We start from the raw sequence: 115,343 nt of genomic DNA, 5'->3' as shown, positions 1-115,343 counted from the left end.
GGACTGGACTTCGGCGTTGCCCAGGGCCTTGTCCAGCCGGGCACGCTCCACGTTCAGGATCTTGCCGCGGAGGGGAAGGATGGCCTGGGTCTCGGGATTGCGGCCGCGCTTGGCCGAACCGCCTGCCGAGTCGCCCTCCACAATGTAGACCTCGCACTTCTCCGGGTTCTTGGAGGAGCAGTCGGACAGCTTGCCCGGCATGCCGAAGGATTCCAGCGGGCTCTTGCGGCGGGCATTGTCCCTGGCCTTGCGTGCGGCCATGCGGGCCTGCGCGGCAGAGATCGCCTTGCGGATGACGTCACGGGCGGGGCCGGGGTTGCGTTCCAGCCAGTCGCCCAGGCCGTCAGTGACAACGCGCTGGACGAAGCCCTTGACCTCGGAGTTGCCCAGCTTGGTTTTGGTCTGGCCCTCGAACTGCGGCTCGGCAAGCTTCACGGAAATGACGGCGGTGAGGCCCTCACGGATATCGTCACCGGTGAGGTTGTCATCCTTTTCCTTGATGATGCCCTTCTCGCGCGCGTAGCGGTTGATCAGGGACGTCATGGCAGCGCGGAAACCCTCTTCGTGGGTGCCGCCCTCATGGGTGTTGATGGTGTTGGCGTAGGTGTGGACGCTTTCGGAGTAGGCGTTGGTCCACTGCATCGCCATTTCCAGGGCGATCTTGCGCTCCTGGTCCTCGGTTTCGAAGGCGATGACGTCCTCGTGGACAACGTCCACCTTCTTGCCGGAGTTCAGGTGCTTGACGTAGTCCAACAAGCCCTCGTTGTACTGGTACACCACGGTGCGGTGCTCAGCGCTGACTTCGCCTTCGGTGACCACGCCGTCCAGGTCGAGGTCCGCCTCGGCTTCGGGATCGCTGGCGGAAGAACGCTCATCCGTCAGGGTGATGCGCAGGCCCTTGTTGAGGAATGCCATCTGCTGGAAGCGGGCGCGCAGGGTCTCGAAATCGAACTCGGTGGTTTCGAAGATGGCCGGATCCGGGTAGAACGTCTGGGTGGTTCCGGTCCGGTCCGTCTCTTCGCCCTTCACCAGGCTGCCCTGCGGTTTGCCGCCATCGGCGAAGGACATCCGCCAGACGTGGCCCTGCCGCCGGACCTCGGTATCCACCCTGCTCGAGAGGGCGTTGACAACGGAGATACCAACGCCGTGCAGACCGCCCGACACCGCATACCCGCCGCCGCCGAACTTGCCGCCGGCATGCAGGATGGTCATTACCACTTCAACCGTGGGCTTGTGTTCAGTGGGGTGCATGTCCACCGGGATTCCGCGGCCGTCGTCCACGACCTTCACGCCGCCGTCAGCCTGCAGGACTACTTCGATGTGGGTGCAATAGCCGGCCAGGGCCTCATCAACGGAGTTGTCCACCACTTCATAGACCAGGTGGTGGAGTCCGCGGGGTCCGGTGGAGCCGATGTACATACCGGGACGCTTCCGGACGGCTTCCAGGCCTTCAAGTACGGTGATGTCGCTGGCGCCGTACTCCCGCGGGGTGTCAGGCGTGCGGGCATCCTCGACTGCGGGTTCAACTGCCAGAATATCTGTATTGTCGTTAGCCACAGGCGCTGTCGACTCCTCTGTTCTCGATGATGGCCGGCCGAAAAGCTCTTCCAGGCATGGAAAAACCATCCGCCAACAGGCACAAACTTATGGCGCCGGCTACTAGCTGATGGTGGGATCTGTTCTCCGCGTGCTGGGAGCATACGGAGAACGGACTCAGTCAACGTTTCACCGGCGCCCAGTTATCTATAACGATTCTACCGTGAAAGACCCCGGATTCCCGCATTCCAGGGGCGTGGATGGCGGGCAAGGTGCCTGCTGCAAGCCACACACTGCGCCTTGGGCGCTCCGAAACTCCGGCCTGCGGGTGCCTATACACCCTTGGGCCCTTCCAGGGCGCTACACGCCCATCAGGGGATTTTCAAGAGTCCGGCGTCCGGCTAACCGTAGGTGTCCCGGGGTCCGCGCCCGTTGACGGTCCGTCCGCCCTTGCGCCAGCTCGGTGCTGTGGGTCCCAAAACCTGGATGCTGGTGACCACGCCGTCACCCAGCTCCACCCGGAATTTCTCGAGCAGGCTGATGCTGAGGAGCCGGAGCTGGGTGGCCCAGGCCGTTGAATCACACCTGACGTGCAGCGTGGTGTCCGTGAAGCTTTCGGGGGTGCAGTGTGCTGAGATTTCCGGGCCCACCAGGGCGGCCCATTCGGCCATGACTGAGCCAACCGCAACCGGTGAGGTCCAGCCCCGTTCGGCTACCAGGCGGCCCACTACTTTCCCCAGACCAAGGGGATCGCGGCCGGTGGCATGGAACTGGCTGAAACCGCGGGTATCCCTGATGCCGCGCTTGGCCTTAGCGGAACCTGGGCGCACCGCCGCCCTGCGGATCTCGCCGCGGGCGGCGGCGGCTTCGCGCATTCTGTTCAGGGCTGCCTGGGGTGCATCGATGTTGTCGGGGTCGCGGCCGGGCTGCCGTCCGGCGTCGTTCTCGTCCCTACTCATCAATTCCTCCCGCGATGACCTTCACCCGCCGGCCGGACAGCTCTTCCGGGATATCGGCGTCGACGGCGGCGGTCACCAGGACCTGTTCCGCGCCCGAGACTATTGCCGCCAGTTTACGCCTGCGCTGCACGTCCAGCTCGGCAAAAACGTCATCCAGGATCAGGATGGGCGCCGAACCGCCGGTGCGGGCGTCGTCCAGCATCACGTAGTACGAAGCGAGCCGCAGGGCCAGGCACATGGACCACGTTTCACCATGGGAGGCGTATCCCTTGGCCGGCGCCCGGCCCAGGACCAGGTCCAGTTCATCGCGGTGCGGGCCCACCAGGGAAATGCCGCGCTCGAGTTCCCTCCGCCGCGCCTCAGCGAACGCGCGCACGTAGCGCTCCGTCAGCTGCTCAACGGTGAGCTGGCTCAGGTCCTCGGCCTCGGCTGAAGTACCTCCGATGTCACCGCCTGCAGTGCGCAAGTCCGGGGCGCCGTCGTCGTCCATCTGGTTCTGGAGGGTGGAACGGTACACGGCGTCAGCCGGCTTGGAGGTGTCCGTGAGCCCGGCGTACGCGCTGGCAAGGTGCGGACGGAGGCGTTCCACCAGCTCAAGCCGGGCGTGCAGCAGCTCGGCGCCGGCTTTGGCCATGTGCTGGTCCCACACATCCAGCGTTGCTTCATGCGCTGACGTGAACTTGCCGGCACGGGCGGACTTCAGCAGCGCGTTGCGCTGTTTCAGAACTCGGTCGTAATCGCTGCGGGTGGCGGCATGGTGCGGGATGAGGCTGGCGAGGAGTTCATCCAGGAAGCGGCGGCGGTTGGAGGGATCCCCCTTCACCAGGGCCAGGTCCTCCGGCGCGAACAGCACCGTCTGGCAGATGCCCAGCAGGTCGCGGGCGCGGACCGGATTGCTGCGGTTGATCCGGCCGCGGTTGGCCCGGCCGGCATTGATTTCCAGTTCGAGCACCGTGATCTGGCCGCCGCGGACCAGCCGGGCGCGGACCAGGGCGCGCTCGGTGCCGAACCGCAGGAGCGGGGCGTCGGAACTGACGCGGTGGGAGCTGAGCGTGGCCAGGTACCCGATGGCCTCCATCAGGTTGGTTTTGCCGATGCCGTTGTACCCCACCAGGACGGTGACGCCTGGTCCCAGGGCAAGGTCGACCTGGGCGTAGCTGCGGAAGTCAGTGAGGGACAGGTGTTCTATGTACACGCGGTTTTCGGCAATTCTGGGGACCTCGCGGGTCCCCGCTGGCTGCTACTTGGCAGGACGGGTTGCGTGCCCGCCGAACTGGTGGCGCAGGGCGGACACCATCTTCATTGCCGGGGAACTGTCTTCCCGGGATTCGAAGCGGGCGAACAGCGCAGCCGTGATGGCCGGGGCGGGAATGGCGTTGGCGATGGCCTCCTCCACGGTCCACCGGCCCTCGCCGGAATCCTCGACGTAGTCATCGATGTTCTGCAGTCCAGGGTCCTCATCCAATGCTTTGACCGCGAGGTCCAGCAGCCAGGACCGGACCACGGTGCCTTTTTGCCACGCACGGAAGGTACCGGGGAGGTCGTTGATGATGTCCTTGGACGCGAGCAGTTGGTAGCCCTCGGCGTACGCCTGCATCAGGCCGTACTCGATGCCGTTGTGCACCATCTTGGCGTAGTGGCCGGCACCGATGCCGCCCACATGGACGAAGCTGTCCGCGCGTTCGCCTTCGGGGCGGAGGGCGTCAAAGACCGGAAGTGCGCGCTCAATGTCCGCGGCGTCACCGCCAGCCATCAGGCCGTAGCCGTTCTGCAACCCCCACACGCCACCGGACACACCGCAGTCTGCGAAGTGGATGCCCTTGGCGGCCAGGACTTCACCGTGCTTCTGGTCCTCGGTGAACCGGGAGTTGCCGCCGTCAATCACCAGGTCACCCTCGGTGAGTTTTTCGCCCAGTTCCGTGATGACGGCGTCGGTGATGTCACCGGCGGGTACCATCACCCAGATGAGCCGCGGCGCGGGGACGGCTGCGAGGAGTTCATCGATGGAGCCGGCGTCCGTGACGTCAGGGTTGCGGTCATAACCGGTGACCTCGACGCCGCCCTTGCGCAGCCGTTCGCGCATGTTGAATCCCATTTTGCCAAGGCCGATCAGTCCAATGTGCATAGTGGAACCTCTTTCTGCATTGGTGTCGGTTGTCGTTTGAAGCCCAGAACGACAACAGCTGTCTGGGCCCACGCCGCCAGGGTTCCCTGGCCGAACTTGCGAGGCGAGGGTGGCCGGTGGGGATTAGTTGGGGAGGCGGACCGGCATCACAAGGTAGCGGTAGTCATCCTGGTCTTCGCCGTCCGCGTCTGCCTGGGCCGTGATCATTGCCGGCTTGGGTGCGGTGGTGAAAGAGAACCGGACGAATTTGGTTTCGATGACGCTCAGGCCCTCCACGAGGTAGTGCGGGTTGAAGGCCACGGTGATGTCGTCGCCGGAAAGCTGGGCTTCCAGTTCCTCCGAAGCCTGGGCGTCCTCGCCGGTGCCGGCATCCAGGTTCAACAGGCCCTGGGTGAAGGCCAGGCGGACCGGGGTGTTGCGTTCTGCCACCAAAGACACGCGGCGGACCGCTTCCACGAGTTCCTGGGTCTGCACGGTGGCGTGGATGGGGGTGGAATCCGGGAAGAGCGAGCGGATCTTTGGGTAGTCGCCATCCACCAGCAAGGATGTGGTGGTGCGGCCGCCGCTTTCAAACCCGATCAGCCGGCTGTCATCGTCCGAGAGGGCGAGCTGGATGTCTCCGCTGTTGCCCAGGGTTTTGGCTACTTCGTTCAAAGTTTTGGCCTTGACCAGCGCGCTGGTGGAGATGCCGGGAGTGACCGGCTTCCACGGCACCTCACGCATGGCGAGGCGGTAGCGGTCGGTGGCGAGAAGGGTGATCAGGTCGTCCTCGATCTCCATGCGTACACCGGTGAGGATGGGCAGGGTGTCGTCCTTGCTTGCGGCAATGATCACCTGGGAAACGGCTTGCGCAAACGAGTCACCCGGGACTGTTCCGCTGACAGTGGGCAGGGAAGGAAGGGGCGGGTATTCCGCTTCGGGCATGGTGGCCAGGTGGAAACTGCTTCGGCGGCACGTGAGTGTGACCTTGTTGCCGTCCGTTTCGACGTCGACCGGGGCCGACGGCAGGCTGCGGCAAATGTCTGCCAGAAGGCGGCCGGAAACCAGGATGGTGCCCTCGTCCCGGACGTCGGCGGCGATTTCCAGGCGCGCGGAGGTTTCGTAGTCGAAGCTCGAGAGGCTGACTGTGCCTGCTTCAGCTTTAAGGAGGAGGCCGGAAAGGACTGGTACGGGCGGCCGCGGAGACAACGAGCGGGCTGTCCAGGTGACGGCTTCTGCCAGGACGTCCCGATCGACTCTGAACTTCACGGAAGGGTGCCGCCTTTCATTGCTGCTGCGTTGGTGTTCTACGAAACTTCCGGCAGGAAGCTCCACGGGAGTTGTCCCACGCCGGTGAACCTGCATGGTCCATGCTGCCTGAACCACGCACAAACCCAAGGATGGGAGCGCTGCTGACAGCTTAGCCGGAAGATCCGCGATTAACCCATCCCCCCTTTGCACCGCAGGCCCCTGTGGGGCCGGCGGCGCCTCCGTGTGGTCCGGGCGAATCGATCTTGTTATTTGAGGGACTTCAAATTTTTGGGATTAGTAGTGTTAATAACTGCTGTGGAAACTGTGGATAACTGCCTCCGGCCGCGCGATCCGGCGGTTAAGCCCTGTTCATGGGCTGTGGGTGGAGCAGGTTTTAAACAGGGTGTGGATGGGGATAAGAATTTTGCCGGTTTTCGCGATCCACAGGAGGGTTAAGGGTTTTAAGCCCATTAACCGCGGTTGTCCCCTTAACTATCCACAGGCTTATCCACATGCACCTGTTAATAAGGTATAGAGTGCACGGCGCGTTGTGGATTCAGGAATCGCGCTGCTGCTGCTTGATCCGGTTGGTCAGCTCGGTCACCTGGTTGTAGATCACACGACGCTCGGCCATCAGTTCACGGATCTTCCGGTCTGCGTGGATCACCGTGGTGTGGTCGCGGCCGCCGAGTTCCTGGCCGATCTTGGGAAGTGACATGTCCGTCAGTTCCCGGCACAGGTACATGGCGATCTGGCGTGCGGTGACCAGCGTCCTGGTGCGGGACTTGCTGCAGAGCTCTTCCATGCTGAGCTTGAAGTACTCGGCGGTCTGCTGCAGGATCTGGCTGGAGGTGATCTCCTGCGCGCCGTCGTCGGTGATGAGGTCCTTGAGCACCATCTCGGCCAGGGCCACGTCCACGGGTTGCCGGTTGAGGCTGGCGAACGCGGTAACCCTGATCAGGGCACCCTCAAGTTCGCGGATGTTGCTGGAAATCTTGGACGCGATGTACTCGAGGGCGTCATCCGGAGCGGAAAGACCTTCGCTGAGGGCCTTCTTGCGGAGGATGGCGATACGCGTTTCCAGTTCCGGCGGCTGGATGTCCGTCAGCAGGCCCCACTCGAAGCGGGATTTCATCCGGTCTTCGAACCCGGCGAGCAGCTTGGGCGGCTGGTCCGAGGTAATGACCACCTGCTTGTTGTTGTTGTGCAGCGAGTTGAACGTGTGGAAGAACTCCTCCAGCGTCCGGTCCTTCCCGGCCAGGAACTGGATGTCATCGATCAGCAGGACGTCCACGTTGCGGTAGGTGGTCTTGAAGCTGGCGCCTTCATCGTCACGGATGGAGTTGATGAAGTCGTTGGTGAATTCTTCCGAATTGACGTACCGGACCCTGATCCCGCTGTAGAGCCGCCGGGCGTAGTGCCCGATCGCGTGCAGGAGGTGGGTCTTTCCCAGTCCCGAGTCGCCGTAGATGAAGAGCGGGTTGTACGCCTTGGCCGGCGCTTCCGCCACGGCAACGGCCGCAGCGTGGGCGAACCGGTTTGAGGAACCGATCACAAAGGTATCGAAGACGTACTTGGGGTTCAGCCGGCCGAACTCGTGCGAGGTGCTGGGCAGCATGGGCTGCGGCTTCTGCTCGATCAGCTGGTCCGGAGAGAAGGAAGGTTCGACGACGGGTTCGGGCTCTTCGTGGATGGGCACCAGGTCTGTGTCCACGTCGATGGCACAGCGGATGTCCTCGGAGAAGACACTGTGCAGCGCATCATCCAGCGCGTCCTTGACCTGGGTCTGCAGCACTTCCCGGGTGAGCTCGTTGGGTACTGCCACCAGAAGGGTGGAACCGATCAGGCCCTGGGCCTGGGCGAGGATGACAAAGCCACGCTGGCGCGGTGAAACGCGGTGGTCCTGTTCCAGCAGGCTGACAACGCGGCGCCAGGAACTTCCGACAGTATTGGCGTGGTTGGCTTCGTCTACTGTCATCAATGGGTTCCCTCAAAACTTGCTTTGCCTGCATTGTCTGCAGCCGCAAGCACGGAACCACGGTTGGGTTCAGCTTCATCCACAGGGTTATGCACAGCAGGTGGATAATCGGCTACTGGGCCACTCTAGGGGATGAAAAGCCTAGAAGATAGCTGGCAAGTAGCTTGTGGATAATTACACGGTTGTGGTTCTGAAACGGGGCCTGTGAGCCACTTCATCCACAGGCTTGGCAGGCAGGTTTGCCACAGCTGGGGATAGCGCCGGTGGGCTGCTCCGGTTTGACTGGGGGCACCGAATTGCCCTAACGTTGTGAAGTCCTTTGTGTCCGCTTTTTGGCCCCATCTGAATCTCTCAGACGCAGTGCGTGTGAGCAGCCGGGGGAAGCGTGCATATACAAAACTTAGCGTCGGCCAGTTCTTCCCCATACTGATCGGGTGGGCGCACCTTTGATCCACTGGAGTAACTAACGTGAGCAAGCGGACTTTTCAGCCGAATAACCGCCGTCGAGCCAAGAAGCACGGCTTCCGCCTTCGTATGCGTACCCGTGCCGGCCGCGCCATCCTGGCAGCCCGTCGTGGCAAGGGCCGTACCGAGCTGTCGGCGTAAATAACTGACTTGTCGGTAGACATTTCTTTGCGAGTTTAAGGTGCTGGCCACCCGCAACCGTTTGAGGACTGCATCCGATTTTTCAACAACTGTACGTTCCGGTGTCCGCAATGGACGCCGGAACGTAGTGTTATATGCGGCAGCTATTGCTGCCGACGAACCCAGCCGGATCGGGTTCATTGTTTCCAAAGGTGTAGGGAACGCTGTGGTCAGGAACCTCGTTAAGAGGAGACTGAGGGAAGCCGGTGCTGCCTCGCTGCGCGAGTACGGTACCGGGTTTGCCATAGTGGTCAGGGCGCTTCCTGCGTCCGCGTCCGCCAGCTGGGACCAGTTGCTGTCGGATTACAACGCTGCACTGGAGACAACAATGGCCCGGCTGGCCGGCCGCCCCCGGGCTGCCGCCAACGGTTCGGCCGGCACAACACAGGAGGGGACACCGCGTGCGTAACGCTACCGCCGTCGTCGCCCATCTTCATCCTGTTGTGGCCGCGGTGGCGCTGTTCCTCTGGAACCTGCCCCGCAATATCCTCATTCTTCTGCTGAAGGCCTACCGCAAGGTGGTTTCTCCCTTGTACGGCCAGGTCTGCAGGTTTTTCCCTTCATGCTCGGCTTATGCCCTTGAAGCGATTACCGTCCATGGCGCCGTCAAGGGGAGCTGGCTCGCTGTCCGCCGCCTTGGCCGCTGCCACCCATGGAATGCCGGCGGCGTGGACCACGTCCCCGCCGGCCACCGGGAATGGCCCGCCAGCCGGACCCCCACAATTGTTGTGCTGAACAACCCGGACAAGTACCTGGCTGCTCGGACTGATGGAGAAGGCCGCACCGCGGCCTGACGAATAGGGATAAGTATGGACTTCTTTGAAACAATCATGTTTCCGTTCAAGTGGCTTGTGTCCGTCATCATGGTGGGCTTCCATGAGGGCTTGAGTGCGATCGGCCTGCCCGAAGCGTCGGGCTGGACCTGGACGCTGTCCATCATCGGCCTGGTGCTGGTGATCCGTGCGGCCCTGATTCCCGTGTTCGTCAAGCAGATCAAGGCGCAGCGCGGAATGCAGCTGCTCCAGCCGGACCTGAAGAAGCTGCAGGACAAGTACAAGGGCAAGACCGACCAGCTGTCCCGCCAGGCCATGGCGCAGGAACAGATGGCCATGTACAAGAAGCACGGGACCAACCCGTTCTCGGCCTGCCTGCCCATGCTGATCCAGATGCCGTTCTTCTTCGCCCTGTTCCAGGTGCTGTCCGGTATCAGCTCCGCCAAGACCCAGGGCAAAGGCATCGGTGCCATGAGCCAGGAGCAGGTGGTGCAGTTTGACGAGTCGAGCATCTTCGGCGCTCCGCTGTCCGCCTCGCTGCTGCACGGCGGAGGTGGCGGCAACCAGGTTGCTGTGTGGATCCTTTCGATTGTGATGATCCTTGCTATGACCGCCTCGCAGTTCATTACGCAGAAGCAGATCATGGCCAAGAACATGTCTGAAGAAGCCATGGCCAGCCCCTTTATGCGCCAGCAGAAGATGATGCTCTACATCCTGCCCATCGTCTTCGGCGTGGGCGGCATCAACTTCCCCATCGGTGTCCTCATCTACTGGACCACCACCAACCTCTGGACCATGGGCCAGCAGTTCTTTGTCATCCGGCGCATGCCGACGCCGGGATCCCCCGCAGCGAAGGCCCTCGCCGAGCGCCGGGCCGCCAAGGGTCTTCCGGCCCTTTCGATCCTGACTGGTAAGAAGGACGATGACGCGGACGCAGCTGCCGCTGCTGCTGCCGTGGCGCAGGCAAAAGGACAGCGCACTCAGCCCCAACGCAAGAACAGGAAGAAGAAGTAATGTCAGCCGAGAGTACCGAACAGGCCCTTTCTGAAGAGATTATCGACGATAAGGACCAGTCCGCAGACCAGGACGGATCCTCGCCCAAGGCCTCCTCAGCCAGCCGTCTGGAGGAGGAAGGCGACGTCGCAGCGGACTACCTTGAGGAGCTGCTGGATATTGCAGATATCGATGGAGACATCGACATCGAGGTCCGCAACGGGCGCACCTACATCTCCATTGTCACGGAGGAGGAATCGGACAGCCTGGACAGCCTGGTGGGTGAGGACGGCGAAGTCCTCGAAGCCCTGCAGGAACTGACCCGCCTCTCCGTGCTGTCCGCCACCGAAAACCGGTCGCGGCTGGTGCTGGACATCAACGGGTACCGGAAGGAACGCACCGGCCACCTGCAGAAGATCGCCGAGGATGCGGCGGCCGCCGTGAAGGAGTCGGGTGAGGCCGTGGCGCTGGAACCGATGAGTGCTTACGAACGCAAGATCGTTCACGACGCCGTTGCCGACTTGGGCCTGGTGAGCGAGTCCGAGGGCGAAGGCGCCGGACGCCACATCGTTGTATCCGCGGACTAGAGAATTGCTGATTCGCTAATCATGGTTGACATCACGGCAGCTGAGCTTCTGGCAGCTGAGAAGATTTTCGGTGACCGCCTGGACCTCGCTAAGCGTTATGTGGAGCACCTTGCCACGTCGGGAACCGAGCGTGGGCTGATCGGCCCCCGCGAGATCCCGCGGCTCTGGAGCCGGCATGTGCTGAACTGCGCCGTCATCGAAAGTGAGATTGCCCAGGGAAGCCATGTTGCCGACGTCGGAAGCGGCGCCGGACTCCCGGGCCTATGCCTGGCGATTGCGCGTCCGGACCTGGAGCTCACCCTGATCGAGCCGCTGGAACGCCGGGTGATCTGGCTCCAGGAAGTGGTGGACGATCTCGGGCTGGACAACGTCACCGTGATGCGCACCCGTGCCGAGCTGGCAGTGGGGCATGTGGACGCGGACGTTGTGACCGCACGGGCCGTATCCGCCTTGAGCAACCTCGCCGGCCTCACCATCCCACTGCTTGCGGGCAAGGGTGAAGTGGTGGCCATCAAGGGCCGCAGCGCGGCTGAGGAAATCGAGAAGGCCGCGAAGGCCATCCGGAAGCTGGGCGGAGTTGAAACGTCGGTCGTAACGGTCGGCGACAACCTGCTGGAAGAGCCCACTACCGTTGTACGCATCGTTGTAAACAAGTCCCAAAAGAAGCCCTAGTGTTGGCCCGGCGGCCGCAGTCTGCCGGGGTAACCGGTTAGGCTAGTCAACGGCAGCAAAATAGCTGAACGAGAGTGAGTGTGCCCCAGTGACCAGTAGCGAAGCCTCCACACAACGGATACCCCCGTTTGTGTCTCTGGGGTCAGCACGTTCTTTCGCTGGGACTGCCTCGGGCACCTCCGGGATACTGGCAAATCAACCCGGTGCGGTAGGAAGCTCGTCTCCTGTGTTTGTTTCACGTGAAACAACCACCTCAGGTAGGGGGAACATCATCGACGCTATTGATGACTCCAGTCCCATCGCCCGCGAGTTGGCGCATGAGACCCGCAGGCGGGAACGGCTGGTGGGCCGCCAGCTCCCGCGGCCGGAGAAGACCCGCGTCTTCACAGTGTCCAACCAAAAGGGCGGCGTCGGAAAGACGACCACCACCGTGAACATTGCCGCTGCGCTTGCAGCTGCCGGTCTCAACGTCCTGGTGATCGACATCGACCCCCAGGGCAACGCGTCCACGGCCTTGGGCATCGAGCATCACGCTGACGTGGACAGCATCTACGACGTCCTGATCAACGACGTTCCCTTGGCCGATGTTGTGGCCCAGTGCCCGGATATCGGGAACCTGATCTGCGCGCCGGCCACTATCCACCTTGCCGGCGCGGAAATTGAACTCGTGTCCTTGGTAGCGCGTGAGCAGCGGCTCCGCCGCGCCATCGACGTCTATGCGAAAGTCCGTGAGAAAAACGGCGAGCAGCGTCTGGACTACATCTTCATCGACTGCCCGCCCAGCCTTGGCCTCCTGACGGTCAACGCATTCTGTGCAGCCAACGAGGTCCTCATCCCCATCCAGTGTGAGTACTACGCATTGGAGGGCCTGAGCCAACTGCTGAAGAACATCGAGATGATCCAGAAGCATCTCAACGCTGAGCTGGTGGTATCCACCATCCTGCTCACCATGTACGACGGCCGCACCAACCTTGCCGCGCAGGTAGCCGCCGAGGTCCGTCAGCACTTCCCGGATCAGGTCCTATCCGCGGTGGTCCCCCGTTCGGTCCGGATCTCGGAGGCGCCGAGCTACCAGCAGACGGTGATGACCTACGACCCCTCATCCAGTGGTGCCCTGTCCTACCTGGAAGCCGCTGCTGAAATAGCAGAACGCTAGAATCTTCAAAAATTGCAATAACTGGAGCCCGGGAAGTCCTGGCTCTTCCACTGGAGGGATTTATCCATGAGCGAGAAGCGACGGGGCCTGGGCCGCGGTCTTGGCGCGCTGATTCCGAGTTCCGCCGGTGCAAACGGGGCGGGCAACGGCACAGCGGTAGCGCGGCCTGTCGATCTCTTCTTCCCCGAGGGACGCCGGAAGGCCGATCCCTCCGAGGCCGTTGTGGATGCCACTGTTGCGGACGAGTCTGCAGCCGGCAGTACTGTTGATTCTTCGTCGGCTGGCTCGACGGATGCGGCCTCCAAGGAATCATCTTCCAGGTCCTCCAGCAACGGGTCCCGCAAGCCCGCCGCCGCTAAGTCCGCCACTGCGAAGGCTGCGCCTGAACCTGCGGCTTCTTCCAATGGCGCCTCTACGAAGTCCAGTGCCCGGGCCACGGATGGCGGCAAGGTAAAGGCCACCGCCCAGAAGGCGTCCGAGGCAGCCAAGGCCCGCAGTGCTGGGCCGGTGGCGGTACCTGACGGTGGGCCGGTGGTTTTTGTTGACGCTGGCGAGCCGGACAACGGGGTTGACCTGGTTGAGGTCCCCGGCGTCCGCTTCGCCGAGATCCGGGTGACAGATATCCACCCGAACCGCAAACAGCCGCGGTCCGTCTTCGATGAAGATGATATGGCTGAGCTGGTTCACTCGGTCCGCGAAATAGGCGTCCTCCAGCCAATTGTGGTCCGGAACTCAACCGAACCAGGTGGAGAGCCGTATGAGCTGGTTATGGGTGAGCGCCGCTGGCGGGCAGTGCAGGCCGCTGGGCTGGAAACCATCCCCGCAATCGTCCGGGACACCACCGACGACGACCTCCTGCGCGATGCTTTGCTCGAAAACCTGCACCGCAGCCAGCTCAACCCCCTGGAAGAGGCCGCGGCCTACCAGCAGCTCCTTGAGGACTTCGGCACGACGCATGAACAACTTGCGGACCGCATAGGGCGGTCACGGCCACAGGTTTCAAACACTCTGCGGCTCTTGAAGCTTCCGCCCCTGGTCCAGCGCCGTGTGGCTGCCAGTGTGCTTTCCGCAGGACATGCGCGGGCCCTCCTGGCCCTGCCTGACGCCGCAGCCATGGAACGCCTGGCCCAGCGCATTGTGGCTGAGGGAATGTCCGTACGAGCCACGGAAGAGGCGGTGACTCTCTACCAGGACCCCGCTAAGCCGGCCAAGAACAACATACCGCGTCCTGGCGCACGTCACGAGCGTCTCGATTACCTGGCTTCTTCACTCTCTGACCGCCTGGATACCAACGTCAAAATTTCGCTGGGCGTCCGCAAGGGCCGGGTCAGCATTGAATTTGCCAGCGTTGAGGATCTCAATCGGATCATGGACGTCCTGGCTCCTGGTTCGGACAACTAGCGAGCCGTTTAGCATGTAATTGCCCCACGCTCACTGGGTGATTGCGTTTCTTCCACGTGGGCTGTTTATGGGTGTACCGCCTCTTTTGTCTGCTGTGTGAAATTCCGGCGTACATGTCCGTATCCTGGCATCCAGGAATCCAGGTCTCCGGCTTCAGCTCTAGGACCAGTCCCACAGTGACGCAAAGTCACACCGCGACAGTGCTCTTGCTGGGGCGTGCGCTCCTACTTACGGACGCGGACGCCTTTTTGAGGGGCTCGATCGGCCAAGGAAATCGCTCTCGTCTGAACTTCCATGTGGATGCGCAGCGGATGCAGCCTCAGTGAAGCCAGGGAGATTCGGTACCCGGTGTGTCCTGGCGCCGTTGTTGCTTGCAGGGCAGTCCAGGCACGAGTGGATAGGCATTGCTGCGGGGTGCTCAGCTTAGGATTGCGCGCTTACTTGGATTGAAAGTGTTCGCTCCAGCGTTGTCATAGGAATCCGCGGGGATAGCCCTCGAGTGGACGGGTCGTTCCGGGGCCATCCAGGTCGTTCTCATGGCTCTGTACGTGAATGCAGCAAAGTCGGTGCTTGGAAATCCCGGTTCGGCTAAACGGACCAGTTCGAAAAGACGCAGAGGTCGAGAGCGACCTAGAGTTCGCGGGCTTCTCCTGGGTAGACGGCGAACAGGGCGCGCCCTGCTCCCCGCACCTGCGGGAGGCAGTGCATAAGGCAGCTGGCAGGCGTGCCGAACTTGGGGTACCACGGTTGGCGCAGGGCCGTGTGGCATCTTGATCGTGCTAACCATGATGCGTGCTGATTGCCTTGTGCGCTTAGCCCGCTGCCGCAAGGTGTCATGTGGCGATCCCGAGCGTTTCACGTGAAACATTTACAGGCCAACTGTGCGAGTCCGGATCCGAAGTGTGGTCATATAGCTGACAATTGATACCACGCGAGTGCCGACGGCGCTTTCGGGCTGGTTGCCTTAGTACAGGGCTTAGCGACACCCCGCACACACCTTCGGCGGGCCAAGTGCAGGTGGCACTCCGCGGTGCTTGGGAAGTTAGTGCATGGTGTAGTGCTGAGGTGACAGCTATCGCATTTTAGATTGCTGCAGGCAGCTGCTCCCCGTTAGCTGGCTGAGCCTATAGCGCGGACTCACTTTCAGAACACGAGCCTTGCCACGAACATCAGCTCAGACGCCGTTACGGCGGTACCACCACCATCAGGTGGGGCGCTGGCAGTTCTTAGAGAATATGACCGTGGACGGGTAGCGGCCTGCCTTGGTTTAGGGTACGACTTCAGCTTTGTCGTTCCGGCTATTCGACTCTGGCGGAACCAGACTTCGTGACCCCACGCGGCCGCGCGGCCAGCTGCGGCCGGCTGTTCCTGCCAACTACCGCAGCCGGCGCCCATACCAATGGTCGCGACCGCTGGTCCAGCCGGATGGTCAGTGAAACCTGTCAGTCCGATCATCCCGGCTCCCCCCGGCTCCAGGGTGCAGGCCCGGAGTGTCTGCCTGAGCCATACCCACGCCAAGCACTGGCCTTAGCGCTCACTACCGGTGTGTCACTCTGCGCTGCCGCGCAGTCGGGCGCATGCGGTCTGGTGTCGTTAACCCTGCATTTGGCCCGGCGGACCGCGGAGCCAGGCACGCCCGAATGCGGCAGGCGGAGGCGTGCCGTTTCACGTGAAACGCTATTGTGCCTTCATCGGGCCTATCGCTTTTGGCGGTCCACGGTCGTCGTGTTCGTGGCGACGACCGAGTCGGGCAGGCCGACGGATTGGCGGGCTCTTCGATCTAATGCTTCCGAGCTGCGCCTGACCCTCCGCGAGTCTAGCGCTCTCCATCTAAGCGCTGCACGGCAAGCATAGGTGTGATGTCTCGATGTTTGTTCGAAGGAATATCGAAGGCGGTCGGGGTCCGCGTTCTCCTCACGGGGACTTCGATGTTCTCCTTTGGGTCGCCTCTTTCACCGGCACGACAACAAGAGGGAGCTCTGCCGGGGAGCAATAGACTGTGTGTAAGCAGGGCCGGGCGGAGTGATCGTCCTAGGTGAGGGCTGGTACGACGGTACTCACGACAGCTGAAGAGCCATTCCTTGCGCCCCCCGCGCCTTGGGTTTTGTCCCCTGTTGCGTTGGCGCAGGCCGTCAGGTTCGAAGTCGGGGGTTCGGCAAATTGAGGTTCCGGGGCAGGTATCGCCGGTCCACTTTAGTCGGTCAGCGGCCGGTGGATAAAGCTGTGGATAACAGTGGGGATAACCCGCGAGCTTCCTGTGGATGTGATGCTTCTCCTATCCGAGCAGCCGCCCTGCATATGTACCTGGGATACCGAGTAGGGCGGCCCGGGAGTGAGGTGTTTCACGTGAAACGCCTCCATTGCCCGCCGGGGTCAGGAGCGCCGCGATATAGACCGGTATTTTGGTACCTCCGGAGGTCTGATTCGGTTTATTTTGCGGTGTTGGAGTGCAATCCTGGGAAGGTTCGTGCTGTGCGCGCAGAGCGCACAGCGGTCGGGCAGAGCTGGGGTCCTGCAGCTTCGATGCGATAGCTCTACAGTCAGTGTTGGTGCCTTTTCGGTGAGCACGCTCGGACTGTGGATAAGCCTGTGGAGAGACTGGTGGTTCGTCTGTGGATAACCATGGGGATAACTCTCCAGCAAGATTGCTTCAGCACCTGAGCTGGGACTACATCAGCCACTTTCTCGCCGGCCGCTGTCCCCGTATGCCCAGGTCCAGCCGGAGGGTTTACCGGGAGTGCGAATCGGCGGAACACTGGACTGGGAGGTGCCGAGGTCTGCATCCCCGCATGTCATGGGCCGAGCTAATCCCCGCTGCCCGCCTCGAGCTAAGTGGCCTGCCGGCTGTGGATGTCGTCATGACTCGGTGGTGCTTGGCGGGTTCATCGAAGCAGTGCGAGCAGCGGCGGATCTCCAGTTGTAGGCGCGGTGCCCTCTAGCTCCAGGGGTGACACTCGCAGGTGCGGTCCGGGCGCAGTTACCGGGGTATAGTGCGATTGGCTGCACCGTACTCAGTTGCGGCATCTTCCCCCGGTATGTGCCGGCACGATCCGAAGGCAAAACTGCACTGCTGGATGGCTCGCTCACTTACCCCGTTCTCCTGGAACTATCAGCGTTCGGTGGTCATGTCGACCTGCTCGCTAGCTCACTTGGGGTGAGTCCGTACGTGAGAAATACTCCACGATGCGTGGTCGCGGCCGCTCCCCTCAGAAGTCATGATGATGCGGTGGAGACCAAGGTCTTCCAATAGAGCAGTCGGATTGTACCCATTGGTAGGCTGTCGAGAGGTGCGCAGGCAACTTGCCATGGAACTGGATAGCGTCTGATCGATGCCCCAGGGTACTCTTAAGTGGCTATCGCCAGACGCGGCAGGGCACAGGTGAAGCGGATGGACTCGACCGTGCGATCCCCGCCCTGGGTGCTATTCCTTGTGTTTCACGTGAAACAGCAACTCGACTGCACTCCATCGTGGCGGGTGCCCGTGACCCATTGCTACTCGCGAATGCACCGCTTGCCTGGTGAGCAACGAATTCCACACCTAACGCTCGGGCGCGCAGACATTTATGATGCTTGTTCCAGTCATTCTTGGAATCATTCATGATGGAGTATCACGCCACGGGAGCGACCGGCTGTCCTGTCCCCCGTCTCCTGTGCGACTGGAGCAGTTCTTGCGGTCTGAGTAGTCTTCGAACAGATGGCCGGCAGGTTCTGCACCTTGCTACTTGCTGGGTCTCGGCTTTCGGAGCGGCGCCCTTGGTAAGCATCTTGTGACTGGTCATTCTGATTGACGCGTGGATGGTGGACGAGGGGATAGAGAGGGTTACGTCCGCCCACCATCCTGGCTGCCTCCATTTTGGTGGAGAACTCGCTATGCCTGCCCACGTGAAGACCCCGCACTTCCACCATACGGAGAACGAATTGCAGAACGCCGCCAACGGTCGCGTCCGCTGCCTTGCGGATGGCGATCTGTCTATGAGGGTGCCGTTCCCAGATATCGCGCATACAGGCCTGCTGTTGTAGCTGATTAGGGATCCGGCGCGGGCCAGTTCATGGGCCACTTATTTTTCCGTGCGACCACTGCCGGTTTTCACCGCGAACTCAAGTCGCGACGGTTTGGCGCCTGTTGCGATCAACTCTGTGAATGGCGGGGCATATCGGTAAGTGATCTTAGGGGCAGCCGTTATTCACCGAACAACTGCAACCGAAAGACGCCGGCCGTTTCACGTGAAACATCGTTGTTGATTCTCAGAGTCCGGGGCTCCCCCCAAGGATCGCAGGATCGTGGCCGCTGGAAACATTGGCGGCGCCATTAGCGCCTTCCGTGCAGTAACGACACGGAAGGGGGAGGCTAGCGAGCGGGCGGAACGATTCAGCAATAACTGGGAAATGCAGTTGGCAAGCGAATTTCCCCGCCTGCGCACGTTCGGGAAGGGAGGGTGCTCGAGAGAGGTCAGGAATTCACCTCCCGTGAGTGTTGCGGCTCCGAGGCCACATCGGGTGTAGGGGCCGTGTTGATACCGGGCCCGCATGGACCGGCGAGATCAGCCTAGCGTGTAGTAGATAGCTTAAAGAGACGTACTGGAAATTTAGAAGACAGTGTGGGGGTGACGGCCACATTGCACTCAAAACCGTTGTGGCTCCTAGACCCCCCTACTCCAGGGTCGGTCGATGCGCCTGATGTAGGCGAAGGCAGACTTGGACCGGTGTTCCGTGTGGTCAGAAGCAGCCCGCCTCCCGCGGATTGCTGGTGGTCATGGTGGTCATCAATTGTGACCTCTCCTCAGTCTTTCCTGCGTCCAGAGCGGCACCGCCGGAAAGCGGCTGTTTCACGTGAAACGGTCGCGAGAAGAATCGCAGGTCTTGACAAAAGATACGGAGGTCACCGTACGCGAGAGAATCGCCACTTCCACGCAAATGCCCGGCATGTAGGGCCGCCACCGTGCACCTTCGTGGACGCCGGGCCAAACTCTCAGCATTTGGATGTGGGTGCACTCTAAATCCATACGAGGCGGAATACTGTAAGAAAAACAAAGGTGGCCACTGCTCTGAAGAGCAATGGCCACCCCTTGCAGTTGTTGGTCACCCAACAACGCTGTTCGCTATGACAGAACGTCAGCGAACTCCTTCTCAAAGAACTGCTTCGGCTTTGCACCGATCACCGTACTCTTCACCTCGCCGTCCTGGAACAGGTATACGGCCGGGATGGACGTAATACCGTACTCGGCGGCAATGGCGGGGTTGTCGTCGACGTTGAGCTTCACAACTTCAACCTTCTCGCTGTACTCGACGGAGATTTCATCGAGGATGGGGCCGAGCTTACGGCACGGACCGCACCATTCTGCCCAGAAATCAACGATAACCGGCTTGTCAGAGGACAGTACGTCCGTGCCGAAACTTGCGTCTGTTACATCTTTTGCGTTGCTCATGATTTGTCTTTCTCTTCGGTGGCGCTTACGGACTTAGGCGTGCAGGTCTGCGAGGTAGTGCTCCACGTCGATGGCTGCAACGCAACCTGAACCGGACGCGGTAATGGCTTGGCGGTAAGTGGGATCCACAACATCGCCGGCGGCAAAAACACCAGGCAGGCTCGTCTTGGAGCTTCTCCCCTGGACGGCGATGGTGCCTTCGGGGGTCAGTTCCAGGACGTCCTTCACGAGGTCGGTTCGGGGGTCATTGCCGATGGCCACGAAAACACCCGTGACGGCGAGGTCGGAAACGGAGCCGTCAATGAGGTTCTTCAACTTTAGTCCGGTCACCTTGTCCTGACCGATGACGTCGTCAACGGTGCTGTTCCAGATGAAGTTGATCTTCTCGTGCGCCAGCGCCCTATCGGCCATGATCTTCGAGGCCTTGAGTGAATCGCGGCGGTGGACAACCGTTACCGATTTCGCAAACTTGGTGAGGAACAGGGCTTCTTCCATGGCGGAGTCTCCCCCACCGATGACAGCGATGTCCTGGTCCTTGAAGAAGAAACCGTCACAGGTTGCACACCAGCTGACGCCGTGCCCTGACAGTCTCTTTTCATTCGGCAGCCCCAGCTCGCGGTATGCCGAGCCGGTGGACAGAATCACTGCTTTCGCCTGGAAGCTCTCACCGGTAGCGATGGTGACTGTTTTCACCGGCCCTTCGAGCTGAAGCGAGGTTACGTCCTCGAACTGAATCTCGGTGCCGAAGCGTGACGCCTGCTTCTCGAAGTTCTCCATAAGGTCCGGTCCCATGATGCCTTCCGGGAAGCCCGGGAAGTTCTCCACATCGGTGGTGTTCATCAGTTCACCGCCGGCGGTGACAGAACCTGCCAACAGCAGGGGCCTCAGGTTTGCGCGGGCAGTGTAGACAGCTGCCGTGTAACCAGCCGGGCCGGAGCCGACGATGATGACATCACGTACGTCTGACGTGGTGTTTTCTGCGATGGTCACTGGACGGTGAACCTCTTCCTTGATTGACGCGCCCCGCTGTGGAGGCCGGCCACATGGCACAACTGATACTGCAGGCTGAATATTCCGGTGGCAGTGCACGGCGGAATGCCCGTGGACAGCAGTAAGCGTTCCCCTCGAGACACGCTCTTTCCAGATTACCGCCTGGCGCCAAACCAACAGCAGTTAACGAGGTCCGCCCCCGCGGCTAACCACAGGGGCGGAACGGTATCGATGATGACCAGCTGGCTACTGGACCTTTATCTCAGCCAGTCGGAGGCCGAAACCGTAACGTGTCTTCGGGGCCGCCAGGCGGGGAAGCGAATTTATCGAAACAATCACATACTGCGCCTTGACCGGCTCTGCCAACGGGATGTTCAGGTCCGTGGAGGTGAAGCTGCTGGTTCCTACAGCCTTGGCCCCATCCAGTGACGGCCGGTCGTTGGTGTAGACCGTGATGTTTCCACCCGAGCCGCCAAGCTGTGACACCGTGATGGACGAGACAGTGGCGGCGCTCTTCAGTTTCACCACAAGCGGCACACCTTGCGGGGCGAGTCCGCCCCAGTTCTCGGTGGCAAATTCCATGTCGGACCAGTAGCTGGCAGCGTTACCGTCGTACGCCTTCACCAGGTCACCATCGAACGTGGCGGCGAAGTCAAAGTCACCCTGGCGGCTCACCTGTTCAATCGCGGGCGGGACGGCAGCCGGTGCGGACGTGGGGGCCTGGGTCGCTGGTGAGGATCCGTCGGGAGCGCTGTTGTTCGTGCCCGCAACAGTGGGGTTGGCCTGCGGCTGCGAGGAGAATAAACTGCCGAGATTAGTCACAGCGAACACAAGCCCGGCAATCAGGACCACGGCCAGAAGACCGCCTACCAGCCAGCGCATGGAGCGAGGTTCACGCTCCGGCGCGTCCTGATCGTCGTCGTCATAATCATCCCGGCCGGCATAGGACGCACCTGCAGCAGCGGATGCGGGGGCAGCCGAGCGTGCGAAGGCCGGAGTTTTTTTCTTCGCGGGTACAGGCTGCTCTTCAACCGGAGCCTCGTCATACAGGTCCTGGTCATCCGCACTCGCGTAGTCGTCCTCTGACCACAGCGAGACCTTTGGCTTCCCGGACCCGGCGGCCTCCTCCCGGCTCCCCGCGCTGGAGGGGAAACTGGCAGTTGCCGTTTCCTCCGGCCGCAGCGGTGATGCCCCGGTGCGCGCCGCACCGTTAGAAGCGGCGGCGCCGGCGGCACCGGAAGCGGCAGCAGCGGCCCCCGCCCCACCCACAGCGGTAGCACCGGAAGCAGGGCGCCCGACGGCGGGAGTCGCCGCTGGACGGACCGGCAGCTTGGGCGGCAATACCGGCGCGGAACGGTAAGGGTCAACCTGGCCGGGGTGCGTATCGGAGTACTTGATGTAGCCGGCGTCGACGTTCTCTTCGTCGTCGTACGGCTCGGGCTCATGCGACCGTGCCTGGCCAAAAATCTCGCTGCCCAGCGTGTCCGTGAAGAAGGGCTCCACATACGGTGGGTTGGAGGCCACCACAAGATCCAGCAGGTCCGCCGCCGACGTGTGGTTGGTAATAAGGTACGTTGCTGCCTCGGTGACGCCGAGGTCCAGGACCTGGACAGTTCCCGGGCGCTCACCGGTAGCCACTTCGCGGGCGCTCTGAGCCACCTGCTCGGTGTTCCCGGGTCCGGCGACGAGGATGCTGACGGGACGGTTGAGTACCTGGTCCACACCATCCAGCACCAGATCGTGGTCGTGCGAGGCCAGTACCGTGGCTGTGACCTTGTAACGGCCGCCCAGTACTGATCCGACATCGATCGGGTTGGACACGTGTTCCTCCTAGACTGTCCGGTATTGCCGGCTTGGATGACGCAACCACCGTTCAGGGGCCGCCATGAGGCTCACCCTTGAGTGCAACTACCCCTGTTCCCTTTCGATCCTAGCCGATTGGACCCGGCGAACCGTGGACGAGGGCGGCCGCAAACCGCCGCAGCATCACTTTTTCCGTGGCCGCCGCGGCTTGAAATAAGGGTTCTCGCCGGCCCTCCCCTGGAAGGTCCGGCGCCCGGGCAACGGGATCTGTTCACGCAGCAAGCCGCCCCGCGCGGTACTCGGCTGTTCCTCGCCGGGGAGGTACCCGCCGTCGGACTGGCTCGTGCCGTCGTCGGCAGTTTGCTGCGGGGCCGCCTCCCGCTGGGGAGCAGGGCCGGCGCGGAAGGACACGGAGTCGAACTCGCCGGAAATCCGGGGAATGAGGCCGGTGTCCACAGACGTAGTGGCACGCTCCGGGGCTGTTCGCTGTCCACCTGAGGAGGGCCCGCCTGGAGTCGAGTCCGACGGCGGGTCCCCGCCTTCCGTGGGAGGTGCGGCCGGTCCCCCGCGCCCCAGCCGGCCAAGGAGGGGGCGGAGCAGGTCCTGCACTTCAGACACACGGAACAGCTTGAGCAGGAAGAAGTAGACCACCAGCATCACAGGGCCCACCACCACTACCGTGATCAGGGCCGTGATCCGGTTTTGCCAGGCGAAGCCGTCCGGGCTGTAGCTGCCCATCAGCCAGAGTGCCCCCGCTCCCGCGATGGCCGAACCAAGGGCTGCGTAGCCCATCCGGATGTAGGAGTTGGCGATCCGCGGCCCGTCCAGATGGCCCAGGAGCCGGCGCAGGAAGAACGCGCTGATGACTACCGAAAGGATGTTGCCCACCATGTAAAGGACGGCGATCGCATAGATGATCTGGTTGACGGGCAGGAACTGGATGGCAAACGCCCCGGCCACATAAACAATCGCCAGCAGCAGTTGAATGTAGAACGGCGTCCGGGCGTCCTCGTTGGCGTAAAACACCCGGGACATCATGAAGTTGGCGCTCATGAACGGGGTGCTGAGGGCCAGGATGGTCAGCGTCTGGGCCAGCATCACGCCGTCCTGGCGCAGGCCGCCGGAGAAGAACATGCCCAGCGGACCTGCAAGGGCAAACAGTGCCAGGGCCCCGAAAACGGTAGCGACCGCCATGGTCCGCAAACCGTGCGAAAGCGCATCGCGCAGTTCGACCCGGTTGCCGTCCTGGGACGCGCGGGTCATCCGGTTGAACAGGACCGTGGCCAGGGACAAGGCAATGATCGAGTGCGGCAGCAGGTACAGCTGGCTGGCAACCTCCAGCACCGCGTTGCCCGGCAGCATCTCCGCCGCGGGGTCGCCCGCCTCCGCCAGCCGGAGCCGTTCCGCGCCGGGAATGGTGGCAATACGCATCACGTACAGGAAGGCGAGTTGCCCGACGGCGGCCGTCAGCAGGGTCCAGACACTCAGCTTGGCTGCCTGGCCCAGTCCCACACCCCGCCAGCCGAACCGCGGCCGGAGCCCCAGCCGCAACCGGATCACCGGGATCATCAGGATGGCGGTCTGCGACACTACCCCGATAGTGGAGAAGCCCGCCACGAACAGGGTCTGGGTGGGGCCCCAGTTGGCCAGGGTATGGGGACTGATCTCGTTGGTGCCGAAGATCCAGATGAACATTCCCAATCCGGCAATGGCCACCACGTTGTTAAGGATGGGCGCCCACATGGCAGGCCCAAACGCGCCGTTGGCGTTCAGGACCTGGGTGAGGAGGGCATACAGGCCGTAGAAGAAGATCTGCGGCAGGCACCAGAAGGCAAACGTTACCGCCAGCGCCTTCTGCTGCGGCGAGTACCCCTGCGTGGTGAGTTCGATGACCCAGGGCGCGGCCAGTGTCACCAGGGCAGTCAGCCCCAGCAGGAGGAGGACAGCCAGGGTCAGCAGCCGGCTGATGTAGTCCGCTCCCCTGTCCGGTGCCTTGCTCGCCTTGATGATCTGCGGCACCAGCACGGCGTTGAACACGCCGCCGGCCACCAGCAGGAAGATCAGGTTGGGCAGGTTGTTGGCGTTGATGAAGGTGTCGTTGACGGTGGATCCGAGACCCAGGGCCGTGCCGAGCATCCAGGTCTTGCCGAAGCCCAGGAAACGCGACACCAGCGTCCCGGCGGCCATGATGGCGCTGGAGCGGGTTTCGCTGGCGCCCGCAGCCGCGGAGCCGGCAGCGTCCGGGGCGGCGGGCTCCGGAGGAACGGCCTCGGGCGCCGCATCGTCTGGCCGGCCGGACCTGTCGGAAGGAAAATTGGAAGCTGACATCGAGTTCATCGTCTCACCCGCAGCAGGCTATCGCCGCACCGCAGCCGCCGGCGGTGCGCGGCTAAAGGTGTTCGGGAAGGACTTCCCGGGCAAGGTCCGCGATGCGGCGTTCGTTGGGAAAGGACAGCTTGCGGGCCAGTTCCTGGATGGGAACCCATGCCACGTCCACCGCTTCCTGGTCAGGATCGTTTTCGATGGTCAGCTCGCCGCCCGTGGCGCGGAGGAGGTAGTGGTGGACCGTCTTATGGACGCGGTGGCCGCTGACGGTAAACCAGTAGTCAATGCTGCCCAGCGGTGCGAGGATATCGCCTTCGATGCCGGTTTCCTCGGCAATCTCCCGGACGGCCGCCTGCTCGTTGTTTTCCTTGCCCTCCGGATGCCCCTTGGGCAGGCACCATTCCAAACGCCCGCCGCGATTAAGGCGGGCAATAATCGCCACCCTCAGCTCGGCGTCGGACGTGTCCACCACGACGCCGCCGGCGGAGACTTCCTCCACCGTAGGCAGGGAGGCCGGCGCCGAATGCGGGGCAGGCGCAACGTGCGCACCGATTGCCGACGGCAACGGTGCGTTTGTCCTCCTGCCTGGAGCGCTCGGTACTGGATGGGCCATGGAGTCCACTCTAACGACTGTTGCCCGTTCGTGATGACCGGAACATGACATGAACATGGACGGCATATGACGCACTTTGCCAGGGGCGGACAGAATCAGCAGGATCTTGACAGTATTTTGGCCTGCGGCACCGCTGGTTTCTGACAAGCTTAAGTAACTATGGCGCACCCACATCACAAGACTGAATCCCACACCGTCGATTTCCAGGTGGACCCGGTGGTCCTGGAGCTCGGCCAGCGCTTCGTCGACGCGGGGCATGAACTGTCGCTGGTGGGCGGTCCGGTGCGCGACCTTTTCCTGGGCAGGAACTCGCTTGACCTGGACTTCACAACGGATGCCACACCGGACCAAACAGTGGCACTCATTAAGAGGTGGGCGGACAACTACTGGGAAATCGGGCGCGCCTTCGGCACCATCGGCATGCGCAAGGCCGGCTTCCAGATCGAGATCACCACCTACCGTGCAGAGGCATACGACCCCGAGTCCCGCAAGCCCGTGGTGGCCTTCGGTTCCTCCCTGACCGACGACCTTCTCCGGCGGGACTTCACCATCAACGCCATGGCCCTGAAACTGCCGACGCTGGAACTCGTGGACCCGTTCGGCGGCGTAAAGCACCTGCATGCCTCCATCCTGGCCACGCCCGGCGCGCCTGAAGCGTCCTTCTCCGATGATCCGCTGCGGATGATGCGCGCGGCCCGGTTCGCCGCGCAGTTGGGTGTCTCGGTCCACGACGACGTGCGGCGGGCCATGACGGAGATGGCTGAGCGGATCACCATCATCTCCGCCGAGCGGGTGCGGGATGAACTGGTCAAGCTCATCTGCGGCGCCCGGCCAAGGGTGGGCATCGACCTGCTGGTGGATACCGGGCTGGCCGAATTCGTGCTGCCCGAGGTGTCCGCCCTGCGGCTGGAATCGGATGAACACCACCGGCACAAGGACGTGTACCAGCACTCGCTCCAGGTCCTGGAGCAGGCAGCCGAGCTCGAAACGGACGCTGAAGGCCCTGTGCCGGGCCCGGATTTTGTGCTGCGTTTTGCAGCGTTAATGCACGACGTCGGCAAGCCGGCTACGCGCCGCTTCGAACCGGGCGGTGCGGTGAGCTTCCGCCATCACGACATGGTGGGTGCCAAGCTCACCACCAAGAGGATGAAGGCGCTGCGGTTCGATAACGACACCATCAAGGCAGTGGCCCGGCTGGTCGAACTGCACATGCGCTTCTACGGCTACGGAGAGGCCGGCTGGAGCGATTCGGCCGTCCGCCGGTACGTCACCGACGCCGGGCCCCTGCTGGAACGCCTGCACCGGCTGACCCGCTCCGACGTCACCACCCGGAACCAGCGGAAGGCCGAGCGCCTTGCCTTTGCCTATGACGATCTCGAAGCCCGGATCGCCGCGTTGCGCGAACAGGAATCGCTGGACGCTGTGCGCCCCGACCTGGACGGCGCCCGCATCATGGCACTGTTGGGCCTCAAGCCGGGACCGGTGGTTGGCCGGGCCTACAAGTTCCTGCTGAACGAGCGGATGGAACACGGTCCGCTGCCCGCCGCGGATGCGGAGGACAGGCTCCTGCGTTGGTGGGCGGAACAGCCTGAATCAGCACCTGCCGTACCTGAGGCTGGAACCTCTCCTGCCGCCGTCGAACTTTCCCCTAAGGAGTCCAAGTGACCAACCCAGCCCTTGCCCCCCGACCCCAGCTCTGGATCCTGCGCCACGGCGAAACCGAATGGTCCAAGAGCGGGCAGTACACCGGCCTCACTGACCTTCCCCTCACCGTGGAAGGCGAGCAGCAGGCTGTGGAAGCACGCAAGGTGCTGGACCCTGTCGATTTCGACCTTGTGCTGACATCACCCCTGCGGCGTGCCCGGCGGACCGCCGAACTCGCGGGGTTCCCCGACGCGCAGCACGAGCCGCTCGCCGTCGAATGGAACTACGGCGACTATGAAGGCATCAGCTCCGACCTGATCCGGAAGGACAACCCGGACTACCTCATCTGGACGCACGGCGTGCCGAACGGAGAGACGCTCGACGAGGTGGCGGCGCGGGCGGACAAAATCATTGGCCGCGTCCTCGAATCGGGAATGGACAATGTGCTCATTGTTGCCCACGGCCACTTTTCCCGGATCCTGACGGCCCGCTGGCTGGAACTCCCGCCTGCCGAAGGCAGGCACTTTATCCTCGGCACCGCCAAAGTGTGCACCCTGGGCTGGGACAAGCGGACACCGGCAATTGTCCGCTGGGGACTTTAGGAAGAGTTTCTAAATCTTTTAGAAGATTACCGTGAATTAGGTAGCCGCACACCATAATTGTGGTGTAGCTTTATTCCTGACCCCAGAGCCACTTGCCGGGGTCACCGGCGCATGTTGCTGCAGGCGTTTGGCCTGCGTGACGGCAGAGCAGAAAAGGAGGTTGGGAGAATGATTACTTTGACTGGCGGACGGAAGACGACCATCGCCGCGGCCCCCGCCTCTGATGCTTTTGCGCGCCCGTTTAGGGGCCATGCAGCCTCCTAGCCTCCGCCTTTACTGCCGGCACTGATTCTCCGGCGGCAACGCGGCGGCTGCTGTGCACTGGGGTTTGTTTCCCGGGTGTCCAATGCATTCATCGCGGGATATCCTGCCCTCCTTCAGCACTGCGTTCTGCTTTCTTTTGCAGATCTTAGCCCCGTGCTTTAGCGGCATTTTCCCGCGCATAAAACAATGCATCTAAACCGCCGCTCCCATTTCAATGCATTTCCATGCCCAAGCTCACTCTCATTCGGGGTGCGTGAGGGCCTAATTGTCGCGCCTATTTTTGGGCCAATCAAAGTGGAAGGAGGTGACCCCAATGATAAAGAAATTTCAACAGTTCCTGCTTCCCAAGCGGGGAAGACACAGCAGGCCCCGTCCGTTCAACCGTCCGCTGCTGGAGAAGCACCGGGAAGACGTGTATGTCCTTCTGCACCAGCACATGGGCGGCCTGCGCTGACCCTCAGGCCGTTTCAGGAGCACCAATGAAGCACTTTCACGCGGTACAGGGAGCCCACGCGGCCGTGCGTGGGCTCCCTGCCGGTGCCCTTTCGGGGCCTGCCGGTCGCTTGCGGCGCCCGGGGCGACGGTAAGCTCGAAGGCATGCAGGAGAACCAGCCGCCGGAGCATCGAGGGCGGTCCCGCCTGGTAGTCCCCAGCCGCAGCGACGTCCTCCTGCGCAACTTCACCGAAGTCATCGGTGGTCCCCTTGGATCACGGTCCGCGCCCGGAATTGTCTCGCCCGGGATCTTCACCGTTGAACGCGTCCTGATCATCCTGACCGTCCTGGCTGCCCTCATCGGGATCCTGGTCAAGGGGTACTGCCGGGCGAACGGGTGGGAATCCCCCACGCAGTTCTACGCCACCTGCTATTCGGACTTTCCCGAACTGTTCCGCAACCGGGGCCTGGCAGACGGAACGTTTCCGGTCGTGGGTCCCGGCAGCCAGTTTGAGTACCCTGTCCTGACCGCCCTGATCGCAGGGGTGACGGCATGGCTGGTCCCCGGGAGCGGGACCTCGGATGAGCGTATCCTCGGCTACTTTGACCTTAACGTCACGCTGGTGGCGGCGGTGACGGTGGTGACGGTCCTGGCCACCGCCCGGATGACCGTCCGGCGCCCGTGGGATGCCGCCATGGTTGCCCTGGCCCCGGGCATCGTGCTGGCTGGAACCATCAACTGGGACATGTGGGCCGTGGCCCTGCTCGCCCTGGGGATGTACTTCTTCTCCCGGCAGCGGCTGGTGCTTGCCGGCGTCCTGATAGGACTGGGGGCGGCCACGAAGTTCTACCCGTTGCTGGTGCTGGGCGCCATCTTCCTCCTGGCCCTCCGCACGGGACGCTTCCGTCCCCTGCTCGTGACGGCAGGCGCGGCCGCGGCCGCCTGGCTGGCGGCCAATTTCCCCTTCGCCGCGGCCAACCCCGCGGGCTGGATCTACTTCTTCCAGTTCAGCGCCGACCGCGACGCCGGCTACAGCTCACCCTGGTTCGCCTACAACCTCGTGGCAAACCGGTTGCGCTGGGCGGAACTCGGCCCGGCCGCCGTCGACCTCCTGTCCGTTGGCCTTTTTGTCCTGGCCTGCGCAGCCATAGCGGCGGTTGCCCTCACAGCTCCGCGGCGGCCCCGCCTTGCCCAGCTGGCGTTCCTGATCGTGGCCGCGTTCATCCTCACCGGCAAGGTCTACTCGCCCCAGTTTGTGGTGTGGCTGATCCCCCTGCTGGCGCTGGCACGGCCGCGGTGGCGGGAATTCCTGATCTGGCAGGGCATTGAGGGCCTCCACTGGGCGGCGGTGTGGATGTACCTTGGACAGGTGACCAGCGCAGGCTCATCCCAGCACAACCTGGATATGCCGTATTACGTCCTGGCCGTGGCTGCGCACATGGTGGCGGTGGGCTACCTGATGCTCCGCGTGACCTGGGACATCTACAACCCGGACTACGATCCCATCCGGCGGCACCACCTTGACGATCCCCACGGCGGCCCCTTCGCCGGTGCACCTGACTGGTTCCGGTTGAGCCGCCGGAGACCCTCCAGTTCCCTCCTCCCATGGAAAGCAGGGTCCAATGCCTGACGTTGTGGTGGTGGGTGCCGGGCCCAACGGCCTGGCGGCCTCAGTGGTGATGGCACGGGCCGGACTGTCCGTGGAACTCTTCGAAGCCGGCTCCACAATCGGCGGCGGCACCCGCACCAGCGAGCTGATGCAGCCCGGGCACTTCCACGATGTCTGCTCGGCAGTTCACCCAATGGCAGTAGCTTCACCGTTCTTCAAAGCCTTCGAACTCTTCCGCCGGATCAACCTCATCACCCCGGAGGTGTCCTACGCCTCCCCTCTGGATGGCGGACGGGCTGCACTCGCATACAGGTCCCTGGACCGGACAGCTGAAGAATTGGGCCGGGACGGCGATGCTTACCGCCGGTTGATGGCACCTCTGGTGGACCGGATCGACGACGTGATGGACTTTACCCAGAACCAGCTCCTCCGCCTCCCCCGCAACCCGGTGGCTGCCGGGATTTTCGGATTAAGGACCCTCGAACAGGGATCCGGATTGTGGAACGCCCGGTTCAAAGAAGACCTGGCACCTGCGCTGCTCTCCGGCGTGGCCGCCCACGCGATCTCCCATCAGCCGTCCCTGGCAGCATCGGGGGCGGGCTTGATGCTCGGGGCACTCGGGCATGCAGGAGGCTGGCCCATTCCGGAGGGTGGTTCGGCGTCCATAGCCGCGGCCCTCGCTGCGGATCTCGTTGCGCACGGAGGTGTCATCCACACCGATGCGCCGGTTGACCGGCTCGAGGACCTTCCTCCTGCCCGTGCGACCCTCCTGAACGTGGCACCGCAGGGCCTGCTGAACCTGGCGGGCCACGCCCTTCCTCCGCGCTACCGTGCAGCACTGGAGTCCTTCAGGTATGGAAACGGCTCGTGCAAGGTGGATTTCATCCTCTCGGGGCCGGTGCCGTGGGCCGCACCGGAACTGGCCAATGCAGGGACGGTGCACCTGGGCGGCACCCGGGCCGAAGTGGCCCACGCCGAGAACCAGGTCAGTGCCGGCAGGCATCCGGAACGCCCGTATGTGCTGGTGGCCCAGCAGTCCCGCTTCGATTCCAGCCGGGCACCGGCCGGCCGCTACACCCTCTGGGCCTACTGCCACGTCCCCGCCGGGTCAACGAGGGACATGACTGAGGCCATCACGGCCCAGGTGGAACGCTTCGCTCCGGGTTTCCGGGACCTCGTGGTGGAGTCCAAGGCCATCACCGCGGCAGGACTGGCCACGTACAACCGGAACTACGTGGGCGGAGACTTCAGTGCCGGCACCATGGACGTTCTGAACCTCGTGCAGCGGCCCGTGGTGTCACCCGTGCCGTGGCGAACACCCTTGCGTGGCGTCTACCTTTGCTCCTCCTCCACGCCTCCCGGTCCCGGGGTCACAGGCATGCCGGGCTATCATGCGGCCAAACATGCCCTTCAGGACATATTCGCACAGTCCGTCCCGTCGTTGGGACTGGACGCGGGGTAGCCTGCCACGCTCTTCGCCGACGCATTCGGCGCTGGCAAACCGGCCCATGAAACCGGGGGATAATGGCGCGATGGGGATATCAACAAAACTTTCTTTGGGCATCGCTGCCATCATTCTGGGAACCTCACTGGTGGCCTGCGACGACGGCCGGAGCGGGGCCGAAGCCGCCGCCAGGCAGCTGGCCACCGCGGTCTCGGGACTCGATATAGGGGCGGTCCCCTTCGACGGCAAGGACTCCGCCGCTGCCAATGACCAGCTGAAGGGTGTTTTCGCCGCATTCGATCCCGAGAAGCCGGCGGTTGAGGCGGGCGAACTGACGCTTGACGGTGATAACGCCTCCGCGCCGCTGAACTACACCTGGAACTTTGGCGGTGCGGAATGGAAGTACAGCGTCCCGGCCAAGTTCAAGAAGTCCGGGGACAAGTGGCTGACTGTCTGGGATCCGGCCACCCTGGTGCCGGGCCTGGCGGACAGTGAGATCCTGACCAAGGGATCGCAGTCACCCCAGCGCGCAGACATCCTGGGTGCCGGCGACGTTCCACTGGTGACGTACCGCCCCGTGGTGAATGTGGGTATTGATAAGCCGCAGCTGGGCTCCGCTGATCCCGCCGATTCCGCCGGTAAGCTCGCAGCCTTGGTGGGCGTGGATCCCGCCGCCTATACCCAGCAGGTCCAGGCATCGGGTGCCGAAGCTTTTGTGTCTGCCATCACGCTCCGCGATGAAGGGCGTACCATCACCAACGAGCAGATTGCGGCCATTCCCGGAGCGCGCGCGATTCCCGCGTCCATGCCGCTGGCGCCCAGCCGCACCTTTGCCCGTGCCGTCCTCGGCTCGGTTGGCGAGGCCACGGCCGAGCAGATCGAATCCTCCGGTGGTGAGCTCACCGCGGGAGACGTCACCGGCATCGGCGGGCTGCAGCAGCAGTACGACGAACAGCTTCGGGGAACGGACGCCGTCGTGATCCGTGCCCAGCGCGCAGACCTGACCCGCGAACAGATCCAGTCAGCCGCGACGGATCCGCGCCGGGTGCTCTTCGAAGTGAAGCCCACGCCGGGAACACCGCTGAAGACCACGCTGGACCCCACCCTTCAATCACTGGCGGAGACCACCCTTGAAGGTGTGGGACCGGCCTCTGCGATTGTGGCCCTCCGTCCTTCCACCGGTGCCGTCCTTGCCGCGGCGTCGGGTCCGGGAAGCAATGGCTACAACACCGCGATGCTGGGCCAGTACGCACCGGGATCCATCTTCAAGATGGTGGATTCGCTGGCGATGTTCCGCAACGGACTGACCCCCGATTCCAAGGTGGAATGCACACCCACGCTGACGGTGGACGGCCGGACGTTCAAGAATTCCGAGGGGTATCCGGCGGGCTCGCTGGGTTCGGTGACGCTCCGCGATGCCTTCGCCCACTCCTGCAACACGGCTTTCATCGCGGCCCGCGACAGCGTCTCGCAGAGCCAGCTCGAGGCGGCAGCCCTCGCAATGGGCATCGCCGTCGAGGCGCCGACGCTGGGGGCGGATGCCTTCCTGGGATCCGTCCCCGGTGAGGCCGCCGGCACCGAGCACGCCGCCTCAATGATTGGCCAGGGCAAAGTGCTGCTGTCACCGTTGGCGGCCGCCATGATGGCCGGCTCGGTGGCCAAAGGTGCGCCGGTTGCGCCGCAACTTGTGCTGAATCCCGACGCCGGTGCTGCCGCCGAGGGAACCACCAGCGGCTCCTCCGCCCCGCCTGCGCAGCCCTCGGCCACGGCCAGTGCAGCGGCGCCGTCGCAGGCGTCCGGAAACCCGATTACCGCTGAGGAAGCAACGAAACTGGCGGACATGATGCGCGCCGTGGTGACGTCCGGGCATGCGGGCTTCCTTTCCAGCGTCCCCGGCGCGCCTGTGGGGGCCAAGACCGGGACCGCCGAGTTCGGCAACGAAAACCCGCCCAAGACCCACGCCTGGATCGTGGCCGTCCACGGCGACCTCGCCGTTGCCGTCTTTGTGGAGGACGGCGGCCTGGGTGCAACCACGTCCGGACCGCTGCTGCAGAAGTTCCTCACCGCCGCCGGCTAGAGTTTTTGTCCACGTATGCAGGCTTCCGGACGGTTTATCCCGGCATACGTGGACAAAAACTCCGCAGTGGGGCGTGGGAAGATGGACTGCGTGGCCCATATTGACGTTTCCGGTATCGATTACTTCCTCTCCGACGGCACCCAGCTGCTCAACGGGGTGACCTTCAAGGTCCCGGACGGCACCAAAACGGCCCTGATTGGCCCCAACGGCACCGGCAAGACCACGCTGTTCCGGATCATCGCCGGGGACCTGGTGCCCGACGAAGGCGTTATCGGGCGGTCGGGGAACATGGGCATCATGCGCCAGTTCGTAGGCCAGGTCCGTGACGATTCAACGGTCCGCGACCTGCTGGTCTCCGCCGCACCGCCCGCACTGGCCGCCGCTGCCCGCGAGGTGGATGAAGCCGAGCTGGCAATGGTGGAGCACGACGACGAGCCAAGCCAGATGCGGTACGCCCAGGCCATCGTGGACTGGGGCGATGCAGGCGGCTACGACGTCGAGACCGTCTGGGACGAAGTGTGCATGGCCGCGCTGGGACTGCCCTTTGACCGCGCACAGCACCGCCCGGCGTCGAGCCTTTCCGGCGGCGAGCAGAAGCGCCTGGTGCTCGAAGCGCTCTTTGCCGGCCCCGATGACCTGCTGCTGCTCGATGAACCGGACAACTACCTGGATGTGCCGGGCAAACGCTGGCTTGAAGAGAAGCTGAACGAATCGAAGAAGACTGTCTTTTTCATCAGCCACGACCGGGAACTGCTGAACAACGCTGCCGGCCGCATCGTTACGCTGGAGCCGGGCATCAACGGTGCCGGAGCCTGGATCCACGGCGGCGGCTTCGGCTCCTACGTGGAAGCCCGGGCGGACCGGAATGCCCGCTTCGAGGAACTGCGCAAACGGTGGGACGAGGAGCACGTCAAGCTCAAGGAACTCGTCAACATGTACAAAAACAAGGCTGCCTTCCGCTCCGACATGGCCAACCGGTACCACGCCGCGCAGACCCGGCTGGCGAAGTTCCTGGAGATCGGGCCGCCCGAGGCGCTGCCCATCGAACAGAATGTGCAGATGCGGCTCAAGGGCGGCCGGACCGCCAAACGTGCCATCGTGGCCGAGAAGCTGGAACTGACCGGCCTGATGAAGCCGTTCTCCACGGAAGTATGGTTCGGCGACCGGGTCGGCGTCCTGGGCTCCAACGGCTCCGGCAAGTCGCACTTCCTCCGGCTGCTCGCCACCGGCGGCACTGATCCGGAGCGCGAGCACCTGCCCGTGTCCGACGTTGAAATCGCCGAAGTGCCGCACGAGGGCACTGTGAAGCTCGGCGCCAGGATCCGCCCGGGCTTCTTCGCCCAGACGCATGTGCGGCCGGACCTGCTGGGCAAAACGCTGCTGGAAATCCTTCACCGGGGCGATGAACACCGGTCGGGACTGGGCCGCGAGGCAGCAGCCGGTGCGCTGGATGGGTACGGGCTGGCCGGCCAGTCCGAGCAGAAGTACGAATCCCTCTCCGGCGGGCAGCAGGCCCGCTTCCAGATCCTGCTCCTGCAGCTGAGCGGCGCTACGCTGCTGCTCCTCGACGAGCCCACCGACAACCTGGACCTGCACTCCGCGGAGGCACTTGAGCGGGCCATCGACCACTTCGAGGGCACCGTCCTCGCCGTGACGCACGACCGTTGGTTCGCCCGGACGTTTGACCGCTTCCTGGTGTTCGGTTCCGACGGCAGGGTCTACGAATCGGACGAGCCGGTGTGGGATGAGAAGCGCGTGGAACGCGCCCGCTGACCCCAACGCTCTCTCACTTCACGCGCGTTTTTCGCTGACCCTCCCGCACTGGTGCGGGAGGGTCAGCCGTTTTGTCGCATTAAGTGAGAGAGGGCCTGAGGGCTTCGTGAGCAAATGATCATGAGTTGCTATCATTTGATCATGAAGACGGATGAGCGGCACCGCACGATCGCCGAACTGCTCCGCCGGCGCTCCGAAGTGTCCGTGGAGGAGCTGACAGTTGCCTGCGATGCCTCGGGGGCGACGATCCGCCGGGACCTTGAAGTTCTTGCCGCCAACGGCGTTCTTCGCCGGATCCACGGCGGGGCGCGCAGCCTCATCGGCCATGGTGAGAATCCGGGCTACGGGCAGCGCGAGCTGGAGGACCAGGACAGCAAGAAGCGCATCGCCGCCGCCGTGGCCGGCCTTCTCAGGGACCGGGAACATGTGTGGCTGGACAGCGGCAGTACAGCTACCCAGGTTGCACAAGCGCTGGCCGGCAGGGACCTCACCCTTATGCCGATGTCCCTACGGTCGCTGAACGTGTTAACGGCTGACGAGGTTACGGCCGGAACCCGTCCCGCCCTCCTGTTGCCCGGCGGAAGCCTGGTTCCCTCCGAACTGTGTTTCCGGGGCCCGCTTGCGGAGTCCAATGTCCGCTCACTGCGCTTCGACACGGCAGTGGTCACTCCCTGCGCCGTGGACCTCAAGGACGGACTCCTCGCCCATGACCTGGAGGACGCGGCAGTGAAGCGGGCCGGGATCGAATCAGCGTCCCGTGTGGTGGTGGCAGCAGCCGCCGCGAAATGGGAAGCACATGCCAGGGCCCTTGTGGCGGGCCTTGACCGTGTGGACATCATTGTCACGGACAAGCAGTTCAGCCAGGACGAACGACGACGACTCGAAGACAACTCTGTGGAAGTAGTGAACGTATGAGTATCAATACCGGAACGGCACAACAGGCTGGGCTCAAGGCAGCTGCGGCTGCCACTTTTATTGTCTTCGGCATCAACGGACTGGTCTTCGCCAGCTGGGCGGCGAGGATTCCCGCCGTCACCGAAACACTGCAGATCACATCGGGACAGATGGGCACCTTGCTGCTCTGCACCGCCGTCGGCTCATTGCTCGCGTTGCCCACGGCCGGATGGGTGGTGGGGCGGCTCGGAACGGCGAACACCGTGCGCCTGGGCGGCTTGCTTGCCTCAGCCGCCGGCGTGGGCATTGCGTTGTCGCTGTCCATGGCGTCCATCCCGGGCACGGCGGTCTCCTTGTTTTTCTTCGGTATTGCCATCGGGCTCTGGGATGTCTCCCAGAACATCGAAGGGGCCGACGTGGAGCACAAGCTGCGGCGGACCATCATGCCCCAGTTCCACGCTGCCTTCAGCGGCGGGGCCTTCGTCGGTGCCCTCATCGGCGCCGGACTGTCCAACCTTGGGGTCGACCTGCCCGTGCACCTGCTGGTCATCGTTGGCATCGTGCTCGTGGTGACCATGATGGCGCCCCGCTACTTCCTTCCCCACGTCGCCATCCCGGCTCCCGCAGAAGGAACCAAGGCCGTCCGGGGCCCGTCGGCCTGGCGGGACGGCAGGACTGTGCTCATCGGCGTCGTTGTTTTGGGCGCAACCCTGACTGAGGGCGCCGGCAACGACTGGATCGCCAAGGCATCCGTGGACGGCCTGGGCACGTCGGAATCCACGGGCGCCCTCATGTTCGCGCTCTTCGTCCTTGCCATGACCGGCATGCGCTTCCTCGGCGGCCGCGTCATCGACAAATACGGCCGGGTGGCTGTCCTTAGGGCCAGCATGGCAGCAGCCGCTGCCGGGCTGTGCCTCTTTGTGCTGGCCGGGAATCCGTGGTTGGCGGCCGTGGGTGCCGCCCTCTGGGGCATCGGGGCGGCGCTGGCCTTTCCCATGGGCATGTCCGCGGCGGCTGACGATCCGCAGCACGCCGCAGCACGGGTTTCGGTGGTTTCAACACTGGGTTACATCTCATTCCTCGCCGGCCCTCCCCTGCTGGGCTACCTGGGCGACCTCACCGGAATCCACAACGCACTGCTGGCCATCCTTGCCCCCATCCTCCTGGCGCTCCTGCTGGCGGGTGCTGCCAAGCCGTTGAAGGCCGAGTAAGCCGCAACGCCGAAAGACGGACAGCCTCCGCCGCCTCTGGACCCCGGCGGTAGGGTGAGGGGCATGCAGAGCAAATGGCGACAGGGCCATCGATGGATCAGCCGCACCGATAAATACCTCGTCCGGCATGTTTCGCGCTTGCCCGGCGGCAACTACGACGCCTTCTTCAGGAGGCTCTCGGCCGCCGCCAACCACGGAAAACTCTGGATGGCCGCGGCGGCCGTCATTGCCACGGTTCCGGGCAGGCCCCGCCGCGCTGCCGTTCACGGGTTGATCGCCCAGGCAGTAGCTTCCGCCGTTACCAACGGGATCTTCAAAACGCTTCTGCCCCGCGCCCGCCCGCTTCCCGAGCACCTGCCTGTCTTCAGGTTCGTTCATCCGCAGCCGAAGAGTTCTTCCATGCCCTCTGGCCACTCAGCTTCGGCGGTGGCTTTCGCCGTTGGAGTGGGGCTGGTCAAGCCGTCCCTGGGGGCAGCGCTGGCACCGGCGGCACTGGGAGTTGCGTACTCCCGCGTCCACACGGGTGCGCACTGGCCCTCCGATGTTCTTTTTGGCTCGGCGATCGGAGCCGGTGCGGCACTGGTGACCCGGCGGTGGTGGCCGGTCCGCCCGCCGTTTCCGGCGACCACCAGGAGCTGGACTTCTGCCCCTGAGCTGCCCGAAGGCGAAGGGTTGAGCATCGTGGTCAACACCCTCGGAGGGTCCTTCAAGGAAGAGACGGCCGACGCCCTCCGTCAAGTATTCCCGAAGGCGTACATACGGACTGTCGAACCGGATGAGGATCTCCGCGCGGCGATCAACGAAACCGCAGCCCGGCCAGGGACTCGCGCCCTTGGTGTGTGGGGCGGCGACGGGACCGTCGGAGCCGCGGCAGCTGCCGCCGTCGACCGTTCACTCGCCCTCCTGGTGCTGCCCGGCGGGACACTTAACCATTTCGCGCGCGACGCTGGAACCGGGAGCCTCAAGGAGGCCCTCACCGCAGCGACGCGGGGCGAAGCTGCCCTGGCCGACGTCGGAATGGTGACAATGGAGCGTGGGCTCGCAGGAAAGCCGGAGACCGCGGAAGTGGCCATGCTCAACACGTCCAGCGTAGGGCTGTACCCCAACCTCGTCCGGCGCCGCGAACACCTGCAGCCTGCCCTGGGAAAACCCCTCGCAGGTGTCGTGGCCATGTTCCGCACCTTCGCCGCGGGCACCCCCACCACACTCACGGTGGATGGCAAGCTCCACAAAGTATGGATCGCCTACGTGGGACGAGGCCGGTACTACCCCCGCGACCACGCCCCCTTGTTCCGTCCGGTCATGGACGACGGCGTCCTGGACGTCCGGATGATCACGGCAGACGAATCCTTTGCCCGGCTCAGGCTGCTGTGGTCGGTGCTGACCGGCACCGTTGCTACGTCGCGCATCACCCACCTGACAGAGGCAAGAGGTGTGCGGATCGAAGCCGGCGGATCACCGATGGCCCTGGCCGTTGACGGCGAGGCGGTGGCGGGCGTACGCAGTGTGGAGTACAGCATTCGGCCGCGGGCGCTCACGTACTACTCCCCGCGCCCCTGACCGGTGACGTGTGCGCAGGCGGTCATCCAGGGGGACTACCCCGATTGGCCCCTGAATCATCCCTGAGACCGGCGAATCCGGACAATCGGATGGGTAGCGTGGGAGTTACACAACTGTCCCAGCAACGTCCTCCGCAGCCCATGCTGCCGTCCGAAGGAAACAATCCATGATTGAGGCAACAGGCCTGACCAAGGTTTACGGCGGAAAAACCGCGGTGGCCGGGGTCAGTTTCACCGTGCAACCAGGGCTCGTCACGGGCTTTTTGGGTCCGAACGGGGCCGGCAAGTCCACCACCATGCGGATGGTGATGGGACTGGACCGGCCGACGTCCGGCTCGGTCACCGTTAACGGCCTGCCGTACGCGCACCACAAGGCACCGCTGCATGAGGTGGGCGCCCTGCTCGATGCCAAGGCCGTCCACACGAGCCGCAGCGCCTACAACCACCTGCTCGCCATGGCCGCCACCCACGGCATTCCCAAAGCCAGGGTCCGCGAAGTCATTGAGATGACCGGCCTTGAGGCTGTAGCTCGGAAGAAGGCCGGCGGGTTCTCCCTGGGCATGGGCCAGCGGCTGGGGATTGCCGCGGCGCTGCTCGGCGATCCCCAGACCCTGATCCTGGACGAGCCCGTCAACGGTTTGGACCCGGAGGGCGTGCTGTGGGTCCGCAACCTCGTCCGGTACCTGGCGAACCAGGGCAAAACGATCTTCCTGTCCTCGCACCTGATGAGCGAGATGGCGCAGACCGCAGACCACCTGATCGTCATCGGCCGCGGCCGGATCATCGCTGACGCACCCGTGAAGGAGATTATCGCCGGAACCAGGCAGGCCAAGACGCTGGTCCGCACGGGGGAGGCACTGGAACTGTCTGCCCTCCTGGCCGGCGACGGCGTCACCGTGGACCAGAGCGAGCCGGAAACCCTTGAAGTAACAGGAATGGATTCGCGCCAGATCGCGCGGATTGCCCTGGATAACCATGTGCTGGTTTACGAACTCACCCCGCAGCTGTCCTCGCTGGAGGACGCATACTTCGACCTCACCAAGGACGAAGTGGAATACCACTCACACCTGACCGGCGGACCCGCAGTCTCCGCCCCGGCAGCGGCAGGCAAGTAAGGACGATGAGCACCATGACTGAAACCCGTACCGCCCCCACCAGTTCCTCAGCAGGTTCACGGGGAGTGACCTTTGCCGGCGTGCTGCGGTCCGAATGGATCAAGCTGTGGTCGCTGCTGTCCACCCGCATCCTCCTGCTGCTGACCCTGGTAGCCATCGTGGGGGTGGGGGCTCTGGCAGTGCTGATCCGCTATACCTACCTCGACGACATGATCCGCACCGCCAGGGACCAGGGCCAGACGATGACTCCCGAAATGCTGGAAAAGTCGTTCCCGCCAGGCTCCGGCTTTGACCTCTACAACCTGCCCAACGCCGGGCTCCAGATCGGCATCCTGATCCTCGGCTCGCTCGCGGTCCTCTTTATGTCCTCCGAGTACGCCACCGGCATGATCCGTTCCACCATGAATGCCGTTCCGCGGCGTACCCCTGCCTTCGCAGCCAAGGCGATCATCCTCGCGGTCATTTCGTACGTCATCACCACCGTTGCCGGCGTTGCCACCTTCCTGATTGCCATGCCGGTGTTCCAGGGGATCGGCTTCGACCTCGACTGGTCCACGGATGGTGTGCTTTACAGCATCTTCACCGGTGGCCTGTACGTGGCAGGCGTTGCCCTGATCGGACTGTCCCTGGGAACGCTGCTGCGCAACTCGGCCGGCGGCATCACGGTCCTGGTGGCTCTGTTCTTCGTCCTGTCCATCGCGGCGAGCTTCATGACCCTCATCCCGGGGGAGTTCTGGAAGTACGTCCCGCAGTACATTCCCAGCGAAGCCGGCGGCCGGTTCCTGTCGATCGGACACACCGACGGCACCATCGATCCCTGGCACGGAGGCCTGATCTTCCTGGGCTATGTGCTGCTGTTCCTGGTCCCGGCGATGATTACACTGAAGAAACGGGATGTATAACCTGCCGGGAATATAAGAAGGATATGACAGAAAACTCAGGACCCAGGGACGCGCCGGCCAGCCAGGCCGACGCGTCCCTTGCCGAGCTCACCGCCAGGCGAAGGGGACTGCTCAGGCGTTACCTGTACCGCCATCCCAGGGTTATGGATGGGCTGGTGGCGCTCAGCTACAGCCTGCTGGTGGCACCCACGGCGGTGGACGCCGTCGGCTCCGGAAATTGGCTTGCGGCAGCCCTGCTGGCTGCCGTTGCCGCGGCGATGTTCCTGCGGCGTTTCTATCCGGTGGGCCTTGTGGCGTTTGTAGCTGTGGCGGAGGTTGCCGTTACGCTGCTGCATCCCTGGGGCTCCAACGTCTCTGCCGGGCTGTGGTTTTCCCTCTATGCGGTGGCAGTGGCACACACCCGCCGCTTCGCCATGACCACGATGGCTGTGGCCACCGCGCCGCTTGCCCTTCTCTACCTCCTGGCCGCCGTTGGCCCGATGGACAAAGCACTCGTCCACGATGCCACGCTCAATCCGGACGACTTCCAACTCCTGACCAGCATCGCCACCGGCGCCACCATCGCGCTGTCCAATGTCATCGCCACAGGGATCGGCATCTCGGTCCGCCAGCGGCGCGAACACGAGCAGGAGATCGCGGCCTGGGCGGCGAGGACTGCGGCCCTGGCGTCCGTCGACGAACGGAACCGGATAGCCCGGGAGATGCACGACGTCGTGGCCCACTCGCTGACGGTGATGGTCAGCCTGTCCGACGGGGCCGCCGTCGTGGTCCGGAAGAGCCCGGAGCGCGCCGGCGAGGTGCTCGCAGAACTGTCCCGGACGGGCCGCGCCGCCCTGGCAGACATGCGCCGCGTGCTGGGTGTCCTTCGCGACGACGGCCGGGCGGCACCGCGGCTGCCGCCGGCTTCCGGGGACGGCCTGTCCAAGCTCCTTGAAGGGTTCCGCACGGCGGGCCTGCCCGTGCATTACTCCCACACCGGCCCGGCGCTGCCTGATGACGCCGCCTTCCAGCTCACGGTGTACCGGATCGTCCAGGAATCGCTGACCAACGTTCTCCGGTACGGCCGCTCACTGGGGCGGGTCGATGTCTCGATCGTCCGCGCCGGTTCAACGGTCACCATTGACGTGGTCGACGACGGCGCGGGAGTTCCCGGCAGCGTCCCGCCTGAAGGCGGCGGCACTTCCGCCGCCGGGCACGGCTCCTACGGAACCCCGTCTGGAACTTCGTTTGGCGCGTCGTATGGAACCGGGCAGGGCATCGCCGGAATGGCTGAGCGCGCCCGGATTTATGCCGGCACCGTGGAAGCCGGCCGCAGCGGCCGCGGCTGGCGGGTGCACGCCGTCCTGTCCTGGCCCGGGGACGACGTTTCCGGATCCTTCCGTCCGCACGAACTGCAAGGGAAAGCATGACGATCAATCCAGCTATCACGGTCCTGCTGGTTGATGACCAGCCCCTGCTCCGGATGGGGTTCCGGCTCATCCTGGAAGGCGAGGAGGACCTGCGCATTGTGGGTGAGGCCTCCAATGGTGCCGAGGCCGTCCGGCTGGTCCGTGAACTCGCCCCGGACGTGGTGCTGATGGATGTGCGGATGCCCGTGCTGGACGGTATTGAAGCCACCCGGGCCATCACGGAGTCCGGCGCGTGTTCGAGGGTCATCATCCTGACCACTTTCGATGTGGACGAGTATGCCTTCGCGGGCCTGCAGGCGGGCGCATCCGCGTTCCTCCTGAAGGACGCGGCGCCGCAAGACCTGATCGGTGCCGTACGGGTGGTGGCCAGCGGTGACGCCGTGGTGGCGCCGAGGATTACGCAGCGGCTGCTCGAGACGTATGTGCGGGGTGCCAGGAAACCGGCTCCTGCGCCGCCGGCGCCGGATCCGCTTCTGGCCGACCTGACGCCCCGGGAAACGGAGATGCTTGAGGCCATGGCCGAAGGACTGTCCAACGCGGAGATCGCCCACAGGTACTTCCTGTCCGAGGCGACGGTGAAGACCCACGTGCGGCGCATCCTCACCAAGCTTCATCTCCGCGACCGCGTCCAGGCAGTGGTGTACGCCTACGAGACCGGCCTGGTGGTGCCGAGCAACCCGGACTACTGACGCCCGGCGCGCGCACAGGAACGGCCTATGCACGCGACAGGCCGGGAAGGTTGGATGGTGGCATGACCAACAACCTTCCCCATCCTGACCACGACCGCGGCTTGGAGTTCGACCTGTCCACGCTCATGAGCCGCCGCTCCCTGGGCATCTTCCTTGGCGCCGGAGGCACTGCGGCTGCCTTGGCTGCCTGCACACCAGGAGGATCCAGCACCAGTGCCAGCCCGTCGGCGTCGGCCGCTGCAGCCACTGCCAGCAGCGCATCCCCAACGGCGTCCGGATCCGCTGCGGCCACTGCTTCGCCGTCCCCCGCGCTGACCCGGGCCATCGCCGAATGCGGTGTCGAGATTCCACAGGAAACAGCCGGACCGTACCCGGGCGACGGCTCGAATGGACCGAACGTCCTCGAAGCCTCTGGAGTGGTGCGGAAGGACATCACCTCCAGCTTCGGGACGGGGACCGCCAAAGCCCCGGGTGTACCGCTGACCTTCACGCTGACGCTGCTGGACAACGCAAACGGCTGTGTCCCGTTGACTGGTGCGGCAGTGTATGCCTGGCACTGCGACAGCAATGGGAAGTACTCGATGTACGATACGGGCCTCGAAAACGAGAACTTCCTCCGGGGAGTCCAGGAGGCTGATGCGAACGGCCAGGTCACCTTCAAATCGATCTTCCCCGGCGCGTACATGGGCCGCTGGCCACACATCCATTTCGAGGTCTTCGAGTCCATGAGCAACGCGACAGCTGCCGGCCAGGTGCTGGCCGTTTCGCAGATGGCCCTGACGAAGGCGGCGTGCGAGGACGTGTATGCCACGGCAGGGTACGGGTCCAGCGCACAGAACTTTCCCCGGACCACGCTGCAGTCGGACAACGTGTTCGGCGACGACGGCGGGATCTATCAGCTTGCTGCCATGACCGGCTCGGCCGCGGCGGGCTACACGGCGGGGCTCAACGTCACCATCTAGACTCGGGAACATGCCTTTTCATTCCTCCGCCGCAGACCACATCCAGGACCTTGGCGCCTATGTCAGCGCATCGCCGTCGAGCTTTCACGCGGTGCACGAAGCGGCGCGGCGGCTGGAGGAGGCCGGCTTTGCCCGTTTGGATGAGCTGGAACCATGGGAGGGGGGCGCCGGACGGTTCTTTGTCATCCGTGACGGCGCGCTGGTCGCCTGGGTGGTTCCTGAGGACGCGGGGCCTACCACCGGGTTCAACATCCTGGGGGCGCACACGGATTCGCCCTCGTTCAAGCTCAAGCCCAAGCCCACGACCGGGGCGCACGGCTGGCTGCAGGCGGGCGTTGAGGTGTACGGCGGGCCGCTGCTGAACTCCTGGCTGGACCGCGAACTGCAGCTGGCCGGGCGGCTGGTAATGCTGGACGGCACGGAGCACCTGACCGCTACTGGGCCCATGCTGCGGTTCCCGCAGCTGGCCATCCACCTGGACCGGGCCGTGAATGACGGGCTGACGCTGGATAAGCAGCGGCACATGAATCCCGTGTGGGGGCTGGGGAATCCTGCTGACTTCGACCTGCTGGCCGTGCTGGCTTCTTCTGTTTCCGGCGCCTCTGTTGATCCTGCTTCGATTGGCGGGTACGACGTCGTTATTGCGGATACGCAGGCGCCTGCGGTTTTCGGGGGGAACAGTGAGTTCTTCGCGTCCGGGCGGCTGGATAACCTTTCGTCCACGCATGCTGGGCTGGTGGCCTTGATGGCGCATGCGGGTTCCGTTTCTTCCGGCTCGCCTATCGCGGTGCTGGCCGCTTTTGACCATGAGGAGATTGGCTCCAACTCGCGGTCCGGTGCCTGCGGGCCCATCCTCGAGGACGTCCTGGTCCGCATCTCCGACGGCCTCGGCGCTACGGTGAGCCAGCGGCGGCAGGCGCTGGCGGCGTCGTTCTGTGTCTCTGCCGACGCCGGGCACGCGGTCCACCCGAACTACGCGGAGCGGCATGACCCCGCCAACCATCCGGTCCTTAACGGCGGACCGCTGCTGAAGATCAACGCGAACCAGCGCTATGCCACGGATGCACTTGGTGGCGCGTTCTGGGCGCGGCTGTGTGCTGAGTCCGGTGTGCCGTACCAGGAATTCGTGTCCAACAACGCGATTCCGTGCGGTTCCACAATTGGGCCTTTGACCGCGACGCGTTTGGGAATCCGGACAGTGGATGTGGGGGTTCCGCTGCTTTCCATGCACTCGGCGCGCGAACTGTGCGGTGTTGAGGATCCGCGGCGGCTGGCTGCCGTGACGGAGCTGTTCTTCCGGACCGCTGCTTAGGGCTTGCCTGGTTTCCGGCACTTACCGGGTTTCCGCCACAAAGGTGGTGCGGATACCCACATAGCGGCCCCTGCCGCCTAGTGGCGCGGTGGGGCCCAGCCTACGGTTGAAAAACACGGAAGCCCCTGGGGGTTCGCGGTCCATGGTTCCGGGCCGTGAACGGGGAAGGTTTGTTCGCCTTCCACCGAAAGGACGTCCATAACAACTGACTGACGCAACGGGCAAGGCGCCAAGCCTTTGGCGCAAGCCGGTGTGGGGAGTGCAGACCCCCGTCCGGCTGATGCCTGGTTGCGCCGCGACCATGGAGCCTGAAGATGACGTCTGCACCTGGAGTCCTCCCCCGCAGGATTGTCCGCCGCTGGGTACCTGCTCTGGTACTCGCGCTGCTGGCCTCCATGTTTTCCATGGCAGTGGACCCTTCGTGGCTGCCGCCTGCCCGGGCCGCAGGCCCCTGCGACGCTCCCGTGGCCAGCACAGTGGCCTGCGAGAATACTCAGCCGGGGAGTCCCCCGTCGGAGTGGCAGGTCCCGGGAGCTGGGAACACCACCATCCAGGGCTACGCGGCGTCCATGAGCGTCAACATCGGCCAGACCGTGACGTTCAAGGTCAAGACCACTGCGTCGGCTTACCGCATTGATATTTATCGGCTGGGTTACTACCAAGGCCTCGGCGCACGAAAAGTTGCAGCCAACCTGCTGCCCTCGGCTCCATTGCCTCAGACGCAGCCCAACTGCGCGACGTTCGCGGCGACAGGATTGATTGATTGTGGAAACTGGGCCGTGTCCGCTTCGTGGCCCGTGCCGGCGACGGCAGTCTCCGGTGTCTATCTGGCTCGCTTGGTTCGGACTGACAACGGCGGCGCGAGCGTTATTCCGTTTGTGGTGCGGGACGATGCGGCCCGCTCCGACGTGTTGTTCCAGACCTCCGACACCACTTGGCAGGCGTACAACAGCTACGGCGGCAACAGCCTCTATGTCTGCACAGTGGCCTGTCCTGCCGGCAATCCCCAGGCATACAAGGCCGCATTCAAGGTTTCGTACAACCGGCCGTTCATTACAGCCGGTGACGCCCAGGGGCAGAACTGGTTGATGTATGCGGAGTACCCCATGATCCGGTTCATGGAAGCCAACGGCTACGACGTCAGCTACATGAGCGGGCTGGATACCGCGACGAGAGCCCCCCTGCTGTTGAACCACAAGTCGTTCCTCTCAGTGGCACACGACGAGTATTGGTCGGCGGAACAGCGGGCGAATGTCCAGGCGGCCAGGGACGCAGGCGTGCATCTCGCTTTCTTCAGCGGAAACGAAATGTTTTGGAAGACCCGATGGGAAGCCAGTTCGGACGGCACGAACACCGCGGGCCGGACCCTCGTGTCCTACAAGGACACACACTTCAACGCTCCCACCGATCCCGTGTCCTGGACGGGCACCTGGCGGGATCCGCGGTATGGAGCGGCCGGTGGCGGAGGCAACCCGGAAAACGGCCTTACCGGGCAATACTTTGTAGTTAATTCCGGAACTACGGACATCGTGGTCCCGGCAGCATACAAGCAGCTCCGGCTGTGGAGGAGTACGTCCATTCCCAACTTGGCGGCGGGGGCTGCTGCAACCCTTGGAGCCGGTCTGGGGACCTTAGGCTACGAGTGGGACATCGACGCCGACAACGGCTTCCGGCCGCCTGGAACCTTCCGGCTGTCCGAAACCACGAGCTCCACCGCTGAGGTTTTCACTGACTACGGCTCAACCGTCCAGCAGGGCGGGACAGCCACCCACAACCTGACCCTCTACAAGGCTGCCAGCGGCGCCTTGGTCTTTGGGGCTGGGACCGTCCAGTGGTCCTGGGGCTTGGACAGCTATACAACGGGCAAGGCCGTGGACCGCAACATGCAGCAAGCCACTGTCAACCTTTTCGCTGATATGGGTGCCCAGCCTGGCACACTCATGGCAGGGCTCGCCGCGGCACAGCCTTCGAATGACTCAACGGCGCCGACTTCCCGGATCACGGCGCCGGCGGCTGGCACAGCGGTTGCTGATGGGACGATAGTCACGGTGGCGGGCACTGCGTCCGACACTGGCGGCGTGGTTGCCGGTGTGGAAATTTCCACCGATGGTGGCACTACCTGGCGGCGTGCCACGGGAACCAATAACTGGACCTACAGCTGGACCGCCCACGGTAGTCCCGCCTCTGTGCTGCGTTCCAGGGCGGTGGATGACAGCGGAAACCTTGAATCAGCCTCCCAAAGCATCACCATGAATGTGTCCTGCCCCTGCTCACTCGTGGGCGTTAACAGGGTGCCCTCAATGGTCGATTCCGGTGATGCCGCGGCAATCGAGGTAGGTGCAAAGTTCTATTCGGATGTTGCCGGTACTGTCAACTCGATCCGCTTCTACAAGTCAGCCCGAAACACCGGCACCCACACCGGCAGCATCTGGAGCTCGGCCGGCCAGCGGCTGGCCACTGCCACCTTTGCGAACGAATCGGCCAGCGGCTGGCAAACGGTCGCCCTTTCCCCGCCCCTCGCGATTTCGGCCAACACAACATATGTGGTCTCCTACTTCACCCCCACCGGGCGCTACTCCCAGGACTCCGGCTACTTCTATAACAATCCCTCTCCCGTTGGGGCGGTGAATTCGCTCGATAGCGCGCCCTTGCACTTCCCACGAAGCGTGCCCGGCTCGCCTAACGGTGTGTACAGGTACGGGGTGAGTTCCTTCCCCAACCAGGTCTACGATGCCGAGTACTACTGGGTCGATCTGGCCTTCGCACCGTCCGGGACAGTGCAGCCGGCTGTTTCTTCGGTCTCCCCGGTCAACAACGCAACCGACGTAGTTACGGGCGTGAAGCCTTCGGTCACTTTCAACCAGGCCGTCACACCTTCCTCTGTGGTCTTCACGGTAAAAAACAGCGCTGGAACCAACGTGGCTGGATCTCTCACTCATGATGCGGCCACCCATACATCGACCTTCACGCCGTCCACGGCCCTTGCCAATTCGACGGCTTTTTCGGCAACGGTCAGCGGGGCCACGAATTCCGCGGGGCAGTCAATGGCTACCCCATACTCGTGGACGTTCACTACGGCAGCACCTCCGCCGCTGCCCGCCGTATCTTCCGTTTCCCCTGCAAGCAATGCGTCTACCGTGCCTGTGGATACAAGGCCGGCTGCCACTTTCAATCAGCCCGTCAACAGTTCGTCGATAACCTTCACCGTGAAGGATCCGGCCAATAACAACGTTTCCGGGTCGGTGGCATACGACAGTGCAACAAACACGGCCACGTTCTCCCCGGCCGGCTTGCTGTCCTTCAACACCGGGTACACCGCGACTGTGAGTGGGGCGACAAACGCGGCAGGGCAAACCATGGCGGGTGCCAACACCTGGACCTTCACCACTGCCCCGGCGCCGGGCTCCTGCCCCTGTTCGGTGTTCAGTCCAACAGATGTTCCTGCCGTTGTGTCGGAGGATGATTCCAACGCCGTTGAGTTGGGAATGAAGTTCCGTTCTGACGAGGCAGGCACTGTCACCGGCGTCCGCTTCTACAAGGGAACGGCCAACACCGGCGCGCACACAGGCCACCTCTGGTCCGCCACCGGGACGCTTCTGGCCACCGTTTCGTTCGGCACAGAGACCGCCGCGGGCTGGCAGCAGGCGAATTTCTCCGCCCCCGTGAGTATTACGGCAAATACCACCTACGTGGTGTCATACCACGCACCTAACGGGTTCTACGCCGCGGACGCCGGATTCTTCAATGGTTCCCGTGACAAGGCGCCGCTCCATGGTCTGGCCAGTGGTACCGACGGGCCTAACGGTGTGTACCGTTACGGGGCTTCCGCCTTCCCCAACCTGACCTACAACGCCACAAACTACTGGGTCGACGTGGTGTTCAGCGCCGCATCAACCACCCCCGCCCCCAGGGTTACGTCTGTAGCCCCTGTCAACTCATCCACCGGGGTTGACGTGCAGGTGAAGCCTTCGGTGACCTTCGACCAAGCCGTGACACCTTCGTCCGTGTCATTTTCACTTCGGGATGCAGGGAACGGTGTTGCTACTGGCGCCGTGACCTACGATGCGGGAACCAACACAGCTTCTTTTACGCCGTCAGCAGCGCTTGCCTACAACACCACGTACACCGCTACGGTCAGTGGTGCCACGAATTCGTCCGGGCAGGGAATGGCCGGTCCGCATACCTGGACGTTCGCAACAACTGCGGCCCCGGTGCTTCCGGCGGTGGCCAGCTCAACGCCGGCCAACAACGCGACAGCCATTCCGATTGATACGAAGCCTTCGGTGACGTTCAACCAGGCAGTGACTGGGTCCAGCGTGGTGTTTACCCTCAGGGATGCCGGAAACACAGCGGTCCAGGGCTCGGTGGCGTACGACGCCACCACCCGCGTCGCGACCTTTAGTCCGACAGTACCGCTGGGGTCGGGCACGGGTTACACCGGGACAGTGAGCGGAGCCACCAACTCCAGCGGCCAATCCATGACCGCGCCCTATTCCTGGAGCTTTACGACGGCGGCCGCCACGGGAGGCTGCCCGTGCAGCGTCTTCAACCCCACCTCCACTCCGGCCACGGTCAACACCAATGATCCGGACGCTGTGGAGGTGGGCATGAAGTTCCGTTCGGATTCGGCAGGGACGGTTACCGGTGTCCGGTTCTACAAAGGCAGTTCCAATACCGGCACCCATGTAGGCCACCTCTGGTCGTCGGCGGGCGCACTGCTTGCCTCAGTAACGTTCGGTGCGGAAAGCGCATCGGGTTGGCAACAGGCCTCCTTCTCATCCCCGGTTCCCATCGCTGCCAACACAACCTACGTCGTCTCCTACTTCGCCCCGGACGGCTTCTACTCCTCGGACAGCGGATACTTCAACAATCCCGCGGACAAGGCTCCCTTGCATGCTCTGGCGGCGGGGGTGGACGGTCCGAACGGCGTGTACAGGTATGGTGCCTCGGACTTCCCCACGGACAGTTACAACAACACGAACTATTGGGTGGATGTTGTCCTGGCTACCGGCAGTGCGGGACCATCACCAGCCGTTGCGGCAGTCTCTCCAGCCAATGCCGCCACTGGTATCTCCGAGCAAGTGAAGCCGACGGCCACTTTCAACCAGTCGGTTAATGCGTCCACGGTGGTGTTCGCGCTGAAGGATGCCGCTGGCACTGGAGTACCTGGCTCTGTGGGTTATGACGTGGCGACGAATACCGCTACGTTCTCGCCTGCCGGCGTGCTGAGCTACAGCACCGTCTACACCGCTACTGTTTCCGGGGCCACGAACGGGTCAGGTTCGGCCATGAGCTCGCCTTTTTCATGGACCTTCACCACGAAGGCACCTCCAGTGGCCTGCCCCTGCAGCATCTTCAGCCCAACGGCCATCCCTGCAACGGCAAACACGAACGACCGCAAGGCAACGGAAGTCGGCATGAAGTTTCGCTCCGATGTGGCCGGCACTGTCTCCGGCGTCCGCTTCTTCAAAGGTAGCTCCAACACCGGGACCCACGTAGGCCACCTCTGGACTGCATCCGGCACCCTGCTGGCCACTGTCACATTTTCGAATGAATCCGCCTCCGGCTGGCAGCAGGCGCTCTTTTCCACACCAGTACCTATCGCGGCGAACACCACCTACGTCGTCTCCTATTACGCCCCGGTCGGTTCCTACTCATCAACACGTGACTACTTCAACAACACCGGCATGGACAACGCGCCACTGCACGCACTTGCCAACGGTGCCGACGGATCGAACGGCGTCTACGCCTACGGGGCAAGCACCTTCCCCACGGATACCTTCCGGAGCACCAACTACTGGGTTGACGTGGTCTTCAACCGTAACTAGCCGCCCACTTTCACCCCGAAAGGTTTGCACCATGACATTGTCCGGTTCGTTCGGGGGCGTTGTGCAGCCAGCCGCGTGGCTCCACAGCGGCTCGCCCCACCAGCTTCCGCCAAGAGATCTCCCGGCCCGGGATCGATCCGGCAGCGGTGCCTGGGTTACCCTCGGCGGTGCCCCGGTAAGGCTGCTGGGCTTCGACGACGCCCTCTGCACCATCGTGACAAGGGCAAAGTCCGGCGGTTCTGTTCCGCTCGCCGTTGCCTCCGCCAACCTCGATCATGTCAAACACTTCGGCCAAGGCGGCCGATGGGCAGACATCCTGGAGAGACAGGATTCCCTGGAGTGGCTTATGCTGCTGGACGGGGCGCCCCTTGTCAGCCGGGCCGGGAAGGTTACCGGCCGGACATGGCCCAGGCTGGCAGGAAGCGATCTGATCCGGCCTCTCCTGGGTGCCGCTGAACTCGAAGGCCTCAGCGTGGGTTTCCTTGGCGGTACCCCCGATGTGCAGGCCCAAGTACGCGGCAAGCTGACTGCCAGCCATCCCAAACTCACCATTTCAGGCTGCTGGGCACCGCAACGGGAAGAGCTTGTCGAGGCCGGCGCTTCGGCTGACCTGGCCGCCAGCATCGAGGCTGCTAAGACGGACATCCTTGTTGTGTGCCTCGGCAAACCGCGGCAGGAACTATGGATGTCCGAGTACGGACACCTCACAGGCGCCAACGTGATGCTGGCATTCGGGGCGGTGGTGGATTTCCTGGCCGGGAGGGTACACCGGGCCCCGGTGTTGGCACGGAATCTGGGGATGGAATGGGCCTGGCGGCTTGCGCTTGAGCCTAAGCGGCTTGCCAGACGGTATCTGGTTGACGGGCCGGAAGCGTACATCTGTCTCCGGAAGCACAGCATACCGGGACGGATACGTGTCATGCCGTCCCCACGGCATGCTTTTGAGGATCGTCCCGGCCTGCGCGGCGAAGGTTTCTCCCCGCTGGACCAGCCCACAGATGTTGCTGTTGTTGTGGTGACCTACAACAACGAAAAGGATATTCCGCAGCTCCTCAAAAGCCTGATTCGGGAAACGAGGGAACAATCGATCAAAGTGATCGTGGCCGACAACTCGCCCGGGCCCCGGACTCTCCATGAAGTAGGCAAGTATCACGATGTCCATGGGTTCCCCACAGGCGGGAACCTTGGGTACTCAGGTGCGATCAACGTTGCAATGAAGAGAGCGGGCCAAACGAAGGCCTTCTTGATCCTGAATCCCGATACACAGGTACAACCCGGAGCTATCCGGGCAATGCGGCAAAGAATGGTCGAATCGGGGGCCGGCGTAGTGGTTCCCCTCCTTATGGAGGCCGACGGGACCATCTACCACTCATTGCGACGTGAACCCAGTGTCAGCAGGGCGATTGGCGATGCTGTCATGGGGAGAAGGCTTCCGGGACGCCCTGCGTGGCTGGCCGAAACAGATTTTGATCGCGAAAGCTACTTCCATCCCCACAAAGTGGACTGGGCCACCGGCGCAGCATTGCTGGTCCGTCCCGACGTCGCGCAGCTGGTGGGCGAATGGGACGAGGAGTACTTTCTGTACTCGGAAGAGACAGACTTCATGCGCCGTGTCAGGGCAAGTGGCCTGGAAATCTGGTTCGAACCCCGCGCGCGAATGCTCCATTCAAGGGGTGGTTCGGGATCGTCCACACCTCTGGAGGCCCTGATGGCCGCCAACCGGATCAGATACGTCCGCAAATTCCACAGCCGCGGCTATGCCGGAGTGTTCCGGGCCGCCGTCGTTCTGTCTGCTTTCCTTCGGTCCCCCCTGCCCCGGCATGGCGGGGTCCTGGCAGCGGTGACCCGGGAACGGTCGTGGCGGGACTTGCCTCATGCGGAACGCTACTACTGATTCCCCGGGTAGTAGGTCAACAAGCAGGTAGCCCCTGGCTGGCTCCGCGGTCCCAGGGGCTACCTAGGCGATGGTTCAGCCGAGTGACGGCCATTCGCCTACCGTCTATGGAAGGCAGAGCGACGCGGCGCCATCGATGCGGTAGAGATGGACCGCATTCCCATCGTTGAATGTGTCCACGAATGCGCCGCTCTGCATCTCAATGGTCCGGTCTTCATTGAGAACGGTCACTGTTCCCCCACCCTTGGCCAGGCAGGGGACTTCAAATAGCGCCTCTTGGGATGCGGCTTGGGCCGAGCCGGCAAGGATAAATATGGAACCGTCCAGGACCTTAACGGCACTGCGCACCGTGCTGGCGTGCTGGATGGCATCGTCGAGGAACGGCGCATTCAGCACCGGTGCAAGTTCTGCTATCTGACGGTTCAGGACAGAAATGTCAGCCCGGGTACGTTGCGCGCAGGGTTCCCGAAGAATGTGGAAGGATCCGCAATCTCCGCCAAAGCTGTGATTGAAGTAAATGATTCCCCTGGCGCCGTGGATAATGCTGCTCCAGACTGCCGCGCGAATCTGGGGTCCCGTGATCGGCCCGGTGGAAGTATTGAAGGGCTGGCCCAGTTCAACAAAGGCCCAGACGGGTTTGCTGCCGCCCGGGTTTACGAGTGACCGCAGCCGTTCCACGGTCCAGCCGTAGTTGGCTGCAAGGCGGCATTCGGAGTCCATCAGCTGGCGTGTACCGCTAACCAGCACCGCGCCCTCGCCCACTCCGCAGATGTTCGGGTCCGTGAACCAGTAGTTGTCCGCGGAGACCACATCCTGAAATTCGTTGACAAAGCGTGCAGCTTCCTGGTCTGACTCCCAGAAGGTAACACCCTTTCCGTAATTTGCGTAAGTCATTTTGGCGGGTTCCACGGCTGACGAGAGTTGCTGCTGGAGGGTGTATCCGCAACGCCCTTCAGCTGGTGCACAGGCAGGACCTTGTCCTGGCCAGTTTCCCGTCCACGCATCGTCGCCCGGGCCAGCCCACATATCCGCTTCGTCGGCCAGGACAGCACCGTTGTCCTTTGCGGAAGGAAGACTGGACAGGGCGAAGGGTCCGTCGCCATCCAGAAGGCCAAGGTCAGAGTCGGCTGTCAGATCCACATAGACATTGATTCCTGCCTCACTGTCCTGCCGGATCTCGTCCAGGCTGCGGATGCTTTCGAGCCACACGCCCACAGGAAAGAACGCAGGTGACGTCGGCAAGGGGTTGGCGAACTGCGCGAAGTAGTCCGTTCCGCCATCCACGGCTCGCAGGTGCCGCGGGGGCGCGTCCGGATTCCTTTCGACGGCGAGCCTGCCCGCTTCCGCGCCCGTCGTGCCGCTCTGGCACGCAGTCAGGAGAATGGGGGCAGCTGCCAGAGCTGCCAGACATCCAAGGGCTATTTTTTGCAACTTCATGGGTGAGCCTCCATCGGTATCCGGAAAGCCTTAGCGGCCCGGAGCCCTGTCGCCGGCCGCAACCAGTCGCTGGTTTTCATCGTTGTGGGCAAGTTGCGGGCCGGCCGCTGGCACAGACATGGATGAAGGGAACTGGCCGGTTGAACCCTGCTGGGAAACCGGGTTGTATGCGCGACGACCAGTCCTCGTCGTCAGGGCTTTCGCAGTCCCGCCGCCTTGCCGCCTTATTGTCCGGCCACGGGCAAGGGAAACGGAACCAAAAAGCAGGATGCTGCCTGCGATGCCAACCATGATGAGTGACCGCAACCGGTTGGAGAACAGTTCCTGAGCGGGTCCGGGTCCGAGTACCTGGATGGGGGTATAGAGATAGCGGTCGTCTGCTCCGTTTACCTTCTGAACCGAATTCAATGTTGACGCGAACTGCTCACCAATCAGCCTTGCGGTGGCTACCGCTCCAGATTCTGACGTCGATGCCGCACTGACGGTGACCAGGCCCATGCCGAGGCTGGAAACAGGGGTGATTTTGAAGTCGGTGCCGAAGCCAGCCTCCTTGAGCTGGGCCACGTAGGCAGGGTCTGACAGCTTGGTGATAACCACCTGGGCCAGGAGGGAGCTGTCGTAACTTCGAAGATACGGGTTGTCGGAGTTCAGCTTGGCAAGTTCCGGATCCTTTTCCAGCTCCATGCTGGACGGCACCTTAGGCGCCGCCAGGGCGTAGGACACATGTGCCTCGTAGGTACGTGGTGCGAAGAAGTACGTATAAGCGCAGGCGGCAATTGTCAGCAACACTACGGGCAGAGTTACCCATTTGTGGCGCCAGAGCGTCGTAATGATACTTAGCGGGTCCATGATTTTCCTTCCCGGACTTTCTGGCTTGCGGACGGTGTTAAGACCGCGTGGAGCGATTCGGGCAGTTGGCGTTTGACGAGGTGCCATACCACGCCGCTCAGTCCGACAAAGAAGGGACACATGAGGGCGAAGGTTTGGAATGACAGCGCATCAAAGGTTCCCGCGGACACCGCGGCCACGAGCATCGCAGCACCCACCGCGGCGCTGAGCACGCGGAGTTCGTCGGACGGGGCGTGGTGGGCTGCTGTGAGGCTGGCGAAGAATGGTGCCAGCAAATAAGCCAGCAGCGCTGCCAGCCCGACGGCCCCCATCGTTGCCACTGTCAGCAGGTATTGGTTATCGAATATGTCCTTGGCATTCGTGGGCATCCATGTTCCCGGGCCGAGCCCCAGCCAGGGCCGCTCGAAGAAGAGTTGCCACACAAGAGGGTAGTCGTCGGTCCGGGAGGTGATCGAAGCATCGGATGAGCCGGCAGTTGCCGACGAAAACAGGGTTGACACCATTCCCGGTACAGCGACAAACAATGCAGCGGCACCACAGGGAATAACCACCACAGCCCATCGCCGTGCCAACGCTGGCAGGTAAGGAACAAGGATGAGCGCCGCGATCCCCAGGCCGATAAGACCTGTGCGCGAGACAGTAATGACGTTTCCCGCGAAAAGCAGTGCGGGGAGCGCAATGCGCACCCATTTTCGAGCTGATGCATCGAACATTCCCCACCAAACAGACAAGGGCAATAGCATTGAACAAACGACGCCAAGTTCAATGGGGTGCATGGTTGTTCCCGCTACCCGCATAAACGCTTCACGATTCTGGAAGGCAGTGCCGGAACCATTGTCCTCAAACCCGACCATCAGGGTTGAGACCCACTCCATTGGATTTACGCGGACCACGAACTGGATGAGTGCCACAACGCAGCAAAACGCCGCGCCGCCCATAACCCAGCGGGTGATGGACTTCACCGACTCCACTGATCGGACAGTCTCGGTTGTCACCAGGGTGACACCTGCGCCTGCCACCAACAGAATCATCCACCGGTCGGCGGCGGCCCGGCCGGCCGGGTCATTTCCGCCACTGAAGCCTGCGAACATGGCGGCATAGCTCGCGCACGACGCGGTGATCCAGAAGAGCATGGCGCCCCTGCCGGGGTGTCCATAGGGCATAGGGTTGTGAAGTCCGAACCCGGACAACACCAGCCACAGTACGAATACTCCCACGGCCAGCATTTGGCCTGCGCTTCCGCTCGCGCCAAAAGCCGGCATGACCATGTAGGAGGGCAGCACCAGGGTGGCCAGCAGCAGGACGTAGAGGACAGCGGGGGGCCGCGGTTCTGCTGCGGAGTTTTGGATCTGGGTCATTGCGCGACCTGCCCTGCGACTCCTGCCACTACTGCCTGAATAATCCCCGGTGATGTCTTGGAATTGGACTGGACATGGACTGCCAGGTCGCTGGAATTGTAGGCGGCCACAAATGCGTCCGCTTCCTGTCTCCCGAGGGGTGTGGGCGACCAATAACTGTGACAAAGTGTTGACGGTTCCCGGAAGGAGCGCTGGTGCTCTGTGCCGAAATGCCTTGCATAGGTTCCATACAGAATGAATTCGCTGAAATGCAGGCGTCGAGCCACGGTGCCCGCCCATGAGGAGCGGGAAACGTCTTCGATCCGGGTCAGGCATCCTCGCACAATTGTGGGATCCCAAGTGACTATTCCGCCTATGTAGTCCGGAAAGTCTGGCGACGGTTGCCACGGGATCCCCAGAAGCTCATAGGCGGTCCTGGTCCACAGCATGTGGCGGGAAAGGTCCTCGGTGACAGCGCCGGGCTTCTCGTACAGCCTCACCGCACCGTTGCGGATGTAGGTCTCAACAGGCATCCGGCGCACAAGCACGACATCGGAATCGATAACGACCACGGCATCGCAGGACAGCCGGGTAGCGGCGGAGAGCTTGAGGATTTGTTGGAGGATCCAGCCACGCAGGGGTGGCCAGGGCCGCCGAAGGTTAACGGCGCTGCAGTTGATGGTGGGGGGAAGTCCAGGGAGCCGGCGCCGAAGTGCAGCGAGTCCGTCGGTGGCCACGAACCCGGAAGGAAGGAAGTCGGCTTCAGACCATACGTCAAGGCGCGGCGAACCGATTGCCCGGAAGGACGTGAGGTCCCGCCTGGGAACGATGACGTGGTGACGGGTCGTTTCGTCCGTAGCCTGCAGGACGGACTCGTGCAGCCTTATGAAGCTTTCAAGGTCAGGCAGGTAGGACGGCGTCAGGACAGCCATCGTATTCAGCGGATACATGCCGCTACCTCTTCTTCGATAATGGACGCTGTGGCCTTCTGTGCTGGAATCCAGTTCCTGCGCGCCCCGGCAGCGGCGCGGGTAGTCTCGGAGGCTGTCATCGGCTGTTCCACTGCGCGGGAGAGTGCCTCGGCGATGCCGCCGGGGGTCGCCGGAGCCCAGAGCAGTCCACGGGCGGACAGGTCTTTTCGGGCAAAAGCGTGGTCGTTCACAACAGGTGCCATCCCGCAGGAGAGCATCTCCTCTGCCACAAGCGAGATATTGGTGAAGGAAAGAGCGAGGCCAGCCAGGCTGCTGTTGTATAAACGGCTCAACTCGGAGGGGGAGAGCTTTCCGTGGTGGCGGTGTGGAATCTGCCAGGAGCGTACCGGGTCGCCGTAGACGTGGATGACCTGCTCTGGATGGCGCGCATGGAATTCTTCCAGCGCCAGCTTGGCAAGGAGCGTACCCCTGCGGTCAACGGTTTCCCTGGCGTAGAAGACTACGCCTTGCCTGGTACCGAGGTTCTGCAGGAGATATGTTTCGCCGTCGCAGCCAAAGGGCACCGTATCGGCAGGGACCCCGGCCGTGTGTTGAAGTGCTTCCGCAACCATGTTCCCCAGGGCGATGTTCCGGAAGCCGAAGCGGTAGCTGTCCTCGGCGAGGCTGTAAAGGCTTCCCCGCGGATAGAAGAACGGCTCATAGTCCTGTATGAAGTAGAACCGGTGCATGGCCGTCGTTGCCCCCCGGCTGGCCAGCACGTGGGCCGTATCCCACGAACTTGCAACACAGCCGTCGAAGCCCTCGATGACGTCCGGGACCGGCAAGACGTTCGCCTGCATCCAAGGCCAGTGTTGACGGATAACTGCGGAGGCCCGTGACATGTCGGAGCCATGGCGGTCGTAGAGGAGCAGCGTGCACTTGTTGCCCCGGTCTTCCATCCCCTTCACCATCCTGAAGAGGGTTGTGTGCCCGCCTGATCCCGGACCCGGTGGTGTGCAGAGCCAGGCCAGGTGGAGGGCATCCTCCGTGTTTTTACGTCCCGAGGGCAGCTCCAGACGGAGTCTGGTCGAATCGGCTATGTCCTGGCGGAGCAGCGGGAAGTCCAGTGCGGCGGTGTCGAACATGTCTGAGAGGTTCCGGACCACCCGGCGAACCGCCCTGCGGCTGACATCACGGGCCCCACGGGTACGGATTCTGCGCATTAGGTCCCACACGCCGGTGTCAGGCATCAGATCACGTCCTCGGAATCAAAGTAAGGTGCTGTAAGGGCAGTTACTGGCCGCATGGTCAGTAGACCCCGGTCCGGTGCCATCGAAGCCATTCCAGCTCCGACTTGATTCGCCCACGTACCCTGAAGGCAAACGAACTGAGCCTCAGCGGCGCGGGCAAGGATTCCAGGCGTGGTGCCTGATGGAGACGAGCCCACTGGGCGGAATGAGTGATTTCTTCGTCTGTGGCTTCTGCCAGTTCCAGCCAGATGCGGCGCCGCGCCGACTTGTCCGGCCAGCGCGCGAGTTCGCGACGGGCGTGCCCAAGGGCTTCCAAGGCCAGGGTCCGGTATGCCTGTCGCTGAAGTGCTGAGGCCGCAGGCCTGCCGGCTGCCGGACCGGAAAAAAGGACTTCAAAGGCAGCACGACGCTCACGGAAGTCCAGCAGTTCGTCAACGCATCTGGCCGAAAGGCTTTCGCTGTGATCCCGGTGCCATGCCTGATCGGCACCATGGATATAGGCAACGTCCGAGAAGGCTGCGAGCCGCAACCACAATTCCATGTCGTGGCTGTGGGCCAGGGGCGAAAGATAGCCCACCTCCTCAAGCAGCGAACGGCGCATGAGGACTTCGGGCGAGGTGATGACGTTCTTTCCTGACCGGCAGCGGTCCGTGAGCCAGAGGAGTCCAGGCCAAACAGTCCACGCTCTTGCCTGGAGCCGTGGAATGGGGAGCGGCATCTCCGGGAAGTGCAGTGGATGCCCATAGACGAGGCCCACGGATGGGAAGGACTGGGCTATCAGGGTGGCCCTGCCCAGGGAGCCCGGAGTGAGCATGTCATCCGCATCCAGCCGCACCAGGAATTCACCCGTGGCCATGCGCGCACCATCGTTGAAGGCGTCCACCGGCCCCGTGTTCGTGGAGTGGCGGACGAGTGAAACATTGCCATGCTCCCGGCTCAGAGACTCAGCCAGGGCAAGGCTGTCATCGGTGGAGGCATCGTCGACAATGATGACTTCCACGGTGACGTCCTGCTGGGATAGACAGCTTTGCACCGCTGCTCGAAGGTATCGCGCGTAGTTGTAGCAGGCTATGACCACGGACACCGACGGCGTGTATTTCCGCTCACCCGTTGGCTTTACCCGAATCCGCTTTACAACGCGTTCGCATGCCTTTTGTCCCACGCTCATCGTTCCAACACCTTCCTTAGAACCGCCGCCACCTGTTCCTGCTGTCCGATGGTGATGCCCGGGTACATCGGAAGTGACATGATTTCGCCCGCGAGCAGTTCAGCAACAGGGAACGCACCCCTTTGGTGGCGCAAATGGGCATATGCAGGCAGCAGATGGACCGGGCTGGGATAGTGGACTCCTGCTCCGATTCCAGCCGCATTGAGTTCACGCACCACGCGGTCCCGCACAGGAACGCGCACGACGTAAAGGTGGAAAACGTGCTCATTTCCTATGACCACTCGGGGCAGTCCGATCCCGTCAAGACCGCCGAGGAGCTGCTGGTAACGCGCGGCGGCTTCCCTCCGCTGACCGTTCCACTGCTCGAGGAGAGCCAGTTTGGCATTGAGGACTACGGCCTGCAGGGTATCCAGCCGAGAATTGAAGCCCACCTCAAGGTGTTCGTACCTGACGGTGCCACCGTGGTTGCGTAGTCTTCGCGCGCGGTCGGCGAAATGTTCCACGGTGCTCATTACGGCACCGGCATCGCCGTAGGCGCCCAGGTTTTTGCCGGGATAGAAGCTGGTGGCGGCAACGTGGCCTAATGCGCCTGCCCGGACTCCATTCCTCGTGGCACCCTGCGCTTGGGCCAAGTCCTCAACGATAACGACGCCGTCCGGTACTGCCGCCTGCAGGCTTTCCATGGGGGCCGTCTGCCCGTAGAGATGGACACCTATCACAGCCCGCGTCCGGGAAGTGACCCTTTGGGCGACGTCTGCCGGGTTCAGCAGGAAGTCTTCATCGCAGTCCGCGAGGACAATCCGCGCGCCCGCCCGTTCTACGGCGCCGGCGGTGGCAACAAACGTGTTTGCGGGAAGAATCACTTCGTGACCCGGTCCTACTCCAGCAGCACGGAGGGCTATCTCGATTGCGTCAGTACCGTTTCCCACGCCCATGGCGAAAGGTACTCCACAGTAGGCGGCCCAGGCTTCTTCGAATTCGTCCACCTGGGGGCCCATGATGAAGCTCGATTCTGCAATGACGCGGTCAAATCCCTCGCGTATCACGTCATTGATCTGCTTCTGCTGATGGGACAGGTCAACCAAGGGAACGTTGGTCTGAGTCATGGCATACCTCCTGAGGGTGTGGCGAGTGGATGGTCCGGATGAAGGTTCGCGCCTGTTCGATCCACTTCGTGGGGCAGTGCGGCAATGACGGTTCGGAGTCGGCGGCGAAACCACCGCACGAGGACCAAGATGTAGATGCATGTGCCGCAAGTGCCTCCCGCCAGCAGTGCGGACAAAGGGTTAGGTGCCAAGCTCATGACGCCCAGGGACACGGCGGCCGACGGGACGGCCGCCGCCAGCGGCGGCCAGAGGGCGGGCATGAGGGACTTTATGTCTGCGCCAGTCCGGTGCAGGGCCAGCGCGTAAGCGGGAGCCACGACCAGCAACCCGGTCGCCAGGTGGGCTACAGCGACCGCCGTGGTACCCGCCAGAAGCATTCCCAGGATGGCCGTCGGCAGGAGCCCCATGATCCAGGCGACCTGAACCAGCAGGGTAGCCTTTGCTGCGCCGCGTGCCAGGAGGTACGAGGCGGAAAGATCAAAGAGGGTGCGTAAGGCGCCAAAGACGCCCAGCCAGGCAAGAATGGCAGCTGCGGGAAGCCACCGGCTTCCATAGACAAGCTCGATGAGCGGCGACGACAGCAGCGCCAGCATGAGCCCGGCCAGCAGGGCGACAGCCCAGACCGGCCCAAGCACTGCCGACAGGCTCCTGTCGGAGCGACCCCCAGCCACCCTGGCAAAAGCGGGGATGGCGAGGGATCGGACTACTTGCCCGATAGCACTCATGGGCCAGTTGGAAACGTTGAAGGCGAGGAAGTAGAAGCCCAGGGCCACCGGACCCGCAAGGCGGGAGATAACCACGTTGTCGAGGTTCAGGAGTGCCCAGGAAAGGACGTTGGCGCCGGCCACCGGTATACCGAAGGCGAGCACTTCCGGCGCGACGTCCCGATTGAACCCTGGCCGCACGCGCTCACCGGAGAGAACAAACTGCAAGAACAGCGTCACGAGCTGGGCTGCGAGCCTGCCGAGCGCCAGTGACATAACGCCAAAACCGTTGGAAACGAGTAAGACGGTGAGGGCAGAGCTGATGGTGAAGTCGGCCAAAGCGATAATGAACAGTTCTTTTTGCGCGAACCGCCGTTGCAAGGCAGCATAAGGGACTATTCCAGCGCCCGCGAGCAGAAGCGAGACCGCCATCACTGCGATCACGGGCCCCGCGTCGGCACTGCCGAGCAGGTCAGCCAGGCCCTGAGCGGACAACATCAGGGTTGTGGTGAGCACGGCCCCGGCGGCAAGGCCCAAGGTGGCCACCGTAGGGGCCAGCCGGGCAGGGTCGGGAGAGCGCACCAGATCGGCCGTCATCCCCAAATCTGCCAGCGACATGAGGACAAGTTGGACGGTCAGGGCGACGGCGAAGACGCCAAACTGCTCGGGTGCCAGCAAGCGTGCCAGCACGATCCCGATGGCGAAGGTCCCCAGTTTGAGAACCAGGCTGTTGATGCTGCTCCATGCAAGGCCCCGCCGGATCTGCCCGGCGAGACCGCGTTGTGGTGTTCCCATGTCAGCTTCCGCCTGCCGGGTGCTTGGCGCGCGTATTCTCCAGCAGCTTCATGACAAGCCGGAATTTGGCGGTCTCTATCCCGGTGCGGGCAAGCGAAGTGGCGAGGGCAGTGGCCCTGGTTGGCGTCGAGAGCTGCGCATGATAGATCGAAAGAAGGCGTTCGGCCGCACTGCCAAGGCTGAAGCGGTCTTCGACCAAGGCCCTGCCGTAGGCGCCCAAAAGTTCCCGGCGAGACGGGTTCGAGACCAGGCTTGTGAGCGCCTCCTCGAGTTCGGCTTCCCCTTCGCCGGCCGCCCCGAACCATCCGCCCCGCAGGAACTGCTCTTCGGTTTCCGGGCTGGATGTCAGCCAGAATCCCGAGCGGCCCTGAACAATAAGCGGCTTGGCATGGGCCATGCCACGCAGGGCGGAACTTCCCATGCCAAGGACGATGTCTGCTGCATCGTAGATTGCCCGCGGATCCAGGACGTTGCCCAATACCCGGATTACTTCCCGGCCATGGCTGCTGTTAACGCGGCCAGCCAGTTCCCTGACCTGCGAATACCCTTCTCCGTCACCCGCAATCACAAGGGTGACGTCGCAGTGCGCCAGAAGCCTGTCTACGACGTTGATTGCCGCCAACACGCCCCCGAGCTTTCCCAAATCCGTGGTCAATCGTCCGACAATGCTGATCACGCAGGTCTTCTCGTTGACCCCAAGCTCCTGCCGTGAGGCAGCGATTCCCCTCGGTTTGTTAAAGATGGTGTCGATGGGTGGCTCCACCACGTGGATGTTTCCCCGGCGGCGGGCTTCCATGTCCGCCAGCGCGGGGGTGCCCACGATCAGGGGAAGGTGTCGCGGCAGGAAGTCCGGAACATCCATCGACAGCACCGTCATAACAACATTGGTCCCGGTGGACAGGCCAGGACCAAAGGTGGTGTTGAGGATCGCGGTCCATTCGTAGGGATGGACGAGGTCAATGCCCAACTCCCGTACGGTTGCGGTCAGCTTCCGGGTGGTTGCAGGATCGACTGCGAACCGGCTCTGCGGAGCCTCAATGTAGGGAAGGTTCAGTTCCTGCACTTTGTCCAGCAGGACACCCTTGGTTGCGAAGACAAAAACGTCATGTCCAACGTCGCGCACAGCCCCAGCCAGTTCGAGGGCATTAATCTGGCTGCCGCCCATCGCGAGTTCATGGGGGTACACCAGTATTCTCAAACGGCTGCGTACGGCTTCCGCCGCCGTTTCGGCGGCCACCCCTGGAGTGCGAAAGGCATCCCCGCCCAGCAGCCCGGCCTTCACCGCACACCCCCAAACTGGAAACTTTCCCGTTCAATTTCGTGGGCCGGAACACCAACCCAGGTCTCGCCGTCGGGCACGTTGCTCAGCACCGCGGCTCCCATGCCCACCGTCGCGTAGGCGCCCACGGAGGTCCGCTCGCGGACACTCGCGTTCATGCCAAGGTATGCCGCCCGGCCGATCCGGACTCCGCCGCCCAGGGACACCCCCGCAGCGAACGTGGCAAAGTCCGCCACGTCGTCGTCATGCGTGAAGGTCACGGAGGGCATGGCCACCACGTGGGACCCCAGGGTGACCGACGCCGTCATGGTGACGTTGCGCAGCAGGATGCTGCCCCGGCCGATCCGGCACCCCTCCGGGTAGTGCACCGACGGGTCGATGGCGGTGGCATACCGGGCCTCGTTGAGCCCCATCCCGGTGAGCCGCTCCACCACCGCCTCCCGGGACCTTCCCGAGCCGATGCAGACCAGGATCAGCGCGTGCGTGTACTTCCCGGCGTCGTCAATGGTCCCCAGCACGGGGGCGCCGTCCACGGTCACCCCCGCCATCTCCTTGTCGTCGTCCAGCAGGCCCACCACGTCGTACTGCCCGCTGGCCCGCACCATCGCCAGGACTTCCCGGGCCAGGCCGCTGGCCGCGATCAGGATCAGCTCGCTCACGAGGCCGCCCCTGTGGCGGCATCGCGGATGGTGCCGATGATCCGGCTGAGGCTTTCGTCGTCGAGTTCGTGGAAAACCGGCAGGATCAGGGTCCTGTCGTTGAGCCGTTCCGTGTGCTGCAGCAGTGATTTGCCGGTGTCCCGCCAGCGGTACGCCGGCTGGCGATGCGCAGCCATGATGCCCCGGCGGGCCGAGATGCCGGCCTCCGCCAGGCGGGCCAGCAGGCCTTCCCGAGTGGTACGGAAGCCGGGCAGGACCTCCAGCCACAACGACTGGAAGTTGCTGGTCCCGTACGGCGGGTCGGCCACCAGCCGCAACCCGCGCAGGCCGGCGAGTCCGGCAACATACCGGGCCGCAATGTCCCGACGGCGCTGCACCACCTCGGGCAGCCGCCCCAGTTGGACAAGTCCGACGGCGGCCTGCAGGTCGGTCATCCGGTAGTTGAACCCCACCTCGGTATAAACCTCGGGCGGGGCCAGCACTGATCCGTGCCGGTCCGTGGCGGATACGCTCATGGAATGCTCGCGGAGCGTCCGGGCCCGGGCTGCCCAATCGGCGCGGTTGGTGGTGAGCATGCCGCCCTCACCGGTGGTGAGGATCTTGCGCGGATGGAAGGACCACACCGCAACATCCGCTGCAGTGCCCACCGGCCGTCCCTTGTAGGTGGAGCCCACGGCACAGGCGGCGTCCTCGATGATGGTGATCTCATGCCGGTTACACAGTTCGCGGATCGGGTCCAGGTCCAGCGGCACGCCGCCCTGGTCAACCACAATCACCGCCCGGGTATCAAGGGTCAGGGCGGAATGAATGGTCTCGGCGGTCACGTTCCCCGTCGCGGGGTCAACGTCGCAGAATACGGGGCGGGCCCCCACATAGGTGACAGCGTTCGCCGTCGCAATAAACGACAGCGACGGCACCACCACGTCATCGCCCGGGCCGATCCCCGCCACCACCAGCGCCAAGTGCAGCGCAGTGGTGCAGTTGGAGGTTGCGACGGCGTGCCGCACGCCCTGCGCGGCAGCGAAGGCCGCCTCGAATTCCTTGACTTTGGGCCCCTGCGCCACCCAGCCGGAAGCAACCACTTCAGCCAGAGCCCGAGCCTCTTCTTCCCCCAGCCACGGCTTCATCACATTGATCCGGGCAAGGACCGCTTCCGCACTCATTTGGCATCGACTTTCCTGGTCGCGGCAATCTCGTCCCGCAGCGGCTTCCACCACGTGACGAGCTCGCGCAGTCCTTCTTCGAGTTCCACTTCGGCCTTGAATCCCAGGTCGCGTGCGGCCGCGGAGGTGTCCGCCAGGCGCCGGACCACTCCGTTGACCTGCCGCGCCGGCCCGTGCTCCACCGCCAGGTCCGAGCCCATAACCCGCAGCAGCGCCTCCGCCATCTCCAGCAGGCTGGTTTCCGTGCCGCTGGCAATGTTGTAGATACCGTCGGTGGTGTCACTTGCGGCGGCAAGGACATTCGCGCGCGCCGCGTCGGCCGTGTAAACAAAGTCCATCGTCTGCAGCCCGTCCCCGAAGATCAGCGGGGGCCGGCCGTCCAAGATCCGCTCCATCCAGCGCACCAGCACCTCGGTGTACAAACCGTGGACGTCCATCCGAGGGCCGTAAACGTTGAAGTACCGGAGCATGACGTAATCCAGGCCCGTCATCGCGTGGAAGCTCCGGGCCATCCCCTCGTTGAAGGACTTGGCGGCGCCGTAAAAGGTGTCATTGTTGGCGTGGTGATGGCGTTCGCCGGTGGGGAATTCTTCGGCCATGCCGTAGACGGAGGCGCTCGACGCGGCCACCAGCTTGTCCACCTTGTGACCGGCGGCCGCCTCGAGGATGTTGAACGTCCCGTCCACCATGACCTCCAGCGCCAGCCGCGGTTCCTCCGCGCACTGCGTGATCCGGATGGCGGCCTGGTGGAACACCAGGTCCTTGCCTTTGGTGAGGTCGTGGACCAGGTCGCGGTCCCCGACGTCGCCGCGTACCAGCTCCACCCGGCCACTGGCCTGCGCTCCCGCCAGGTTGTCCAGCCGTCCGCGGACCAGGTTGTCCAGTACGTCGATGCGGCCCACGCCCGCTTCCAGCAGCGCATCCACCAAGGTGGAACCGATGGTTCCCGCACCGCCCGTCACCAGGACGGTGGCCCCTTCCAGCCTGCTCACCGGACACCCTCGAGTTCGACGCCGGATGCTGCTTCCGCCGCGCCGGTACCTTCCACAGGGGAGGCTTGCCCGTCAAGACTCAGGCTCCGGCTCACCGCTTCAAGGACGGACAGGACGCGGAGGCCCGATTCACCGCCGGTCCGCGCCTCCTGGCCGTTGCGGATGCAGAAGGCCAGTTCCGCCACCACCTGCCCCAGCGCTTCCCGCTCGGGCAAGGCCGGCGACCAGGTGTCCCCGAGCCGATAGGACACAGCGTTCGATGCCTTCTCCCCGGCCGACTGCGGTTGCCGGTCCAGGCTGACGCCCCGGTCGTACACGCTGAGCCGCTGCTGCGGATTCAGGTCGTCCCACACGAGGGTCCGCAGCGAGCCGCCAATCACCATCTGCCGGATCTTGGTGGGGCTGAGCCAGTTCACGTGCACGTGGGCGGTGGCATCATTGGGGAGCCGGAAGTTCAGGTGCCCCACGCAGTCCCGCCCGGTTCCCAGCGGGTCCGCACCGAAAGCCGAGACTTCGGCCGGGTTCAGGCCGCCGGGGAGGACAAAATCCAGGATGGACAGGTCATGCGGGGCCAGATCCCAAAACACATCCACATCAGGCTGGACCAGGCCCAGGTTGATCCGGGTGGAATCCACAAACAGGATCTCTCCCAGCGAGCCCGCCTGCACCAGTTCCTGCATCTTCAGGACTGCCGGCGTGTAGCAATAGGTGTGGTCCGCCATCAGCACCAGCCCCCGTGCCTGCGCTTCGGCCACCATTTCCAGCCCGTGCGCCCGGCTGTCCGCCAGCGGCTTTTCCACCAGAACGTGTTTCCCGGCGCTCAGCGCCGTCATCACCGTCCCGTGATGGGTGCGGGCAGGGGTCGCGATGGCCACGGCATCCACGGCGAACGTGTCCAGCAGCTCGTCCAGGGATTCCACCACCGGAATGTCCCCCAGCGTGGCTGCCAGCTTGCGCGCCCGTTCGATATCCAGGTCGCAGATGGCCATTAGTTCCCAGTCGGGGCTCGCCTGCAGGTTGCGGGCCAGGTTCGGGCCCCAGTATCCGGCTCCGACGACGGCGATCTTGAGTGTGGGGGTCTGCTGCCGGTGGGTGGCGGCGTGGAAGGGATTGGGGAATGTCCTCATGTCACTTTCTTTCCCGAGCGGTTGTCAGTAGGCGCCGGACGGCCGGATAACTGCGCGGAAGGTCCGCCACAGGATCAGCAGGTCGCCGGCGATGGACCAGTTTTCGACGTAGTAGAGATCCAGCCGGACGGCTTCATCCCACGAGAGGTCGGAGCGGCCGTTGATCTGCCAGAGCCCGGTGATTCCGGGCTTGATCAGCAGCCGGCGGTGGGTGTGGCGCTCATAAGCGCTCACTTCGCGGTCCAGCGGCGGCCGCGGACCCACCATGCTCATGTGGCCCAGCACCACGTTCCAGAGCTGCGGGAGCTCGTCGAGTGAGTATTTGCGCATCCAGCGTCCGCAGCGCGTCACCCTCGGGTCGTCGCGCATCTTGAAGAGGACGCCGGCGCCCTGGTTCTGTGCGTTCAGTTCGGCCAGGCGGGCTTCGGCATCCACCACCATGGACCGGAACTTGAACATTCCGAAGACACTGCCGCCCTTGCCGATCCGGTCCTGCCGGAAGAACACGGGCCCGGGACTGTCCAGCCGGACGGTCAGGGCGAGGACCAGCAGCACCGGTGACAACACCAGGAGGGCAGTCAGTGCCGCCGCCACATCCATCACCCGCTTGAGCACATGCTTGGCACCGCTGTACTGCGGAATGTCCACATGCATCAGGGGCAGGCCCTCCACCGGCCGCCAGTGGATGCGGGGCCCGGCCACGTTGGTCAGCGTCGCTGCCAGCACCATCCCGGCGGAGCACTCCTCGAGTTTCCAGCCCAGTTCACGGATGAACCTGTTGCCCCCGGGAAGCGGTCCGGCCACAATCACCGAGTCGGCTTCCACCAGGCGGACCGTCCGCGCAATGTCGTCCGTGGAGGACAGGACCGGCACGTAGGTGTTGTCCACCCGGAGGCTGGTGCCGCGGCGCGCTCCCGGGAGGCAGACTCCGAGGATTTTGTAGACGGGACCGGATTTTTTGGCCACCTGCTGGACTACGTACCGGACGTCTTCGGGGTCACCCACCACCACGGCGCGCGAGAGGTGGCGGCCTTTCGCCTTCTCAGCCGTGAGCCGCCGTCGGAAGATCCAGCGGTTCGCCGTCAGGGACGCGAGTCCCAGCGGCAGGGACACGGTGACGAAGGCGGCGGCGCCGTGGACGGAGAAAACCACTGCGGCGATGGCCAGCAGCCCGAAGATCCGGAGGCTTGCAGAGGCAACGCGCTTGAATTCGTCGGCCCCCACGCCCAGGACCTTCGCGTCGCGGGTGCGGTAGATCTCCAGGGCAGAAGGCCACAAGAGGGCGACGGCGGCAGCGGTAGCCAGTGTGCCGCCGTCGCCGGGACCTCTGGAAAGGACCCCGATGTTGGAGAGCTGGTAACCGGCAAACACGGCCGCCAGGACCAGGAGTGAGTCGGTGGTGCGGAGGAAGTTGATGTGCCTGGCGAGCCACGAGGCTGCGGCTTTGCGTGCCGGGACAAAGGGTTCCTGTGGTGCACTGGCACGCCCTGGCGCTGAGGGCAGCAATGGTGCCGCTGTTGAAGCGCCCGTCGGCGGCAGCAGGAACCGGGTTCCTGCGGTTTCCGCCGCCGCCAACGGCGCTGTTGACATCCGCTGTGCAGCAGCAGGTGCAACGGGCCAGTCGAAGGCAGTGCCCCGGGTTCTGGCCACTGGTATTTCTGCCATGGTGTCCCCTTCCCGGCGTGTCCGCCTGTGTTCTGGCCGTGAAGCAAAATTAGCTTCGGAAATGCTGCCGTGGAGGGGAATGGAAGGGCGTTTGTGGATGCTCGGGCGGTTCAGTGTGGAAAATGCGGGTACCTGCAAAAGCCGGAAACCGGGCCTAAATGGCCGGCAGCACGTACGGCTCGCGGGCCGTGTTGTCTTTGCCGGCCGCAAGTGCCGTGAGCTGGGCCCGCGACTCCACACCGAGCTTGCGGTAGATCGCGGTGAGGCGTACTTCGACGGTCCGGACGGACACGTAGAGCGTGGCCGCGATCTCCTTGTTTCGCATGCCCCGGGCCACCATCTGTGCCAGCGACCTTTCATGGTCGGCGAGCATCAGCATGGCGGGGTTGCCCTTGGGCCGTGCCGGTTCCACCCGTTCATCCAGCAGCAGCGAGTCGACGTGCTGGGTCCAGGCATCCGCTCCGGCCTCGTCGAACATGACCTTGGCGCGGAGCATCGCATCGCGGGCCTCCCGCACCCGGCCGAACGCACCGAGTCGCTCCGCGTAGCAGAGCAGCGTGCGGGCCCGTTCCAGCACGGAGTCATGGCCGTTCCGGGTCTCGAGCGCCTGGCAGAAAAGCTGAAGTGACTGGTCTCCGTCGGCAAGCATGGCCCGGCTCCGGGCTGCAACTGCCATCAGCCAGGGTGACCGGAGCCCCACGGAGCGGGTTTCCAACCGGTAGAGGGCCTGGGTGGCTTCGCGGTGGCGGCCCAGCCGCACGAGGACTTCCACGAGGTCTGCCTCGCACCGGAGCAGCGCGGGGTTGCCGAATTCCAGGCCCAGCTCTGCCGCCCTGGAGAGTTGGGCCAGCGACTCGGCGAGGTTGCCGCGCATCAGTTCAAAGTGGCCCTGGATGGCGGCGAGCTGCGCGGTGATGGATGGGTGGCTTTCCGCCCCGGAGAAGTGCTGGGCGTCCGCTGCATAGGCCCGTGCCAAGGCGTCATCACCGAGGGCATGTGCCCGCCACACCCGGAAGACGTACCGCATCCCGCGGTGGTACTTCAGTTCCGGTTCGTGGAGTTCCAGGTCTTCGATGAGCTTCACTGCAGTGCGGACGTTCCCGGCCCGGATCTCGTTGTCCACGGTGAGGAAGACCGCGGTTTCACGCCAGTTGATGTGGCTGGGCTCTGCGGAGTTCTGCACCATGGCGAACGCCTCCTGGGCGAGGCCGTAATGTTCGGCGTAGCTCAGCGCACGGCCATGGACCAGGAGTCCGGCCACCCAGTTGTTCCCCGACTGCTCGTTCTTCCGCTTGAGGTTTTCGGAGTTTCCGCCGATCGCTTCGATCAGCAGCCTGGCCCTGTCCCCCACGGCAAGGCATTCAGCGGAGGCCGAGCCCTGGAACTCCGCCGCGTAGCGGAGAAGTGCGGCGGCATCCTTCAGCTCCCAGCGCTCGGCGAAGTACAGCGCACCGACGGCCAGCAGCTTGGCCGAGTACGCCGGGTCATGCTGGCCGAATTCCTTCACCAGGCGCAGCACCATGCTGGACCGCACCGCAGCCCCCTGGATGAACTCGATTTCAAAGGACAAGCCGGTCAGCCGGAGAATCAGCGCAGGATTGCGCGTCACCCGCCGGGCCCAATCCAGGTAGCGCCGGGCGTAGATGAACTCGCCGCGGTTGAGCAGCAGCTCCGCAACAGTGGTCAGGCGCGCGGCCGTTTCCGCCTCCCACGGATTGATGGTCAGGGCACGCTCGATGTACTCGACGGCGAAGGCCACTTCCCCCGCCCTGATGAGCTCAACCGCGAACCGGAGGAGGCCAAACGGCGTCTGCCGCTCCAGCGCCGTGAAGCTCAGGTGCCACCGGCGGGCGTATAAGTCCGAGTCCTTGGCCGCCTCGGCCAGGGCACGGTGGCTGGCGGTACGCACGGTAGGGGTCATGGCGGTGAAGACGTAGCCGCGGAGCAGCTGGTTCCTGATCCCCAGGTAGGGGCCCGACCTGCTGACCAGGCCCGTGGCCAGGAGTTCATCCACACCACTCCACACGTCACCGTGGATCTTCTCAAGGGTGGTGATGTCGCTCCGGAAAGAGAGGGCCAGCAGGTCAAGGGCCTGCCGCGCCGCGGGCGTCAGCCCTCCCAGGGCAGCAGCGAATTCGGCTTCAAAGCTGCCTTTGGACGGCAGCGGGACCGGGAGGGCGTACTTCCCTTCGGCCTGGCGTTCCAGCAGGGCGGTGTAGAGTTCGACGGCGGCAAGCGGGTTCCCATGCGACGCTGCGGCCACTGCGTGGACTGCCGCTGCCGCGGCCTGGCGCGCGGGGATCGCCTCCAGCACCCGGACAGTGTCGTTGTAGCCCAGTGCACCCAGCTGGAGGACCGGAAGGCTCGAGAAAGGGCTGTCCGCGGTATCTTCCCGAAGGCTGGCGAACACGGCGAGGTCCGTGCCGGCCAGGCGCCGGGCCAGGAAGCCGATGACGGACTGGCTGCTCGGGTCCAGCTGATCGGCGTCGTCGATCACCACAATGGTGCGGGACGATGCCCGCTGATGCAGCCCGTTGAGCAGCATGGTGGAAACGGCGGCCACATCCAGGGCGCCGGAAGCAGCGTGGAGCAGTTCATCGCCGATCCGGTTGAGGACCGGATCGTCCATGCCGTTCAGGAGGGCGGTCAGCCCGGACAGGGGCCAATCGGACTCCGCGACGCTGGCACGCACGAACACCGTCCGGTAGTCCGACAGCCGGGGGATTTCGCTGAGCAGCGCCGACTTTCCCATGCCGCGTGAACCCATGACGGCGAGGGCTGCTTCCTTGGGACCCCTGATCACGGACAGGATCCGGTCAAGTTCCTTGCTTCTGCCTACTAACGACATGAGGTCCCCATCCATCGAAGAAGGAGACCACTTTCTTGAAATATCGGTTTCAGCATTTGTTGCACTGCACCAACCGGCCATATGGCATGACCGGGGGTCCAGCAAAGCCGTCCGCTCAGAGCGTCCAGCCCGGTACCCAGCCGTGGAGTCAATATAGCCACAGGTCAGATCAAGGCACCACCTGGTAAGCGCTGGATTTCATCAAGATTTCCCAGATGCCTGGCAGGAATCAAGCGGTGCACACCGCGCCGCGCAAGTGGAGCGTTGCCCGGTTTGGCGGTTCGATTTTTGTGCTGATGCACAGCCTTGCGGCTGCTGGCGGCGTCTAGGGTGGGAGAAACTTGTGATCAACCGCACTGGATGGCGGCTTTTCCGGCCGGGCGCCGAGCGCTGCCGCACCAGGCCATCCATTTCCCAGAGAACCAAAGGACGGCGCACCCATGCCCGCTGACCAGCAGTTAACAAAGTCGCTCAAGCCGCGGCACCTGTCAATGATCGCCATCGCCGGTGTTATCGGTGCCGGGTTGTTCGTGGGGTCCGGCGCCGCGATCCAGCAGGCGGGCCCCGGAATCCTGCTGGCCTACATGGCCGCTGGCATCGTAGTCATCCTCGTGATGCGCATGCTCGGCGAGATGGCTGCCGCAAACCCCGAGACGGGCTCGTTCTCCACCTACGCAGACAAGGCGTTGGGCCGGTGGGCGGGCTTCAGCATCGGGTGGCTTTACGCCTGGTTCTGGATCATCGTGCTCGGCATCGAAGCCACTGCCGGCGCCGCAATCATGCACCGCTGGGTTCCCGGCATCGACCAGTGGGTCTGGGCCCTGGTCCTGATGGTCCTGCTGACCCTCACCAACCTGGGCTCCGTGAAGTCCTACGGCGAGTTCGAGTTTTGGTTCGCGTCCATCAAGGTCGCTGCCATTGTGCTCTTTCTGCTGTTCGGCGTGGCCGCCATCCTGGGACTGGTCCCGGGCGTCCCGGCACCCGGGCTGGACAACCTGATCGGAAACGGCGGATTCATGCCCAACGGGCCGGGAGCTGTACTCGCCGGCGTCCTGGTAGTGGTGTTCTCCTTCTTCGGCGCCGAAATCGCCACCATCGCGGCCGGTGAATCCGAAAACCCCGTGGACGCGGTGAAGAAGGCAGTGAAATCAACCGTCTGGCGCATCCTGGTGTTCTACATCGGTTCCATCGCCATCGTTGTCACCCTCCTGCCCTGGAATGATGCCAACGTGGCCAAAAGCCCCTACGTGGCAGTCATCGAGCTCTTCGGGATCCCCGGCGCCGGCACCATCATGGACATCGTGGTCCTCACCTCAGTGCTGTCCTGCCTGAACTCCGGCCTCTACACCGCCAGCCGCATGCTCTTCTCACTTTCGCAGCGGGGCGACGCCCCGGCATCCTGGACAAGGATCTCCCGGCGCGGTGTGCCGGCAGCTGCAGTACTCGCCTCCACGGTGGTTGGCTTCGTCACGGTGGGCCTGAACTACATCGCTCCGGACACGGTCTTCCTGTTCTTGGTCAACACCTCCGGTGCCATCGCGCTGTTCGTGTGGCTCGTTATCGCCTCGTCCCAGCTAGTCCTGCGCAAGCGCATGGGGGCTGCCGCCAAGGACCTTGCCCTGAAGATGTGGCTGTTCCCGTACCTGACCTGGCTTTCCATTGCCGGCATCGTGGCCCTGCTGATCGGCATGGTCATCCTGGAGTCCACCCGCGAGTCCCTGTTCCTGTCGCTTGCGCTTGGTGCCGTGGTGGTGGCCATCGGCGTGTGGCGCTACCGGAAGGGCGGGCCCGCAGGACCACGCGCCGCCGATACCCGGGACGTTCCGGTCGGCGCGGAACACTCGGCCTAGGGGGAGGTTTCGGCGGCGGTTTTCCACATAGCCGGATTTGTCCTGCCGCCGGGTCAACCACGGGCATAGCCTTGGAGTCAAGCGCGAATCGCCTATCCGGTCCAAATGCACTAAGATATTGAAGTCTGTGCTGCGTCCTGCTTCCGTTCCTGGCGGCAGGGCATCGCATGGCATCGCAAATGAACCTCCTGTTACGGAAATGCCGTAACCGCTTAGCCCAAAGGAGGTGGGTTCACATATGCGTCCTTACGAATTGATGGTAATCATCGACCCCGAGGTCGAAGAGCGTACCGTTGAGCCGTCGCTTCAGAAGTTCCTGAACGTCATCACCAACGATGGTGGAACCATCGAAAAGGTTGACATCTGGGGCCGTCGCCGTCTGGCTTACGACATCAAGAAGAAGTCCGAAGGTATCTACGCCGTGGTGAACTTCACCGCCAAGCCGGAAACCGCCAAGGAACTTGACCGCCAGCTGTCTCTTAACGAGACCATCATGCGCACCAAGATCACCCGCCCCGAAGAGCAGAAGGTTGTTGCTGAGTAATTCAGCACCAGTTTTCATTCTTTACCCCGCAGGAAACGCACTCTTCACCCAGGATCGAACAAGGAGGCAGTAGATGGCAGGCGAGACCACCATTACGGTCATCGGTAATCTCACCAATGACCCGGAATTGCGGTTCACACCGTCCGGTTCGGCAGTAGCGAACTTCACCATCGCTTCCACCCCCCGCACCTTTGATCGCCAGTCCAACGAGTGGAAGGACGGGGAAACCCTGTTCCTCCGCGCCGCCGTGTGGCGTGAAGCAGCCGAGAACGTCGCCGAGTCCCTGACCAAGGGCATGCGCGTGATCGTTACCGGACGCCTGAAGAGCCGTTCCTACGAAACCAAAGAAGGCGAAAAGCGCACCGTTATCGAGCTTGAGGTCGACGAAATCGGCCCCAGCCTGCGCTACGCCAATGCCAAGGTCAACCGCACCCAGCGCTCCGGCGCCGGCGGGCAGGGCGGCTTTGGCGGCGGCAACAGCGGCGGTGGCTTCGGCGGCGGCAACTCTGGTGGAAACCAGGGCGGCAACTCCGGCGGAGGCTGGGGCGGCGGCAACCAGCAGGCTGCACAGGACGATCCCTGGGCTACGCCCGGTGTCTCCAACGCAGGCGGCTGGGGCAACGGCCCCGATTCCGAACCTCCCTTCTAACAACCAATAAAGGCCCGACGCCGGGCCCGCCCAAAGTGCCGCAAGGCACCCGGGGCGGAGGCCGCCGCCGGACCACCACCATCCCGTGGATCAATATCCACGGGCTCCCTAGAATAGGAGCTCCACGATGGCTAAGGCTGAACTCCGTAAGCCCAAACCAAAGTCCAACCCCTTGAAGGCCGCTGACATCACTGTCATCGACTACAAGGACGTAGCATTGCTGCGCAAGTTCATCTCCGACCGCGGAAAGATCCGCGCCCGTCGCGTCACTGGCGTTACGGTGCAGGAACAGCGCAAGATCGCACAGGCAATCAAGAACGCCCGCGAAGTTGCCCTGCTGCCTTACTCCGGCGCTGGCCGCGGCTAAGGAAGGGATTAACTAACATGGCAAAGCTCATTCTGACCCACGAAGTAACCGGTCTCGGTGCTGCTGGCGATGTTGTCGAGGTCAAGGACGGTTACGCACGTAACTACCTGCTCCCCCGCAACTTCGCCCTGACCTGGTCGAAGGGTGGCGAGAAGCAGGTTGAGTCCATCAAGGCTGCCCGTGCCGCCCGCGAGCACGCTTCCCTGGAAGACGCTCAGAAGCAGGCTGCTGCACTCTCCGCCAAGCCGGTCAAGCTGGTCGTCAAGGCTGGCGAGACCGGACGCCTGTTCGGCACCGTCAAGCAGGGCGACGTCGCTGACGCTGTTGAGGCCGCTGGCCTTGGCCGCATCGACAAGCGCAAGGTTGAACTGCCGGCACACATCAAGTCGGTTGGTTCCTACCAGGCCAACGTCCGTCTCCACGACGACGTTGCTGCTGTGATCGAACTCGACGTAGTGGCAGGCAAGTAGTCTTTACGGCTACCCGCTCCTGAACTGCACAAAAGACCCCCGCTGCCGGATTCCGGCGGCGGGGGTCTCTTGCATGTCACGGGTTATGCAGGTCCGCCATAACGTGCCGGTATCCGGTCCGGATCATCTCGGCCAGGATTTCGCGGTCCACATCCCGGAGCCTGCTGATGTAGAGGCACGCTGCCCCCGTCTTGTGTTTGCCCAGCGCGGCCAGGAACCGGTCCGCGTCCGGGCCGTAGGTGAGTCCGTACAGGGCCAGGTTTGCTTTGCGCGGGGAAAATCCGACGGCGGCCGCGTCACCCTCGCGCCCGCTTTCGTAGCGGTAGTGGTACCGGCCGAAGCCAACGATCGTAGGACCCCACATCACCGCCTCCTGCCCCGTGACGCCGTGCATGAGTTCCAGCAGCTCGAAGCCGTCCGCCCGTCTGCCCGGGTGCTCCACTGACGCCAGGAATTCCTCAACACGTGCCGTGGTGGGTTGGGTCTTGTTCTCTGCCATGGACGTAGTGTCGCAGACCCGCCCGGCAGCTGCCAGCATCGGTGATAGCCTGCAGCGGTGACTTCACCATCCCCGCGTTCCGGACCGCTGCGCAGCCGCCTCTTCCATCAGGTCGACGTCTTCTCCAGTGAGGCGTACCGCGGCAACCCGCTCGCCGTTGTCCTGGACGCCGAGGGCATAACGGGGGAGCGGATGCAGCAGTTTGCCAACTGGACCAACCTGTCCGAAACGACGTTCTTGCTGCCGCCTCAAGATGCCCGCGCCGATTACCGGGTCCGGATCTTCACAGGCAGCGAGGAGTTCCCGTTCGCCGGGCACCCGACGCTCGGTTCGGCCCACGCGTGGCTGGAGTCCGGGGGAGTGCCGAAGTCGGACGGGTTCGTGGTGCAGGAGTGCGCCGCCGGCCTGGTGAAGGTGAAGCACGACGCCGGGCGGCTGGCTTTCGCCGCGCCCCCGCTGACCCGCTTCGGCCCGGTGGAACCCGGCATCCGGCGCCAGCTGGCCGCAGGGCTGCGGATGCCGGAAGCATGCATCGTGGATGCTTCCTGGCTGGTCAACGGGCCTGAATGGGTCGGGGTGCTCCTGGAATCTGCCGATCAGGTATTGGCCATCCAGCCCGATGTCGCGGCGCTGGGCGCACTGAAAGTGGGGGTGATCGGCCGGCACGGGTCAGGTGCGGACGTGGACTTTGAGGTCCGCACCTTCATCCCGGGCGACGCCATGATGGAAGACCCGGTGACGGGCAGTTTCAATGCCGGGGCGGCGCAGTGGCTGATCGGCAGCCACCGCGCTCCCCGGGAATACGTGGCCGCCCAGGGAACTGTCCTGGGGCGGGCCGGGCGCATCCACGTCACGGCCACAGAGGATGACATCTGGGTGGGCGGGCATTCCGCCACGTGTATCCGCGGCAGCGTGTTGCTGTAACACCGTGCTGCTTCAAAAGGGCGGACCGGGAATACTCCGGCAGCCCTCCCCGTTCGGATAATAGATGCATACGCATGTATGATGGAATGAACGAGCAACAGGAGAAGTGCCATGGAAACCCGCCGCATCACAGTCCTTTCCGCCGGACTCGGCGTACCGTCGTCGAGCCGCCTGCTGGCAGACCAGCTTGCAGCCTCCGCCGAGCGGCAACTCGGCGCGGCAGGCTACGACGTGACTGTGGACACCGTCGAACTCCGGGACCTGGCCGTGGATATCGCCAACAACTTTGTGACCGGCTACGCGGCACCCCGCCTGGCCGAGGTTATTGCCGGGGTCGAAGCCTCGGACGGCATCATCGCCGTGACTCCGGTGTTCAGTGCCTCCTACAGTGGCCTGTTCAAGTCCTTCATCGACGTCCTGGACCCGAAATCGCTGGATGGCAAGGGAGTCCTGCTGGGCGCCACCGGCGGGACGGACCGCCACCAGATGGTCCTCGACTACGCCCTGCGGCCGCTGTTCAGCTACCTCCGGACCAGGACCGCGGCCACCGGGGTATTCGCCGGCCCGCAGGACTGGGGCACATCGGACGACGGCGGCTCAAGCCTTGCCGACCGCGTCGACCGTGCCGCCGGTGAATTTACCCGCCTGCTGGAAGGGCCCCAGCCCGGACGGAAGCCGGCGCCGATGGAATCCCTGCCCTTCGAGCAGCTGCTGGCAGGCATCGCGGGCACCCGCTGACAGCCGAAGCCGCGGCGAACTTTCGGACTGTGCCGCTCGTTGTGCGGGACATGAAATGTCCCGTGGATTCCGTGGAACTGATGATGACCGAGCGCAGCGGTGTGGAGATCGACTACTGCCCGCAATGCCGGGGCGTGTGGCTGGACCGCGGCGAGCTGGACAAGATCCTGGACCGGGCGGCGGACGCTATGCCGGAGCCGTCTGCGGCGCGCCCGGACCCCGGGCTGGCACCCCCACCGCTCTATCCCAACTTCGAGCCGCGCGCCGCCGAACCGCGCGCCGCCTTCGACCCCCGACGGGAGCAGCGCGGCTACGACGATCGCCGGTATGACAAACGGGACCATGACCGGGACTACGACCGCCGCCGGCCCAAAAAGAAGGAAGGCTGGCTCGGCGAGCTTTTCGACTTCTAGTACCCTCCAGTACGCCGGGTCCAGCCTCCCGGTCCTTCCGGGTACGGCCTCGAGCAGGCCGGAACCTCAGTCCTGCAGCAGTTCGATGAATTCCCGTGCCTGCTTGATCGTGATGTCCGAATGCCGGGTGAGTGCCGTGGCCGCGGCCTCGGTGTCTCCACTGCGGGCCAGCGTGCGGATCCTGCCGTAGATCTCGTCGTTGAGCATGTTGCTGCTGACTTCGCGGGTGACATCGCCTTTACTGGCTATCGCCCGGTAGCGGTAGGGGAAGCGCTGCGGCTCGTCGTCGTCATCATCGTCAGCGGGCGCCGGGGACGCTTCAGGACTCCGGTAGGGCTGGGGGTGTGCCGCCAGCGCGCCCACCGCGTCGCGGGAGGCCCGGAGGCCTTCTCCCGTGGCCTCGTAGTAGAGCTTGATGGCTGCCATCGCCTGCCCTTGGGCAATCAGGGCATAGAGCCTGCGGTGTTCCTCCTCGGAGAGTTTGGCGGCGGCGGCGCGCGCCAGTTCGGCGGGGCTGGCCGCAGGCCCTGCCGGTTCACCGGCGCGGGCAGCCTTCCGCCTGCCGACGGCGCGGACGGCCAGTGCTACTCCGGCCACCACTGCCAGGAGGATAAGGACCGGGGCCACAAGCGATTCCATGTCTAACGCCGTTCTATGTGCTTCCTGGCAGCAGCCAGGTCCGATGATGCCTGGGCGTTCTGGCTGGGCCTGGTGTTGCGCTCAAGCTGCGCGCGGGCAGCCGTGGCAGCCTGGACCTGGGCCGCATAATGCTGCGCCGAGCGCTCCGCCAGGTCACGCTGGTATCTTTCGGCATCGGACACACCCGTGTCGCGCGGGCTCAGGGCCGTAAAAAGGCCCCAGATGAGCGCCACCAAAACGATCGCAGGCAAGAGGACCAGCAGTAGTTCGCCCATGCATAGAGCTTATGCCAGATCCGGGTTATCCACAGCAATATTCACCTCAATGCATGGCAGTCGGGTGGCGGGGCCCAACCGACCACCCGGACGGAATATGAGGGATGCCACAGAGCTCCCGCATTACCCGCCGGGCAGCCGGTGGGGGCGATTCTCCGCCACCGCCCGGCGACACGCGCTGTGGATGAAATTCCACAGAAGAAATATTTACTCCACACGCCAGTGAAGACGTTTCCGCAGGTCAGCGCGCTGGAGCCCGTCAAACTATTTTTGTTTCCACAGGTTTCCCCACAGGCTGTGCACAAGCTATGCCACGTACTGCACAGCTTATCCACAGCCCTGGACGCGTCCTGACTTTGAGGCTGGACCCATGGCGGCTAGCGTAGCGGGGTACCTGTTCTTCGGTGCCCCGGACGCCCTATCAGAGGGGTATCCGGCACGGTGGACAGAACCGCTGATCCGCCAGGAACCTCTGTTGTGGAAAACCTGTGGATAGTGGGGATAACTCCTATTGATGGCCGCTGCGGCGGCAAGCGGCCAGGATTGTCCGACCCCGCCGGTAAACCTGGACAGGTGGCGGAGCGCAGCTTTTCCACGCAACGCCTTAGCAGGATGGTTAGTCACCGGGCACCCACGTTCCCGGTACACAATGGAGGACGGCAGCTTTGTCTATAGCGCATCTGGACCCGGTCGAGGCCACCCGAGGATCGGACGCGAGCAGGAAGCCCCCGCAGGATATTGCCGCTGAGCAGTCCGTCCTCGGTGGCATGATGCTCTCCAAGGACGCCATCGCGGACGTCGTGGAGATCCTCCGCGGGCAGGACTTCTACCGCCCGGCGCACGAAACCATCTACGAGTCCATCATCGACCTCTACGGCCGCGGCGAACCGGCGGATGCCGTCACCGTCTCTGACGAACTCACCAAGCGTGCCGAGATCAACCGGATCGGCGGCCCCGCCTATCTCCATGAGCTGATCCAGACCGTCCCCACCGCGGCCAACGCCGGCTACTACGCCGAGATCGTCGCTGAACGCGCCGTCCTCCGCCGGCTCGTGAATGCCGGCACCAAGATCGTCCAGCTGGGCTACGGCTCGGACGGCGAGGTTGAGGACCTGGTCAACCAGGCCCAGGCTGAGGTATACGCCGTGGCCGAACGGCGCACCGCCGAGGACTACGTAGTGCTCAAGGACGTCATGGAGTCCACGGTGGACGAGATCGAGGCGTCCGGCCACCGCGGTGAAGGCATGACGGGCGTGCCCACCGGCTTCTTTGAGCTCGACGAACTCACCCATGGGCTGCACCCCGGCCAGATGATCGTTATCGCGGCCCGACCGGCCGTTGGCAAGTCAACGTTCGCACTGGATTTCGCCCGCTCCGCGGCCATCAAGAACAACCTGTCCACGGTGATGTTCTCGCTCGAAATGGGCCGGAACGAGATCGCCATGCGCCTGCTCTCCGCGGAGGCGACCATCGGCCTGCAGGACCTCCGCAAGGGAACCATCAAGGACGAGCAGTGGTCCAAGATCGCCACCACCATGGGCCGGATGAATGATGCCCCGCTGTTCATCGACGACAGCCCCAACATGTCACTGATGGAAATCAGGGCCAAGTGCCGCCGCCTGAAGCAGCAGCACGACCTCAAGCTGGTGATCCTCGACTACCTGCAGCTGATGAGCTCCGGCAAGAAAGTGGAGTCGCGCCAGCAGGAAGTCTCCGAGTTCTCCCGTGCGCTGAAGCTGCTCGCCAAGGAACTCCAGGTCCCCGTCATTGCGCTGTCCCAGCTGAACCGTGGGTCCGAGCAGCGCTCGGACAAGCGGCCCATGGTGTCGGACCTCCGTGAATCGGGCTCCATCGAGCAGGACGCCGACATGGTGATCCTGCTTCACCGCGAGGACGTCTACGACAAAGAATCACCGCGCGCGGGCGAAGCTGACATCCTGGTGGCCAAACACCGTAACGGTCCCACCAAGGACATCGTGGTGGCCTTCCAGGGTCACTACTCCCGCTTCGCCAACATGGCAGCCGACGCCGGTGGCGGAGGCTTCTAGGCAGAGCTGGCCCCTGCCCGGCCGGGGCGGCCGTGGAGGCTTTCCGCCGCTGGCCGTCAGCCCTGCGCCAGCAGGTGGTTGGGCAGCCGGTTACCCGGCGCCCTGCCCCTGATTTCCAGCAGCTCGCGGGCATGGGCGTGGAGCCTCTTGTCCTCGTCACTGACCGGTACCCAGGCGCGGACGGGCACTGAGTTGCCTTCGGCGTCGCGCGCCACCATCACCGTGAGGCAATAGGTGGTGAGCTCCAGTTCCCGGCTCTTGGGGTCGCCGGAGCGGACGTGGACGGCGATATGCATGCCCTTGGTGCCGGTGTACACCAGGCGGGCCTCCACCTCCACCACGTGGCCGATCAGCAGCGGGCGGTAGAACCGGACGCCGCCGGAGAACACCGCCACGGCGTCCATGCCGCAGTAGCGCGAGGCGCAGACGTAGGCAGCTTCGTCGATCCACTTCATTACAATGCCGCCGTGGACCTTCCCACCCCAGTTCACGTCAGTGGGCGCGGCCATAAAGCGGAGGGTCACCCGCTCCGCCGTGCCAGCATCGGTATATTCCTGCCGGTTCATGGCTTCGACAATCTGCTCGCGGATGTCGATACGGGCCAGGGCATGCCCACGTTGTTCGACCTCTTCGGCGGTGACGGGCTCAAACTGCTTCACCGGGATCGGTTTTCCGTCCTCCCCGACGGCCACGAAGATCACCATGCACTGGCTGCGCATGGTGGCAGCGCCGCCCTTGGGGTCGCCCGAGGACACAACGGTGCGGATGTGCATCGACGACCGCCCGGTGTAGACGATGGTGGCTTCCACCTCCACCATGTCCCCGCTGTTGACGGGGTCCGCGAAGTGGATGTTGCCCACGTAGGCCGTGACGCAGTACGACTTTGCCCAGCCCACCGCCGCCGCGTAGGCGGCCTTGTCCACCCACTCCAGGACGGTTCCGGCATCCACGGAACCGCTGTGGCCCACGTCCATGGGAACGGCCAGGAAGCGCAGGGTCACGGAGTTGGAGGCGCCGGTCTCAGTCATCCTGCGATCATACTGACGCCGCCGGTTACCGGCCGGTTCGGCCTGACGCGAAGACGGGACGGCACCTGCAGAAGCGTTATATGCAACTGCCCCGCCAGCCGGAGGGCGGACGGGGCAGCCTTCCGGCCGGCTAGGTGGAGGATGGGAAGGTGTACGGGTCAAAGAGGGGTTAAAGGCCGACGGCGGATGCGCACCAGGGTGCCCATCCGCCGTCGAGCGGTTCCGGCTGAGGTTCTGCCGGCTGAGATGGTCGGGTCAGGCCAGGATGGCCAGCTTCGAGTTGCTGCGGCCAAACAGGGCGCGGTCCACGGAAAGGCGGCCGGCACCGGTCAGTGCCAGGGCGAAAGCCGCTGCGGCGAGGAGCAGGACCAGTTCGTAGCCGCCGTTGGCGGCGAAAACGCCGGCGGAGGCATGCACCATAAACAGGGCCCCCAGCATATCCAGGGCCAGGAGGGCCGCGACCACACGGGTGAGGATTCCCAGGATCAGGGCGACGCCGCCGGCCAGTTCCAGCACGGCAATGGCCGGGGCGGCCACTTCCGCTGCCGGAATGCCCATCTTGGCGAAGGACGCCTGGGTGCCGGCGATGGTCCACTCGTTGAACTTCTGCCAACCGTGCGCTGCAAAGAGGAAACCAAGGATGATGCGGAGAGCGGTAATGGCGGTTGTGGTAAGTCGTGACTGGTTCATGGGCATCAAGTCTTCCCGGAAAATTGTTGAAGTGTCAACTATTTGCGTCACAATGTGCGCTTTGTCATGCTTGCGCGGACACAACCGGGCACCGGATTAAGCTGGCAAGGTGCCCCGCTTACCTGCCCCCGCGCATGCCGCTCCGCCAAAGGGACATGCCCGCGAAATACTCCGGCTGGCAGTTCCCGCTTTTGGCGCCCTGGTAGCCGAACCCCTCTTCCTGCTGGCGGACTCGGCGATTGTTGGCCACCTCGGCGTGGCGCAGCTGGCAGGTGTGGGGCTCGCGATGGCGGTGCTGCACACCGCCGTCGGCCTGATGGTTTTCCTGGCCTACTCCACTACGCCCGCCGTGGCCCGCGCGATGGGGGACGGGCAGCCGGGCAAGGCTCTGGCGGCCGGGCGCGACGGCGTCTGGCTGGCACTGCTGCTGGGTGCGGTCCTGGCCGTGGCCGGGTTCCTGGCGGTTGACCCGCTGGTCGGCCTCCTGGGCGCGGACGGCGACGTGCGGGCGTTCGCCGTCGACTACCTCCGCTGGTCAATGCCCGGCCTGGTGGCCATGCTGTTGATTTTCGCGGGTACCGGCCTTCTGCGCGGTCTCCAGGACACCCGGACACCCCTGGTGGTGGCAACGGCGGGTTTTGCCCTGAATATCATCCTGAACCTGTGGCTGGTCTACGGGCTGGGCTGGTCCGTCACCGGCTCCGCCGTGGGCACCAGCGTGGCCCAGTGGGCCATGGCCGCCGTCTACCTGGTGATGGTGAGGCGGAATGCCGCGGCCCATGGCGTGGGCCTGCTGCCGAGCTGGAGCGGCATCAGGAGCATGACCCGCGTGGGTTCGTGGCTGATGCTGCGCACCCTCAGTTTGCGCGTCGCAATCCTGGCCACCGTTCTGGTGGTGACGGCACAGGGTGAGGTCAACCTCGCTGCCCACCAGTTGGCCATGACCATCTTCTCCTTCCTCGCCTTCGCTCTGGACGCCCTCGCCATTGCCGCCCAGGCTCTGATCGGCAAGGAGTTGGGGGCGTCCAATCCGCGCAGGGCGCGGCAGCTGACCAGGACCATGACCCGCTGGGGACTCGGCTTCGGTGTGATCACCGGAGCACTCCTCGCGGTTGCCGCGCCTTGGGCGGGCGTCCTCTTCACCTCGGATCCCGAAGTCCAGTCAGTCCTGGCGGCAGCTTTGTGGATCATCGCGGCCGGGCAGCCCATTGCCGGCTACGTTTTCGTCCTCGATGGGGTGCTGATCGGCGCCGGGGACGCCAAGTACTTGGCGCTGGCCGGTGTGCTGAACCTGACCGTTTACGCGCCGCTTCTGATTGTGGTGGGCCTGTCCCGTGTCGGAGGTGCGCCCGGCCTGGCTTGGTTGTGGGCCGCCTTCGCGCTGGGTTACATGGCTGCCCGCGCCGTCACCCTTGGTGCCCGGGCCCGTTCCGACCGCTGGATGGTGCTGGGTTCGCCGTAGCAGGGACCGCCACTAAACTGGACCGGTGACGCAACCGAAAACCCCCGCAGGCACTGCTCCCGGAACGGCTCCCAGGGCTGACCTGTGGAAGCCGGTCCTCCTCCGTTCCGCAGCTGCCCTTGCCTTTGGGGCAGTCACCATCTTCTGGGCCGCACCGTCCGTCGAGGTTATGGGCTGGGCCGGCGGGCTCTACCTGCTGGCCACCGGCGTCCTCCTGGCCTGGGGTGTCAGGGCGGCAGGCTTTGAGCAGGAGAGCACGCCGGGCAAAGTGCTTTCGGCAGCCGGGTCCGTGGCGGCAGGCGCCGGGTTTGCGCTGGTGCTGTTGCATGGGGATCTCCTGTTTGGCGTTATCGCCTCCCTGGGCCTGGGTGTGGCCGGAGCCCTCGAGCTGTTCTGCGGGCTGAAGTTCCGGGGGAAGCATGTCCTGGCCCGCGACTGGATTGCCTCGGGAATCATCGGCCTGGGCACCGCAACCGTCCTGCCCTTCTTCATCAGCCTCGGCGCCCATGCCCTGCTGGGTGTGGCGGGCGGCGGGGCCATCATCTCCGGCGTGCTGTGGGCCCTTGCCGGGCTGACAATCCGGCACGATGTCCGCCGCGAAGCCGGAACGCCGTAAACTAGGAAGTGTCCGGTTCTACTTCCCGTAGAAAATCGATCCGGACGCATCACCGCACTACGCAGAACCAGGCCGGCCGGCGTGCCGCCTGCAGGGAGGAATCACCGTGGCAGACCAGCAACCAGGACATCCGCGCAGGCTGCGGACCTCGGTGAAGGGCCCGCTGATGTTCTCCGCGTTCTGGGCCGTTGTTGCCTTCGTTGCCGTGGTGATCTTCGCTTCGGGCGGCAGTGCGCGAACGCCCCGCTTCGACCTGGCTTTCACCGCCGCCGGCATCGCCTTCATCGTCACGCTGGTGATCGCGGCAATGCTCTCCATGAGCTACAAGGAGAACGCGGAGCACCTGGGCAAGGGTTCGGGGGTCAACCTCAGCTCATCCCCGAAGCCGTCCCACGGCTTCGGCGCTGCCACCCAGGACCCTGCCGCATCCCCCGAAGCACCCGACGATCAGGACCCACGCCGGGCACCCTGAGGCGGCCTGCAGAGTTCACGCGGTACGTGAATCACATGGCCCGCCGCCACTGCGGCGCGTCCGCTTCGGTCGGCTCCTTTTTGGTGGTTCCCTCGGTATCGGAGGGCGATGACGGGTCCACCAGGTGGTGTGCCAGTCTCAGGGCAAGGCAAACGGCGGTGAACGTCGGGTTTGCCTCCGCCGAGGTTCGAAGGACGCTGCTCGACGCGATGAAGAGGTTGCCCACGCCATGTACCCGGCAGTCGCCGTCGACGACTCCGTCGGCCGGAACCGTGCTCATGCGGGTGGTTCCGATGTGGTGGAAGCCGTCGATCGCCTGTTCCCAAACGGCGCCGGCCCGCTCCTCCGGGGGATAGAGGTACTCGACGCGGCCCCTGCCAGCGCTGCGGAGCCGCTCGTCGAGCAGGTCATGGAATCGCAGCACTGAGTCGATGTCGCGCTCCGTATAGCGGAAATCGATCTCGAGGCTCGGGGTGCCGTCCGCGTTATGGCCACCGTTGCGGCGGACCCGGCTGTCGGGGTTCGCCGCCTGCTCGGAGTGGTAGTGGATGGCGTAGGTCCCGCCAGGGTTGCGCAACAGGAATCCGGGCTTGCGCACGTTCGACAGGTAGCGCTGGCGCAGTATGTCGGCGGAGTCAGTGACTGCGCGGATAGGGTCCCGCAGGATATTGGCGATGTGCGGCCAGTAGCGGCGCGGTGCCGGCCCGATGTGGCGCAGGCGGATGCCCTCGGCCAGGATACGGCGGCCGACGGGAGGGACGGCCAGCGCCAGGAACACTGCTGACAACGTGGAGTTGCGGTGCCGGTAGTCGTAGAACGGCGGGTTGTCGAAGTAAAAGCTGCAGTTCAGCAGCCGATGCTCCCGCAGCGACTCCGCGGGGAGGGAGAATCGGCGACGCACGTAGCTGTCGTGCCTGTCGAGCTGAAAGTCCATGGAGGCGATGTCAGCAGGGTCGGTGAGCACCACGTTCGCGATGCTGCCCGTAGCGTGGCCCATGTAGTAGCGGCCCAGTGGACCGTCGATACCCCCGAACGCTGCAGGCAGCTTCTGCTGGGCGTCCAGCAGGAGGCGCAGTGTCTCCAATCCGCCGGCGGCCAACACGTACTTGTCTGCGCGCACGATGCCCGGAGGTATGTCGGACAAGATGCGCAGCCCCTCCACAGTCGTTCCGCCATCGTCGAAGGCAACGCCGACGACAGGCGCATCACACAGGAGGTCGATGAAGGGATGCGCGGCGACGAGCGCGCCCAGACGTGGGCCGAGTTTAGGCTGGCGTGCCCAGCGCTCCAGTTGCGACATCTTCAGGTCTCCGAGGCCGCCCCACCCCGGTTCGTCGGAAGTGAACCCGCCTCCGCCGCAATCGAGGTAATCCTGGGCCTTTGCTCTCCACGGCTCGATGGCCGAGAAGCCGATGGGCCAGTCAGAATCGGGCACGAACTCCCGCTGCTCGAAGTCAACCGGTTCATAGGTCACGCAGCGGCCGCCCCACATCCAGGACGCGCCCCCGAGGCCGACGCGGGTGGTCTGCAGTTCCGGGGCGTGCCGGTCGGGGTCGATGATGGAGTCATTGCGGCGGCGGGCCGTCGGCTTGTCACGGCGGCCGGCGTCCGCTCCGCCTGCATCGAGGAGGAGCACGCGGAGCCCAGCGTCGGCCGCCTCCAGTGCGAACGACAGGCCGACCGGGCCGGCCCCGACCACGCACACGGCGTAGTTCGTGCCTTCGACGGGGAGGGTCGTGAGAATCATCGGGCGGCAGCCGTCCTGTGTGCTGGCCGGCTGGCCCTTTCTGGAAGGGTGGAAGGGGAGGCCGCCTCCGGCGACCGTGTCGACGAGTCTTTCTCCCACTGCTGCGTGCCGTTACCGACCATCTTGCGCGACTGAAGGCGCGCCGCCGCGGCCAGCGCCGAGTAGCAGAGAGCGTCGAGCGCTGATGGGACGCCGCGAATTGTGCCGAGCAGTGCCCGCCCACGGCCCTGAGATCCGGGGTCGGTCGTGGCCAGCTCGACGTAGCCGCGGCGGTGCCGGCTCAGAATCTGGAGCAGAGCGGCCGTGGTTCGCGGTGCCTGCACGCGAGCGGGCACCGTCTTGACGATCGTCTTCTCGCCCTCTGCGAAGAGGCCGTCAAACCATGAGTCATCAGCAGTGACCTCGGGGAAGCCGGCGAAGCGCAGGTGCCCCTCCTTCGAGACCGCGTACAGGCCGGCCCCCCATAGGCGGGTGCCCTGCTCCGGTATACGCGCGCGGGCGCGGTAGTAGGAGCGCACCGGGAAACTCGCCGCCCGGGTGTCGACGATGGAGGAGGGCCGTGATGCGAGCGGGGCGTCCGGGCGTGAGAGCTCGCGGAAGACTGCCTCGACGGCTGACGCCTCAACGTGGATGTCGGCATCGAGGTACAGCCGCGGCCAGCGCTTCGTTGCCCCGTCGCCCAGGTTCATGGCGCCTGGCTTCGATCCGATGGGTGTCTCAAGCACGGTGACACCCGCGTAGCGCCGGGCGACGTCGGCGGTGCGGTCGGTGCAGCCATTGCAGACCACGATGACATCTACCTCGGACGACGAGAGGAGGGGGAGCAGGCCGTCCAGCGTGCGTGCAATCACGCTTTCCTCATTGTGGGCTGGGATGACGACGGCGCCGGCGCATGCGCCGCTCGCGGGGGGACGTGGATCAATCACAGTGCGGCCTGTCTCTTTCGGGGCGGGCAGTCGGCGTGCAACGAAGCGTGGAACTTGTGGTGGTCATCGGATTAACGTGTCCACCCCAGTGTGGTTCCCGTGCCTTCGGCTAGTCCCGAGTACCTGGTACTCGAAATGCCCCCAGCGTTACCACCTGCACTGATATCCAATACCCGATAACCTGCTGATCGCTCTTAGCTGGACGCTCCTAACTGGACGCCGCCTGGCGGGCCCGGTAGGCGGCAACATGGGCCCGGTTGGCGCAGTTTCCCGTATCGCAATACCGCTTTGACCGGTTCCGGCTGAGGTCCAGCACCACGGCGTCGCAGTCCTCCGACCCGCAAATCCGCATCCGGTCCATCTCCTTGGAGCGGATCACGTCCGCCAACGCCATGGCGGCCTCCGTGCTCATCCTGTCCACCAGCGGAGCCTCCGGCGTGGTGGCGTGCAGGTGCCAGTCCCAGTCATCATGCTTGACCAGTTGCGGCAGTGCGCCGGCCTCCCGCAGCAGGCGGTTCACGGTTTCCACCGCGGAGCTTTCATCCGCCGTCCAGAGTGCGGCGAGCTGTTGGCGGAGCTGGCGAACGCTGTTGAGTTCGTTGTCATCGCGGGTGCGCGACCCTGTGAATCCCTCCGCCGCCAGGAACCGGTCCAGGTCCGCCGTTGACGCGAGCCCCTCAGCTCCGTTCGCCGCCGAGTTGACCAGATTTACCACCGTTCGCAGGGCGACTTCCGTGTCAGGTGCAAAAACCATCTTGACTCCTTACAGTGCCGTCCCGTACTGTCATGACCATCACCCCACTTTACTCCTGACAGGAGACGACGATGCCTGCCGCACCCCGCCGCACCCCGAAGCTTGGATTGCAGGCCAATAAGCGCAACTTTGCCGCCTCCGGCCTGGTCATCGCCCTCTTCTCATCCGCCGTCTTCGGCACCTCAGGATCCTTTGCCAAGGCCTTGCTCGAAACAGGATGGTCGCCCGGTGCGGCCGTGGCTGCCCGGCTCACCGGGGCCGCGCTGATCCTCGCCGTACCGGCTGTTCCCACGCTCCGCGGGCGCTGGCACCAGCTCCGGGACAACTGGGTGACCATCCTGCTGTTCGGGCTGATTGGTGTTGCGGCATGCCAACTCTTCTACTTCAACGCCGTGGAAAGGCTCTCGGTAGGCGTTGCACTGCTCCTGGAATATCTGGCCCCGGTGATCATCGTGCTGTGGCTGTGGGGCGCCAGCCGGAAACGTCCCAGGGTACTGACCCTGGGCGGCACGCTGCTTTCCCTCGCCGGGCTGGTGCTGGTCCTTGATCTCACCGGAGCGGTCAAGATCGATGTTGTTGGTGTTTTGTGGGGCATTGCCGCGGCGGTGTGCTTGGCCATCTACTTCTTCATCACGGCCAAGGAGAACGACTCCCTGCCGCCCATCGTCCTGGCGTCGGGAGGCCTGCTGGTGGGTGCTGCCGTGATCTGGCTGGCGGGGGCCACCGGCATGCTGCCGATGAGTTTCAGCACAGCGGACACCACCCTGGGCCCCTGGGTCACGCCCTGGTGGGTATCGCTGGCCGGGCTGGTGATCCTGGCCACCGTCCTGGCTTACGTGTCCGGCATCGTGGCTGCCCGGGCGCTCGGCTCCAAGGTGGCCTCCTTCGTTTCGCTGACCGAGGTCCTGTTCGCGGTGATCTGGGCCTGGCTGCTTTTGGGCGAACTTCCCGGTGCCATCCAGCTGCTGGGTGGCGTGCTGATCGTGGGCGGCGTCATCCTGGTCCGGCTTGACGAGCTGCGGAGCCCGGCAGCGGCAACAGCCGGGGCGGGCCCGGCGGCACCCAAGGCGGGGTCCCCGCTGGAGCACGCGAACGACGTCGAGCCCGTTCCTTAAAAGCGGACAGGCCCGGACACCTTGCGGTGCCGGGCCTGTCCGGGAGTCTTTCCGTGGAAGACGTTACGCGTGGGAAGTCTGGCTCTGCTGCTCAGCGTTCTGCGTGGCCTTGGTGCCGGCCTCCTTGAGGGCTTCGGCCACCTTGTTCAGCAGAGATGTGTGCTGCCCGTCCCATTCCTGCTTGAACTTGTCCGCGTCCGGGCCCCTCCAGTCGGTGCTGTGCAGGAGCTTGGTGAGAGTGGCCCTCTGCGTCTCGATCTCGGACGCACCCGACTTGAGCTTGTTGCCGAGCTGACGAAGCTGGTCAACGTCTGCACCCCAAATAGCCATGAGTTTCTCCTTGTAAAAATCGTGGATCCGAACCAGGTCGGCGTCCCCAGCGGCCCCCCGGCTTATCCGGAAGATCCAATGCCCCAAACCTATCCCGGCCCGCAAAACGGTGTCGATGGGCACCCCTGCCCATGCCGTGCTCCCCATGGACCAGGACCCTAAAAACCGTGGGGGAGGGGTCGATCCTTGGCGCTCCAGAGCCTAGCATGACCATATGTGCCGGAATATCAGAACCCTCCACAATTTCGAACCCCACGCCACGTCAGAGGAAGTGCATGCCGCGGCGCTGCAGTATGTGCGCAAGGTCAGCGGCAGCACCAAGCCGTCCAAGGCCAACCAGGAGGCCTTCGAGGAAGCGGTCCACGAGATCGCCCACATCACCCAGCACCTCCTGGATTCGCTGGTGACGCAGGCCCCACCCAAGGACCGGGACGCGGAGGCTGCCAAGGCAAGGGCCCGTGCAGCGGTGCGTTACGGCGTTGCCTGAGCTCCTGACCGGTGCCTAAGCGCCGGTGACCCGGGCCTTCCTGCCGAAATTGCGCAGCCGCAGCGAGTTGGCGACCACCAGGACGGAACTCGCTGCCATCGCGGCGCCGGCGATCATGGGGTTGAGCAGGCCCAGAGCCGCCACGGGAATGCCCACGGCGTTGTAGAAGAACGCCCAGAACAGGTTGGTTTTGATGGTGGCCAGGGTCCTGCGGGACAGCTCGATGGCCTGGGCCACCTGCGACAGGTCATTGCCCATTACCGTCAGGTCGGCCGCCTCGATGGCCACGTCGGTACCGGACCCCATGGCGATGCCCAGATCCGCCTGTGCCAATGCCGCGGCATCGTTCACGCCGTCACCGGCCATGGCCACCGTGGCGCCGCCTGCCTGGAGTGTTTTGACCACTTCCACCTTGCCCTCGGGCAGGACCCCCGCGTAGACGTCCTCGGGAGGAATTCCGACGGCGGCGGCCACCTGTGCGGCCACCGCGGCGTTGTCTCCGGTCAACAGGAGGGGCCGCAGGCCCAGTGCTTTCATCCGTTCGACGGCGTCTGCAGACCCGGGCTTGATGGTGTCGCGAAGGCTGATGATGCCGGCCACGGCCCCGTCTACGGCCACCCAGATCGCGGTGGCACCGGCCGCTTCCGCCGCCGCCTGGGCCTGCAACTGGGTTTCGCTTGGGGCTATGCCGTTGCCCTCCAGCCATCCGGTCCGCCCGGCGGTGACCTGACGGGCCCCCACGGTTCCCGTGACTCCCCCTCCCGGCGCCGACCGGAAGCCATGCACCAATGGCAACTGTCCGCCGTCGTGCGCTTCCGTGTGATCGCCGTCCGCTTCCTGGACGGCCGCCGCGGCGGCGATCGCGCGGGCGACCGGATGCTCCGAGGCTGCCTCGACGGCGCCGGCCAGTCGCAGGACCTCGCGTTCCTCAAATTCGCCGAAGGCGAGGGTGGAGTCCACGGCCAGGGCGCCGGTGGTGACTGTGCCGGTCTTGTCCAGCAGGATGGTGTCCACCGTGCGGGTGTCTTCAAGCACCTGCGGGCCCTTGATGAGGATCCCGAGCTGCGCGCCCCGGCCCGTTCCGGTCAGGAGGCCGACGGGGGTGGCAAGCCCCAGGGCGCACGGGCAGGCGATCACCAGGACCGCAACGGCAGCGGTGAAAGCCGGGCGCAGCCCGCCGCCCGCTCCCGGGTCGCCCGCGAACAGCAGCCAGAGGATAAAGGTGGCGGCGGCGATGACCAGGACCACGGGAACGAACACGGCGCTGATGCGGTCCGCGAGGCGGGCGATCGGGGCCTTGCCCGTCTGCGCCTCGGACACGAGCCGGGCCATCTGCGCGAGGGTAGTTTCCGAGCCCACCCGGGTGGCCTTGACCAGCAGGCGGCCGGAGGTGTTGATGGTGGCGCCGGTGACCCGGCTGTCCGGTCCCACTTCCACCGGCACTGACTCGCCGGTCACCAATGAGGCGTCCACCGCGGACGTCCCGTCGATGACCACGCCGTCAGTGGCGATTTTTTCACCGGGCCGGACCACCAGGACGTCGCCAACCGCGAGCTGTTCCGCGGGAATTCGTTGCTCTCTGCCGTCGCGAAGCACCGTGGCGTCCTTCGCGCCGAGGCTCAGGAGGGCGTGGAGTGCGTCGCCCGCCCTTTGCTTGGCGTTCGCTTCGAGGTACCGGCCCAGGAGCAGGAACGTGGTGACCACGGCGGCCACCTCAAAGTACAGGCCGCCTTGCTCCATCCCCTTCATGCCGGGATGCTGCGTCATCAGGGGATCAGAGAACAGCTGCCAGACTGAGAACAGGTAGGCGGCGGCGACACCGATCGACACCAGCGTGTCCATCGTGGACGCAAAGTGCCGGGCATTGACGGCGGCCGCCCGGTGGAATGGCCACGCAGCCCAGGTGACCACGGGCAGAGCCAGCCCCGCGGCCACCCAGCCCCAGTGCGGGAAGTGGAACGCGGGGACCATGGAGATCAGGAACACCGGCACCGTAAGGAGGGCGGCAAGGACCAGGCGCCGACGAAGGTTTACCGGCGTGTGAGCGGGTTCCGGCGTCGGGGCTGGCTGGCGGACTGTGGCTTTGTAACCGGCTGCGTTGACGGTGTCCACCAGCTGCGCGTTGGTGATGCCCTCGGGAACCGTGACGTGGGCGGATTCCAGGGGGAGGTTGACCAGGGCCCGGACGCCTTCGAGCTTCCCGAGCTTCTTCTCTACACGGTTGACGCAAGAGGCGCAGGTCATGCCTTCGATGTCGAGCTCCACCACGCGGCTTCCTGGCTGGTGGAGAAGGTCCTGGTTGCTCACGTGTTCCCTGTCTGTGCTGGTGCCGGCAGTGGTGTTCAGGCCTCGTTGGCGACGACCAGGTAGCCCGCCTCCGCCACTGCTTCACCGATTTCCGAGGGCGACAGATCGTTGCTTGAAGTGATGGTGACGGTGGAGATGCCGCCGGCGTTCAGCTCGACGTCTACTGCCTCCACGCCCGCGAGGGCCTCAAGTTCTTCGCTGACGGCCGAGATGCAATGGCCGCACGTCATTCCGGAGACGCTGACGGTGGTGGTGGTCGGGGAGGTGGTGCTCATGGCTGCTCCTGGGTGTTTGGCCGGCATTGGTCTTCCGGTAGTTACCGGTTGGCTGGGGGATTTGCTGGGGGATTTGTTGGGGGCTACCTCAGGAGCCGGCCGATGGCATCGGCGGCTTCCTTGACCTTGGCGTCAATGGCTTGTGCGCGCGCCGCGGGATCCGGTTCGGAGGCGGCACCCACCACGCAGTGGCCGATGTGTTCCTCCACGAGGCCCAGGCTTACGGCGTGCAGGGCCTTAGTGACGGCGGAGACCTGGGTGAGGATGTCAATGCAGTACTTGTCCTCGTCCACCATGCGGGCGATCCCGCGTACCTGGCCTTCGATGCGTTTCAGGCGGCGGAGGTAGGCGTCCTTGTTCCCCGTATAGCCGTGCTGGGGGCCGTCATGGCCGGCGCCGGCTTCGACTGCCACATCCGCGACTGCTTCTTCGGTTGCGCTCATGCTCAAACCATATACCCCTCAGGGGTATGCTGGCAAGTACCCCCTGGGGGTATCGCGCAGCGCGGGGGCGGGGGCACAAAAAAGCTCCGGAGTGCGTTATTGGGGGATACGCACTCCGGAGCAGCTCTTGGGCAAGCCCGGCGAAACCGGCCTGCTTGAATTAGCTTACTGGCTGGTAGTCCCGGCCGCCAGCACCTCGAATAACTACTTTCGCTTTACTTTCTCTCCCCTAAATTCGGCCGAAGTGGCAGGCTGCCGAAGGTCAGGGCCGGTCCTCATGGGCCGGCATCCGGTAGGGAACCACGAGCACGGGACGGCTCTGGTGGTGCGACAGCCAAGCGCCAACCGAGCCATTCAGGGCTTCCGAGAGGCGATGGGAGAAGCCGCGCTCCGACGTGCCCACAATGATCATCGGAACATCACTTTCGGCTGCCAGCCTTGCCAGCGCGCGGGCCGGGTCGCCGGCAAGGGTCCTCAGCGTCCATTCCGCCTGCCCGGCGCCTGCCGGCACTTTGGCCACCGCCGCTTCAACCGCCGCACGGAGCTCCGCCGCAACGGCCCTGATGTCCTCATCGTCAGCATCCGGGTGGAGGGACAGCCGGTGGGCGGAGCGCGCCGGATCCCATTCCACAAGGTAGCTGGCTTCGTCAACGTAAGCGCACAGCAACGGCCGTCCCAGGCGGGCGGCCAGGACGGCTGCAGTCTGCAGGACCTCAGGGTGTTGCTTGGGTGCAATGCCAACCAGCAGGGGCGAAGTGCCGCTGAACGGATCTGATGTCATAGCTCATTTTCAGCCCGCTGAACGTCCTTGAACAGGGCTTTTGCTGCGTGGTCACGCAACTGGCGACGCCGTGACCACCACGTTCTTGCCCCAGGGATCCTGGGTAAAGCAGCTGATCAGCACCAGCCCGTTTGGCACGATGCTCCAGATGGGACTGTCCTTGAGGCTGGACTTCAGGTACGTGGTCACGCTGTCCACCTGGTAGGGGATGGTGCCCGTTGCCGTGTCCACCTCGAACCTGTCGCCCACTGCCGCCGCTGAGCTCAAATGGTTAAACGGTGCGTCCGCACCCTCCCAGCTGTGCCCGATCACGTAGGTGGTATTTGCCGACCCCTGCCCGGGAGTCCCGAAGGGCGTCAGCCAATAGCCGTCCTTCGTGGCGGGCGGCTCGACCGTTTGGCTGGCCTGCGCGGCGGCATCCAGGTCAAGCGCATGGACCGGAACGTCAAACGAGGCGGACGCGTAACGGATGCGCACCGGTGGGGCCGCCGCGGGCAGGACCGGGCCAACCGGTGGTGCACCTGAACTGGCCGGGGGAGACGCCTGCCCTTCCGCTGCCGCCCCCGCACCGACTGCTCCCGGGCCTTCGGTAGTAAACGGCGCTGGTTCCGGCGGCATCATCCCGGCTGCGGGACTCACCGCACTGCCCGCGCTGGCCGGTACCTGCAACTGGTGGAACAGCGGCACACCGAAGGTCATGGACATAAAGGCCAATACCCCGCACAGGAGGATGGCCAGGTCGCCCCGGTTCCAGCGCCGCCACGTGCGCTCTGTGCGGGCCACGTGCCGGCTGTGTTCCTTGGACATGCTGCTCCTCGGCGCTTGAGGATGGAAGGAGGAAGACGCCCCGCCGGGCACTGGCGGGACGCCTTCCTGTCAGGAGGCCGCGGGGTGCGGCCTGGCCGGTGTCAGTCGGCCAAGGGCAGCGAGCGGCGGCTGCGGCGGAAAGCCACTGCCGCCCCGGCTGCCATCAGGGCACCTGCGCCTGCCAGCCAGGACGGGCTGTCGGATCCGCCCACCGCTGTCTGGGCGTTGTACCCCTGGTTGGTTCCCAGGCCGGTCGTGGCCACCGCGTCCGCAGCTGCCGCAGCCTGCTGTTGAGGCACGACGACGGCCGTTGCTGCCGGCGGGACCGTCACCGGCGGAACCACTGCGGGTTGTTCGACGGGGGCCGTGACGACCACCGGCGTCTCAACCACGGGTTGGTTCACGGAGCCGGGCGGGTTTACCACGGGCTGTTCCACGGGCTGTTCTACGGGCGGGTCCACGACCACGGGCGGGACCACGACAGGTGGCACAACCACGGGCGGGAGGACACATCCATTGGCATGGATTGCCCTGCCGATGGCGTCCCAGTTCTGCCCGTATTTCATGCCGTCGTTCGGCGGAATGATGTCTTCCCCATGGTTGTCATGGCCGTTCAACGACGGCACGGCAACGGAGTTCAGCGTAAAGTGCCCCGCGTTGGACCCTGAACCTGCATGGCAGATGAGGATCTTGTCGTCGCTGTCACTGCCGCGGTCGGCTACGGCCGGGGCCGTTGCGGCAAATGCAGCCAGCCCCACCACCCCCAGGGTGGCGAAGGTACGTTTCATGATTTTCTCCCCAGTGTGTGTGAAACGGACCATGATGAGGAGGAGCAGCGGTTGAGCCCAATGCCCCGGCAGCACGGTCAGCTTGCGTGAGTTTTCAGGCTAGGCGCGGGCCCGTAACCAGTCGCGAGTAGGGGGTACTCGTCTTTCCGGGGCTGCCGGTGGCCAGGTTACTTGTGGGTACCCGAAAATCCCGCAGTGGTACTTGCCGGCGGGGCGGATACCTTGTAGCCGGACAGGCCCACGCCTAACGTTAAATTGGACGAAAGGGCGTGAGGGCATGGAAATCTTCATGTGGTGGCTGGACATTGACCTGGAAAGCAAGGAATGGCTGCGGGAGAACCTGCGTGCCGGGGAACTGCCCCTTCCGGTCCTCCAGGCGATCGCCGAGGCAGGCGGGCCCCACCCGGACAACCCGGCAGCGGTGCTGACGGCGGCGGACTGGGACTTCATCGAGACGCAGTCGGAGTTTGTGGACTAAACCCGGATATCGCCCCCTGGCAGCGGACAAACCATTGCAGCCTGCCCGGGGCGGTGGTTGCATGGTGGGCATGGCAACCACAGAGAGTTTTGTCCTGGCGATCGGAACCAAAAAAGGCCTGTGGCTGGCCACCAGCCCGGACAGGCGCACATGGTCCTTCACCGGCCCGCATTTCCTGATGAGTGAGATTCCCAGCATCGGAATCGACACCAGGGACGGCCGCACCCGGATCATGGTGGGCGTCCGGAACGAACATTGGGGACCCACGGTGGCGCACTCGGATGATCTCGGCGCCACCTGGTCCGAACCCGAGCAGGGTGCCATCAAGTTCCCGGAGGACACCGGCGCAGCCTTGGAGCGGATCTGGCAGATCTATCCTGACGCCGAATCCCGGCCGGGCGTTGTCTGGGCCGGGGCAGAGCCCATCTCGGTGTGGAAGTCCACCGACGGCGGCGAGCATTTCGAGCTGAACCGTGGCCTCTGGGACCATCCGCACCGCAGCGATTGGGGTGCCGGCTACGGCGGTGCCGCCGCCCACTCCATCGTGGTCCACCCGCAACGGGACACCGTCCACGTCGCCATGAGCACGGGCGGCGTCTACCGCTCGCTCGACGGCGGCACCTCCTGGGAAGCGCGCAACAAGGGGATCTCGGCCTACTTCATGCCCGACCCCAACCCCGAGTTCGGCCAGTGCGTCCACAAGATCGCTGCGGATGCCGCCGTCGACGGCCGCCTCTACGCACAGAACCACCACGGCGTGTACCGCACCGATGACAACGCGGAGAGCTGGACGTCCATCGCCGAGGGCCTGCCGGCCGACTTCGGGTTCGTGATGCTGACCCACCCCCGGCGGCAAGGGACCGCCTGGGTTGTCCCGCTCAAGGCCGACGGCGAACGTATCCCGCCAAACGGCGAACTGGCCGTCCACCGCACCGATGATGCCGGCGGGACCTGGAAGCGGCTCGACAAGGGACTGCCGACAGGCGAGTACAACAGCGTCCTGCGCGACGCCGCCTCGGTGGATTCCGCCGAACCGGCGGGTGTCTACTTCGGGACACGCGGCGGCACGGTCTATGCCAGTGCCGACGAAGGCGAGACGTTCACGGAAGTGGCGGCACACCTGCCCGACGTCCTGTGCGTCCGGGCGGCAGTGGTGGCCGGTGCCTGACATTTCGGTAGTGCTTCCCAGCATCCTGCAGCCACTGGCCGGCGGGCAGTCCGTACTGACTGCGCCCGTCGACGGGCCGGTGACCGTGGCGAAACTGCTGGATTCCGTCACCGCCGACTTCGCTGTCCTGGCCCGGCGGCTCCGGGATGAGACGGGTGCCTTGCGGCGCTTCGTGAACGTGTACGTGGATGGTGACGAGGTGCGGAGATTGCAGGGCCTGGAAACTGAGGTGGCACCGGGCCAGGAGGTGCTGGTCATCCAGTCAGTGGCCGGCGGCTGACACCGCGGCCGGCTCGCAGGCGGCGGGCAGTCCTTACTGACTACACCCGCTGCCGCGAACCTGGCCTCCCCGGCCCCGCAGCGGCGTTCGGCTCAGGCGACCCGCCACACACTGCATTCGTCCGTATTGATGGCTTTCCGCAGGCCCGTGATCCTGTCCAGGATCCACACCACACCGATTCCCGGCGCCGTTTCCTGCACGCTGCCGCGCCGGATTACTACGTCATCGTAGGAAGGTCCGACTGAGAGACGGGCTTCAATCTCGTCGCCGCGGCGGAGCTGGTCCAAGGTACGGACCCTGGTTACATGGGCTGCTGCTTTCTTCAACATGGCGGGACCTCCTGGCTGGAGCTGGTGCTGGCGCTTGCCTGCACTACCAGTGTGGAGGGGCAATGTTGCGCCCTGGTTTCCTGATGGTTATGCGCGGGTTAGTTCTTCGCGCCGGAGCTGTTTCCCGCCGCGGAGACCTCTCCACGGGCACCTAAGGTAGTGCCATGGAGATCGTCCAAGGGATCTGGGCCGGCCTGCTCGGCGCCGCGGCACTGGCGCCGCTGGCCACCTTCGGCGTGGTCCTGGTGGCCTACCTGACCTACCGGCAGAGATCGCGGGCGGACCGGCGGGACCAGTGGTGGAAACGAGCCCAGTGGGCGATTGACTCCGCTCTCGACGACGCCGACCCGCGCCGCCGGCTGGCGGGGCTCAAAGTGCTGGTCCAGCTCATTGGCAGCGACCTCGCCACAGCCGAGGACGCGGACCTTATGAGCGCCCTCGCGGTAAGTATCCGGGACCAGGAGCAGGACGGGCAGCGCTCCGCTGCCCTGCCGCCGCCTGCCACGGACAGGATCATGGCCGAAGCTGAACGCCTGCGGCTGGCTGCGGCCGCCAAAAAGCCGCGGCAGCCCGGAACCGAGGGTTAGGCCGCGGCGCGGCTGCGGTAGCCGGCCAGGAACGTCGAGATCCTTTCCACCGCCTCCTCGATATCAAGGACTGACGGGAGGATCACGAACCGGAAGTGGTCGGGCGTGGGCCAGTTGAAGGCGGTGCCGTGGGAGACCAGGATCTTCTGGTCCTTCAACAGGTCCAGGACGAACTGTTCGTCGCTGGCGATCGGATAGAGTTCCGGGTCCAGCCGGGGGAACAGGTACATGGCACCGGACGCCGGGACGCAGGTGACGCCGGGAATGGCGGTGAGGAGCTTGTGGGCGAGGTCCCGCTGTTCACGCAGTCGGCCGCCCGGCTTCACCAGAGCCCCGATGCTCTGGTAGCCGCCCAGGCAGGTCTGGATGGCGTGCTGGGCCGGGACGTTCGCGCAGAGGCGCAGCGAGGCGAGCAACTCCAGGGATTCGCGGTAGCCGGCCGTGGCGGCCAAAGGTCCGGTGACTGCCACCCACCCTGCCCGGTACCCCGGCATCCGGTAGGCCTTGGACAGGCCGCTGAAGGTCAGGCAGCAGACGTCCTCGGCCACGGCGGCGGTGTGGATGTGTACGGCGTCCTCATACAGCACCTTCTCGTAGATCTCATCCGAGAACAGGACCAGGTCGTGCTTCCGTGCCAGGGCAGCGAACTGCTCCAGGATGTGGCGGGGGTAGACGGCGCCGGTGGGGTTGTTCGGGTTGATGATCACGATGCCCTTGGTGCGGCTGGTGATCTTCGCCTCCACATCGGCCATGTCCGGCCACCAGTTCTCCGCCTCATCGCAGAGGTAGTGCACCGCCTTGCCGCCGGTCAGCGTGACCGCGGCGGTCCACAGCGGGTAGTCCGGGGCGGGGACCAGGATTTCGTCCCCGTTCTCCATAAATGCCTGCAGACACATGGAAATCAGCTCGCTGACACCGTTGCCCACCACGATGTCTTCCACCCCGATGTTCATCAACCCGCGCGTCTGGTAGTACTGCGAGATGGCCGTCCGGGCCGTGAAGATCCCCTTCGAATCGCTGTAGCCCTGGGCCCCGCGCAGGTGGTGGATCATGTCCACCACCACCGATTCCGGCGCTTCCAGCCCGAACGGGGCGGTGTCGCCCAGGTTCATTTTCAGGATCCGATGCCCCTCGGCCTCCATGGCCTTGGCTGCCTGGAGGATCGGCCCGCGGAGTTCGTACCGGACGTTCTGGAGTTTGCTGGAATGTTGCATCGCGCGCATGGTTGATCTTTTCATAAAGGCCGACGCCGGGCGTCCCGGCTACGGTGCGGGCCGCCGTCGGGCTCCGCCGGGCGCCGGGCGGGCCGTTTTGCAGCCGCCCGCCACTTGTCGGATAAGTTTGTAACTTGTAACACTGTGCTCGCTGTAGCCCTGCGCAGGCGGCGGACGTGGAAGGAAGTACCCCTTGTGGGCGGTGTGCTGATCGGGCTGGCGGTGATCGGCGTCGTTATTGCGGTGGGCTACATCGCCGCGCGGTGCGGACTGGGCGGCGAGCACACCATCTCAGCGCTGACCCGGACCGCGTTCTTCATCACCAACCCGGTGCTGCTCTTTACCGTGGTGCTGGGATCGGACATCTCAGTGGTGTTCTCCGCCTACGTCCCGCTGGCCCTGGTAACGGCCGCCGTCACAGCGCTGCTGTACGTGGTGGCCAGCCGGCTCTGGTTCCGCCGCCCCGTGGCCGACACAGCCGTCGGGGCCATGGCCAGTTCCTACGTCAACGCCAACAACATCGGCATCCCCATCACCGTGTATGCCCTGGGCGACGCCACCCCGGTGGCCCCGGTGCTGCTGGTCCAGCAGCTGCTGCTCGCCCCGCTGGTCCTGACCATCCTGGACCTCTCGGCGGCCGGCCGGTTCTCGCCGCGGCTGATGCTCACGCAGCCGTTCCGGAACCCCATGATCATCGCCTCGCTGCTGGGGGTGGTCCTTGCCGCGTTCCACGTGCAGCTTCCCGATCCCGTGATGGCGCCGCTGACGCTGTTGGGCGGGGCCGCGGTCCCGGTGGTGCTGCTGGCCTTCGGGATGTCTCTGCGCGGAACGCGGATGCTGAGAAGCGGCGGGCACACGGCGGAAATCCTGACCGCCACCGCGCTGAAGTCCGCGGTGATGCCGGCGGTGGCATTCGTCGTCGGAAAGTTCCTGTTCAACCTGGAGCCGCACATGCTCCTGGGCGTGGTGCTGATGGCGGCGCTTCCGCCGGCCCAGAACGTGTTCCTGTTCGCCAGCAAATACGGCAGGGGAGTGGCGGTGGCGCGGGAGACCGTCCTCATATCAACGGCGGCCGCTGCCCCGGTGCTGGTCCTGATCGTCTGGCTGCTGGCCGGCTGAACCGGGGCGTTGTCCCGGCGGCAGTCTTCCGCCGGGGCCGGTCGGCGGGCAAGAATGGGCAGCATGGAACTTCCCGTGATGCCGCCCGTCCCGCCCATGCTCGCCAAGGCCGTCAGCGGCATCCCGGAAGGTGACCTGAGCTACGAGCCCAAGTGGGACGGCTTCCGCTCCATCATCTTCCGCGACGGCGACGACCTGGAGATCGGCAGCCGCAATGAAAAACCCATGACCCGCTACTTCCCCGAACTCGTGGCTGCGTTGAAGGAAAACCTGCCGCCGCGGTGCGTGGTGGACGGCGAAATCATCCTGATCGGTTCCTCGGGGGACCGGCTGGATTTCGACGCCCTCCAGCAGCGCATCCACCCCGCCGCGAGCCGGGTCAAGCTGCTCGCCGCGCAGACGCCGGCCTCGTTCGTGGCCTTCGACCTCCTGGCCCTGGGCGAGGACGACTACACCGGGCGGCCGTTCACGGAACGGCGGGCGGCACTGGAGAAGGCACTCGCCGCCAGCAAGGCCCCGGTTCACCTCACCGCGGCCACCACGGACAAGGACACAGCCATCCAGTGGTTCGAGCAGTTTGAAGGCGCCGGGCTGGACGGGATCGTGGCCAAGCGCCTGGACGGACGGTATGAGCCGGACAAGCGGGTGATGTTTAAGACCAAGCATGAGCGCACGGCCGACTGCGTGGTGGCCGGCTACCGGCTGCACAAGAGCGGCCCGGACGCCATCGGCTCGCTGTTGCTGGGGTTGTACAAGGACGACGGCGCCCTGGCCAGCGTGGGTGTGATCGGTGCCTTCCCCATGAAGCGCCGCCGGGAGCTGTTCCAGGAGCTGCAGCCGCTGGTCACCGACTTCGATGACCACCCGTGGGCCTGGGCGAAGCAGGAGGAGGGCGAACGGACCCCGCGGAACGCCGAAGGCAGCCGCTGGAGTGCCGGAAAAGACCTTTCGTTCATGCCGCTGCGCCCGGAGCTGGTGGTGGAGGTCCGGTACGACCACATGGAGGGCGACAGGTTCCGGCACACCGCACAGTTCAACCGCTGGCGGCCGGACCGGGACCCGGAATCATGCACCTACGCCCAGCTGGAGGAACCGGTCAGATTTGACCTTGCCTCGGTGCTGGAGACCGGACAGCCGTAGCGTCCAGGACGCTCCACACCCCGTCCGCCCGGCACGGGATCGAGGCTGCCACCAGGCCCTCCAGCAGGACAGCCACCCGGTCGCACATGTACCGGACGACGAGGGCGTTCCGGCCCGCTTGCTCCCGCCCATGCCACAGTTTGATCGCGGAAAAGCCCGCCGTTCCGGGGAGGAACGGCGGGCTTTCGTGCAGTAACCGGGCTGGAACGCACCGCTCCCCGGGGGAGCCTACTTCAGGCCGAGCTGCTTGGTGGGAGTCCGGAAGGATTCCTTGGCGGTCAGCGCGGAGATGGCTGCCACGCCGCAGATGACCCCGGTGAAGATGCTGATCTGGACCCAGCCGCCGGGCTTGATGCCGCCCATGGCCGCCACGATGGCCGGTGCGAAGCCTGCCATCAGGAAGCCCAGCTGGGTGCCGATGGCCAGGCCGGAGAAGCGCACCTTGGTGCTGAACATCTCGGCGTAGAAGGACGGCCACACGGCGTTGGAGGCAGCGTAGCCGCAGGAGAAGAAGCCGATGGCGGCCAGGAACATCAGCGGCACGCTGCCGGATTCGAGGCTGAGCAGGAAGACGGGCGTTAGCGCGGCGCTGGACAGCGCGCCGTAGATGAAGACCGGCTTGCGGCCAATCTTGTCCGCCAGCATGCCGAACAGCGGCTGGGTGCCCAGAGCCACAAGGTTGGCGCCCACCACGAGCCAGAGGGTGGTGGTGCCGTCCACGCCGGCAACGGTCTTGGCGTAGCTGATGGCGAGGGTGCCGAACACGGTGGACACGGCGGCGATGAAGGCACAGCAGATGACGCGCAGGACGTCCCGCCAGTGGCCCTTGAGCAGGTCGGCGACGGGGAGCTTGGAGATCTGTGCTGACTTCTGGGCTTCCTCGAAGGCGGGCGGCTCATGGAGGGTGCGGCGGATGAAGAACGCCACGATCACCACCACTGCGCTCAGCCAGAAGGGGATGCGCCAGCCGATGCCGTACTTGATCTCGTCCGGCAGGGCCAGGACGGGGATGAAGACGAGGGCGGCGAGGATCTGGCCGCCCTGGGTGCCGGTGAGGGTCCAGGACGTAAAGAAGGAGCGGCGGTTGTCCGGGGCGTGTTCGAGCGTCATGGAGGAGGCGCCGGCCTGCTCGCCGGCGGCGGAGAGGCCCTGGCAGAGCCGGGCCAGGACCAGCAGGGCCGGAGCCCACCAGCCCACGGTGTTGAAGTCCGGGAGGCAGCCGATCAGGAAGGTGGAGGCGCCCATGAGCAGCAGGGTGAACATCAGGACCTTCCGCCGGCCTACCCTGTCGCCGAAGTGGCCCAGGATGACGGCACCCACCGGGCGTGCCACGTAGGCGAAGCCGAAGGTGGCGAAGGACATGATGGCCGCGTTCGCGTCAGCATTCGGGAAGAAGACCGTGGGGAAGATCAGGGCGGCGGCGGAACCGAAGATGAAGAAGTCGTAGTATTCGACGGCGCTGCCCAGGAAGCTTGCGAGGGCTGCCTTCTTCGGCGTCCCGGCCGGGGCAGCGATGCCTGGCTCAGCGGACGGAAGTATCTGGCTCATGGAGTTCCTTTGGTGTGACGACTTTGTCGCGGATGGATCGGGGGTGCGGCCGGCGCGGCCTTGGGTTAAGGCTTCGGGCGGGGCCTGAGGTGCGGGAGGACCCGGACAGTAGCCACATGGTGGGAGCTACTTGTGCGATACAGCAATGATGGCTGTGAGCGCAGTCACTTGTCAACAAAATAATCATCATCTAGCAATAGCTCTCACATTGTGGCAACATCGAGGTATGAGTGTGAACCAGGCCACAGCGTCCGAAGACGTAGCCGCTGACGAGAATCCACCCAAGGGTGGGCGGTCCGGGGAACGCACCGACATGGTGGGCAAGGCCCTGGGACTCCTGGTCCTCCTGGGTGATGAACCCCGGGGCGCCAGCGCCGCGGATATTTCCCGCCGCGCCCAGCTGCCCTTCAGTACCACGTACCGCCTGCTCGGCTCCCTCACGCGGGACGGCTTTGTGGACTATGAACCGGACGGCCGCCGCTACCACCTGGGCCTGCGGATCTTCCAACTGGGCCAGCGGGTCTCCAACCATCACGGCTTTGCGGGAACGGCACTGCCGGTCCTGCGGCGGGTGACCGAGCAGACGGGTGAGGCCACCATCCTCAGCGTCCGGGACGGCCACCACCACCTCACGGTGAACAAAGTGGACGGCCCGCAAATGTTCCGGGTGACCAGCGATCCCGGCCACCTGGGCTCACTCTCCACCACCGCCGTCGGAAAGGCCCTGGTGGCGTTCGCCGAGGATGCCGAGCGGGAAAAGCTCCTTGCCGAGCTGCCGCTGGAGCCGCTGACGGAGAAGTCCATTACGGACCGGGACGCCTTCCGTGCGGATATCGAGCTGGTCCGTCGCCGCGGCTACGCGGTGATGGATGAAGAGAATGAGCTTGGCATGCGCGCCGTGGCCGTACCGCTGCTCAATCACCAGGGCTACGCGTTCGCCTCGCTGGCCACCGCCGTCCCGGTGTTCCGCCTCAGCCTCGAGGCTTTGGTGGCGCACGTGCCGCTGCTGCAGGAAGCGGCGGCGGAGCTTGCCGCTCGGCTTCCGCAGCGATGATCGTTGTTCGTATCTAGAACAAGAGTGCGGAAAGTGAACAACTGATGTACCGTAATTCCCATCAGCCCGGCAGTGCACCCTCCGTAAGGAAACTGTCCGGTGCCGTATCAAAGGAGCTGCACGGATGAGCAATCGAACTGAGTCCTACCTCGTGGGACTGGTCGGCGACGGCGTCATGCCGTCACTCACCCCGCCCATGCACGAACGCGAAGGGGACGTGCAGGGCCTGCGCTACCTGTACCGCCCCATCGACCTGCTGGAGCTTGGCCTTCCCGGCGAAGCCGTGGGCCAGCTGCTCCAGGGTGCCCGCAGCCTCGGCTTCAACGGACTGAACATCACCCACCCCTGCAAGCAGCTGGTCCTGCAGCACCTGGACGAGGTGTCCCCGGACGCCCTCCGGCTGGGCGCCGTCAACACCGTGGTGATCGAGGACGGCCGGTTCATCGGCCACAACACCGACTTTTCCGGCTTCGCTGCGGCCCTCGCCGCCGGACTGCCCGGCGCAAAGCTGGACCGCGTGGTGCAGCTGGGAGCCGGCGGCGCCGGGTCGGCCGTCGCCTACGCCCTGCTCACCGCCGGGGTCCGCCACCTGGACCTGGTGGACATGGACCCCGCCCGCGGCGCCGCCCGCGCGGCGGAACTGGCCGGGTTCTTCCCGGACAGCACCGTCGCGGCACGTACGACGACGGAGCTGCCGCAGCTGATGCCGCTGGCCGACGGCCTGGTGCACTGCACCCCCGTGGGCATGGCTGCCCACCCTGGCGTTCCTCTGGACCTGGACCTGCTCGAATCCCGCCACTGGGTGGCGGACATCGTCTACCGCCCCATCGATACCGCGCTGGTCCGCGGCGCCCGCGCCAAGGGCTGCGAGGTGCTGGACGGCGGCCGGATGGCGGTGGGCCAGGCGGCTGACGCCTTCCGCATCTTCACGGGCCTCGAAGCGGACCCGGCCCGGATGCGCAGCCACTTCCTGGAACTCGTCGCCGCCGAGGAGGTGGCCGCCTGATGCGCACCGGAATCGCCACCGTCTGCCTGTCCGGCACGTTGAAGGAAAAGATGCAGGCCTGCGCCATCGCGGGCTTCGACGGCATCGAGATCTTCGAGCAGGACCTCGTCACCTCATCCCTGAGCCCCGAGGAAGTGCGCACCATGGCCGCCGACCTCGGCCTGGGGCTGGACCTGTACCAGCCGTTCCGGGATTTCGACGGCGTCACCCCGGACCTGCTCAAGGCCAACCTCCGGCGCGCCGAGGCGAAGTTCAGGCTCATGTCCCGCCTGGGCATGGACACCATCCTGGTCTGCTCGAACGTTGCCACCGCCACCATCGACGACGACGGCCTCCGCGCATCCCAACTCGCCGAACTCGCGGAACTGGCCGGGGACCACGGCGTCAAGGTGGCCTACGAGGCCCTGGCCTGGGGCAAGTACGTCAACGACTACGAGCACGCCCACCGCCTGGTGGAGATGGTGGACCACCCCAACCTGGGCACCTGCCTGGACTCATTCCATATCCTGTCCCGCGACTGGGACACCGCACCGATCGAGAACATCAGTGCGGACAAGATCTTCTTCGTCCAGGTGGCTGATGCGCCCAAGCTGTCCATGGACGTCCTGTCCTGGAGCCGGCACTACCGCGTCTTCCCCGGCGAAGGCCAGTTCGAGCTCGCCAAATTCATGGGCCACGTGGTCCGCGCCGGCTACTCCGGCCCGGTCTCCCTGGAAGTCTTCAATGACGTCTTCCGCCAGTCCGACGTGGAACGCACGGCCGTGGACGCCATGCGCTCGCTGATCTGGCTTGAGGAACAAAGCGCCAAGTGGCTGGCCGGGAACGCCCCGGAAGGCTCCACGGCCAACGGCACCGCGTCCCGCCGTCGTTATCCCATGGAACTGGCCACTCTGCCCAAGGTGAACGAACCGGCGGGCTTCAACTTCGCTGAGGTCAAAGCGGCCGATACCGCCCAGCTGGAGAAGCTCCTGGGCCAGCTCGGCTTCGCCTTCGAGGGCCGGCACCGCACCAAGGACGTCCAGTTGTGGACCATGGGCCAGGCGCGCGTGATCATCAACGAGCAGGCGCCCACGCATGCCGGGCCCGCCATTGCCGCCTTGGGGTTCGACGTCGATTCCCCCGTGATTGCCTCCGCCCGGGCCCAGCAGCTCAAGGCCCCCGTGGTGGCCCGCAAGGTCCAGGCCGACGAGGAAGTGTTCCAGGGCATCTCCGCGCCGGACTCCACCGAGATTTTCCTCTGCCAGGGCAGCCCGGACGGCACCGCCGCGTGGACGCAGGAATTCGGCGAGGGGCTAGAGCATCCCTCCGCCGGCGCTGCCGCCGTCATCGACCACGTGAACCTGGCCCAGCCCTGGCAGCACTTCGACGAAGCCGTCCTCTTCTACACCAGCGCCTTGGCACTGGAGCCGCAGCCGTTCGCGGAGGTTCCCAGCCCCAGCGGGCTGGTGCGCTCGCAGGTGATGCAGACCTCGGACGGCGCGGTGCGGCTGGTCCTCAACCTGGCACCGGTCCAGCAGTCACCGGCGCAGCAGGCGCACAAGACCTACCAGGAACACATCGCGTTCGCCGTGGACGACCTCGTATCCGCCGCCCGGTCCGCCCGCCACCGGGGCCTTGAGTTCCTGCAGATTCCGGCCAACTACTACGAGGACCTGGACGCCCGCTTCGACCTTGAACCGGGATTCCTGGCCACCCTCCAGGAGCTCAACCTCCTTTATGACCGGGACGCCGACGGCGAATTCCTCCACTTCTACACCGCCACCGTGGGCAGTGTGTTCTTCGAAATGGTGGAACGCCGCGGAAGCTACGACGGCTACGGGGCCCCGAACGCTCCCGTCCGCCACGCCGTCCAGTACGACTCACTGCACCGACCCTGAACCCGCTACACACCACCCCGAAAGGAGCCAGCCGTGCCGGAAGACATCAACGCCGAGCTTGAAACGGACGAGCTTGTACCGTCCGCCGAACCCCACGCCGCGCACCTGCCCCTGGACAAGGCCATCGAGACGCAGGCCGACCTCAGCGCAGAGATCAACGCCCTGGGCGACGCCTATGTGCGGGCCCTTAAGGACGGCGCCCCGGCCGAGACCCAGCCCCGGCTGGACTACCCGCCGTACCGCAGCAGCATCCTGCGCCACCCCACCAAGAGCCTGCACCACACGGACCCGGAGACCATCGAGCTGTACTCGCCGGCCTTCGGCCACCAGGACGTGCACGCGCTGGAGTCGGACCTGACCATCCAGCACAACGGCGAGCCGCAGGGCGAGCGGATCATCGTGGCCGGAAGGGTCCTGGACGGCAACGGCCGCCCCGTGGCGGGCCAGCTCGTGGAGATCTGGCAGGCCAACGCGTCCGGCCGCTACATCCACAAGCGCGACCAGCACCCGGCCCCGATCGACCCCAACTTCACGGGTATCGGCCGCTGCATCACCGGCCCCGACGGCTCCTACCGCTTCACCACCATCAAGCCCGGCGCCTACCCGTGGAAGAACCACCTCAACGCCTGGCGGCCCGCGCACATCCACTTCTCGCTGTTCGGCACCGAGTTCACCCAGCGCATCATCACCCAGATGTACTTCCCCGGTGACCAGCTCTTCCCGCTGGACCCCATCTACCAGACCATCGTGGACCAGGACGCCCGGGACCGGCTCGTGGCCAACTACGACCACAACCTCACCGAACCCGAGTGGGCGCTGGGCTACAACTGGGACATCGTCCTGACCGGTCCCAAGCGGACCTGGACCGAAAACGAGGCTTTCGGTACAGCAGGCGACAGCAGTGAAGAGGCAGGAGAGTAAGCATGAGCACCAAACTGGTACCCACCCCCGCCCAGACCGTCGGCCCGTTCTACGGCTACGCCCTGCCATACGACAAGGACAACGAACTCCTGGCCCCCGGTTCACCGGGCGCCATCCGCCTGCAGGGCACCGTGTACGACGGCTCCGGCCAGGCCATCCCGGACGCCATCCTGGAAATCTGGCAGCCGGACTCCGAGGGCAGGATCGTCCAGAAGACGGGTTCCCTGGTCCGTGACGGCTACACCTTCACCGGCTGGGGCCGCGGGGCCGTGGGCAACTCCGGCGTGTACACCTTCACCACGGTGAACCCCGGACCCACCAAGCCCGGCGCGGCTGCATTCATCGCCGTCGCCATCTTTGCCCGCGGCCTGACCAACCGGCTGTTCACCCGGATCTACCTGCCGGAGGACACCGGGGCGCTGGCCAACGATCCACTGCTCAGCTCCCTGGACCCCGAGCGCCGCAAGACACTGATCGCACGCCGCGATGCCGACGGCGGGCTCACCTTTGACATCCGCCTGCAGGGTGAGGGCGAGACAGTTTTCCTGGACTTCCAGTGACTGACGCGGCCAGTTCAGCGGGCGGGGCCTTCAGGGCCGCCAGCTTCGGGACCGACGGTGACGTCGGCCTGCTCAGCCCCGTCTCGGCGTCGCCGCTTGTGGGCGCGCTGACCGGGGACCGGGCCGTGCTCGCGGCGATCCTCGCCGTCGAGTCCGGCTGGGCTGCGGTGCTCGAAAAGGCGGGCCTGGCACCTGCGGGTGCTGCCGCCGTCGTGGTTTCCGCTGCTGAGGCGGGACGGTACGATCCTGCGGACATCGCCCGGCGCGCCCAAGGTGGCGGCAACCCGGTGATCCCGCTGCTGGCCGACCTCCGCAAGCATGTTGCGGCGCTGGACTCGGCCCAGGTTGGCGCCGGGAAGGCAGTGCACACGTCGCTGACCAGCCAGGACGTCCTGGACACTGCCCTGATGCTGCTGGCCCGCAACACCTTTGAGACGGTGCTGGCAGACCTGAAGCGTGCGACGGCGGCGCTCGCCACCTTGGCGGAACGGCATGCGGACACGCTGTGCGTGGGCAGGAGCCTGACCCAGCATTCGCTGCCCTTCACCTTCGGGCTGCGGGCCGCGCAATGGTTCCATGGCCTGGCGGCCGCGGGCCGGCAGCTGGACGCGCTGGCCTTGCCGGTCCAGTTCGGCGGCGCGGCGGGCACGCTGGCCGCCGGCGCGGTGCTGACGGCGGGCTCATCCGTTACCCCGTTTGGGCTGGCGGATGACCTGGCCTCCCAGCTCGGCCTCGCGCCGGCGCCCGCACCGTGGCACACCAACCGGCTGGTGATCACCTCGCTGGGCCATGCCCTGGCCGCGGTCCTGGATGCCTGCGGCAAGATCGCCGCGGACGTGCTGTTCCTGAGCCGGCCCGAGGTAGGCGAACTGGCCGAGCCGCGGGCTGCCGGACGGGGTGTCTCCTCGGCGATGCCGCAGAAGCAGAACCCGGTGTTGTCCGTGTTGGTCCGCAGCGCCGCGCTCCAGGCGCCGGGCCTGGCGGCCCAGCTGCACCTGGCGGCGGCAAACTTCAACGATGAGCGGCCGGACGGTGCCTGGCATACCGAGTGGCCGGCGCTGCGGCAGCTGCTGGCCCTGGCCCTTGGCGCTGCCGGCCACGTCCGGGAGCTCGCCGAAGGGTTGCAGGTCTTCCCGGATGCCATGCACCGCAACCTGGACCTCGCCGGTCCGCTGCTCCTGGCCGAGGGCGTGGGCGCCGCCGTGGCCCCGCTGCTGGAGGACAAGGACGGGCTCAACGGAAAGCAGCAGCTGCAGGCGGTAGTGGACCAGACGCTCGAGGCCCCGGCCTCTGATCAGGCCACCACCTACCGCAAGCTGCTGCGCGACGCCGTCCCCGCCGGGCGGCTGTCCGACGTGCGGCTTGAGGAACTCCTCAACCCCGCCAGCTACCTGGGCGAGGCCGCCGGAATTTCCCGGCGGATCGTTGCCGCCTACCCTGACTTTGTTTCCCCCGATGCGAATGGAGCTTCCCGTGGCTAAACCCGCCCTGAAGGCAGCGCTGCTGTCACCCCAGCGACCCTTGGGCGAACACCCGCTGCTGGTGGTCGGCCCGTCCCTGGGCACCTCCTCCATCCTTTGGAACCGCACCGCATCCCTGCTGGGCGCCGATTACGACGTTGTGGCCTGGGACCTGCCCGGCCACGGTGTCTCACCGGCGGCCACGGAACCGTTCGACGTCGCCGCGCTGGCTGACGCGGTGGTGGACCTCATCGACTCCATCGCCCCCGGCGAAGCCTTCCACTACGCCGGTGTCTCGCTGGGTGGGGCCACCGGCCTGCAGCTGGGCATCAAGCACGGTGAGCGGCTCAAAAGCCTCTCCGTGCAGAACAGCGGAGCAAAGATCGGCACCCCGGAGGGTTGGCTGGAGCGCGCCGAAACGGTCCGGAAACAGGGCACACCCGTGATGATCCAGGGCTCTGCCGAGCGTTGGTTTGCCCCTGGATTCATGGACCGCGAGCCTGAGCTGACCAGCCGGCTCCTGCACGCCCTGCGCGATGCCGACCGCTTCAGCTACGCCTTCTGCTGCGAAGCCCTCGCCGCCTTTGACGTTCGTGCTGAGCTGGGCACCATCAGCGTCCCCACGCAGGTTGTTGCCGGTGCACTGGACGGCGTCGCGACGCCGTCGATGGCGGAGGAGGTTGCGGCGGGCATCACTGCCGGCGGCGGCACCGCTACGGCCGTCACCATCGAAGGCATCGCCCACCTGGCACCGGCCGAGGCACCCGCGCACGTTGCGGAGCTGATGCGCGGCCTTATCTCATGGGCCGAATCACGGGAGGCGGCAAAGTGAGAACGGAAGATCCGCGGCACGGCGCGGTCCAGCCCGGCGCCACCAGCCAGGAGATTTACGACGGCGGCATGGCGGTCAGGCGTGAAGTCCTGGGCGATGCGCACGTGGACCGCGCCAACGCCAACAAGGACGGGTTCACCGAGGACTTCCAGGACATGATCACGCGGATCGCGTGGGGCGGCATCTGGACCCGGCCGGGCCTCACCCGGCAGATGCGCTCCGCCGTCACCATCACCGCCATGGTGGCGCACGGTCACTGGGAAGAGCTGGCCATGCACATCCGCGCGGCCCTCACCAACGGCCTGAGCAGGGATGAGATCAAGGAAATCCTGCTGCAAACCGCCATCTACTGCGGCGTCCCGTCCGCCAACACCGCCTTCAAGACCGCGCAACAGGTGTTCCGCGAACTGGACACCACCCACACCGACTGACCCCGCACCCCACAGCACCTTTCCACCCAGCTTTTAGCCCCTGCAGAAGAGGAGCATCATGAACCAGGCTTTTGTGTACGATGCCGTGCGCACCCCGTTTGGCAAGTTCGGTTCCGGCCTTGCCGCTGTCCGTCCGGATGATCTGGCCGCGCACGTGATCGGCGAGTCCGTGAAGCGTGCCCCTTCGCTGGATCCGGAGCGGATTGACGAGGTGGTGTTCGGCAACGCGAACGGAGCCGGCGAGGAGAACCGCAACATCGCCCGGATGGGCGCGCTGCTGGCAGGCCTGCCCGTGTCCATACCCGGAACCACGGTGAACCGGCTCTGCGGCTCGTCGCTGGATGCTGCGATCATCGCGTCCCGGCAGATCAACGCCGGCGACGCCGACCTGGTGCTCGTGGGCGGGGCCGAGTCCATGTCCCGTGCCCCGTGGGTGCTGCCCAAAACCGAGAAGCCGTACCCGGCCGGGGACATGACGCTGGCGTCCACCACGCTGGGCTGGCGGCTGGTGAACAAGGCCATGCCGAAGGAGTGGACCATCTCCTTGGGCGAGGCCACCGAACGCCTGCGCGAGAAGTACGGCGTGACGCGGGAGGCGCAGGACGAGTTCGCTGCTGCTTCGCATAACCTGTCCGCCGCGGCATGGGACGAGGGGTTCTATGACAACCTCGTGGCCCCGGTGCCCGGCACGGACCTGGTCCGTGACGAGGGCATCCGCGCGGGTTCATCCGCGGAGAAGCTGGCGGGGCTCAAGACCGTGTTCCGTACCGAGAATGGCACCGTCACGGCGGGGAATGCTTCGCCGTTGTCCGACGGCGCCTCCGCGGCCTGGGTGGGGTCTGAGGCTGCCGCCGGGCTGCTGGGCCAGGACCCGCTGGCCCGGATCGCGGGCCGCGGCGCGCACGCGAATGATCCGCAGTACTTTGGCTACGCTCCCGTCGAGGCGGCGAACAAAGCTCTCGCGAAGGCGGGCATCGGCTGGGACCAGGTGGGCGCCGTCGAACTTAACGAAGCCTTCGCCGCGCAGTCGCTGGCCTGCATCAACGCCTGGGGCATCGACCCTGCCATCGTGAACCGGCACGGCGGCGCGATCGCGATGGGCCACCCGCTCGGCGCGTCCGGCACCCGCATCCTGGGCACCCTGGCCCGGTCCCTGCAGGCCTCCGGTGAACGCTGGGGTGTTGCGGCGATCTGCATCGGCGTCGGGCAGGGCCTGGCCGTGGTCCTCGAAAACGTCACTGCTTCCGGAAACAACGCAGGAAAGGCTTAGGCGCATGCTGACTTTTGTAGATTCTGTCCAGGAGGCCGTCGCCGGCATCAAGGACGGCTCCACCGTGATGATCGGCGGGTTCGGCAACGCCGGGCAGCCGTTCGAACTGATCGACGCCCTGATCGAGTGCGGTGCCACGGACCTGACCGTGGTGAACAACAATGCCGGCCAGGGCGACCAGGGCCTGGCCCTGCTGATCAAGGAGGGCCGGGTGAAGAAGATGATCTGCTCCTTCCCGCGGCAGTCCGACTCCTGGCACTTCGACGCCAAGTACAAGGCCGGCGAGATTGAGCTCGAGCTGGTGCCGCAGGGCAACCTGGCCGAGCGCATCCGTGCCGCCGGTGCCGGGATCGGCGGGTTCTTCACCCCCACCGGCTACGGCACCATGCTTGCCGAAGGCAAGGAAACCCGCATCATCGACGGCCGCGGCCAGGTCTTCGAAACCCCCATCCACGCAGACGTCGCCCTGATCAAAGCGTTGAAAGCGGACGGCAAGGGCAACCTCGTCTACCGCAAGACCGCCCGGAACTTCGGCCCCATCATGGCCGCGGCCGCCAAACAGGCCATCGTCCAGGTCTCCGAGATCGTCCCCACCGGTGCGCTGGACCCGGAAAACGTGGTCACCCCGGGCATCTACGTCAACACAGTGGTCCGCGTCCCCGCAGGCGCCTCAGCAGAAAAGGTGGCCTGAGCATGAGCACCGCAACGACCCTCCAGACCTCCGCAACACCCTTGGGCCGGGACGACCTCGCCCGGCTGGTGGCCCGGGACATCGCCCCGGGCTCGTTCGTGAACCTGGGCATCGGGCAGCCCACCCTGGTGTCCAACTACCTCACCGAGGACCAGAACATCACCCTCCACACGGAGAACGGGATGCTCGGCATGGGGCCCGAGGCCCAGGGTGAGGAGATCGACGAGGACCTCATCAACGCCGGCAAAATCCCCGTCACCGAACTGCCCGGTGCCTCGTACTTCCACCATGCGGACTCGTTCGCGATGATGCGTGGCGGACACCTGGACATCTGCGTGCTCGGCGCGTTCCAGGTCTCCGCGACCGGGGACCTGGCGAACTGGCACACCGGGGCACCGGGGGCCATCCCCGCCGTCGGCGGTGCCATGGACCTCGCCACCGGCGCCAAGGACGTCTTCGTGATGATGACGCTCCTCACCCGCGAAGGCGCATCCAAGATGGTGGAATCCTGCACCTACCCGGTCACCGGCGTTGGCTGCGTCACCCGCGTCTACACCGATAAGGCTGTGTTCCTCACCGGACCCGACGGCGTCACCGTCCGTGAAACCTTCGGCTGCACCCTCGAGGAACTCCAGGAACTGGTGCCGGTCCCGCTCAAGGCCGCTGTTGACGGTTAGGGCCTGAAAGCTGAGGCCCTGACCGCAACCTAGGATTGGTAACCATGACCGACGCCGTCCGCGCAGACACCCAGCCCCCGCAAGCCAGCGACCAGTACGTCCAGTCCCTGGCCCGGGGGCTCGCCGTGATCCG

The 115,343-nt window shown here is 64.8% G+C and carries 102 protein-coding genes (2 of these 102 running past the window's edge); 58 read left to right on the top strand and 44 right to left on the bottom strand.

The annotated features are described in order from the left end of the window. From gyrB to dnaA, 6 genes are all read right to left on the bottom strand, one after another. Positions 1-1,557: the 5' portion of a DNA topoisomerase (ATP-hydrolyzing) subunit B gene (gene gyrB, locus BACI348_RS01055; RefSeq protein ID WP_159823560.1), read on the bottom strand. Its footprint begins 516 nt before the window's first position; the window shows 1,557 of its 2,073 coding nt (coding positions 1-1,557); its start codon is at positions 1,555-1,557; its stop codon lies off the left edge, out of view. Positions 1,558-1,937: 380 nt separating this feature from the next. Further along, entirely contained in the window at positions 1,938-2,495 is a 558-nt protein-coding gene (locus BACI348_RS01050) for a DciA family protein (protein WP_159823559.1), read from the bottom strand. Beyond that, a complete protein-coding gene (recF, locus tag BACI348_RS01045; RefSeq protein ID WP_159823558.1) occupies positions 2,488-3,690 on the bottom strand; it encodes a DNA replication/repair protein RecF in 1,203 nt (400 codons plus the stop codon). Before recF ends, BACI348_RS01050 begins: the two co-directional genes overlap by 8 nt. A 45-nt stretch (positions 3,691-3,735) precedes the next feature. Then, positions 3,736-4,620 carry a phosphogluconate dehydrogenase (NAD(+)-dependent, decarboxylating) gene (gnd, locus tag BACI348_RS01040; protein WP_159823557.1) on the bottom strand — a complete coding sequence of 295 codons (885 nt, stop codon included), beginning with the start codon at positions 4,618-4,620 and terminating at the stop codon, positions 3,736-3,738. 123 nt (positions 4,621-4,743) lie between these two features. After that, positions 4,744-5,868 (bottom strand): DNA polymerase III subunit beta, encoded by a 1,125-nt coding sequence (gene dnaN, locus BACI348_RS01035; RefSeq protein WP_159823556.1) that lies wholly within the window; start codon positions 5,866-5,868, stop codon positions 4,744-4,746. A 538-nt stretch (positions 5,869-6,406) separates the two neighbouring features. After that, complete coding sequence (gene dnaA, locus BACI348_RS01030) at positions 6,407-7,828, bottom strand: chromosomal replication initiator protein DnaA (protein WP_091419371.1); 1,422 nt, start codon at positions 7,826-7,828, stop codon at positions 6,407-6,409. Positions 7,829-8,296: 468 nt separating this feature from the next. Here dnaA and rpmH point away from each other — a divergent pair, with 468 nt between their 5' ends. The 8 genes from rpmH (at position 8,297) to BACI348_RS00990 (ending at position 14,055) form a co-directional block, all read left to right on the top strand. After that, positions 8,297-8,434 carry a 50S ribosomal protein L34 gene (gene rpmH / locus BACI348_RS01025; RefSeq protein ID WP_003800212.1) on the top strand — a complete coding sequence of 46 codons (138 nt, stop codon included), beginning with the start codon at positions 8,297-8,299 and terminating at the stop codon, positions 8,432-8,434. 40 nt (positions 8,435-8,474) lie between these two features. Next, positions 8,475-8,882, top strand: a complete 408-nt coding sequence (gene rnpA / locus BACI348_RS01020; RefSeq protein ID WP_159823555.1) for a ribonuclease P protein component — start codon at positions 8,475-8,477, stop codon at positions 8,880-8,882. Next, positions 8,875-9,267, top strand: coding sequence for a membrane protein insertion efficiency factor YidD (gene yidD, locus BACI348_RS01015; protein WP_159823554.1), 393 nt, complete (start codon positions 8,875-8,877; stop codon positions 9,265-9,267). Before rnpA ends, yidD begins: the two co-directional genes overlap by 8 nt. 15 nt (positions 9,268-9,282) lie before the next feature. Beyond that, the gene (gene yidC, locus BACI348_RS01010; RefSeq protein ID WP_159823553.1) at positions 9,283-10,260 is read left to right on the top strand and encodes a membrane protein insertase YidC; all 978 of its coding nucleotides are present in this window, start codon (positions 9,283-9,285) and stop codon (positions 10,258-10,260) included. Continuing rightward, the gene (locus BACI348_RS01005; protein ID WP_159823552.1) at positions 10,260-10,826 is read left to right on the top strand and encodes a Jag family protein; all 567 of its coding nucleotides are present in this window, start codon (positions 10,260-10,262) and stop codon (positions 10,824-10,826) included. Before yidC ends, BACI348_RS01005 begins: the two co-directional genes overlap by 1 nt. Positions 10,827-10,847: 21 nt before the next feature. Beyond that, the gene (rsmG, locus tag BACI348_RS01000; RefSeq protein WP_159823551.1) at positions 10,848-11,498 is read left to right on the top strand and encodes a 16S rRNA (guanine(527)-N(7))-methyltransferase RsmG; all 651 of its coding nucleotides are present in this window, start codon (positions 10,848-10,850) and stop codon (positions 11,496-11,498) included. Between the two features lie 88 nt (positions 11,499-11,586). Further along, positions 11,587-12,654, top strand: a complete 1,068-nt coding sequence (locus BACI348_RS00995) for a ParA family protein (protein WP_328699895.1) — start codon at positions 11,587-11,589, stop codon at positions 12,652-12,654. A gap of 66 nt (positions 12,655-12,720) precedes the next feature. Then, positions 12,721-14,055, top strand: coding sequence for a ParB/RepB/Spo0J family partition protein (locus BACI348_RS00990; protein ID WP_159823550.1), 1,335 nt, complete (start codon positions 12,721-12,723; stop codon positions 14,053-14,055). A 5,099-nt stretch (positions 14,056-19,154) separates the two neighbouring features. On the opposite strand, the gene trxA is transcribed toward BACI348_RS00990, so the two are convergent. The 5 genes from trxA to BACI348_RS00965 form a co-directional block, all read right to left on the bottom strand. Next, complete coding sequence (gene trxA / locus BACI348_RS00985; protein WP_159823549.1) at positions 19,155-19,481, bottom strand: thioredoxin; 327 nt, start codon at positions 19,479-19,481, stop codon at positions 19,155-19,157. A gap of 33 nt (positions 19,482-19,514) precedes the next feature. Then, a complete protein-coding gene (gene trxB, locus BACI348_RS00980) occupies positions 19,515-20,471 on the bottom strand; it encodes a thioredoxin-disulfide reductase (protein WP_159823548.1) in 957 nt (318 codons plus the stop codon). Between the two features lie 246 nt (positions 20,472-20,717). Next, the gene (locus BACI348_RS00975; protein WP_159823547.1) at positions 20,718-22,292 is read right to left on the bottom strand and encodes an ABC transporter substrate-binding protein; all 1,575 of its coding nucleotides are present in this window, start codon (positions 22,290-22,292) and stop codon (positions 20,718-20,720) included. 165 nt (positions 22,293-22,457) lie between these two features. Beyond that, positions 22,458-24,602 carry a murein biosynthesis integral membrane protein MurJ gene (gene murJ, locus BACI348_RS00970; RefSeq protein ID WP_159823546.1) on the bottom strand — a complete coding sequence of 715 codons (2,145 nt, stop codon included), beginning with the start codon at positions 24,600-24,602 and terminating at the stop codon, positions 22,458-22,460. 61 nt (positions 24,603-24,663) lie between these two features. After that, positions 24,664-25,212, bottom strand: a complete 549-nt coding sequence (locus BACI348_RS00965; RefSeq protein WP_236557327.1) for an NUDIX hydrolase — start codon at positions 25,210-25,212, stop codon at positions 24,664-24,666. Between the two features lie 159 nt (positions 25,213-25,371). Here BACI348_RS00965 and BACI348_RS00960 point away from each other — a divergent pair, with 159 nt between their 5' ends. From BACI348_RS00960 to BACI348_RS00875, 18 genes are all read left to right on the top strand, one after another. Next, positions 25,372-26,877, top strand: a complete 1,506-nt coding sequence (locus tag BACI348_RS00960; RefSeq protein WP_159823545.1) for a CCA tRNA nucleotidyltransferase — start codon at positions 25,372-25,374, stop codon at positions 26,875-26,877. Next, positions 26,874-27,458 carry a histidine phosphatase family protein gene (locus BACI348_RS00955; protein ID WP_050057129.1) on the top strand — a complete coding sequence of 195 codons (585 nt, stop codon included), beginning with the start codon at positions 26,874-26,876 and terminating at the stop codon, positions 27,456-27,458. The genes BACI348_RS00960 and BACI348_RS00955 overlap by 4 nt, the downstream gene beginning before the upstream one ends. 577 nt (positions 27,459-28,035) lie before the next feature. After that, a complete protein-coding gene (locus tag BACI348_RS00950; protein ID WP_159823544.1) occupies positions 28,036-28,176 on the top strand; it encodes a hypothetical protein in 141 nt (46 codons plus the stop codon). A 143-nt stretch (positions 28,177-28,319) separates the two neighbouring features. Further along, entirely contained in the window at positions 28,320-29,786 is a 1,467-nt protein-coding gene (locus BACI348_RS00945; protein WP_159823543.1) for a glycosyltransferase family 87 protein, read from the top strand. Further along, positions 29,779-31,227: a phytoene desaturase family protein gene (locus tag BACI348_RS00940; RefSeq protein ID WP_159823542.1), complete on the top strand. Its 1,449-nt coding sequence runs from the start codon at positions 29,779-29,781 to the stop codon at positions 31,225-31,227. The genes BACI348_RS00945 and BACI348_RS00940 overlap by 8 nt, the downstream gene beginning before the upstream one ends. Positions 31,228-31,297: 70 nt before the next feature. Next, complete coding sequence (locus BACI348_RS00935; protein ID WP_159823541.1) at positions 31,298-33,286, top strand: penicillin-binding transpeptidase domain-containing protein; 1,989 nt, start codon at positions 31,298-31,300, stop codon at positions 33,284-33,286. A 90-nt stretch (positions 33,287-33,376) separates the two neighbouring features. Next, positions 33,377-35,059: an ABC-F family ATP-binding cassette domain-containing protein gene (locus BACI348_RS00930; protein WP_159823540.1), complete on the top strand. Its 1,683-nt coding sequence runs from the start codon at positions 33,377-33,379 to the stop codon at positions 35,057-35,059. A gap of 141 nt (positions 35,060-35,200) precedes the next feature. Next, the gene (locus BACI348_RS00925; protein WP_159823539.1) at positions 35,201-35,974 is read left to right on the top strand and encodes a DeoR/GlpR family DNA-binding transcription regulator; all 774 of its coding nucleotides are present in this window, start codon (positions 35,201-35,203) and stop codon (positions 35,972-35,974) included. Continuing rightward, complete coding sequence (locus tag BACI348_RS00920) at positions 35,971-37,164, top strand: MFS transporter (RefSeq protein WP_159823538.1); 1,194 nt, start codon at positions 35,971-35,973, stop codon at positions 37,162-37,164. Before BACI348_RS00925 ends, BACI348_RS00920 begins: the two co-directional genes overlap by 4 nt. Positions 37,165-37,227: 63 nt before the next feature. Further along, the gene (locus tag BACI348_RS00915; protein ID WP_159823537.1) at positions 37,228-38,724 is read left to right on the top strand and encodes a bifunctional phosphatase PAP2/diacylglycerol kinase family protein; all 1,497 of its coding nucleotides are present in this window, start codon (positions 37,228-37,230) and stop codon (positions 38,722-38,724) included. 166 nt (positions 38,725-38,890) lie between these two features. Next, a complete protein-coding gene (locus BACI348_RS00910; RefSeq protein ID WP_159823536.1) occupies positions 38,891-39,838 on the top strand; it encodes an ABC transporter ATP-binding protein in 948 nt (315 codons plus the stop codon). Positions 39,839-39,843: 5 nt separating this feature from the next. After that, positions 39,844-40,740: a DUF2705 family protein gene (locus BACI348_RS00905; RefSeq protein WP_159823535.1), complete on the top strand. Its 897-nt coding sequence runs from the start codon at positions 39,844-39,846 to the stop codon at positions 40,738-40,740. A gap of 23 nt (positions 40,741-40,763) precedes the next feature. Then, positions 40,764-42,149 (top strand): sensor histidine kinase, encoded by a 1,386-nt coding sequence (locus BACI348_RS00900; RefSeq protein ID WP_159823534.1) that lies wholly within the window; start codon positions 40,764-40,766, stop codon positions 42,147-42,149. Then, the gene (locus tag BACI348_RS00895) at positions 42,146-42,838 is read left to right on the top strand and encodes a response regulator (RefSeq protein WP_159823533.1); all 693 of its coding nucleotides are present in this window, start codon (positions 42,146-42,148) and stop codon (positions 42,836-42,838) included. Before BACI348_RS00900 ends, BACI348_RS00895 begins: the two co-directional genes overlap by 4 nt. A gap of 62 nt (positions 42,839-42,900) precedes the next feature. Further along, complete coding sequence (locus BACI348_RS00890; protein WP_159823532.1) at positions 42,901-43,800, top strand: intradiol ring-cleavage dioxygenase; 900 nt, start codon at positions 42,901-42,903, stop codon at positions 43,798-43,800. A gap of 10 nt (positions 43,801-43,810) precedes the next feature. Further along, on the top strand, positions 43,811-45,112 hold the full coding sequence (locus BACI348_RS00885) for a M18 family aminopeptidase (RefSeq protein WP_159823531.1): 1,302 nt from the start codon (positions 43,811-43,813) through the stop codon (positions 45,110-45,112). Between the two features lie 314 nt (positions 45,113-45,426). Further along, on the top strand, positions 45,427-50,940 hold the full coding sequence (locus BACI348_RS00880) for a DUF4082 domain-containing protein (RefSeq protein ID WP_159823530.1): 5,514 nt from the start codon (positions 45,427-45,429) through the stop codon (positions 50,938-50,940). A gap of 31 nt (positions 50,941-50,971) precedes the next feature. Further along, positions 50,972-52,834, top strand: coding sequence for a WecB/TagA/CpsF family glycosyltransferase (locus BACI348_RS00875; protein ID WP_159823529.1), 1,863 nt, complete (start codon positions 50,972-50,974; stop codon positions 52,832-52,834). A 105-nt stretch (positions 52,835-52,939) separates the two neighbouring features. On the opposite strand, the gene BACI348_RS00870 is transcribed toward BACI348_RS00875, so the two are convergent. The 15 genes from BACI348_RS00870 to BACI348_RS00800 all read right to left on the bottom strand — a co-directional run bounded on the left by BACI348_RS00870 (position 52,940) and on the right by BACI348_RS00800 (position 72,124). After that, on the bottom strand, positions 52,940-54,271 hold the full coding sequence (locus BACI348_RS00870; RefSeq protein WP_159823528.1) for a hypothetical protein: 1,332 nt from the start codon (positions 54,269-54,271) through the stop codon (positions 52,940-52,942). A gap of 30 nt (positions 54,272-54,301) precedes the next feature. Beyond that, positions 54,302-55,120, bottom strand: a complete 819-nt coding sequence (locus BACI348_RS00865; protein ID WP_159823527.1) for a YveK family protein — start codon at positions 55,118-55,120, stop codon at positions 54,302-54,304. Further along, positions 55,108-56,253, bottom strand: coding sequence for an O-antigen ligase family protein (locus BACI348_RS00860; protein WP_159823526.1), 1,146 nt, complete (start codon positions 56,251-56,253; stop codon positions 55,108-55,110). Before BACI348_RS00860 ends, BACI348_RS00865 begins: the two co-directional genes overlap by 13 nt. Positions 56,254-56,474: 221 nt before the next feature. Further along, entirely contained in the window at positions 56,475-57,407 is a 933-nt protein-coding gene (locus BACI348_RS00855) for a DUF6492 family protein (protein ID WP_159823525.1), read from the bottom strand. Further along, entirely contained in the window at positions 57,395-58,513 is a 1,119-nt protein-coding gene (locus BACI348_RS00850) for a rhamnosyltransferase WsaF family glycosyltransferase (protein WP_236557324.1), read from the bottom strand. The genes BACI348_RS00855 and BACI348_RS00850 overlap by 13 nt, the downstream gene beginning before the upstream one ends. 163 nt (positions 58,514-58,676) lie before the next feature. Beyond that, entirely contained in the window at positions 58,677-59,786 is a 1,110-nt protein-coding gene (locus tag BACI348_RS00845) for a glycosyltransferase family 2 protein (protein WP_159823523.1), read from the bottom strand. After that, on the bottom strand, positions 59,783-60,892 hold the full coding sequence (locus BACI348_RS00840) for a DegT/DnrJ/EryC1/StrS family aminotransferase (protein WP_159823522.1): 1,110 nt from the start codon (positions 60,890-60,892) through the stop codon (positions 59,783-59,785). Before BACI348_RS00840 ends, BACI348_RS00845 begins: the two co-directional genes overlap by 4 nt. Further along, positions 60,889-62,391 (bottom strand): lipopolysaccharide biosynthesis protein, encoded by a 1,503-nt coding sequence (locus BACI348_RS00835; RefSeq protein WP_159823521.1) that lies wholly within the window; start codon positions 62,389-62,391, stop codon positions 60,889-60,891. Before BACI348_RS00835 ends, BACI348_RS00840 begins: the two co-directional genes overlap by 4 nt. 1 nt (position 62,392) lies before the next feature. After that, complete coding sequence (locus BACI348_RS00830; RefSeq protein ID WP_236557323.1) at positions 62,393-63,577, bottom strand: glycosyltransferase family 4 protein; 1,185 nt, start codon at positions 63,575-63,577, stop codon at positions 62,393-62,395. 92 nt (positions 63,578-63,669) lie between these two features. After that, positions 63,670-64,329: an acetyltransferase gene (locus tag BACI348_RS00825; protein ID WP_159823520.1), complete on the bottom strand. Its 660-nt coding sequence runs from the start codon at positions 64,327-64,329 to the stop codon at positions 63,670-63,672. After that, on the bottom strand, positions 64,326-65,492 hold the full coding sequence (locus tag BACI348_RS00820; protein ID WP_159823519.1) for a DegT/DnrJ/EryC1/StrS family aminotransferase: 1,167 nt from the start codon (positions 65,490-65,492) through the stop codon (positions 64,326-64,328). Before BACI348_RS00820 ends, BACI348_RS00825 begins: the two co-directional genes overlap by 4 nt. Beyond that, a complete protein-coding gene (locus BACI348_RS00815) occupies positions 65,489-66,484 on the bottom strand; it encodes an NAD-dependent epimerase/dehydratase family protein (protein WP_159823518.1) in 996 nt (331 codons plus the stop codon). Before BACI348_RS00815 ends, BACI348_RS00820 begins: the two co-directional genes overlap by 4 nt. Then, the gene (locus BACI348_RS00810; RefSeq protein WP_159823517.1) at positions 66,481-67,611 is read right to left on the bottom strand and encodes a Gfo/Idh/MocA family protein; all 1,131 of its coding nucleotides are present in this window, start codon (positions 67,609-67,611) and stop codon (positions 66,481-66,483) included. Before BACI348_RS00810 ends, BACI348_RS00815 begins: the two co-directional genes overlap by 4 nt. 24 nt (positions 67,612-67,635) lie before the next feature. Continuing rightward, positions 67,636-69,201 (bottom strand): sugar transferase, encoded by a 1,566-nt coding sequence (locus BACI348_RS00805; protein ID WP_201298473.1) that lies wholly within the window; start codon positions 69,199-69,201, stop codon positions 67,636-67,638. A gap of 229 nt (positions 69,202-69,430) precedes the next feature. Beyond that, positions 69,431-72,124: a helix-turn-helix transcriptional regulator gene (locus BACI348_RS00800; protein ID WP_159823515.1), complete on the bottom strand. Its 2,694-nt coding sequence runs from the start codon at positions 72,122-72,124 to the stop codon at positions 69,431-69,433. 440 nt (positions 72,125-72,564) lie between these two features. Here BACI348_RS00800 and BACI348_RS00795 point away from each other — a divergent pair, with 440 nt between their 5' ends. The 5 genes from BACI348_RS00795 (at position 72,565) to rplI (ending at position 76,004) form a co-directional block, all read left to right on the top strand. Beyond that, positions 72,565-73,974 carry an amino acid permease gene (locus BACI348_RS00795; RefSeq protein ID WP_159823514.1) on the top strand — a complete coding sequence of 470 codons (1,410 nt, stop codon included), beginning with the start codon at positions 72,565-72,567 and terminating at the stop codon, positions 73,972-73,974. A gap of 238 nt (positions 73,975-74,212) precedes the next feature. Then, positions 74,213-74,518, top strand: a complete 306-nt coding sequence (rpsF, locus tag BACI348_RS00790; RefSeq protein WP_015939036.1) for a 30S ribosomal protein S6 — start codon at positions 74,213-74,215, stop codon at positions 74,516-74,518. Positions 74,519-74,591: 73 nt separating this feature from the next. Then, positions 74,592-75,167, top strand: a complete 576-nt coding sequence (locus BACI348_RS00785; protein WP_050057158.1) for a single-stranded DNA-binding protein — start codon at positions 74,592-74,594, stop codon at positions 75,165-75,167. Positions 75,168-75,294: 127 nt separating this feature from the next. Continuing rightward, positions 75,295-75,534, top strand: coding sequence for a 30S ribosomal protein S18 (gene rpsR, locus BACI348_RS00780; protein ID WP_003800144.1), 240 nt, complete (start codon positions 75,295-75,297; stop codon positions 75,532-75,534). 17 nt (positions 75,535-75,551) lie between these two features. Further along, on the top strand, positions 75,552-76,004 hold the full coding sequence (gene rplI, locus BACI348_RS00775; protein ID WP_050057159.1) for a 50S ribosomal protein L9: 453 nt from the start codon (positions 75,552-75,554) through the stop codon (positions 76,002-76,004). A 76-nt stretch (positions 76,005-76,080) separates the two neighbouring features. Here the strand turns inward: rplI and BACI348_RS00770 are convergent, their stop codons facing one another. Then, positions 76,081-76,503: a DUF1801 domain-containing protein gene (locus BACI348_RS00770; protein WP_159823513.1), complete on the bottom strand. Its 423-nt coding sequence runs from the start codon at positions 76,501-76,503 to the stop codon at positions 76,081-76,083. 57 nt (positions 76,504-76,560) lie between these two features. Between BACI348_RS00770 and BACI348_RS00765 the strand changes: the two genes are divergently transcribed. From BACI348_RS00765 to BACI348_RS00755, 3 genes are all read left to right on the top strand, one after another. After that, a complete protein-coding gene (locus BACI348_RS00765; protein WP_442858479.1) occupies positions 76,561-77,427 on the top strand; it encodes a PhzF family phenazine biosynthesis protein in 867 nt (288 codons plus the stop codon). Between the two features lie 111 nt (positions 77,428-77,538). Continuing rightward, positions 77,539-78,165, top strand: coding sequence for an FMN reductase (locus tag BACI348_RS00760; RefSeq protein ID WP_159823512.1), 627 nt, complete (start codon positions 77,539-77,541; stop codon positions 78,163-78,165). 50 nt (positions 78,166-78,215) lie between these two features. Further along, entirely contained in the window at positions 78,216-78,578 is a 363-nt protein-coding gene (locus BACI348_RS00755; RefSeq protein WP_159829650.1) for a TFIIB-type zinc ribbon-containing protein, read from the top strand. Positions 78,579-78,644: 66 nt separating this feature from the next. Here the strand turns inward: BACI348_RS00755 and BACI348_RS00750 are convergent, their stop codons facing one another. Then, positions 78,645-79,217, bottom strand: a complete 573-nt coding sequence (locus BACI348_RS00750) for a hypothetical protein (RefSeq protein WP_159823511.1) — start codon at positions 79,215-79,217, stop codon at positions 78,645-78,647. Between the two features lie 2 nt (positions 79,218-79,219). Next, positions 79,220-79,492: a hypothetical protein gene (locus BACI348_RS00745; protein WP_159823510.1), complete on the bottom strand. Its 273-nt coding sequence runs from the start codon at positions 79,490-79,492 to the stop codon at positions 79,220-79,222. Between the two features lie 665 nt (positions 79,493-80,157). Between BACI348_RS00745 and dnaB the strand changes: the two genes are divergently transcribed. Further along, complete coding sequence (gene dnaB, locus BACI348_RS00740; RefSeq protein ID WP_159823509.1) at positions 80,158-81,540, top strand: replicative DNA helicase; 1,383 nt, start codon at positions 80,158-80,160, stop codon at positions 81,538-81,540. 56 nt (positions 81,541-81,596) lie between these two features. Here the strand turns inward: dnaB and BACI348_RS00735 are convergent, their stop codons facing one another. Both BACI348_RS00735 and BACI348_RS00730 read right to left on the bottom strand, forming a co-directional pair. Then, positions 81,597-82,568 (bottom strand): acyl-CoA thioesterase, encoded by a 972-nt coding sequence (locus BACI348_RS00735; protein ID WP_159823508.1) that lies wholly within the window; start codon positions 82,566-82,568, stop codon positions 81,597-81,599. Between the two features lie 255 nt (positions 82,569-82,823). Further along, on the bottom strand, positions 82,824-83,258 hold the full coding sequence (locus BACI348_RS00730) for a DoxX family protein (protein ID WP_159823507.1): 435 nt from the start codon (positions 83,256-83,258) through the stop codon (positions 82,824-82,826). A gap of 109 nt (positions 83,259-83,367) precedes the next feature. Between BACI348_RS00730 and BACI348_RS00725 the strand changes: the two genes are divergently transcribed. The 3 genes from BACI348_RS00725 to BACI348_RS00715 all read left to right on the top strand — a co-directional run bounded on the left by BACI348_RS00725 (position 83,368) and on the right by BACI348_RS00715 (position 85,808). Then, complete coding sequence (locus BACI348_RS00725) at positions 83,368-84,720, top strand: MATE family efflux transporter (RefSeq protein ID WP_159823506.1); 1,353 nt, start codon at positions 83,368-83,370, stop codon at positions 84,718-84,720. Between the two features lie 25 nt (positions 84,721-84,745). After that, entirely contained in the window at positions 84,746-85,336 is a 591-nt protein-coding gene (locus BACI348_RS00720) for a hypothetical protein (protein ID WP_159823505.1), read from the top strand. Between the two features lie 106 nt (positions 85,337-85,442). Beyond that, positions 85,443-85,808, top strand: coding sequence for a hypothetical protein (locus BACI348_RS00715; protein ID WP_159823504.1), 366 nt, complete (start codon positions 85,443-85,445; stop codon positions 85,806-85,808). 31 nt (positions 85,809-85,839) lie between these two features. Here the strand turns inward: BACI348_RS00715 and BACI348_RS00710 are convergent, their stop codons facing one another. From BACI348_RS00710 to BACI348_RS00700, 3 genes are all read right to left on the bottom strand, one after another. Continuing rightward, on the bottom strand, positions 85,840-87,555 hold the full coding sequence (locus BACI348_RS00710) for a GMC oxidoreductase (RefSeq protein WP_159823503.1): 1,716 nt from the start codon (positions 87,553-87,555) through the stop codon (positions 85,840-85,842). Continuing rightward, complete coding sequence (locus tag BACI348_RS00705; protein ID WP_268892322.1) at positions 87,552-88,481, bottom strand: glycosyltransferase; 930 nt, start codon at positions 88,479-88,481, stop codon at positions 87,552-87,554. Before BACI348_RS00705 ends, BACI348_RS00710 begins: the two co-directional genes overlap by 4 nt. A 208-nt stretch (positions 88,482-88,689) precedes the next feature. Next, on the bottom strand, positions 88,690-89,235 hold the full coding sequence (locus BACI348_RS00700) for a CGNR zinc finger domain-containing protein (protein WP_159823502.1): 546 nt from the start codon (positions 89,233-89,235) through the stop codon (positions 88,690-88,692). A gap of 71 nt (positions 89,236-89,306) precedes the next feature. On the opposite strand from BACI348_RS00700, the gene BACI348_RS00695 reads away from it, so the two are divergent. Then, the gene (locus tag BACI348_RS00695; RefSeq protein ID WP_159823501.1) at positions 89,307-90,350 is read left to right on the top strand and encodes an EamA family transporter; all 1,044 of its coding nucleotides are present in this window, start codon (positions 89,307-89,309) and stop codon (positions 90,348-90,350) included. A 63-nt stretch (positions 90,351-90,413) separates the two neighbouring features. On the opposite strand, the gene BACI348_RS00690 is transcribed toward BACI348_RS00695, so the two are convergent. Then, complete coding sequence (locus tag BACI348_RS00690; RefSeq protein ID WP_159823500.1) at positions 90,414-90,680, bottom strand: WXG100 family type VII secretion target; 267 nt, start codon at positions 90,678-90,680, stop codon at positions 90,414-90,416. Between the two features lie 214 nt (positions 90,681-90,894). Here BACI348_RS00690 and BACI348_RS00685 point away from each other — a divergent pair, with 214 nt between their 5' ends. Further along, positions 90,895-91,167, top strand: a complete 273-nt coding sequence (locus tag BACI348_RS00685) for a DUF2277 domain-containing protein (protein ID WP_159823499.1) — start codon at positions 90,895-90,897, stop codon at positions 91,165-91,167. Positions 91,168-91,182: 15 nt separating this feature from the next. On the opposite strand, the gene BACI348_RS00680 is transcribed toward BACI348_RS00685, so the two are convergent. The 6 genes from BACI348_RS00680 to BACI348_RS00655 form a co-directional block, all read right to left on the bottom strand. Then, on the bottom strand, positions 91,183-93,474 hold the full coding sequence (locus BACI348_RS00680) for a heavy metal translocating P-type ATPase (RefSeq protein ID WP_159823498.1): 2,292 nt from the start codon (positions 93,472-93,474) through the stop codon (positions 91,183-91,185). Between the two features lie 35 nt (positions 93,475-93,509). After that, a complete protein-coding gene (locus BACI348_RS00675; protein WP_159823497.1) occupies positions 93,510-93,749 on the bottom strand; it encodes a heavy-metal-associated domain-containing protein in 240 nt (79 codons plus the stop codon). An 83-nt stretch (positions 93,750-93,832) separates the two neighbouring features. After that, on the bottom strand, positions 93,833-94,192 hold the full coding sequence (locus BACI348_RS00670; protein ID WP_159823496.1) for a metal-sensitive transcriptional regulator: 360 nt from the start codon (positions 94,190-94,192) through the stop codon (positions 93,833-93,835). Between the two features lie 262 nt (positions 94,193-94,454). Next, on the bottom strand, positions 94,455-94,973 hold the full coding sequence (locus tag BACI348_RS00665; protein WP_159823495.1) for a universal stress protein: 519 nt from the start codon (positions 94,971-94,973) through the stop codon (positions 94,455-94,457). Positions 94,974-95,024: 51 nt separating this feature from the next. Further along, positions 95,025-95,780: a class F sortase gene (locus BACI348_RS00660; protein ID WP_159823494.1), complete on the bottom strand. Its 756-nt coding sequence runs from the start codon at positions 95,778-95,780 to the stop codon at positions 95,025-95,027. 101 nt (positions 95,781-95,881) lie between these two features. After that, positions 95,882-96,568 carry an LPXTG cell wall anchor domain-containing protein gene (locus BACI348_RS00655; RefSeq protein WP_201298343.1) on the bottom strand — a complete coding sequence of 229 codons (687 nt, stop codon included), beginning with the start codon at positions 96,566-96,568 and terminating at the stop codon, positions 95,882-95,884. 277 nt (positions 96,569-96,845) lie between these two features. Here BACI348_RS00655 and BACI348_RS00650 point away from each other — a divergent pair, with 277 nt between their 5' ends. The 3 genes from BACI348_RS00650 (at position 96,846) to BACI348_RS00640 (ending at position 98,494) form a co-directional block, all read left to right on the top strand. After that, on the top strand, positions 96,846-97,046 hold the full coding sequence (locus BACI348_RS00650; protein WP_159823493.1) for a hypothetical protein: 201 nt from the start codon (positions 96,846-96,848) through the stop codon (positions 97,044-97,046). A gap of 61 nt (positions 97,047-97,107) precedes the next feature. After that, on the top strand, positions 97,108-98,214 hold the full coding sequence (locus BACI348_RS00645; protein ID WP_159823492.1) for a WD40/YVTN/BNR-like repeat-containing protein: 1,107 nt from the start codon (positions 97,108-97,110) through the stop codon (positions 98,212-98,214). Next, entirely contained in the window at positions 98,207-98,494 is a 288-nt protein-coding gene (locus BACI348_RS00640; RefSeq protein ID WP_159823491.1) for a MoaD/ThiS family protein, read from the top strand. Before BACI348_RS00645 ends, BACI348_RS00640 begins: the two co-directional genes overlap by 8 nt. Positions 98,495-98,586: 92 nt before the next feature. Here the strand turns inward: BACI348_RS00640 and BACI348_RS00635 are convergent, their stop codons facing one another. Further along, entirely contained in the window at positions 98,587-98,823 is a 237-nt protein-coding gene (locus BACI348_RS00635; RefSeq protein WP_050057182.1) for a hypothetical protein, read from the bottom strand. Positions 98,824-98,987: 164 nt separating this feature from the next. Here BACI348_RS00635 and BACI348_RS00630 point away from each other — a divergent pair, with 164 nt between their 5' ends. Beyond that, positions 98,988-99,410, top strand: coding sequence for a hypothetical protein (locus BACI348_RS00630; RefSeq protein WP_159823490.1), 423 nt, complete (start codon positions 98,988-98,990; stop codon positions 99,408-99,410). On the opposite strand, the gene BACI348_RS00625 is transcribed toward BACI348_RS00630, so the two are convergent. Continuing rightward, on the bottom strand, positions 99,407-100,633 hold the full coding sequence (locus BACI348_RS00625) for a pyridoxal phosphate-dependent aminotransferase (RefSeq protein WP_159823489.1): 1,227 nt from the start codon (positions 100,631-100,633) through the stop codon (positions 99,407-99,409). The genes BACI348_RS00630 and BACI348_RS00625 overlap by 4 nt on opposite strands. Positions 100,634-100,819: 186 nt before the next feature. On the opposite strand from BACI348_RS00625, the gene BACI348_RS00620 reads away from it, so the two are divergent. Then, a complete protein-coding gene (locus BACI348_RS00620; protein ID WP_159829646.1) occupies positions 100,820-101,743 on the top strand; it encodes an AEC family transporter in 924 nt (307 codons plus the stop codon). Positions 101,744-101,806: 63 nt separating this feature from the next. Then, positions 101,807-102,883 carry an ATP-dependent DNA ligase gene (locus tag BACI348_RS00615; RefSeq protein WP_159823488.1) on the top strand — a complete coding sequence of 359 codons (1,077 nt, stop codon included), beginning with the start codon at positions 101,807-101,809 and terminating at the stop codon, positions 102,881-102,883. A gap of 228 nt (positions 102,884-103,111) precedes the next feature. Here BACI348_RS00615 and BACI348_RS00610 read toward each other — a convergent pair whose 3' ends face one another. Continuing rightward, a complete protein-coding gene (locus tag BACI348_RS00610; RefSeq protein WP_159823487.1) occupies positions 103,112-104,431 on the bottom strand; it encodes an MFS transporter in 1,320 nt (439 codons plus the stop codon). Between the two features lie 226 nt (positions 104,432-104,657). Here BACI348_RS00610 and BACI348_RS00605 point away from each other — a divergent pair, with 226 nt between their 5' ends. The 12 genes from BACI348_RS00605 to BACI348_RS00550 all read left to right on the top strand — a co-directional run. Further along, positions 104,658-105,485 carry an IclR family transcriptional regulator gene (locus BACI348_RS00605; RefSeq protein WP_201298342.1) on the top strand — a complete coding sequence of 276 codons (828 nt, stop codon included), beginning with the start codon at positions 104,658-104,660 and terminating at the stop codon, positions 105,483-105,485. 124 nt (positions 105,486-105,609) lie between these two features. Next, the gene (locus BACI348_RS00600) at positions 105,610-106,491 is read left to right on the top strand and encodes a shikimate dehydrogenase (RefSeq protein ID WP_159823486.1); all 882 of its coding nucleotides are present in this window, start codon (positions 105,610-105,612) and stop codon (positions 106,489-106,491) included. Then, entirely contained in the window at positions 106,491-108,368 is a 1,878-nt protein-coding gene (locus tag BACI348_RS00595) for a bifunctional sugar phosphate isomerase/epimerase/4-hydroxyphenylpyruvate dioxygenase family protein (RefSeq protein ID WP_159823485.1), read from the top strand. Before BACI348_RS00600 ends, BACI348_RS00595 begins: the two co-directional genes overlap by 1 nt. Before the next feature lie 33 nt (positions 108,369-108,401). After that, on the top strand, positions 108,402-109,289 hold the full coding sequence (gene pcaH, locus BACI348_RS00590) for a protocatechuate 3,4-dioxygenase subunit beta (protein ID WP_159823484.1): 888 nt from the start codon (positions 108,402-108,404) through the stop codon (positions 109,287-109,289). A gap of 2 nt (positions 109,290-109,291) precedes the next feature. Next, positions 109,292-109,849: a protocatechuate 3,4-dioxygenase subunit alpha gene (pcaG, locus tag BACI348_RS00585; protein WP_159823483.1), complete on the top strand. Its 558-nt coding sequence runs from the start codon at positions 109,292-109,294 to the stop codon at positions 109,847-109,849. After that, on the top strand, positions 109,846-111,330 hold the full coding sequence (locus tag BACI348_RS00580; protein ID WP_159823482.1) for a lyase family protein: 1,485 nt from the start codon (positions 109,846-109,848) through the stop codon (positions 111,328-111,330). The genes pcaG and BACI348_RS00580 overlap by 4 nt, the downstream gene beginning before the upstream one ends. After that, on the top strand, positions 111,323-112,141 hold the full coding sequence (locus BACI348_RS00575; protein ID WP_159823481.1) for an alpha/beta fold hydrolase: 819 nt from the start codon (positions 111,323-111,325) through the stop codon (positions 112,139-112,141). Before BACI348_RS00580 ends, BACI348_RS00575 begins: the two co-directional genes overlap by 8 nt. Then, complete coding sequence (gene pcaC / locus BACI348_RS00570) at positions 112,138-112,572, top strand: 4-carboxymuconolactone decarboxylase (protein WP_236557321.1); 435 nt, start codon at positions 112,138-112,140, stop codon at positions 112,570-112,572. The genes BACI348_RS00575 and pcaC overlap by 4 nt, the downstream gene beginning before the upstream one ends. 58 nt (positions 112,573-112,630) lie before the next feature. Next, positions 112,631-113,842 (top strand): thiolase family protein, encoded by a 1,212-nt coding sequence (locus tag BACI348_RS00565; RefSeq protein ID WP_159823479.1) that lies wholly within the window; start codon positions 112,631-112,633, stop codon positions 113,840-113,842. 4 nt (positions 113,843-113,846) lie between these two features. Beyond that, a complete protein-coding gene (locus BACI348_RS00560) occupies positions 113,847-114,533 on the top strand; it encodes a 3-oxoacid CoA-transferase subunit A (protein ID WP_159823478.1) in 687 nt (228 codons plus the stop codon). Between the two features lie 2 nt (positions 114,534-114,535). Then, positions 114,536-115,210 (top strand): 3-oxoacid CoA-transferase subunit B, encoded by a 675-nt coding sequence (locus BACI348_RS00555; RefSeq protein WP_159823477.1) that lies wholly within the window; start codon positions 114,536-114,538, stop codon positions 115,208-115,210. Between the two features lie 44 nt (positions 115,211-115,254). Continuing rightward, positions 115,255-115,343 carry the 5' end (the start) of an IclR family transcriptional regulator domain-containing protein gene (locus BACI348_RS00550; RefSeq protein ID WP_159823476.1) on the top strand. The gene runs 721 nt beyond the window's last position, so 89 of the gene's 810 nt are visible here — the first part of the coding sequence; it begins with the start codon at positions 115,255-115,257; its stop codon lies beyond the right edge, outside the window.

It is taken from the genome of Arthrobacter sp. 9AX, assembly GCF_902506095.1.
In the GTDB taxonomy this organism is placed as follows: domain Bacteria; phylum Actinomycetota; class Actinomycetes; order Actinomycetales; family Micrococcaceae; genus Arthrobacter.
This window is presented reverse-complemented; position numbering and strand designations above follow the sequence as displayed.

Bases quoted from the DNA above. Each gene is read 5' to 3' on its own strand.
- BACI348_RS01050 (WP_159823559.1), bottom strand. From the start codon at position 2,495: ATGAGTAGGGACGAGAACGACGCCGGACGGCAGCCCGGCCGCGACCCC.
- gnd (WP_159823557.1), bottom strand. From the start codon at position 4,620: ATGCACATTGGACTGATCGGCCTTGGCAAAATGGGATTCAACATGCGC.
- dnaA (WP_091419371.1), bottom strand. From the start codon at position 7,828: ATGACAGTAGACGAAGCCAACCACGCCAATACTGTCGGAAGTTCCTGG.
- yidC (WP_159823553.1), top strand. From the start codon at position 9,283: ATGGACTTCTTTGAAACAATCATGTTTCCGTTCAAGTGGCTTGTGTCC.
- BACI348_RS01005 (WP_159823552.1), top strand. From the start codon at position 10,260: ATGTCAGCCGAGAGTACCGAACAGGCCCTTTCTGAAGAGATTATCGAC.
- rsmG (WP_159823551.1), top strand. From the start codon at position 10,848: ATGGTTGACATCACGGCAGCTGAGCTTCTGGCAGCTGAGAAGATTTTC.
- BACI348_RS00990 (WP_159823550.1), top strand. From the start codon at position 12,721: ATGAGCGAGAAGCGACGGGGCCTGGGCCGCGGTCTTGGCGCGCTGATT.
- trxA (WP_159823549.1), bottom strand. From the start codon at position 19,481: ATGAGCAACGCAAAAGATGTAACAGACGCAAGTTTCGGCACGGACGTA.
- murJ (WP_159823546.1), bottom strand. From the start codon at position 24,602: ATGTCAGCTTCCAATTTTCCTTCCGACAGGTCCGGCCGGCCAGACGAT.
- BACI348_RS00965 (WP_236557327.1), bottom strand. From the start codon at position 25,212: ATGGCCCATCCAGTACCGAGCGCTCCAGGCAGGAGGACAAACGCACCG.
- BACI348_RS00960 (WP_159823545.1), top strand. From the start codon at position 25,372: ATGGCGCACCCACATCACAAGACTGAATCCCACACCGTCGATTTCCAG.
- BACI348_RS00950 (WP_159823544.1), top strand. From the start codon at position 28,036: ATGATAAAGAAATTTCAACAGTTCCTGCTTCCCAAGCGGGGAAGACAC.
- BACI348_RS00945 (WP_159823543.1), top strand. From the start codon at position 28,320: ATGCAGGAGAACCAGCCGCCGGAGCATCGAGGGCGGTCCCGCCTGGTA.
- BACI348_RS00940 (WP_159823542.1), top strand. From the start codon at position 29,779: ATGCCTGACGTTGTGGTGGTGGGTGCCGGGCCCAACGGCCTGGCGGCC.
- BACI348_RS00935 (WP_159823541.1), top strand. From the start codon at position 31,298: ATGGGGATATCAACAAAACTTTCTTTGGGCATCGCTGCCATCATTCTG.
- BACI348_RS00925 (WP_159823539.1), top strand. From the start codon at position 35,201: ATGAAGACGGATGAGCGGCACCGCACGATCGCCGAACTGCTCCGCCGG.
- BACI348_RS00920 (WP_159823538.1), top strand. From the start codon at position 35,971: ATGAGTATCAATACCGGAACGGCACAACAGGCTGGGCTCAAGGCAGCT.
- BACI348_RS00915 (WP_159823537.1), top strand. From the start codon at position 37,228: ATGCAGAGCAAATGGCGACAGGGCCATCGATGGATCAGCCGCACCGAT.
- BACI348_RS00910 (WP_159823536.1), top strand. From the start codon at position 38,891: ATGATTGAGGCAACAGGCCTGACCAAGGTTTACGGCGGAAAAACCGCG.
- BACI348_RS00905 (WP_159823535.1), top strand. From the start codon at position 39,844: ATGAGCACCATGACTGAAACCCGTACCGCCCCCACCAGTTCCTCAGCA.
- BACI348_RS00900 (WP_159823534.1), top strand. From the start codon at position 40,764: ATGACAGAAAACTCAGGACCCAGGGACGCGCCGGCCAGCCAGGCCGAC.
- BACI348_RS00895 (WP_159823533.1), top strand. From the start codon at position 42,146: ATGACGATCAATCCAGCTATCACGGTCCTGCTGGTTGATGACCAGCCC.
- BACI348_RS00890 (WP_159823532.1), top strand. From the start codon at position 42,901: ATGACCAACAACCTTCCCCATCCTGACCACGACCGCGGCTTGGAGTTC.
- BACI348_RS00885 (WP_159823531.1), top strand. From the start codon at position 43,811: ATGCCTTTTCATTCCTCCGCCGCAGACCACATCCAGGACCTTGGCGCC.
- BACI348_RS00880 (WP_159823530.1), top strand. From the start codon at position 45,427: ATGACGTCTGCACCTGGAGTCCTCCCCCGCAGGATTGTCCGCCGCTGG.
- BACI348_RS00875 (WP_159823529.1), top strand. From the start codon at position 50,972: ATGACATTGTCCGGTTCGTTCGGGGGCGTTGTGCAGCCAGCCGCGTGG.
- BACI348_RS00870 (WP_159823528.1), bottom strand. From the start codon at position 54,271: ATGAAGTTGCAAAAAATAGCCCTTGGATGTCTGGCAGCTCTGGCAGCT.
- BACI348_RS00865 (WP_159823527.1), bottom strand. From the start codon at position 55,120: ATGGACCCGCTAAGTATCATTACGACGCTCTGGCGCCACAAATGGGTA.
- BACI348_RS00860 (WP_159823526.1), bottom strand. From the start codon at position 56,253: ATGCTCTTCTGGATCACCGCGTCGTGCGCGAGCTATGCCGCCATGTTC.
- BACI348_RS00855 (WP_159823525.1), bottom strand. From the start codon at position 57,407: ATGTATCCGCTGAATACGATGGCTGTCCTGACGCCGTCCTACCTGCCT.
- BACI348_RS00850 (WP_236557324.1), bottom strand. From the start codon at position 58,513: ATGTTCGACACCGCCGCACTGGACTTCCCGCTGCTCCGCCAGGACATA.
- BACI348_RS00845 (WP_159823523.1), bottom strand. From the start codon at position 59,786: ATGAGCGTGGGACAAAAGGCATGCGAACGCGTTGTAAAGCGGATTCGG.
- BACI348_RS00840 (WP_159823522.1), bottom strand. From the start codon at position 60,892: ATGACTCAGACCAACGTTCCCTTGGTTGACCTGTCCCATCAGCAGAAG.
- BACI348_RS00835 (WP_159823521.1), bottom strand. From the start codon at position 62,391: ATGGGAACACCACAACGCGGTCTCGCCGGGCAGATCCGGCGGGGCCTT.
- BACI348_RS00820 (WP_159823519.1), bottom strand. From the start codon at position 65,492: ATGAGTGCGGAAGCGGTCCTTGCCCGGATCAATGTGATGAAGCCGTGG.
- BACI348_RS00810 (WP_159823517.1), bottom strand. From the start codon at position 67,611: ATGAGGACATTCCCCAATCCCTTCCACGCCGCCACCCACCGGCAGCAG.
- BACI348_RS00805 (WP_201298473.1), bottom strand. From the start codon at position 69,201: ATGTCAACAGCGCCGTTGGCGGCGGCGGAAACCGCAGGAACCCGGTTC.
- BACI348_RS00800 (WP_159823515.1), bottom strand. From the start codon at position 72,124: ATGTCGTTAGTAGGCAGAAGCAAGGAACTTGACCGGATCCTGTCCGTG.
- BACI348_RS00795 (WP_159823514.1), top strand. From the start codon at position 72,565: ATGCCCGCTGACCAGCAGTTAACAAAGTCGCTCAAGCCGCGGCACCTG.
- rpsF (WP_015939036.1), top strand. From the start codon at position 74,213: ATGCGTCCTTACGAATTGATGGTAATCATCGACCCCGAGGTCGAAGAG.
- BACI348_RS00785 (WP_050057158.1), top strand. From the start codon at position 74,592: ATGGCAGGCGAGACCACCATTACGGTCATCGGTAATCTCACCAATGAC.
- rpsR (WP_003800144.1), top strand. From the start codon at position 75,295: ATGGCTAAGGCTGAACTCCGTAAGCCCAAACCAAAGTCCAACCCCTTG.
- rplI (WP_050057159.1), top strand. From the start codon at position 75,552: ATGGCAAAGCTCATTCTGACCCACGAAGTAACCGGTCTCGGTGCTGCT.
- BACI348_RS00770 (WP_159823513.1), bottom strand. From the start codon at position 76,503: ATGGCAGAGAACAAGACCCAACCCACCACGGCACGTGTTGAGGAATTC.
- BACI348_RS00760 (WP_159823512.1), top strand. From the start codon at position 77,539: ATGGAAACCCGCCGCATCACAGTCCTTTCCGCCGGACTCGGCGTACCG.
- BACI348_RS00755 (WP_159829650.1), top strand. From the start codon at position 78,216: ATGAAATGTCCCGTGGATTCCGTGGAACTGATGATGACCGAGCGCAGC.
- BACI348_RS00750 (WP_159823511.1), bottom strand. From the start codon at position 79,217: ATGGAATCGCTTGTGGCCCCGGTCCTTATCCTCCTGGCAGTGGTGGCC.
- BACI348_RS00745 (WP_159823510.1), bottom strand. From the start codon at position 79,492: ATGGGCGAACTACTGCTGGTCCTCTTGCCTGCGATCGTTTTGGTGGCG.
- BACI348_RS00735 (WP_159823508.1), bottom strand. From the start codon at position 82,568: ATGACTGAGACCGGCGCCTCCAACTCCGTGACCCTGCGCTTCCTGGCC.
- BACI348_RS00730 (WP_159823507.1), bottom strand. From the start codon at position 83,258: ATGAACCAGTCACGACTTACCACAACCGCCATTACCGCTCTCCGCATC.
- BACI348_RS00710 (WP_159823503.1), bottom strand. From the start codon at position 87,555: ATGATTCTCACGACCCTCCCCGTCGAAGGCACGAACTACGCCGTGTGC.
- BACI348_RS00700 (WP_159823502.1), bottom strand. From the start codon at position 89,235: ATGGTTTTTGCACCTGACACGGAAGTCGCCCTGCGAACGGTGGTAAAT.
- BACI348_RS00695 (WP_159823501.1), top strand. From the start codon at position 89,307: ATGCCTGCCGCACCCCGCCGCACCCCGAAGCTTGGATTGCAGGCCAAT.
- BACI348_RS00690 (WP_159823500.1), bottom strand. From the start codon at position 90,680: ATGGCTATTTGGGGTGCAGACGTTGACCAGCTTCGTCAGCTCGGCAAC.
- BACI348_RS00685 (WP_159823499.1), top strand. From the start codon at position 90,895: ATGTGCCGGAATATCAGAACCCTCCACAATTTCGAACCCCACGCCACG.
- BACI348_RS00675 (WP_159823497.1), bottom strand. From the start codon at position 93,749: ATGAGCACCACCTCCCCGACCACCACCACCGTCAGCGTCTCCGGAATG.
- BACI348_RS00670 (WP_159823496.1), bottom strand. From the start codon at position 94,192: ATGAGCGCAACCGAAGAAGCAGTCGCGGATGTGGCAGTCGAAGCCGGC.
- BACI348_RS00665 (WP_159823495.1), bottom strand. From the start codon at position 94,973: ATGACATCAGATCCGTTCAGCGGCACTTCGCCCCTGCTGGTTGGCATT.
- BACI348_RS00660 (WP_159823494.1), bottom strand. From the start codon at position 95,780: ATGTCCAAGGAACACAGCCGGCACGTGGCCCGCACAGAGCGCACGTGG.
- BACI348_RS00655 (WP_201298343.1), bottom strand. From the start codon at position 96,568: ATGAAACGTACCTTCGCCACCCTGGGGGTGGTGGGGCTGGCTGCATTT.
- BACI348_RS00650 (WP_159823493.1), top strand. From the start codon at position 96,846: ATGGAAATCTTCATGTGGTGGCTGGACATTGACCTGGAAAGCAAGGAA.
- BACI348_RS00645 (WP_159823492.1), top strand. From the start codon at position 97,108: ATGGTGGGCATGGCAACCACAGAGAGTTTTGTCCTGGCGATCGGAACC.
- BACI348_RS00635 (WP_050057182.1), bottom strand. From the start codon at position 98,823: ATGTTGAAGAAAGCAGCAGCCCATGTAACCAGGGTCCGTACCTTGGAC.
- BACI348_RS00630 (WP_159823490.1), top strand. From the start codon at position 98,988: ATGGAGATCGTCCAAGGGATCTGGGCCGGCCTGCTCGGCGCCGCGGCA.
- BACI348_RS00625 (WP_159823489.1), bottom strand. From the start codon at position 100,633: ATGCGCGCGATGCAACATTCCAGCAAACTCCAGAACGTCCGGTACGAA.
- BACI348_RS00615 (WP_159823488.1), top strand. From the start codon at position 101,807: ATGGAACTTCCCGTGATGCCGCCCGTCCCGCCCATGCTCGCCAAGGCC.
- BACI348_RS00610 (WP_159823487.1), bottom strand. From the start codon at position 104,431: ATGAGCCAGATACTTCCGTCCGCTGAGCCAGGCATCGCTGCCCCGGCC.
- BACI348_RS00605 (WP_201298342.1), top strand. From the start codon at position 104,658: ATGAGTGTGAACCAGGCCACAGCGTCCGAAGACGTAGCCGCTGACGAG.
- BACI348_RS00600 (WP_159823486.1), top strand. From the start codon at position 105,610: ATGAGCAATCGAACTGAGTCCTACCTCGTGGGACTGGTCGGCGACGGC.
- BACI348_RS00595 (WP_159823485.1), top strand. From the start codon at position 106,491: ATGCGCACCGGAATCGCCACCGTCTGCCTGTCCGGCACGTTGAAGGAA.
- pcaG (WP_159823483.1), top strand. From the start codon at position 109,292: ATGAGCACCAAACTGGTACCCACCCCCGCCCAGACCGTCGGCCCGTTC.
- BACI348_RS00565 (WP_159823479.1), top strand. From the start codon at position 112,631: ATGAACCAGGCTTTTGTGTACGATGCCGTGCGCACCCCGTTTGGCAAG.
- BACI348_RS00560 (WP_159823478.1), top strand. From the start codon at position 113,847: ATGCTGACTTTTGTAGATTCTGTCCAGGAGGCCGTCGCCGGCATCAAG.
- BACI348_RS00555 (WP_159823477.1), top strand. From the start codon at position 114,536: ATGAGCACCGCAACGACCCTCCAGACCTCCGCAACACCCTTGGGCCGG.